This is a genomic window from Rathayibacter sp. VKM Ac-2759 (assembly GCF_009834225.1).
Classification (GTDB): domain Bacteria; phylum Actinomycetota; class Actinomycetes; order Actinomycetales; family Microbacteriaceae; genus Rathayibacter.
In genome coordinates this window covers 54,234-150,009 of sequence record NZ_CP047177.1, presented here as the reverse complement: position 1 = coordinate 150,009, position 95,776 = coordinate 54,234, and the positions used below count along the sequence as shown (strand labels likewise).

Sequence of the window (95,776 nt, the reverse complement as noted above, 5' to 3'; positions counted from 1 at the left end):
GTGACTCAACTCACGCCGATGCTGATCAATCGAGCGTCGTGCGCGACGAGATGGGTAACACCCGTTCACTCAGATTCCACGCACCCAGTGCCGCTGTCGTTTCTCACGGTCGCCTGCACGACTGCGCGCGTCACCGCGGCACTCATGCAGACGACCCTGGGCATTCAGATGTTCAAGGTCCCCTGCACACACGGCGCGGGCGCCGCTGGCCGTTCCATATGGGGATCGCTCACCGGTGCTTTCTTCTTGGCCGCGAGGCCGGGTTAGGTGGCGGGCGCTGAGGTGATTTCGATCGGCAGTTCGACGTCGATCGGGTCGCCGCTGTGTGTGCGCAGGGCAAGCACGGCGGGCCCGGTTTGCAGATTGGCGGGGAGGTCGAAGGATGCGTCGACCGTCGATCGTTCGCCCTTCGGTGTCGGCCGGCCAAGCAGTATTTCCTCGCCGCTCGCGGAGGGGGTGATGGTGACCGTGACGTCTGAGGCGGCGCGGCTCGTGCCTCCGGTGTCCTCGCATGTCTCCCAGATGAAGTCGGCGCTGAAGTGGACGACTCCGGTGGGATGCAGAGACGACTCTTGCAGTTCGATTACTTTGGGCGAACAGGACCCGGCTGAGTCCGACGTGATGTCGGTGCAACCGTTGACGCTCAGCGCGATGGCGGCCGCGGCGACGAGAGGCGTCCCTCGTCCTGTTCGTCTCTGCGTCATGCGGATCAGTGAAGCACTGCGCGCTGCAGCCTGCGTCAGGAGTACCGCGAACGTCATCAGATCGTTGAAAGGTTGATCGATCGGCGTTCCGTATGGGGATGGTTTTCCGGGTCGGTCGGCTTCCCTCAGGTCCAGCGACGTTCGAGCCAGTGAAGTGCGGCGTCGGCTCAGCAATTAACTGACGTCACGAAACCTGATTAGAGCCGTTTACGACATATAGAATGAGTGACTCGTTACGTGACTCTTTCACCCGGCGCACCATCGCGCCAGCACCGCGTCACGTATTCGGCCGTATAAGTGACAGGAGTCAGCGATGCTCGTCGGCTACATGCGCGTCTCGAAAACCGATGGAACGCAGACCACGGATCCCCAGCGTGATGCGCTGCTCGCGGCCGGCGTCGAGGACGCTCAGCTGTACTCCGACCTCGCGTCCGGTCGGAAGGATGATAGGCCGGGTCTGCTGTCGTGCCTGAAAGCGCTGCGCGAAGGCGACACTCTCGTCGTGTGGAAGCTGGACCGGCTCGGACGCGACCTTCACCACCTCGTGAACACGGTCCATGACCTCACCGCCCGCGGCATTGGGTTGAAGGTGCTCACGGGTCAGGGGGCGGCGATCGACACGACCACTGCGGCCGGCAAGCTGGTCTTCGGGATCTTCGCTGCCCTTGCTGAGTTCGAGCGCGAGCTCATTTCCGAACGAACGATGGCGGGCCTCGCGTCTGCTCGAGCACGCGGTCGGGTCGGCGGGCGCCCGTTCACCATGACGCCCGCCAAGGTGCGACTCGCGATGGCGTCAATGGGCAAGCCGGAGACGAACATCGGTGCCCTCTGCAAAGAACTCGGCATCTCCCGCCAGACGCTCTACCGCCACGTCTCGCCCACGGGTGAGGTGCGGCCAGATGGCCTTCGCGTTCTCGGGCGCAAGAGCACCTAGACGCAGCTGGCCGACGTCGGCGTGGGCCCCGATCGTCGGTTGCAGCTGACCTAGCTGCATGAGCGCTCTGCCATCGGTATATCAAAGACAGCGCTGGCGAAGGAGTTCGGTATCAGCCGGGAGACCTCTTACCTCTACCTTCGCGCCGCGGTGACGAGTAACGCGGCACGGGCTCGACAACCGTGCTTAACTGCGGTCGACGGCGAGCGTCGGAACGTCGAGGAGGATCACTTCATGGATCGGACCTCACATCAGCGCGGGACGTTCTTACGGCGCTCGGGATGGGTGCTGGTCGCCGCAGCGGCAGTGATGGCCACGAGCGGCTGCGCACCAGCAGGCTCGAACGGCGACTACCCCGCGTACTCCTCGGACACCGAGATGGCTGAGAGGTCTGATGCTGTGGTGGTGGGCGACATCCTCTCGGACCGCAGGGAAGCCATCCTAGGTTTTGACTACCGAGTCGTGTCGATCGAGGTCCTGACCGACGCGAAGTCGCTGTACGAGCCGGGCGACCTGATCGAGGTCAAGCTGCTTACCGGCAGCGTTTCCGAGCCGGGACCGGACCTCGACGTTGACGGCAGGTACGTCCTGTTCCTCGAGACCTACGACTCGGTACCGGCGTCGCTCCTCAATCCCTGGCAGGCCTACTACGAGGTGCAGGACGGAACGGTTGTGCCAGATCCCGACAACGACCTCACCCTTGGGCCCGAGCTGCAACAGGCTCTCGGGATCAGCTGACGCAGCAGAGTGTTGTGCAGAGGACCTTGAAGATCTGTGCAGAGGACCTCGAGAACTGACAACGGAGCTGGAGCCGGTTCTTACGGCAGAGTCCTCAAACGAGACGTGTCACGAGCAGGACGGCCGGGCAGGCCGCGGCGGTCGATTCAGTCGCACTCAGGATCGAACGAGCCGCGCAATGGCGTCGGAAGCTTCCTGAAGCTTCACCTGAGCCTGGACGCCGCCGAGAGCGGCGGCTTCGAGGACGCAGTGGTTGAGGTGGTCGTTCAGCAGGCCGAGGGCGACGGATTCGAGAGCGCTGGTCATCGCGGAGACCTGGGTGAGGATGTCGATGCAGTACTTCTCGTCATCGACCATGCCCTGCAACCCACGCGCTTGGCCTTCGATCCGGCGCAGACGCTTGAGGTACAGCTCCTTGTTCGAGATGTAGCCGTGCGGCTGATCCGCGTGCTCATGTGTGACGTCGGTCAGCTCCTGGGTCATGTCCGCCCCCTCCTGCACCGATGTCCTACCGATACCCCCCCAGAGTACTGGCATCCGTGTGAACACGCGGATGCCAAGCCAGAAGAACGATAGACACTTATACCCCCGGGGGGTACAGTAGAGACTTCCTTAGCTTGGAGGCATCATGACTGACTCGACTACTCCCGCTCCCCTGCCGATGGCATCGACGTGTGCGTGCTGCGCACCGTCGCAGTCCGCGGCCGTTCCGCCCGTCTCGACGAAGAGCGATTCGGCGACGACCGCGGAGTTCGGAGTCACGGGCATGACCTGCTCGCACTGCGTCGGGGCGGTGACGGAGGAGATCGGTGGCATCGAGGGCGTCTCGGACGTCCGAGTGGAGCTCGTGGTCGGCGGCACTTCCACGGTCACGGTTGTCTCGGATCGCCCGATCTCGCAGGGCGTTGTCGCTGCTGCGGTGGATGAGGCCGGGTACGTCCTCGCTCCGACGTCCTGATGAGCGGGGAGAGCGTCGATCTGCTGGTCGGCGGGATGACGTGCGCGTCGTGCGCGGCCCGGATTGAGAAGAAGCTCAATCGGATGCCGGGCGTGGAGGCGAGCGTGAACTACGCGACTGAGAAGGCCGCGATCCGGCTGCCGGCGGGAACGAGTGTCGCGGATGCGATCGCGACGATCCAGAACACCGGCTACTCCGCCGCGTTGCCTGCGCCAACCCCGGAGACGGGGAAGGACGGCGCGGATGCCGCACTGAATGTGTTGCGGCGACGGTTGTGGGTGTCGATCGCTCTCGCGGTGCCGGTTGTGGTCCTATCGATGGTGCCGGTGGCGCAGTTCCCGGGGTGGCAGTGGCTCGCCCTGGTCCTCGCAGCGCCCGTGGCTCTGTGGGGGGCGTGGCCGTTCCACCGGGCTGCGTGGGTGAACGCCCGTCACGGTGCCGCGACGATGGACACGCTGATCAGCGTGGGGGTTCTGGCGGCGCTGGGCTGGTCCGTGTACGCCCTGTTCTTCGGGTCGGCGGGCACGATCGGGATGACGATGGCGTTCGAGTGGACGCTTGCGCAGGGCGCGGGAGCGCACGACATTTACCTCGAGGTCGCCGCAGCGGTTCCCGCGTTTGTTCTCACCGGCCGGTATGTCGAGGCGCGCGCGAAGCGCAGCTCGGGATCCGCGTTGAAGGCGCTGCTGGAGATGGGCGCGAAGGACGTCTCGGTCCTCACCGGTGACGTCGAAGTGCTGGTCCCGGTGTCAGCACTGCGCGTCGGGGACCGGTTCGTGGTCCGTCCCGGGGAGAAGATCGCCACCGACGGCACCGTCATAGACGGCAGCTCCGCGGTGGATGTGAGCCTGTTGACGGGCGAGAGCGTCCCGGTGGAAGTAGCGCCCGGGGATCGTGTGGTCGGTGCGACCGTGAACGTGGGCGGGCGGCTCGTGATTGAGGCGTCCCGGGTGGGCGCGGACACGGAGCTGGCGCAGATGGGGCGCCTGGTGGAGCAGGCGCAGGCCGGCAAGGCGCAGGTGCAGCGGCTCGCGGATCGTATCTCCGCCGTGTTCGTTCCCGTCGTGATCGCTCTCGCGCTTGCGACTCTGGCGGGCTGGCTGCTGGTCGGCGCGAGTGCGGAGATGGCGTTCACCGCCGCGGTCGCGACGCTGATCATCGCGTGCCCGTGCGCGCTGGGATTGGCCACACCGACCGCACTGCTCGTGGGAACCGGGCGCGGGGCGCAGCTGGGAATCCTAATCAAGGGACCCCAGGTGCTGGAGTCCACCCACAGGGTCGACACGATCGTTTTGGACAAGACCGGGACCGTGACCACGGGACGCATGAGCGTCACCGCCGCCGTAGCCGAGCCGTCTACTACGGCGGCGGAGCTGCTGCGCCTGGCGGCCGCCGCAGAAGCTGGATCCGAGCACCCCATCGGTGCTTCGATCGTCCGTGCCGCCCGTGAGGCGGGACCCGTCCCTCCTGCTGAGTCATTCCAGTCAGTGCAGGGTCTAGGTGTGCAGGCCGTGGTCGAGGGGCACCTCGTCGCCGTCGGGCGGCTGGGGTGGCTGCGTGAGCAGTGGGCTGTGAGCGTGCCGGCGGACCTGATGGCGCGAGCGGACGAGTTCGAGTGCGGCGGGCGCACCGTCGTCGCCGTCGCCTGGGACGGGGTCGCGCGAGGTGTCCTCGCGGTCGAGGACACCGTGAAGCCCACGAGTGCCGCTGCGATCGAGCAGCTGCGTGGGCTGGGCCTTCGCCCGGTGCTTCTCACCGGCGACAACGAACGCGCCGCGCGCACGGTCGCCGCCCTGGTCGGCATCGAGGACGTCATCGCCGGAGTGCTGCCCGAGCAGAAGGCCGAGACGATCGCCCGGTTGCAGGCCGAGGGTGCGGTGGTGGCGATGGTCGGGGACGGCGTGAACGACGCGATCGCGTTGGCGCGCGCGGACCTGGGTATCGCGATGGGGACCGGCGCGGACGTCGCGATCGAGGCCAGCGATCTGACGCTGGTTCGCGGAGATCTGCTCGTCGCGGTCGACGCGATCCGGCTGTCTCGGCGGACCCTCGGGACGATCAAGACGAACCTGTTCTGGGCGTTCGCGTACAACGTGGCAGCGATCCCGCTCGCCGCGCTGGGGTTCCTGAACCCGCTGATCGCCGGCGCAGCGATGGCCGCGTCCTCGATCTTCGTCGTCACCAACAGCCTCCGACTTCGTGGATTCCGCGCCCACGCGACTGCGGTCCAGGAGGTGCTGCCGACCTTCACGTCGAGGCGGTGAGAACTTTTCCAGGTGCAATCCGTGACCTCCCCGTTACCATGGGGGGGTATGCGTCCGTAGTGTCTATGCCCGACGAGTGTGCTCACGACTTCGCCTGAGGAGGTGACGACCATGATGACGCCCCCGCTTTCTGCGAAGGTTCGCGGTGCGCGCACCCCGTTTACCCGCGCCGTGGTCGTTCTCCTCACCCTCGCGGCGCTAGTCGTGGGCTTGTTCGCGTTGCACTCCATGTCGGGGGGCTCGGCGGACGCCACCGCACCAGCCGGGAGCCACTCCCACGCAAACTCAGCCGCCGGACCGACGGATGCTCTCGTTGCGCAGAGCGGCGTCGCTATGACTGTCGGGACGATGGTGTCCGGTGTGACCGGTGTTCCGGTGATGCCCTGCGAGGGCAGTTGCGCCATGGAGTGCGCCGTGATGGCGGCAACATGCGCCATCGTGTTCATCCTCGCTGCCCTGCTGCTGCTGGTGCGGTTCCCGGCGATGCATTCGCTCGTTCTCGACGCCGGTCCTCGTCTTCGCGCGCTGGCTCCGCGCGCCCAGTTCCACGTTTACTTCCCCTCCCTCACCGTTCTCTCGATCAGCCGAACCTGAAGCGCGTGTCGTCGCGCTCTGCGACACACACTCCGACCGCTTGGCGGTCTCTCTAGCTTCTTCCTGATCCCACAGAACGGATTACTACTCATGTTCAAGACTCGAAACGCACTCCTCGCCGCCCTCGCTCTCGGTACCGTCGTCACCTTGTCCGCGTGTTCCTCAGGGGGCATGAGCGGAATGGACGGCATGAGCGGCTCGGGCGACAGCAGTTCCTCCTCGTCGCCGTCCGACTCAGCTACCGCGGTTGCTGGCGACTTCAACGACCAGGACGTGATGTTCGCGCAGATGATGAAGGCGCATCACGAGCAGGCGGTGGAGATGTCCGACATGATCCTGATGAAGGACGACGTCGACCAGCGAGTCCTCGACCTCGCGACGAAGATCAAGGCCGAGCAGGCCCCCGAGATCGACACGATGCAGCAGTGGCTCACGTCGTGGGGCGCCGACGACTCGATGTCGAGCATGGATCATGACATGAGCGGCATGATGTCCGACGAGGACATGAGCGCGCTCGAGAGCGCGTCGGGAACCGACGCAGCGAAGCTGTTCCTGGAGCAGATGACCATGCACCACGAGGGCGCCATCGAGATGGCGCAGAACGAGGTCGACTCCGGCCAGAACCCGGACGCCGTCGCACTCGCTGAGTCCATCGTCACCTCGCAGTCTGCGGAGCTGGACGAGATGAAGGCTCTGCTCGCCTCCCTCTGAAGCCTTTGGCGTTGATACCCGTCATCGCCACCCCGACGGGGTGCGCGGCTGTAGTCGATTCGATTCCTGCTGCTGCGCTCCCTCGAGGTGCACGCGCTCCCTCGCTGTGCACCTCGCGGTGGGGTCTGCCGTACCTGGCGGGCCCCACCCCTCCTCTCGCCCACGCCCACGCCCATGCTCTGGCGTCGATCTGGAACTTTCTCTCATGCTTCACACTCTTCTCCCCGCGCGCCTCTTCACCCGAGGGGAGCGTTCGTGACCTCGACTCCCGTGCAGCCCCTCCCTCGCCGCGCTGATCTGCGCCGGGCGCAGGCTGCCGCCTCCCGACGTAGCTCCCGGAGTACCGTCCGGCGATCCAAGGACACTCCTGCCGGGACGCCACCGCGTCGCTCATCGTTGACGGTGTCTGATGGGGCCCGATTATCCGTGCTGTCAGTACTGGTGGTTGCCGGCATCGCGGTCACCAATTCGATGCCCGCCGTCGCTGTCACTCCCACTGCTGGCACGATGGCCGGTGGTTTGGACTCCGCCTCCTCACAAGCGCAGACGTTCGTCGCGGCCGCCGCCGTCTCGGACACCATCACCCGCGACTCGTTCACGGCTGAGGCCAAGCCTCCCGAACCCGTGCTCGTAGCACCGGTAACGGTGCAATCTGCCGAGACGGGTGAGGATAGTTCCGAGGTGTACTCGGCGGGTACGGATGCTGGCACGGTGGCGGGGGCGTGGGCATTGCCTGTTGCCGGCCGAATCACCTCTCCCTATGGACCCCGTCCCGACCGGCCGGTCGCTGGGGTAGGTGCCTACCACTACGGAACCGATCTCGCGACGAGCTGCGGAACCCCGGTGGTCGCAGCTGCCGCGGGCACGGTCGTCGCGGCGACCTATTCAGGGTCGTATGGGAACTGGATCCTGATCGATCACGGCAACGGCGTGCAGACCGGATACGCCCACAACCAGGACCTGCTCATCGAGGAAGGCGCCACCGTGGAGGCGGGCGACCTCATCGCGCTGGTCGGATCGACCGGCGCGTCCAGCGGATGCCACCTGCACTTCGAGACGCAGGTCGATGGGGAACGGGTCAACCCGGAGCTGTTCATGAGCAAGGTCGGTGTGTTCCTTGGCTGATCCTCGAGCCGGCGGACGTCGGCTGCACATGCTGGCGGCTTTCGGGCTCGTCTGGGGTTTGACCGTTGGTTTAGCCGGTCCTGCTGTCGCAGCCGAGTACCCCTCGTGGGAGGACGTCGAGAAGGCCCGCTCCAGCGAAGCAGCGACTCAGAGCCAGATCTCCGAGTTGAACGCTTTGCTGACGTCGCTTGAGAGTGATGTCGAGGAGGCGCAGGCGGTGAACCGGCAGCGTGCGGGCGAGTACGAGGACGCTCAAGCAGAGTTTGATGAGGCGACCTATCGGGCGTCGTCGTTGCAGAGTCAGGCGGATGAGGCGACCGAGCTCGCGGCTCAGTCTCGTCAGCAGGCCGGGCAGCTAGCAGCGGCACTCGCTCGGGCGGGTGGCGGGGACGTGACGATGGCGTTGCTGATGACTCCGGACAGCTCGGATCTCCTGCGTCAGCTGGCGATGATGGGACAGCTCACCGAACGCACCGACGAGATCTATGCCACCGCCCGAACGGACTTGAACAACGCCGCCGCTCTTACCGCGCAAGCTGAGATCGCCCGCGGCGAGCTCGAAGCTCTCGCGATCACGGCGGAGTCCGCGTTGCAGGACGCCATCGCAGCTCGCGCTGCAGTGGAGTCTCAGCTGCAGGAGCAGCAGGATTCCGCTGCAATACTGCGCGCGCAGCTGAGCGTGCTGACCGAGGACCGGGCTGCGACCGAGGCCGATTACCAGGCCGGCGAGCAGGCGCGCCGCGCCGCGGAAGCCGCAGCGGCGGAAGCCGCCGCCGCCGCACGCGCCGCGGCTGCTGCCGCTTCCGCCGCTGCTGCTTCTGCTCCAGCCCCTCCAACCGTTTCGTTCGGAAAGCCGGCACCGGCGCCCGCGCCTCGGCCGGGACCTGGAACGGCACCTGGACCGGTGTCGCCGCCCGCGCCGGCATCGAACCAGGGATGGGTGCGTCCCGTGTCCGGAACCATCACCAGCGTGTTCGGTCCTCGCCCCAACCGGCCCGTGGCCGGTGTCGGCGCGTTCCACTACGGCACTGACATCGCCGCCGGCTGCGGCGTGACGGTCGTGGCAGCGTCAGCGGGGAGGGTGAGCTACTCCGGACCGTTCGGTAGTTACGGGAACTGGGTGCTCCTGGACAACGGCGGCGGCATCGAAACCGGGTACGCCCACAACTCGACCCTGCTCGTCACAGAGGGAGAGCAGGTTACCGCTGGGCAGCCAATCGCCTTGGTAGGTTCCACCGGCGCCTCCAGCGGCTGCCACCTCCACTACGAGACCCGCGTGAACGGTGCCCGCATCGACCCACAGCCGTTCATGAGCCAGCGAGGAGCACCCCTTGGCTGACCCCACCATCCGCGCCGCCGCTGCCCTGACGCTACTCACCGCTTTAACTCTGACGGGATGCACCAGCACCGCGTCACCTCCGGCAGTGAGCGCCCCGGTCGCGGGTGCCGCGCTGGAGCATGTGCACGGGGTCGACTACGACCCGGCGACGGGCGCGACCTACGCGGCCGCCCACGGCGGCGTTTTCCTTGTCTCTACCGAGAAGCTTCCCGATTCTTACGGGACCGGGCCGGCCAGCATCTCGGCGGGTGGGAACGGGCCGATCGCCGGACGCGCTCAGGACACGATGGGGTTCACCATTGCCGACACCGGAACCCTCTTCGCCTCCGGGCACCCCGACCCGAACGATCCCGCCGCCGTGCAAAGCCCCAACCTGGGGTTGATCCGCAGCAGCGACGGCGCGCAGACCTGGGAGCCGGTGTCCCTCGCCGGAGAGACCGACTTCCACGACATCGCCACCACCGTCCTTCCCAGCGGTGCAACGAGGATCTACGGATACGACGCTGCACGGAGAGTGCTGCGCATCAGCGACGATGACGGGAGCACCTGGCGAGACGGCGCCGCGCTTGGAACGCGAGATATCGCCGTCGACGCGGGGAACCCGGATCGGGTGTTCGCAACGACCGAGGAAGGACTCGCCGTCAGCGTCGACACCGGAAGCACCTTCGCTCCCGTTGACGGCGCTCCGGCGCTGTTCGTGCTGGACGCTATCCCGGTCACCGCCGGCGGCGGGCTCGTGGGGGTCGACGTGGAGAGCCGGGTATGGACCTCGACCACGGACGGGCAATGGGAGGCCCGCGGATCCGTCGCCGGGACAGTGCAAGCGTTCAGCTACGTCGAAGGTGAGAACCCGTGGATTCTGGCCTTCGACGACAACGGTCTGCGCGCGTCAGGCGACTACGGAGACACCTGGACGGTACTGCCCACCAGCTGACCCTTCCTTCGGCGGAAACGTCGCCGCAACGTCAGATGCCGCCGCATTCCTGAATGCGGGAAAAGCCGAGTTGTCGCAGCTTCGACGAAATCACCTGCTCGATCCGGCAGCCGCATCCGTTTACGAAAGGGATTCTCGATGAGGTCAGGTGTGATGCCAGGCGGTCCCCTGCCTGCTCAGCGCGGGAGGGTGCCTTCACCGTCGCGCATCGCCGGCCTCGACGTTGCCCGAGGTCTCGCAGTGTTGGGGATGTTCGCCGCTCATCTTGCTCCCGTCGAACGCGAGATGCCGTGGGATGGGCGCAGCTCGGTCTTGTTCGCGGTTCTCGCGGGCGTGTCGATCGGGCTCATGACCGGCGGCGCCGCTCGCTCGCAGCATCCATTCCGCGACACCGCTTCGATCCTCCTCCGCGGCTTGTACCTGCTCGTCATCGGGGTCGCTCTGATCCTGCTTCAAACACCTATCGCCGTGATCCTGCCGCACTACGGGGTCATGTTCGCGGTCGCAGCGATCCTGCTCTTCCTTCCCCGGGCCGCCTTAGCCGGGCTCATCACCGTTTTCGCCTTAATCGGTCCTGTCGTCGTCGACCAGCTCGTGACTACCAGCAACGCCTGGATAGCGACGCTTCCGTCTGATGACGCGCTGCTCGCACGGATGCCGGTCACCTGGTTCACGCAGTACTACCCGGTCCCTTCCTGGCTGGCCTATGTGGTCCTGGGTTTGCTCATCGCACGGTGCGATGTACGCTCACCCACTACACAGCGGTGGCTGGTGATCGGAGGCTCCGCGGCGGCGGCCGTAGGGTACGGCGGCGGTCTACTCCTCGGAGGTCCTGAAAGTGTCGAAGCGCACTCGAGTACGACAGCCGAGCTTCTCGGCGCCGGAGGAATCGCGTGCCTTGCCATCGGCTCGCTCATCGCGCTCGTGTCGCACGTGCCTCTCCTGCGGGTCATCACGTCGCCACTGGCGGCGGTCGGCGCGATGCCGTTGACCATCTACTCACTGCAGCTTGTACTGCTCGCGGTCTACCTGACCCCTTATGAACCGTTCAACTTCGACACCTGGCGCAGCTGGACCCTGCTGGCCGCCTTCGTCCTCGGATCGATCGTGTTCGCGCTCGCCTGGCAGAGACTGATCGGGCAGGGCCCCCTCGAGAGTCTGCTCGCTCGAGCGTCCCTGCGTCCAGAACACACGGTCGTGCGGGGTGCGCCTGACTAGAAGAAGGGAGGCGCTCATTCGCTCGGCGTTCGGACTGGTCGCTGTCGACCCGCCCCGAGTGAGGGTCAGGCGGGGCGTTCGGGCTCGAAGAAGTGTGCCGGCGGCGGCGCGTAGGGCAGCGGATCGCCAGGCTTGTTCTCATCATCCGACTGCGCGAACGGCCCGGTAGAGGACAGCAGCACCGCCATCTGCCGGTCGCAGTGGTTGATCCACCAGTCGCTCAGCCCGATCGGGTCTTGCCGGGCGTTCTCCCACGTGCGCCAGATCGACTCCAACCGGCTGATGGCCTCTTCGCTCTCCCACCACGCCGCCTTCCATCTCAGATCCGCCCGTCCCGGCCGGCCTACGGTCCGCCGGTACTTGAACCGCAGATGCTCCCGCACAAATTCGTCCACCGTGCCGTAGAACAGCGTCGGAGCCTCCTGCGTCGGAGCCTCCTGCGTCGGCTGTTCCTCTCCCTCAAACTCCGGGCTGTCGAAATCAAAGCTGTCGGTCATGGTCAGACCTTCCGCGCACCGGGCTGGTGCGCGGCGATAGACGCCTTGATCGCCTCGACGGTCGCTTTCGGGCCGTGGTACCAGGGGACCGTTTTGAGCATCACGGCCCGGTTACCGGACGAGAACATGATCGCTCGGCCACGGGGAAGGTCCGCAAGTTCCTGCACTTCGAGGATCTTCTCTCGCTTCAACGAGGTGGTGGTGGAGCGGACACCCTTGTTCATGCTGACGGACGTCGTTTCGCGGTCGAAGGTGCCGATCAGATCGGAGAGCATGCCGAGGAATTCGGGGTCGGAGACGCCGCCTGCATATAGTTTCGTGTTCGCCGCGGACCACAGCTTCTTCATCCCCTCCTGCCCGTAGACCGCCACGCCCTGAGACCAGGACTGGTAGACGGAGACGATCGGGATTCCTCGAGAACCGAAGTGGGAGTACAGGTCTGGCAGGTCGGACCAGCGGCACACGTTCGCCGCCTCGTCCAGCAGCCCGAGCAGCGGCGTCTTCAATCGGCCACCGGGTGAGGCGGTCGCCAGCTCCTCCGCCGCCTCGATCGTCGCGGCCGTCAGCGCCGTCACGAGTGCAGTCGCGTTGCCGGCACCCTCCATCGACAGGGAGTAGAGGGTGCCGGACCCCTTCACGAACTCGTGCGGATTGAACTGCCGCCGCGAATCGACCGGCTTGGGGCGGGTCGTCGTGGCGGTCGTCCCGTCGTCTGCATCGGTCGAGTCCATTTGTGCGGCAGCACCCGTCGAGCCCCCAGCGGCCACGACGTGACGAGTAGGGGCCAGGGTTGGGTCGATGGGACGCGGGTTCACCCACGGCTCGATGGTGGTGTTGTTCAGGCATGCAGCCATCCGCTCGGCGGACGAGTAGATGCCGTCACGAGCCTTCTCCGACCCGCGCTGCACGGAGCGGATCGCATCGGCCTGACGCGGGTAGCCGGCCTCTTCCAGATAGTCCAACGGCTCCACCCGGGCCACGTTCGTCAACCAGTCGTAGACGTCGGTGATCGGCCGGTTCTTCACCGCGGCGGCGAGGAAGAACGCGGCCAACAGGTTCTGCGCCTTGCCCTCGAAGTAGGCATCCGTCTTCGCGTTCGCGCCGGTCACGGAAGACGCGAAGTGCTGCGCGAGCTTCGCAGCCTTGGTGTCGTCCGTGACGTAGGTCAGCGGATTCCACCACCAGGTGGGCTCCTCCAATGCGACCTTCTGAGGGTCGAACACCCACACGTCCCCGACCTGCGCGCGCAGGTCCCTCGTCGCATCCAGCACGTCGCGCTTGTTCGAGGTGGTGACGACCGCGCCAGGCGCAGCCGTCAGCGCCGGGATCACCAGCGAGGTCGACTTACCCACGCGAGGGCCGGCGATCAGAATGCCCATGTCCTCGAACGAGGAGTAGAGGGTCTTCTTCGTGGCCAAGACCATCGCCCCGGTCGGAATGCCGGGATTGCCGGTCACGCCCAGACGCGCGGACGTCGAGGTCGCCGCTTTAAGCTGCATCCCCTGCATCTCCTTCACCGACGCCATGTGCCAGGCGGCGTGATCCGCGCGGGAAGCGCCGCGCGACATCATCGACTTCATCCACAGCACCCAGGCGCCCAGCAGGACCAGGCCGATGCCGAATACGATCGCGATCGTCGTTCCCGACGAGGGCCACATGTAGGTGCCCTTCCGCAGGCCCTCGATCATCGCGAACGGATCGCCCGTGATCCCCGCGTTCACGCCATCCATGCCGGAGCCGATCTTCATCGCCACCGCGAAACCGACGATCACGATGATCGCCCCTACCGCCGACACGAGCATCAGCGTCTCGTTGCCCGCCTTCCCGGGCTCGCGCCGGCGGTTGTTCGTCGTCGTGCTCATGGTGCAGCTCCTTCAATCAGTGCGGTGGTGGTGCGGGTCGGTGGCGCGGGAATCGCGTGCTGCACCGTCGCGGTGAACGCGAGAGTGGCGGCCATGGCCACGAGGACCGCAGCGGCCAACAGGCCGGCGACCGCGCTGACCTGGGCGAGAGGACCCCGAAGTAGGGCGCCGCTGGTGCGGGCGGCGATCACGACGTCACCAGCTCGGCCAGCGGCACGGGCGTTGGCAGGAACCGCCGCGGCTCGCACCGCTCATAGACCGGCCCGTCGTAGTGGGCCGTCGTGTCATCGGTCGCCGCCTGCCGGCTGGTGCCCCAAGTGAGGACGGCCTGCCCGGCGTCGACGTACTCGCAGGGCAGGTCCGTCATGTGGAACGGGTGCGGGAGCGTCGTGGTCATCGAGCAGCCCCAGAGGTATCCGTCGTAGGCGACCGTCGATGTGCAGCTCATGCGATCACCCGATCCCACTGGTCCCAGGCGACGAAGGCCGCCATGAGGCCGATTCCCGTCCAGTAGGCAGGGAGCAGGAACCGATCACGATCCGCTGCCCGCTGATGGCGGGCGCCGATCACGCTGACGATCGCGGCGCCGGCCGAGCCGGCCGTAACGAAGGTCGCGCCGAGGGCGACGAGGACGCTCACGGCAGGATCTCCACCATGACCGGATCGGTCGCCAGGGGCTCGTTCGCGCGGCCTGCGCGGCTCGTGGTGTGCCAGAGCTTGTTGGTGTCGTTGACGTCCTTCTCCGCCCCGGTCAGGTGGACGCGGACGGGGATGCCGGGACGGCCGCCCACCTTGATCAGGAACAGGCCACGGCCGGGCGGGTCCGCTTCCTTCCCGGAGACGCCATCCCAGGCGGGCGGGTCCTGCCAGCTCGTGAGCATTTCCTGCTCCTTCGAAGACAGCGGCACCGCCGAGGTGAGCAGGGGCATCTCAGCACCGGGCAGGCCGCCGCAGATGACCATGCCGGAGCGCTCCACGAATCCGCGGGCCTTCATCCGGTCCTCTTCGCTGGAAAGCGCGAGGAGGTCGGACATGGTGTGGCTGATCATCGCCAGGCCGACGCCGCGGGCGCGGTTCAGGCGGGTGAGGGCGTCGACGCGATCGACCATGCCCTTTCCCGCGCGCAGCGCCCGCCACAGCTCGTCCAGGATCACGAAGTAGTGGCGGCGGGGCTCGATCCCCGCATCGGCCAGCGCCGCGGCGACGTTGACCGTCCCGAACCCCGCGGACCAGCATGCGAGGAGGATCGCCGCCTGGAGGTCGCCTTCGGAGTCATCGATCGAGGACACGTCGTAGACCACGGGGCGGTCGCGCCGCATCGGGGTGGTGGTCTGGCGGGAGAAGATCTCGCCCAGCCGGCCACCGGAGGTGAGGCCGATGAGGGACGCTTCGAGGTTCTCGGTGATTTCCTTGTACCGCTTGAGGTCGTTGCGGTCGAGCGCGACCTGTCGAATCTCGTCCGGCGCGGCCTGGATGACGGCGAGCAGGTCCGCGAGGACGGGGATGCCCTCGTGGTGCTCGTCCAGGTACTTCAACGCCCGGTCGATGATCGTCTCCTCCCGGTCCGTGGGCGGCTGGGAGCGGAGGATCGTCAGGAGCGCTGCGATCATCGTGTGCCGGCGGCCGTGAGCGTCCGCGAGGACCTGAGCGGCGAGGCGCTGCGCCTTCACCGCGCGCAGGTGCAGCTCCGTGGAGTCGCCGCCGCGGGCGTCGAGCTCCGCGGCTTGCTCGAGCGCCTGGTCGGCGTCGTCGCGCAGGCGCTTCGCCGCGCTGGTCGCCTCGCCCGGGTCGAGGATGTTGAGGTAGCCGCGGTCACGGCCGAGGGTGATGACCTGCCCCTCCATCGCGCGGATCAGATCCACGTAGTCGGGCTTCAAATCTCCGAGGACCAGCGGAATGGTGCCGTACCCGGCGAGCCCGGTCGCCATGCGGCGGGTCAGCGAGGACTTCCCCAGGCCCGGCTTGCCGAGGACGAACATCGACGGGTTGGAGATGAGCTGCGCCCGCTGGAACCAGCTGATCGGGTCGCACAACACGGAGGCCCCGGTGGTGAGGTTCTTCCCCAACGGCACGCCGATCATGGGCGTGCCCGTTCCGACCGAGAAGGGGTACAGCCCGCACACCTGAACGGTCGTCGCGCGGAACTCATCGGCGGGCTGGATCGAGACGGCCTGGCCGCCGCCGCGGCCGAGCCATCCCGTCGACGTCGGCCGCATCGGGCGCTTCGGCGCCGACTCTTTCTCGATGTTCTGTCTGCCGCCCTGGTGCGGGATCGCTCGCTTCTTCCGCGACCGCTTGGAGGGCTTCTCGCGGGCGAGAGGAGAGCTGGCGGCGCGAGCTGCGGCGGCCTCCTCCTCAGCCTTCCGCGTGCGGCGTGAACGGGCGCGAGCGTCCGTCGATGTCGCCGCGGCCTGCGCCGTCGTCGGGGCACCGACCGCGCCCGTGGGCGTGGCGGAGTCGAGCGCGTCGACGTCGCCGGCCTCTTCGCTCTGGTCGACGTCGACGGCACCGGTCGGCAGGCCGTCGCCGTCGATGTCGGCGGGGGCGTCGGCGGGTTCGGTGTCGCGGTGGCGGGAGAAGAGCTTGGTGGTGATGCTCACTGGGGGCCTCCAAGAAGGGTCGGAACGACGACAAAGACGGGTGAGGGCTGAGGGTTAACCCGGGACGGCACCGGACGTGTGTCCAGTGCCGTCCTGGTGGTGGCGGGGTGTGTCACAGGATTTCCCGCATCTCGTTGGGGATGCGCAGGTGCCGCGGCAGGACCAGGCCCAGCGGGAGGGCGGCGGCGAAGGCGGAGTCCTGCGAGCCGAACGCGGGCCGCATCCGCAGGCGGGCGGCCGAGGTGAGAGAGTCGATCGCGGCGCGCGCTTCGGGCTCCTGGCCACGCTGCAGCGTGGTCGCGGTGACGATCAGGCCGAAGTTCATCAGCCCGGCGCCGGAGGCTTCCTCCGCGGCCGTGGCCTGCGCCGAGCGGGTCGAGAGCGTCGAGCGCGCGGTGGGCTTGGTGGACGCGGAGGAGTTGAACTGGGCAGCGTTCAGGTCCGCCTCGACCAGCGCTGCGGCGCGGGCGGGGTCGATGGGCCGGTAGAGCAGGGTGACGCGCTTGCGGGCGATGTCGCGGTGCGGTGCGAGCAGGCGGGCGAGGATGTTCGACTGGACGACGCCGCGCGGCGGGGCGGTCATGGTCCACGACGTCGACACCGCTCCGTCGTGACGGTAGGAGTCCCAGTGCGCTTCGGCGCCCGCGGGGCCGACGTCGGTCCAGGACAGGTCAGCCGTCTCGCCCTCTGCGCGCGCCTGATCGATCAAGAGCGCCGCGGCGGGGTCGTACGCGGTGCGGATGACCTCGCACAGCTCCTGAGCGCTCAGGGGCCGCGCTGCGCCCGCCCCCGTCGCCGCGAGAGAAGACGTCAAGCCGGGGATGCGGGCGGAGAGGTCCGCGGCGACCTCCTTGGCGTTGCGGCGCTTCCCGTTGATCCGCGCGGTCGCCGTGAACGTGAGCGCGATGTAGGCGTGGATCGTGGCCGATCCGACCGGGTAGGTCTCTACGACCTCTTGGAGCATTGCTCGCGCGAACAGCGGCGCGTCCGGGTCCATCGACCCCTCGACCTCACCGCGCAGGCGCGTGCCCGTGTCAGGCGCCGTCTCGACCGTCACGGAGGCCGCCTCGATGCCGGGCTCGTCTCCGAGGTTGGCGAGCCAGATGCCGTACTCCGCGACCTGGTTGTTGATCTGCTCCTGATCCACCAGCGCGGCGCCATCCGGCTCCGTCGCGAAAACCACGGTGAAGTGCTTCGTCATCGGAGTGCTGATCAGAGCGAACCGGCGGCCGTGGGAGTCCTCGTGCTCGGTGAGCTGCGACGCCGCGGCCAGCCCCGGGAGCTGGAACGTCCCCCACTTCGCGCGGCCGATCGGGCCGGAGCGGTAGATGTTCGCTCCCTTGCTCTTGGTGCGCCACCAGTTCACGCGGACCACCATCCTTCCCAGGGCTGACTGCCCGTGCTTGTCCTTGACCGAGACGGTCAGGAGGATGCCGCCGAAGATCCCGGCGACGATCAGAGCCGGCCCGAGGCCGGAGAACATGGACGCGATGATCGAGGACACGATGCCCACGAACATCACGAGGGTGGCGAGCTGCCCCAGCCCGCCGAGGCCGGCGGTCTGAGGCTTTCGCCAGTTGCCGTACGTGCGAGCCTTGATCGGTTCGGTTGCCGTGCTGGACATGGGTTAGCTCCCGCTCTCGTTGCTGCCGGTCGCCTCTTCGGTGCCGGCCTTCACGGCCTGAGCGGCGTGCTTCGCGCCCTCCGCGGCCTTCGTCGCGACGGCGATACCGGCGCCGATCGGGCCAGCCGCGGCCGCGGCGCCGCTCGCGGCTGCCCGGCCCCGGCGCCGCTCGACGCGGCAGCTCCCGCGCCGCTGGTCGCCGCGCTTCCGGCACCGGCACCTGCGCCGCTGCCGGCCGTCGCCGCCGACCCGGACGGGTCCGCGGCCGACGTCGACGCCGGAGAGCCCGGCGTCGACGTGCTGCCGGACGGTCCGTCCGTGGACGAGCTATTGCCGCCTCCACCGCCGCCGTTCCCGCCACCACCGCCTCCGTTGTTGCTGGCGCGGATCGCGCCCGTCGCGACGTCACCCGCGGCCGAGAGAGCCGCGGCGCCCAGCAACAGGCCCGCCGCTCCTCCCCCGCCGACCGAGGAGACGGCCGGGACGAGGAAGCGCATCAGCGCGGGCAGGGCCACGAGCGCGATGAGCATCAGCGCGAGGCCGGTGACGATCTGGAAGAGCCCGGTGCCGTCCGACTTGAACAGGTCCGTGCCGGTCATCCGGAAGGCGATCGCGTAGACGATCGCCGCGGCGGGCTTGTAGAGGATGAAGGCGAGAGTCCAGGCCATCGCCTTCTTGAACCACTGCCGGCCGATCTCGGTGTTCGTGAACGAGGCGGCCAGGGGGAAGATGCCCGCCAGGACGACGAGCATCGCGCCGCGGAAGACCATCACCGCGATCTGCACGTAGGTCATGAACACCGCGAGCATCCCGAGCAGGAAGAGCCCGATCAAGCCGATTCCGGAGGTCGCGGTGAGTGCGATCATCGCGAAGACGTTGGTGCCGAAGCAGTTGCTCTCGCCCTGCTGCGACACGTCGCAGTCGGTCGAGTTGTTGAGGATCCAGATCGAGAACGCATCGCCCGCTTGGGTCGCCAGGCGGATGACGACCAGCCCTGCGCCGGCCACGGCGATCAGCGTCAGGACCGATCCCGCGAGCTCGCGCAGCGGCACCGCGCGCTGCGTCCACACCATCCGGCCAGCAGCGACGAGGATCGCGAGGATCGCGAGTCCGCCGGTGTACCACTGCAACTGCCCCTGCACCCAGCCGACGACGCTCGAGGACTCGTTCAGGTGCATCGCCAGAGGGAGGAACCCTGTCACGAGCGCCGCCGCGGAGGACAACAGCAGTACGGCCAGGAGGATGACGCCGATGCGGCCCATGTGAGCTTCGCCGTCCCCGTGCCGACGACGGCTCGCCATCATCACGCCCGCGACGATCAGGGACATGACTGCCAGGCCCGCAGAGACCCACGTCACGTAGCCGAGGATCGTCTCGAACGCCTCCGGTAGCGGCGGAGTGCCGCCACCGTTGACGCCGCCGCCCTGGTCCACGACCGTGACCGGGGAGGGCACGTTCATCCAGACGGTGCCAAGAGAGGCGATCGCCTTGCCGTAGCCCTCCAAGATGTTGTTGACGAACTGCTGCAAGGCATCGTTCGACGCCTTCGAGACGACGTTGCCGACAGCGACGCCGGTCCAGCAGGGAACGTCGATGGGGAGGCACGCCTCTCCACCGCCGGTTGTGGCGGTTGCGATCACTGGACACCCGCCCAGACGATGTAGCCGCCGAGGTTCTGCAGCGTGGTGGGGCGGAAGGGCGGCTGTCCTTCGTCGGTGACGACGAGCTTCCAGTCGCCGTCGATCCACTTCACCGCGGACGGGAAGCTGATCAGCGAGCCCGTGTTCAGCTCGAATGCGGTGTCGATCGTTGCGTTCTCTCCGTCGTAGGACAGCACCTTGAATCCCGCGATCTGCACGCTGGTGCCGGTGTTGCTCTGCTGTGTATCGGCGGCGATAGCGGCATCGCGTCCAGGTCCCGGTGCCGTGAGCTGTTCCACTGCGAGCGGTGCGAGCCGAGCGTCCGATCCCATGGCCCACAGGTTCGAGACAGCGAAGAGAGCGCCCTCGACGGTGTGCGAGTAGCACGTGCGCACTCCGTCACTGTCGGTTTCCCCAGGGCCGGCCTCGGCGGAGCTGGGAGCGGCCATGGTGCCGACGATGGTCCACTCGGTCGTCGGCGGTGCGGTGAGGGTGCCGCTCTCCTCGTAGCCGGAGAGCCCGCACACGCTCTCGGCATCGGCGGAGACGGTGGAGGAAGGGGTAGGAGTGCCGGGGGTGGCGGCGGTGGTGTCGCCTCCCCCGGGTCCCAGGGACGTCACGCCGAGCACGATGCCTGCGAGGGCGAGTGCTGCGACGACGCTCGCTCCGATGATGAAGCCCTTCGTGGTGAACGGGTTACGCGGTTCGGAGTCGTTCATGACGTCCCTTGCCTTCCTGTTGGTGATGTCGGTTTCCCGGGGACGCTAGGCGCCCATCAGGAAGCCGACGATCGTGAACGCGGCGGACACGATGATCACGCCGACGAGGAGTCGTCCGAGCCAGCCGCCGATTTCTCCGCCTTCGCCGCGGCGGGCGGAGACGGTCATGGTGACGCCGAGGATGATCAGGCCGACGACGGCGACGCCGAGGCCGACCCACTTGGCCCAGCCCATGACGGTGGTGAAGGCCTCGAATCCGGGGGGCATGCCGCCGGGGCCCGGGTCGGGGACGACGGCGCCGAGCGCACCTGCGGTGGTGAGGATGTCGGCCGCTGCCGAGATGAGGACAGACATGGTGTGTGCTCCGTTTCGTGGTGGGTGGTGCGGGGGTGATCGGCGCCGCGGGTGCGACGTCGAGAGGGTCCGGTTATCCGGTGGTGAGGGGGCCGTCGGCGTAGGCGACGTCGAAGTGCAGGTGGTTCGGGGTGTCACCGAACTGGGTGATGTGCTGATACGTGGTCGAGCGGCACTGGATCTGGCCGGCGCGAGAGCCCTGGGGCACCTGCGGGTCTAAGACCGTCAGCAGTTGCAGGGCGTTCGCGTCGCAGCCGGTGGTGGCCGTGCCGTCGAAGGAGAAGAAGTCGACCGCGTTCCCGCCACCGTTCATCCAGTGAGAAGAGCCGGTGCCGGCGCCCAGCAGTGACCCGGTGCAATGTCGGTTGAGGTCGGAGACCCCTACCTTCCCGAACGTATTCAGCGCGATGGTGATGATCTGGAGGATCCGCATGTCGATGCCGCAGTTCTCCTTGGCGGTCCCGGCGGCCATGTCGCGGATCTGCTGCGCGTACCTGTCCTCGAGCAGACGCAGGCGCCCCTCGTCCATCGCCGTCACGAGTGCGGCTGCGAGGGCCTGCGCGTCTCCGGACACGGCGACGCATCCACCGATCGGTGCAGCCGTCGCAGGTGCGGTGCTGGCCGGCGTCGACGGAAGCTCGACCGGTGCAGCGGTCGTCGCGGGGGTTGTCGTGCTGCTGCCGAGGCTGCCCAGGTAGGTCATGATCGCCACGGCGTCGGCGCGGTACTTCGTGTAGTGGTTCGGGTCGGCGTTGCGCTGGACCTTGTTGATCGCGATGGAGGGCTCCATCGCCTGCCAACCCTCGACCGCGACGAGGCGGTCGTAGAAGAAGCCCGCCGAGGTCGTCGGGTCCATGCGCTGCTCGACGGTGCCCCAGCTCGACTGCTGCTGGAACAGGCCAATCGAGTCAGCGACCGACCCGTCCGGGTTGATCGCACCGTCCCCGTAGCCGATGTTCACCAGGGAGGACTCCCCGATCGCCGTCTGCACGCCGAGTGTCTGCCCGTCCGCGCCGAGCCCCTTCGCCGCTCCCGCGTTCACGATCAGTGCAGCGTTCACCAGCTGGTCGTGCCCGTAGGCGCCGACCCGCGCATCCGCAGGGATCGCGGACACGTTCACCGGCCCCCCGCCGGGCAGGCAGGATGCTGCAGCGTCCTCAGCAGCGCCGAAGAACAGCAGCCACAGCAGTAGCGCGATCGCGAGAAGCGGTGCCAGGACCGCTGCAAAAACCCCCATTCCCCCCTTCACCACCGGATTACTCCGAGCCCAAGGGGATGATCCGTTCAACGGCCCAGGGAGTGCTCTCCGCGGGGCGGTGGACGTACACGGAGTACTCCCCCGCGTCGGTAGGAACGAGAATGCGCATCGTGAACGCACCGTCACCGTCTCGAACTGTTGCAGCGCCCGTGAGGCTCGTGCAGGGCACGTTCGCCGGGTCGACCGTTTCGTAGGCGACGGCCGCCTGCTGCGAGAGCACCGGATACAGCTCGTTGATCCAGGTGTCGTAGTCGAGTCCAGGCCGGCAGTACAGCGACGTCGCTCGCGTCGCGAGTGCCGTCGTGTCCGCTTCTGCGGAGTGGTCAGCGGGAACGTCGTGATCGTGGGGCGCCGACTCGTCGTGATCGCCGCCTATCGGCGTCTCCGGTGTCGACGTCGGAGCGTTCACCGCTGACAAGGTTGGGGTCGTCCCCGTCGACGCGGGCGCGTTCGGGTCAGCCGCGTCGACGGGGGTAGGTGCGATGGTGCAGCCCGACAGCGCCAGTACCGAGACGAGCCCGAGGACGGCCCCCGCCGTCGCACGCGAATTCAGGCTCAGTCGGACCATCGGCTGCCGCTCCCATCGCTGTGGGCGCGGCGCGGGAGGGTCCCCTGCTGTCGGCCTACAGGAGTGAGCTTAACAGGTCCTAGCCATGCCTAGGATGCCTTCTGGGCATGCCTAGCAAACACTTTTGAAATTAATCGACGGAGGGTGCCCGTTCGGTTCCCTGAGCTGCCTCGTCCAGAATCGCTGTCAGTTTCGCCAACGTCTCCGGGGACACCTCACCGAGCTTGCGCGCAGCGAACAGACGCACGGCACCGAGACGTTCCGCGCGCACGAACTGCAACGCAGCCTCCACCTTCGCCGGGATCTCGTCGTTGTCCGACCCGATCAGGTAGCTCGGGTCGACCTCGAAGAACTCCGCGATGCCGCTCAGTAGCTTCGTGTCGTTGACGACGTAGCGGTTGCCGCTCGTCATGTACGTCCAGCGCGCGCGGCTCAGCTTGATGCCGCGTGCCTCTAGGAACGTGGCGAGAGCGCGATAGCTCGTCGGCTTGCCGTCGTCCGCAACGATGACGTCCATGAGCAGATTCAGCTTACGAGCGAGCTCTGCTCTCTCGTGCCGCTGCTCTGGCGAGTACCAGTCGGTGTCGCTCATCACGCTCGCCCTACGCTCAGAAGCCCGCTGATGCCAGCGTGCTCGCGCTGCGGAGTCCGTTCGGTGGTGCCACCGAGCGTCCGCGCAATCTCGTTTATGGGTTCGCGCTCCGCGCTCGTCGGAACGAATTTTCCCGCTCTTTCGCAGTCGAGCATCTCTTTCCACCTTCGATAGAGGACGTGCTCGACTTCCAGGGTGAAGATCGAGCTCGCCAGTCCCGCACTACCCGTCATTGTCAGCTCGGGTGCCGACTTGATGGCCCGGCGCCAGACCGGAGTGGCCCGAACCAGTAGTAGACGCATCCACAGGTGATCTACGAGGGTCTCCGCGGATGCGACGGCCACTCCTAACCCTGTACAGGCGATCATCGTACCGACGAGCCATGCGCCGACAACATCGCCGTTCGGGCCGAGGAAGAACCCCGGATCCCCCACTACGCGGTACGCGCTTGTTGCCAGGTTCTCCGCGAGCCACAGCAGGTCGAGGGCCGCTGCGACGCCGATCAGCGCCAGCCCCCAGCGTGTCGCCCGGATCGAATGCGCCCGCCACTCGGCTCCCACGGTGAGGATCACGTGGACGGAGAAAGCACCGATGCAGATAGGCATCACGTTCCAGAACAGCTCGCGGCCGATCTCCCCGCCGTACGCAGACAGGTAAGTGTCGGTGATCGGCCAAGAGCTGAGAACGAAGAGAAGGCTCTGTAGGGCGACCATCGCCACGACCACTGCTGCGACGAGCGCTTCCCAAGGGGTTCCGCGCCCTCGCGTCGCTCGGATCACCATCACCTCGAGGCACCCCAGAGCCATGATGACGAGTGCTCGGTAGATCAGGTTCGTAGTGTTCGATCCGCCGAGCCAGGTGTCAACAGAGTCGTAGACAACGTCGACCTGCAAGGTGCAGGCGATGGTCCACAGCACGACGCCCGACGGCAGCATGGAGCGCTTCTCGCGCATCTTCTTCCGAAGGGTCGAAGCAGCGGCCACCCAGGTGACCGCGATCGTCGCGGCGTCGATAAAGCTCATCCGGCCAAGCCACGTCGCAACGCTCGTTGCGGCGTCGACAACGCTCATCCGGCGAAGACTTGCTCGAACTTGAAGTCGCGATTCGCGTGCCGTCGACGCCCACGAAGGATGCGCAGCACCAGCAGATCCCCGATCGCCTCAGCCCGCGCTTCGCGCTCGTTCGTGAGGTCGTCGATGCCGTGGAATGCGTAGGGGACCACTCTGCCCGGGTTGAGCACAGATGCGAGGAACTCCTGCACACGCGGATCGTCACCGAGCCTAGTTTCGGCGCCAGGCGTCTCAGCCAGCATGTGACCGAGTTCGTGACCAGCGATGAAGAGCTGCACTTCGGTCTTCGCGTCAGCCGGAACATGCACTGTGTCGATGCGAGTTGTCGGATCGCCGGTCCACGCGCCACACACTCGCTCGCCGTTGAGGCGAGGGTCCTGCTTGAAACGGATCTTTGTCCCTCGGTACCGCTCGACGTGCTTCACCAGCTCCTCGAAGCTCACTGCCTCCGGGATGCCACGATCCCTGACGAGCTGCTGGACCTCTGCTCTGCGCTGCCGGTGGTTCATCTGACACTCCCCGCTTGGTTCGTCGCTCATCACGTCTCGGTAACGAGCAAGCTGCAACTTTATAGCCATGCCTAGGTCAACGGTGGAGTTGACCGAAGCCTGGAAGCTCGCCGCCATAGACTTCTGCCCCATGACACACGAGACCGCCGACAATCACTGGGACGTCGTCGTCGTCGGTGCAGGGCCGGCAGGCGCCAGCGCAGCACGCGTCGCCGCCGATCATGGAGCACGGGTGCTCCTCCTCGACAAGGCCCGCTTTCCTCGCTACAAGACATGCGGAGGCGGTCTCATCGGGGTCTCCCGCAACTACCTCGCGCCGGGTGTCTCCTACGACTTCGACCGCCGCATCGGCGCAGTCGGGTTCTCACGACACATGGGCCGCATCACTCGACGTTCTGGCCCGGACGCCGCGCTCGTGATGGTCCAGCGGGAGACGTTCGACCAGCAGAACGTCGATGCCGCCATTGCGGCCGGCGCCGAGTTCCGTGATGGTGTCAATGTCCGCTCGATCAGCGAGGCGGACAGCCTCGTCACGCTCACATCGGACAAGGGCACTTTCACGGCCAACATAGTTGTCGGCGCAGACGGCTCCGGCGGTCGAATCGGCCGATACGTGGGGGTCGAGATTGAACAGGCCGACCTCGGCCTCGAAGCTGAAATCCCGATGCCCAAGGGCGAGCACTGGCGCAACACCGCTCTGCTCGACTGGGGTCCTCGCCCGGGCACCTACGCCTGGGTGTTCCCCAAAAAGGACTCCCTCACGGTCGGCGTCATCGAGGCCAAAGGCACTGCTCCGCACACCCGCGAGTACCTCAACCAGTGGCTCTCTCGGCTCGGCATGGCGACCACTCCCCCGCTGCACGAGAGCGGGCACCTGACTCAATGGCGCAAGGTGGGAACGCCGTCCTACCGTGGTCACGTCCTCGTGGCCGGAGAGACGGCAGGTCTCCTCGAGCCGTGGACTCGGGAAGGCATCAGCTTTGCTCTGCGCTCCGGGACCTGGGCCGGCACAGCGGCCGCGGCCGCAGCGGCCGGCGACGGTGCTGCCCTGGCCGACTACTCCGTGCAGATCACCCGAGAGCTCGAACCGGAGATCAGTGCAGGATCGTCGCTTCTCCGTTTCTTCGAGAAGCGCTCCGCGCTCGTCCACCTCGTCACCGCTCACTCGAGACTCGGAGCCAACTACTTTTTCCGGTTCTGCAACGGCGAGACGAGCCTTGCGCGCGCGTTCCGCCACGGCTTGTTACGCCGAGCCGTGGCGCTTCTTTCGCGCGGATAGCTGTGTGTCGGGCCGCTCACCGCGCCGGCTGAGGCCACCACCATGAGGCACTGAGCCAAATTGGGGCGGAGCGACCGCCCAACCTGCGCTCTCACACGGGCTCCTCGGTGGTCGTGGGCGTGGCATCCGTGCGTCAGCTGTTTCGCTAGATCCCCGAGGCTAGGCATGGCTAGAATCGTCCGTGCGCGCCGAACGAGGTCGCGTGAGCGAGCCGGGAGGGGAGTCTTGATGCGACACGCCCTCGTCAATCCTTTCGGTTCCCGGAACTTCGGTGTTAATGGGTCCATGGCAAGCGCGAAGATCGGACGACCGTCGAAGGGCGATCGCGACACGATGAAGGTGCGTCCACCGATGACCGTCGGTGCACGTATCCGGGCAGAAGCTGACCGCAGGGGGATTCCGTACGGGGATCTTGCCGCGGCGTACCTGTGCCATGCCCTTGGCGCGCCTGAACTTGCCCCGGTTGAGATCGCCCCGGATCACGACTACGAGCAGCAGGAGTGGCCGATCGCCCAAGTCGCTTAAACGAAAAGGGCCCGCCGTTAGGCGGGCCCATCAAGTTCCGTAGCTCAAACCCTCACAGCTGCCAGGCCCAGAGGTTCGAGCTAGTTCCAACAGCGATCCGGTTACCAGCCGGCCCTCTGTTGTACCCACCCCCGCGAGGAGGAGGTGACCTCATAATACCCAATTTTGCCGAATCTGCACCAACAGGCCCGGCGCGCCAAATCACGCCGACGATGGCGGGCGAGGCATGGTCATTGTCGCGTCGGCTGAGCCCGCGTGACCACGTGCGGACGATGCGCCGAGACGCCTACGGGCGCCTGCCTGAGAACTCCTACCCAGCCGGGTTCCTCGTCTCCCCTGTCGCGCCAACCGCACCCTGGGCGATCTACCTCGCAGATCACGCCGGCTTGTTCCGGCTGCTGTGCTTCGACTTCGACGGTAAGGACTCCCACGGCGTCGACGCGGACCTCATGGAGCAGGCTGCGGACGACTGTGACGCTCTCTCCGCCGTTCTGGACGCGCACCAGGTCGCTCATCTCGTGTGCCAGTCTTCTGGGACCGGCGGCCGGCACCTGTGGATCGCACTCGCTGAGGGTGCTCCGGCCGAGTTGGTGGCTCGGCTGGCGATCGCCGCGCGCGCGAACTTCCGCACGCTGGATCACGGGATGCTCTGCAACCCCCGCACCGGCGCCGCTCGGCCGCCGCTGTCCCCGCATCGCGACGGCAGCTTCTCGAGCGTGCTCCGGGGTCGCGCGGAGGAGCTGCTGGATGCGACCGTCACCGCGGCCGCCATCGAGGCCGTGACCACTGCGCTGCAAGCGTCCCGCCCGCCCCGGTCCGTCGACGCCGCTCCCCCGGTCGCCGCGACCACTGCGCATCGGGCGCACCGCCAGCTCAGCGCGGCCGGCGCTGGGCACATGGCGGCCGCGGGTGGCGGTGCGAATCCGTCGTGGACGGCGTTCATGTGTCTGCTCTCCGCCGCTCACGCCGGCTGGTCCCTGACCGACGTCGAGCACGCTGCTCGGACCGCTCCCGGGATGGAGCACTACCGGACCAAGAACACCGGCCGCGGCCATCGCCGCCCGCGCTCGCGCGACGAAGCGGCCGAGCGCCTGACACGGCAGTGGGAGAAGGCGCTCCAGTACGCGGCACTGCACGCCGTTCTCCCGGCCGAGCGCGAGCCGGGCGACCTGGTGGAGCTGGAGAGCATCGTCGGCGCCGTCAGCGCCCTCCTCGAGCGGTTCCGGGTGAGCCCGGGCCGGTGGGGTCGGAGTGAGCGGGCGACATCGGAGAAGACGATCCTCACCGCGCTGGCCTACCTCACCCTGCACACCGGCAAGCGCACCGTCGCCGCGTCCATCCGCGACCTCGCCCTCCTCGCAGGCCTGGGCCGCACCACCGCGGCCAGCGCCCTGCGGACTCTCCGCGAAGACGGCTACGTGCAGCTCGCCGTCCGCGCGGACGGCTCGAACGCCAGCGAATGGCGACTGTCCGAGCACTTCTCCACAGGCTCACTGCAAGGTCCGGTCACAACCACTAATAACCCCCGCCCCCCCGGTCCGATCTTCACCGAACGAACCATGCTCCTCACCATGCTCGAAGCCGACCTCACCGACACCCGGCACGACCTCTTCACCCGCGCCGGCCTGGGACACCTGGCAGGAAAGACCTACGCTCTGCTGCGTCGCGAAGGGACCCTCGCCCTCGACGCCGCCGCCACGCTGCTCGGAGTCAGTACTCGCACCGCCGCCACTGCTCTCTCCCGCCTACGCACACACCGGCTGATCATCAAGCACACGACCGGGTGGACCCGCGCTAAGCGCGACCTCCGCACTGCCGCAGCTCGCATCCTCGGCGTCGACGGAGCCCTCGCAGATCGAGCCCACCGCTACGACGTCGAGCGCGAGGTCTGGGCCTGGTGGCAAGCCGAACTGACCCACCGCTCCTCCTCCCCCAGGCAACGCCCACGACGCCGACACGTGTCGAGCCGACCCTTGTTCGAGGACACCACTCCCGGTGAGCGCGTCTGGCCGCTCTACCCCCGCGACGCCGCCGGCCGCGGCGATCACCGCGAGGCGCTGCACTGGGGACGCACCGGCATGCTCGCTCCCGGATCACTCTGGTGGTCCTCCACCGCTGCCTAGCCCCGACGCTGACCCTCGAGGTCGACGCGGATCCCCGACGAGCTCGACGCGCCCGAGACGGCTCCGCCGACCGGCCGAACGACAGGCGCACACGAGCGCTGTCGGACCCTCCGACCTACACTCGAATTCCATCGAACATATGTTCGAACGCGTCAGGAGGTATCGAGATGACTGTGACGATCGTGGAGCGGATCTCGACTCCGGCTCTGGACGCCGTGGCGATCGCGTTCCTCGTCGCCGGCGACGCGGTAGCCGCTGGGTTCCCCTCCCCCGCGCAGGACTACTTCGACGGCTCCCTCGACCTCAACGACCACCTGATCCGCGACAAGACCTCCACCTTCATCGTCCGCGTCTCCGGGGAGAGCATGATCGGCGCCGGCATCAGCGACGGCGACGAGCTCGTGGTCGACCGCTCCCTCTCCCCCAAGGACGGCAACGTCGTCGTCGCGATCCTCGACGGCGAACTCACCGTCAAGCGCCTCGAACTCTCCCCCGGCGGCGTCATCCTGCGCGCCGAGAACTCCGAGTACCCGCCGATCCTCGTCCCCGAGCTCAGCGACCTCCAGGTGTGGGGCGTCGTCACCGTCTGCCTCCACCACCTCCACCGTGCGCTCTGAACAGCGCAGAGGCCTGGTCGACGTCAACAGCTTCTACGTCTCCTGCGAGCGACTGTTCGACCCGAAGCTGCACGGCCGGCCCGTGGTTGTCCTCTCCAACAACGACGGATGCGTGGTCGCCCGCTCCGACGAGGTGAAGAAGCTCGGCATCGAGAACGGCACGCCCTGGTTCAAGATCGAACCTCTCAACCGATCCGGCCGCCTGCCGGAAGTGGTCGCCCGAACCAGCAACTACGAGCTGTACGGGGAGCTGTCTACCCGTGTGATGGAGCTACTCAGTGGTTACTCCGCCGAGCAGCTCGACGCGCTGATGGTCTCGCAGCACGTCACAGAGCTGTAGGGCGTCGCCGGCCGTACCGCAAAGCGGCTCGCGGAGCTGTCCATCTAACATGATCCGGGAGCTCCGGGACGCGAATCCGGCGCTGATCAGGATGAAGTTCTCCGTGGTGCTACAGCGCTCCGTCTACGAGTTGCGGCGTCGACTGCATCCCCCTCGAGGCGGCGCCGACGTTGCACGATCAGCTCATCCTCTCCCGCTCGTTCGTCACTCCGATGACGACGATCGCGGACATGGAGCAGGTGCTCTCCGCCTACGCACAGCGCGCCGCCCACCACCCGTGCATGCAGGGATCGGTGACGAATACGATGAGCGTGTTCGCGTCGACGTCGCCGTTCGCGGACGGGCTGTACGAGTCCGCGAGCGACCTGGCCAGCTTCCCAGTACCGACCGACGACCCGGTGGCGCTCGTCAAGGCCGCGATCGGTACGCCGCGGCCGCGGCCGCGCGGGAGAACGCGGAACGTTCGAGCCGGCCTCAGCAACCTCTCCCCCACGAACTTCCAGGTCTTACTCGACGTCTTCGATACCGCCTTCGACACCAGTGGCTTCGGCGACACCATCGACGCCGTGACCAAGCGCCACGGCCGCTCTGCCGTCGGGCCTCGGAACCGTACGGATCCGCAAGGGACCCGTCTAGACGATGAAGCGCGGCCCCTTGTCCGCCCGCGCCATGCCCCACTGGTCAGAGCTGGCGACAGCACTCGCTCGTCCACAGTTGTCGATTTACTGCCTGCCTGCCTGCCTGCCTGCCTGTAGTCATGAATGAGGGTTTTCATGCATGCATGAAATGTAGATTGCATGATGCATGGCAGGAAAGCTGGCATGCGTGTATGATGAACAGCATGCAGGTAGTCATGGTGTACAGCGAATCAGGCGGGGTCAGCAAGACCACGACGGCCGTCTCCCTGGCGATGGTCGCCGCGACGAGGGGGAAGCGGGTTCTGCTCATCGACCTCGACCCACGCGCAGCGACGACGAAGTGGCTCAATGTTGTGCCGACGGGGGAGGGCTTGCATGTGGGGGCAATCCTCGGAGACCCTGATCCGGAGGGTTGGGCTCAAGACCTGGCCGTCAGCAGCTCGTGGAATGATAACTTGCGCGTAATTCCTTCCGCTCGATCGGTTTCTAATCGTGAAGCCGACCGAGCTGATCACGCCGAGATCAGGTTGAAAGTATCTTTGTTGGGCCTTAACGCGGACCTTGTCGTTATCGATTGTCCCAATCGGCAAGGCGGGCCTTTGACGCTTGCGGCGCTGAACGCGGCAGATACGGTCGTCTACGCGGCGACGCCCAGCGGAGACGGCGTCGACGGGGTGGAGGGGGCTCGCAGAACGATCGAGCAGTTTCGCATCAACCGCCGTCGTCTCGGCGCTCCTGCTTCGATCACCGAGGCCGGAATCGTAGTTGGTGGCGTAAAAGAGACAATCATGAGCCGACCTGCGGTGGCGAGCATCGAAGAGCTGCGGGCTACTGGCCTCTTGCTTACTCCACTTGTTCCTGACCGCGCGATCGTCCCAGAAGTGCGATTGGTTGGGGAATGGTACGGCAACTATCGAAAGGGAGCCCCAGTCCTTGCTGCGTACACCGAGATCGTGGAGCAGGTAATCCGATGAGCGAGATCGAGGATCGACCGGCGTCACTGCAGCGCCGTCGTCCGACGCCAGCGCCCGACGAATCGATCGACCCTGTCGACTACCAGACCAAGCCTGCTCCTGCTGTTTCGAACGCCGCCGCGTCTACGAGGGATTTACGGAACCTGGATCGACCTCCGGTGATGGCATCGCCGTCCTTCGAGCCGCCCGCCCCCTTGCCGTCTCGACGAGGTAGGCCGCGGGGGAGGGAGCTGACCGTGCCGTTCTCCACTCGTATCTCTCAGGACATCTCCGAGCTCATCGACGCAGCATCGGATGAGCAGGGACTGACGCAACGGTCGGTAATCGAGATTGCGGTTCGCGAGTATTGGGGCGTTCGAGCCCGCGACGGTCAACGAGAATCTTGAAACTGGCATTCCAAGGGTCGCTCTCGCTTCATGCCTAAGAAGTTGAATCAGTGATAACGACGCATAACAAGATGAACCGCGACGGTGCTGGTCCTGATCCCGTGGGCGTCCATGGAGTTAGGCGGGCCACTCAGTACGCAGGGGAGGGGGTCGCCTGTGGGGAACTCCCTCCTCCACGTCGTGCTACCGAGTCAGCAGGGCACTAGCGCCACCGGATCCTCAAGCCCCTTCTTCTGAGAGGTCCAGCACTTCGCAGGTGCGGTCCATCCCCGCGTCTCGTTTAACGTCGTGCGCGACTTCAGACCGGGCGCCAAGGGCCAGCTGCCTGCGGTGACACCCATGCAGTCGGTAAGAGCCATCGATGCCCCTGGGCCCGACCTGCAGTAGTGGTCAGATATGGCCTGCACGAGGCCGCCGATCTTGCTCGTCGTGGTCGTCCCACGTGGCGCCGATACCCAGATCTGGACTCCAAAGCCCATCCCCGGTGCCTCCGCAATATTTCTCGGGTAGCGCATTCCGATCGCAATCGAATTGCGGTTGCAGGTGTCCAAAAGGTCGTTGTAATCCGCGTAGGCGCCCACGCCGGCGTGACTCGCGGCACTTGAATCCGACTTATAAAGCGCCCAGTTAAAGCTGTAATTCTTTGCCCAAAACTTATCTTTGTATCCCGAAAGGCAGGCCGGCCGGGTACTCGTTGAAGCCGAATTTATCAAGTTGATTTCAAATTCGGCACCGAACCCGAGAGGCATCTGGCTGGGGTTGCTGCCGCTATGCCACCAGTAGCTCGTGAAAAAGTCCGCTCGGCCGTTGTAATTGGTGATGGACGCTTCGAAATCATTCGGCCGCCAGTCCACCGGGTCCGCCGCGGCAACCGCAGACTGCGCGACCCGCTGCTCAGAGGCCCCTGCCCCTGGCGGTTCCGCGACCTTCGCGTACTCCGGCGAGAGCGTCACTGCCGGTGCGTCGAAGGCCGGTGCGCCAGGGTCGAGGGGAGCGCTCCGCGCGCCTACCCGTTGCTGCGCCTCCTCGACCGCCACCTTCACGACGACACCCGTCACCTCAGGTTGAGTGCCAAACCGCTCCGAGAATCCCGCGAGGAACTGCTCGAGCGTCTGGTCAGGCGTAGGCGAATACTCGCCCTCGATGTCGCCGTTCTCGAACCGGAACCCCGTGACCTGAGAGGCGATCCTCGGAGCGAACTTCACCGCATCCCGCAGCGTGACCGCATGCGACAGTGGAAGCGTCACCGTGGTGTTGGTGACCTTCTGCGAATTGGTCGCCTTAGCGGCGGTGCTGCGATTCGCCGATGCGTATGCAGGACTCCCGGCCAGGATGACTGCTGTAATCACCCCCGCCGTCAGTGCGAGCGTAAGTGGTCGTCTCATCTTCTACCTTCTCCCCCTAACGCCAGCTGCTCCGCTGACGTGGTACGAATACTGCGATGTAGGCCGCAGTGGTGGCGGATGCGACCGCCGCTAGTGCGAGGACGGTTGCGATCCAGCCGGGTTCGACTACGAACCGTGCGCCGTCATCGGTCACGAAGGTGCACTCAGTACCCAGCGGGAGAAGGCTCAGACGGCTCTCGACGTCGACAACTGTGTCGGTCGCGGATACCGCTGAATTGCGGATGATGTCCACCAGGCAGTAATACTCAGGGTCCCGCGCGACGTAGAAGCCCACGGCGACGACGAGGCCGGCGACGACTGCAACGGCAAGCAGGACAACGATCAGAACCTGCCGCACGCGCTACCCCCTCGGGGCGAACGCCCGCCTGCAACCTATCCAGGCCACCTAGCCGTGTCTAGATCAGCACGGTCATCGTGCTGGAGATGGCCAGGGCATCGCGTCCGCGATTACAGCCGCTCGGGTGTCGTTGTCGATCGGGTCGTGGTCCGGGTTCGCTCTGTTGCGTACCCGACCCTAGGTGTCGTAGGCGGTTAGACCACCCGTTCCTGGGCGCGAGCTACTCTCGCGGAGCGGCGACGGAGCGCCGCCCGTCGGAGACCGCCACGGCGGCCCGGTCCGCCTGTTTTCTTCACCTCTCCGCGGTTTCAACCTATTTCGCTCCACCGGCTGCGTGCCACCGATCCCGAACGCGGTCGCTGCGCTCCCTCACATCGCTCGTGATCGGCGTCACTGCGCCGCCTCCACTCAAACGGTCTTCCCCGCCGGAGAGGCAAAGAAAAACGATCAGCCAGAGGGAGACACACCATGAGCCAGCAGCGCGGCACCCGTACCGAAGTCATCACCATGACCACCCACAGCCCCGGCGTCGATGCCATCAGCCGGACCGCCCGTCAGGTGGTCATCGTCGGCGCCGGTGGCTGCGACCTAGTGACCGAGCAGACCCCGGCCGTGCACCTGGTCACCCGCGAGGGCCGCGCGTCGCTGGCCGGGGTGACACTGCAGCACTTCGAGCCGGTCGAGCCCGTGGCCGCGGGCCGGGTCGGCTACATGGCCTCCGGCGCCTTCGTCGTCGTTCCGGTGGCGGTCGCCCGAGCGCTCGACCTGTTCCCCGCCGCTTACGCGCTGCACGACCGCAGCGAGACGCCTGCCGACTACCGCGCCAACGACTGACCCCGAGACGAGAAGGAGACAGAGCATGCTCACCATCACCCACACCCCCGACGCCGGAACCCTCATCGAGGGCACCAGCCGCGGCGACGGCACCGCCGAGATCCTGAAGGCGTCCGGCTGGCGTTGGGGCCGCACCATCGCCGCCTGGTACGTCCCGCAGTCCCGCGACCGCCTCCCGAAGTGGTCGACCATCAACCGCGCCGCGGCCGCGCTGTGCGCGGCAGGGCACGAGATCACCGTCGACGCCGACGAGAGCTTCCGCCCCGCCGCCGAGGCCGAGGTCGCGAAGATCCAGCGCCAGGCCGCCCGCGTCGACGCGCTCGACGCCAAGGCCGACCGCCGCGCCGCGCAGGCGGACGACGCGGACGAGGCCGCGCGCCGCGCCCTGCGCCGCCTCCCCGAGGGCGGCGAGCCGATCAAGATCGGCCACCACTCCGAAAACCACCACCGGAACGCGATCGCCAAGGCCGACGCCGCCTTCGGCCGCAGCGTCGAGGCCGACCGCGAGGCCACCCGCGCCCGCGCCCGCGCCGACATCGCCGCCGGGACGACCGAGACCCGCTACCTCCCGCGTACGGTCGCCCACCGCATCGACCGACTCGACACCGACGTCAGACTCCTCACCCGCCGGATCGAGGGCGGCTCGCACAACTTCGGCGGCGGCCACATCGAGACGACCGCCCCCGCCACCGGCGCGCGGCTCGACCGTCTGCGCACCGAGCGGGCGCAGCGCGAGAACGAGCGCGACTACTGGAGCACCGTCCGCGAGGCACAGGCCGCCGCCGGTGCGACCGCGATCCACAGCCGCGACACGATCGCCAAGGGCGACGCGATCGAGCACAAGTTCGGGTGGAGCACCGTGACCCGCGTGAACCCTAAGACCGTGACCGTCGCCCTCGACTGGAACGGCGGGACCCGTCCCTACTCCGTCGCCTACGCCGACATTCGGAGCCACCGCGTTACCGCCGACGTCGCAGCTAGCGCGGAGGCGGCGGCGAGCTGAACGGCGGAGGGCCGGCTTCCGGGCCGGCCCGTGAGGGGCGACCCCCTCACACTCCCCGCCATCCCGTTTCGGGGGCGCGAGCTGCACTCGCGCAGCGGCGACGGAGCGCCGCCCAAGCGTTCGGCCGGCGGTGCCGGCCGCTGATGTTCGCCCGATGGGCTCGCGTTTCGTTTCCGGGAAGCCTTCGGCGGCTCGTCCGCTTCGCTGCCTCGTAGCTACCTCCGGGCTCCGTTCAAGTGGCTGCGCCACCGGCTCTTCCGAGACTTTCGGTACGCGGTCGCTGCGCTCCCTTATTTCGCGCCGAAACTCTCTCCACCGCCGCCCTGCGGGCGCCTCTCTGGTCAAGCGGCGACGTGGATAGGCTCTGTTGAGGTGGGTTCGGTGAGTGACTTATCCGAAGAGTCGGCGTTGGGATGTGAGCCGGCCGCGCTGGATTGAAGCGTCGTTCCTGGTTGTCCCGCCGGACCCACCGCTGCGCGTAGGTGGTCGGCGACGAGGATGCGGAACACGACCGTTGCCAGGCGCCGTTTCAGGGCGCGGAGCGCTTCCTTGCTGCCCTTGCCCTCGGCGCGTTTGCGCTCGTAGAAGACTCGGCCGGGGCTGGTTTTCATGCTGACCTGGGTGAGCGCGATCACGTGGAGGGCGTAGTTCAGTTGCCGGTCGCCGCTTCGGGAGAGGCGGTGCCGCACGACGTCGCCTGAAGACACCTCGCGAGGTGCGACGCCGGCATAAGCGGCGAAGTGGGCCTCGGTAGCGAATCGGGTGACGGGGCCGGTGCGGGCGAGGATCTTCCCCGCGGTGAGCTGCCCGATCCCGGGAACAACGGTGAGGGTGGACTCCGTCGCATTGACCCGCTCGAGGATGTGTCCAGTCGCGGTGGAGATCCGCTTGTCGAGACGGCGGATCTCCGCGACGAGGTCGACCGCGATGAGCCGGCGTGTTGTGGTCATGCTCTCGGTCGAGCGGACTCGGCGCAGCAGGGCAGCCGCTATGTCTGCGGTCAGCCTGCGAGGCGCTCCTCCGACGACCAGCAACGTCATGATGGCGTGGAGCCGGTTGATGGTCTGGGTACGGGTGCGCACGAGGTCGTCGCGATGCTCGGTGAGCAGCTTCAGCTCCGTGGAGGCCGCGTCGACCTGCACGGTTCGCAGCTTGCTGGACGTCGTGGCGGCGACCGCGACCGAGAGGGCGTCGTCCTCGTCGGTCTTCCGGCTGTGGCCGGTGGAGAGGACCCGCACTCGTGCGGCGAGTTTCGCGGGGACGTCCCATGCGGTGACTCCGTCCTCGGTCAGCATCGCCGCCAGTGGTGCTCCGAGACCATAGGCGCCCTCAATCGCCCAGACAGGCTCGGGGAAACGGGCCGCGAACCGCCGGAGTTGCCGGTAGCCGGCGCTCGTTACCGGCGCCCGCACGGCGCCGATCCGTTCACCGCGAGGGCCGACAGCTACCGCTGTCCAGCTCTCTTTGTGCGGGTCGATACCAATGATCGTCGTCGACATGTCGTGCCCTCCAGCTCAGTCCATTCAATGGGTTTGGCGGAGGGCAAACCAGCTTCCAGAACGCATCCAGGCCTCTCTCGAGCCACGCCGCCAAGAGATCGTGGATGGCCCGCGCGCCCGCAGGAAGCCAGGCCACAAGAGCCGACAGGTTGCACTAGAGCGAGACCATCCACGATCTGAGGACCACGGGCTGCAGACCCGTCATCCCTGCCCCCATTGAACAAGCTGGTTGCACTGCGCCCTCCGGTTGCTAAGGCGGAGAACCGCCTTCCTTACCGTTATTTCCGTGGATCCGGGGCAGTTGTAGGCTCCGGAACGCGCCAGGGGTCCCGGGTATGGCTGACCGCCTTCAGCCGACTGATGGCACGCCGTGATTAGCCGCCCGGGACCCCGCAACGGCAGGACCGCTCATTGAGAAACGCGACCAGATCGCCCCGTAAGGACATGCCGGCAAGGTCGTTCACGGCGCACCGCACCCTCAACGGAAGGACCCTGCGTACCCCAACTCTGGGCCGGTATCGACGCCGGCAAGACCGAACACCACTGCGTCGTCATCGACGCCAACGGAACCAAGCTGCTCTCCCAACGGTTCAAGAACCGAGAAACGGCGATCCTGACCCTGATGGGAGACGTCGCCTCCCTGCCAGGCGGCACCGACGTCGCCTGGGCAACGGATCTCAACCACGGCGGGACAGGGCTGCTGCAGACGCTCCTGCACTCGCATGCGCAGCCGCTGTTCTACATCTCAGGCCGCGTCGTGCATCACGCCTCGGGCGCCTACCGCGGCGAAGCCAAAACAGACGCGAAGGACGCGGTCATCATCGCCGACCAAGCGCGGACCCGGCGAGACGTGACGCTGATGCGCCAGGCCGACGAGGTCACGGCGGAACTGCGCCTGCTCTCGGCGCGACGAGAAGACCTGGTGCACGATCGCACCCGCGCCGTGAATCGCCTGCGCGCCATCCTGGTCCACTACTTTCCGTCGCTCGAGGGGGCATTCAACTACGCGACGACCAGGGGACCTCTGGTGCTGCTCACCCGGTACGCGACCCCCGGTGCGATCCGGCGCATGGGGGAGAGCCGGCTGGCGGCGTGGTTGAAGGGACAGGGCTGCTGGAAATCCGCGGCGGTCGCGAAGACGGCGGTGGAAGCCGCGCGCGAGCAGACATCGGTCGTCGTGGGGGAGGGGGCAGCGGCTCGGCTGGTGAGCCGGTCCGCGCGTGATCTCCTCCGCATCCGCGACGAGGTCGCCGAGCTCGACGGGGAGATCGAAGCCGCTTTGCAGGACAGCAGATCCGCGGATCTTCTGGTGTCGATTCCTGGGTTCGGGCGCAGGCTCGCCGCGGATTTCCTTGCCGCGACCGGTACTGACCTCGCCGCGTTCGATACGCCGGACCGGCTGGCCAGCTTCGCCGGTCTCGCCCCGGTGCCGCGTGACTCCGGGAAGATCTCCGGCAACCATCACCGGCCACGGCGATACGACCGGCGACTGTTGAACGCCTGCTTCCAGGCGGCGTTCATCGCGTCAAGGAACTGCCCGGTCTCGCGCTCGTTCTACGAACGGAAACGCCAGGAGGGGAAGTCGCACAAGTAGGCGCTGATCGCTCTCGCTCGGCGCCGCATCAACGTCATCTGGGCGATCTTCCGCGACCAGACGACCTACAACCCCACCCCGACCCGGCCGAACGATCCCGTCACCCCGCTTCGGCGGCACGGTCCCGAGTCGCCATCGAGGAGCAGATCCGCCATCGCCCTCGCGGCGGCCTGACGCGGCTAGGTGAGGAGTTCGGCCTGGATCCGGGCGGCGACAGCCTCGTCGAGGGGTCGGACGTTCTCGGCGCGAGGTGGCGATCGGCCGATCCTCTCAGTGCTCGTGGCGGTGGTGGCTGTCCGGGTAGTGCTCGTGGGTGTGGGTGATTGCCTCGTGAGTGTGGACGTGCCGGTGCCGGGTGCCGGCGGGGACGGGCTCGTCGTGTTCGTGCTGGTGGTGCTCGTCCCGGTCGTCGTGGGTGTGCCAGTGGTCGTGGGTGAGCGGCTCGTGGGTGTGCTCGTGCTCGTGGCGCTCGGTGAGGTGCAGTCCGATCCCGACGGCCATCAGCGCGGCGGCGACGAGGAGCGGTGCGGTCACCGGTTCGCCGAGGACGACGGCGAGGACGGCGCCGAAGAACGGGGCGACGGAGTAGTAGGCGCCCGCCCGGGCGGTGCCCACGTGCCGGAGGGCGACGATGAAGAGCACGAGGCTCACCCCGTAGGCGAAGAAGCCGACGGTCATCGCGGCCGCGATGTTGCCGAGGGCGGGCAGCTGCGCCCCGAGGGCGAAGGCGAGGACGAGGTTGACTGGACCGGCGACGCCGCCCTTGACCGCGGCGAGCCAGGTCGCGTCGGTGAGGGCGACCTTCCGGGTGAGGTTGTTGTCGATGCCCCAGCACAGGCAGGCGCCGAGGATCGCCAGCGCCGGCCAGGGGCTGCCGAACGCGATCCCCGCGGGCACGGTGAGCACGACGGCGCCCGCGACGATGGCGAGCATGCCGACGGCGATGCGCCGGTCGACGTTCTCGCGGAAGACGAACCAGGCCAGCAGCGCGGTCGCGACTCCCTCCGCGTTCAGCAGCAGCGACGCTCCCGAGGCGGGCGTGTTCACGAGGCCGACGAGCAGCAGGACGGGGCCGAGGATCCCGCCGAAGAGGATCGCGCCGCCGAGCGGTGCGTACTCGCCGCGCTCGAGGCGCACGCGCGGGGAGCGGCGGACCAGGCGCAGGAGGCCCAGCCCGATCCCGGAGCCGCAATAGAGGAGTCCCGCGAGCAGCCAGGGGCTGACGGAGTCGAGCAGGAGCTTCGCCGCGGGCGTTCCCGCGCCGAACAGGACCGCGGAGAGCAGCGCCGCCTGCACTCCCCGGCTACGCAGTGCGGTCCGCATCGGACGCCTCCCCGTGGTGGTGGGCGGGAGTGCCGCCGAGCTGGTGCTCGGCCTGGAAGATCGCGTCGGCCACGAGCTGCCGGGCGTGCTCGTTCATGAGGCGGTAGAACACCCGCGTCCCCTCCTGACGGGTCGAGACCACCCGCGCCAGCCGCAGCTTCGCGAGATGCTGCGACACCGCCGCGGGCGACTTCCCGACCCGCTCGGCCAGGTCGTTCACCGCGAGCTCGCCGTCGGCGAGGGCGAGCACGATCCGCACCCGCGTCGCGTCGGCCAGCATCGAGAACACCTCGACCGCGAGTTCGACGTACGGGCTCTCGACGTGCCGCCCGCACCTACTGTCTGCATCCATGCGCAGATTCTTTCAGATGAGGAGTGGTCAGGGGAACACGGCTGCAGTGTCCGGTCGGTAACCCGAATACGGACCAGGCACTGCAGCCGCGATCACTGACGTCGCGGCAAGGGCGACATCAGTGAACGTCTGTGGGCCGCGCTGGTGCGGGAGTCGATCATCCGAGGGTGACGCCGCGGGCTCGCATGAACGGTTCGGGATCGACGCGTGCGCCGCCGGTGCGGGTTTCGTAGTGGGAGTGGCAGCCGGTGGACGCTCCGGTGGTGCCGACGAGGGCGATGATCTGGCCTGCGGTGACGGTCTGTCCCGCGTCGACGAGGAGGGTGGAGTTGTGGGCGTAGCCGGTCTGGATCCCGTTGCCGTGATCGAGAAGGACCCAGTTGCCGTAGCTGCCGAACGCGCCCGAGTAGGAGACGGTGCCGCTGGAGGCGGCGGCGACGGGGGCCCCGCAGCTGGCGACGATGTCGGTCGCGTAGTGGAAAGGGTTCACTCCGGCGACGGGCTGCTGCGGGCGGGGTCCGAAGGGGCTGCTGATGCGGCCGGAGACGGGCTTCACCCATCCTTGGGAGGAGGGGCCGGCGACCGGCGCCCCGCCGCCTGCGGGTGTGGTGCCTCCGGCTGGAGTGCTGCTGGCTGGCGCAGCGGCGCGGGCAGCTTCGGCGATTCGGGCGGCTTCGGCCTGGGCAGCGATGCGGGCGGCTTCCGCGGCTGCTCGGGCTGCTTCCGCGGCGCGGCGCGCGTCCTCGCCTGTCTGGTAGTCGGCTTCGGTCGCGGCGCGGTTCTCGGTGAGGACGGCGAGTTGGCTGCGGAGGGTGCTCTCGTAGTCCTGCTGTTCCTGCACTCGGGTGTCGGCGGCCTCGCGCGCGGCGATCGCGTCGGCGAGAGCGGCGTCCGCGGCGGCCGCGAGATCCGCGAGAGCGTCGCGGGCGATCTCTGCCTGAGCGGTGAGGGCGGTGGCGGTGTTGGAGTCGGTACGGGCGGTCGTGTAGATCGCGTCGGTCTTCTCTGTCAGCTTGGTCATCGATGCGAGCTGATCGAGCAGGCTGCCGCTGTCGGCGCTGGTCAGCAGCGCGAGAGTGAGGTTCGTGCCGCCGGCGCGGGAGAGGGTGGACGCGAGCTGACCGGCCTGCTTCCGGGACTGCTCCGCAAGGGCTTTCGCCTCATCCGCGGCGGTCTGGAGCTCGTCGGCTCGATAGGTGGCTTCGTCGAGAGTCGCCTGCGCCTTCTCGTAGTCGGCGACGCGCGCGTCCTGAGTGCTGCGCGCGGTGTCGGCGTTGTCGCGAAGCTCGGTGAGCAGCGCGGTGATCTCCCCGATCTGCGCCTGCTTACTGGTCTCGCTGGAGCGGGCCGCTTCGACGTCCTCCCAACTCGGATACTCCGCCGCCATCGCCGGAGCGGGAGCGAGGACGGCCAGCAGGACGCTGAAAGCGACCGCGGAGACCGCGAAGCGGTGGACCCTGCGGAGCGGGGTGGGGTGGTGGCGGGTCATGCGGAGGCCTCCGTCGTGCGTCGGGGTCGTCGAGCGAGGTTGAGGAGTGCGCTGGTGGTCAGGGCGGTGACGGTGGCGGCGATGAGGGCGACTGCGCCCGCGCGGCCCTGATCGAAGAGGACGGCGTCGTCGGGGTAGAGCATCGCGATCCACCACGACGGCGCAAGGATGCTGCCGGTGTCGCGCAGCGTCCAGCCGAGGATGAGGAATCCGGCCACGGTGGCGAGCAGGGTGAGCAGCTGCTCGATGGCGTCGCTGGTGCGTTCGGGGCGACGGGAGAGGGCGGTGGCGAGCAGCAATCCGGTGGTGATGCTGGTGGCGATGATCGCGGCGCGCCCCTGGTAGAAGAACAGCGACCATTGCAGCCAGTCGGTGCCGTAGTACGCGGCGAGGTTCGCGAAGAACAGGACCACGGCGACGCTCGGCCGCCGCAGCACCTGCCCGAGGACCCCGGGTCGGCGTGACGCACGAGGGAGGGCGAACGGCGGCAGGTGTGCGGCGCGGTTCGCGCGGTGAAGATCGACCGGTCTCCCGGCGACGAGCAGCGCGGGGACGACGGCGGCGAGAAGCAGGTGCTGTCCGAGGAGCGCGCTGAGGTGCACTTGCGCGTAGACGCCGGGTCCACCGTTCGTCGCCCAGAGCAGAACCAGCACGCCTGCGCACCAGGCGATCGTGCGCCGGAGAGGCCAGGTGCGGCCGATGCGGCGCAGCCGGGCGAGGGTGCGCAGGTACCAGAAGGCCACGGTCACGGCGGCGGCGAGGCCGATCCAGTCCAGGTGCCAGGAGGTGAACAGGCGGCCGACGGTGACCGGGTCGGGGTAGGGGAAGCCGAGGAGGTTACGGCGGGGATCGTTCACCGTCGCGTCACCGATCGGGGTTTCGGAGAGAGACAGCGCGACGGACACGCCGATCGTGGCGGCCATGATCACCAGCTCCACCGCGGCGAGGCGCAGGAACGCCCGGCGACGCCGGCTCTCGACTCGCAGGCCGGGCAGCACGCGGGCGCGGTGCCACGCGCCGATAGCGCCGAGTGCCAGCAGGGCGGTGGTCTTGATGATCAGCAGGGTCCCGTAGGGGGTGGCGAGATCGGTGGGGTCGGTGAGGCGGAGGGAGGCGTTGATGATCCCGGAGAGGGCGACGGCGGCGAACGCGAATCCGGCGACCCTCGAGTACCGTTCGGCGACGTCGGGCAAGGCCGCGCCGAGGCGTCGGGCGAGGAGGACGACGCCGAGCAGGCCTCCAGCCCACAGGGTCACCCCGATCAGGTGCACGGCGAGGCTGTTGACGGCGTTGATGTGCTCGTCGGCGCCGGCCGCGTGACCGGTCAACGCGAGCGGGAGCAGAGCGAACAGGGCGAGCGCGAACGCGGCGATGCTCCACGCCCGGTCGGGGGTGAGCAGAGTTATTACGTGCACGGCCGCGGCGGCGGCGAGGGAGAGCAGCAGGACCTGCCCGAGCTCGAGCTGGGTGATGTAGAACCACAGCTGCGCGGGGAACGTGGGGGAGCTGACGGGGGCGCCGATCGCGTTGGCGACGGTGAACACGAGGACCGCAGCGGCGGAGAGGACCCAGGCGGCGGCCGCCCAGGACGCCCACCGGATCGCCGTCTCCCGGACCGCATTCCCGGAGCGGTTCGAGCGGGGCAGGAGAAGCGCGACGAGCAGCAGGCCCACGGTGAGCGTCGCGGCGAGGTCGTGCAGGACGCGGGCGAGGGGCAGGCCGCGGGTGGCGACGACGCCGGGGTCGATGAGGAGCCGGTCGGGGTCCAGGGCGCCGGTCGCGGCGAGGGCGAGCAGTGCGGCGCCGGCCGCGAGGGGCGCGCCGAGGATCAGCGCGACGCGGGTCGTCCGTGAGGGGCGCTGCGGCGCTTCGTCGAGGGCGGGGTGTGTGCTGGGCACGGCGGGGTGGCTCGTCTCGTCGTTCGGGGTGATCCGGGGTGGGTGCGTCACGGGCGGGGTCAGATGGGGGTGACGAAGCCGTTGATGAGGTTCTGGAGGCGGTAGATCCCCTCGGTCCACAGGCCGGTGAGCATGGCGATGCCGATGAGGATGAGCAGCAGTCCGCCGATGAGGTTGATGGTGCGGATGTGGCGTTTGAGGAACGCGGTCGCGGTGCTCGCCCAGGAGAAGCCGAGGGCGATGAGCAGGAACGGGATCCCCAAGCCGAGGCAGTAGAGCAGCCCGAGGAGGGCGCCGCGGCCGGCGGAGGCGCCGTCGAGGCTGAGGGCGGAGATCGCGGCGAGGGTGGGTCCGAAGCAGGGCGTCCAGCCCAGGCCGAAGACGACGCCGAGAAGGGGCGCGCCGAGCAGCCCGGTCGCGGGTTTCCATCGCGGCTTGATGGTGCGCTGCAGGAAGCGGATCTGTCCGATGAACACGATGCCCATGAGGATCACGAACGCGCCGAGCATCCGGGTGATCACGTCCTGCCATTGCAGAAGCCAGGTGCCGAGGGCACCGAACGCGGCGCCGTAGGCGATGAACACGACGGCGAAGCCGCTGATGAACAGTCCCACCCCGAGCAGCAGCCGTCGGCGGCTGCCGGTGGCGAGGTCGGGGTTCCCGCCGATGTAGGCGAGGTAGCCGGGGACGAGGGGGAGCACGCACGGAGACGCGAAAGACACCAGTCCCGCGAGGATCGCGATGGGCGCGGCGAGCAGCAGCTGGCCGGCGAAGACGGTCTCGCTCCAATTCACGGCGCCGACTCCGCGATGGCATCCGCGATGAGGGTGTCGAGGATGGAGCGGGCGGTGACTCGTCCGAGGATGCGGGACGCGGGGCGCCCTTCCGCGTCCAGGACGATGGTGGTGGGGACGGCGTTCGCGGCGAATTCGCCGGAGAACGCGAGCTGCGCGGCCGCGTCGACGTCGACGATCGAGGGGTAGGTGATGCCGTACGTCTGGGCGAAAGCGGCTGCGGTGTCGGCCTGGTCGCGCACGTTGACGCCGAGGAACTCAGCGCCCTGCCCGGTGTACTGCTCATACAGGGCCTGCAGATCGGGTGCCTCCGCACGGCAGGGCGCGCAGGCGGCGTACCAGAAGTTCACGACCAGGACCGTGCCGCGATAGTCCTCGGCCGTGATCGTCTCGCCCGTCTCGCTGAGCCCGGTGAACTCCACCGGCTCGCCTCGGGTCTCGGCGGGCCACTCGACGACGGTCCCGTCGCCGGCGACGTAGTTCTTGTTCGACCCGGTCCGGTACTGCTCCGACAGCTCATCCTGGGCGCAGCCGGTCGTGGCCAGCGCGACGGCCGCGATCACCGGGAGGGTGAGCAGGGTGCGTCGCGGGACGCCGGTCACGAGGCGAGCGCGGCGTCGAGGGCCGCCTTGATGTCGTCGAGTCGTTGAAGATCGATCGCCTCGTCGTTGACGAAGATGGTGGGGGTGCCCTGCACGCCGAGGTCCTGACCGGCCTGGAAATCGAAATCGACGCGCTCGGCGGTGGCCGGGTCGGCGACGTCGGCGTCGAACTGGGCCATGTCCAGCCCGAGCTCCTGGGCGAAGCCGCGAAACACGTCGGCCTTGGAGTCCTGGCTCTCGCCCCAGCTGGCCTGCGTCTGGAACATCCGGTCGTACATGTCCTCGAACCGGTCCTGCTGCGCGGCGGCCTCGACCGCGATCGCCGCGTTCTTCGAATTGCGGTGCGAGGGGATCGGGAAGTAGCGGGTCGCGAACGTGACCCGGCCGGCGTACTCCTCCCGCAGTTCCTCGATGGTCGGGTACACCTGCCCGCAGACCTCGCATTCGAAGTCGAGGAACTCCACCAACGTCACTTCCCCGTTCTCGGCGACGTCGAGACGGTGGGTGTTCTCCTCCAGCACCGCGGTCGACGCGGCGACCTCCTCGCGAGAGGGTGAGAACGGGCGGAACGTCGTGATCGCCGCGATGACCACGACGATCAGGACGACGGCGCCGATCGCGATGAGGTTGACCTTGGTGCTGGTTTTCATGGGGTGCTTTCTGTCAGGCCGGAGGTCGGCAGAAACGGTGGAGCAGGGGATGCTCGGGTCAGGGTTCGCGGGAGCAGTCCGTGCCGGAGCGCTCGTCGGTCCCGGTGTGGGAGGTGCGGGGGAGCGTGTGCACGAGGACGGTGTGACCGATGTGCTCGAGACCGCGTTCGAGGAACTCGCGCACGTGCTCGTCGGCGATCGTGTACGACGCGCTCCGGCCGGTACGGTGCGCCTCGACGACGCGGTGCGAGCGCAGCAGCCGCAGCGCGTGCGAGGTCGCGGAGGGGCTGAGGCCGCTGTGCTCGGCGAGCTCGCCGACGGTGCGGGGGCCGGGGAGCAGGGTGATGAGGATCCGCAGGCGTCCGGGATCGCCGAGGAGCCCGAAGACGTCGGCGAGATCCTCGATCATCGAGGTCGAGGGCATCGCGTCGACAGGAAGCGCGGTGACGGGCGCTGCGGGCGGGGAGTCGGGGGTGTCGGTGCTCATCGGTGCCTAGATCAGGTTCGTGGTCTCGGAGAACTCTTCGGGCTCGCACTGGATGGTGACGTGCTCGATGTGGTGGGTGTCCTTGAGGACGACGAGGACCCCGGCGAGGACCTTCTCGTAGTCGGCGCCGCGTTCGAGGACGATGTGCCCGCTCGCGCTGTCCATCCCGGAGGTGATGGTCCACACGTGCAGATCGTGCAGCGCGACCACGCCCGGCACGGCGAGGACGTCGCGCTGAATGGCGGGCATGTCGACGTCGTCGGGAGCGGACTCCATCAGGATCCGCAGCGCCTGGCGGGTGAGGTTCCAGGTGCGGGGCAGGATGAACAGTCCGATGCCGACACCGATGATCGGGTCCGCGTACGGCCAGCCGGTGGTGAGCAGGATGATCGCGGCGACGATCACGCCGACGGATCCGAGCAGGTCGCCCATCACTTCGAGGTAGGCGCCCTTGAGGTTCAGGCTCTCCTTCGATCCCGCCATCAGCAGCCGGAAGCTGATCAGGTTGATGATCAGCCCGATCACCGCGGTGATCAGCAGTGGTGCTCCCGGGACCGAGGGCGGTTCGGAGAAGCGCTGCACGGCCTCGAAGATCACGTACCCGGCGACCGCGAACAGCAGGATCCCGTTCGCCAACGCCGCGAGGACCTCGAGCCGGTAGAAGCCGTAGGTGCGCTGTGAGGTCGCGGGGCGGGAGGCGAGCGTGATCGCCGCCAGCGCCATCCCGAGCCCGAGGACGTCGGTGCCCATGTGGGCGGCGTCGGAGATGAGCGCGAGCGAGTTGACGGAGAACCCGACGACGAACTCGACCACCATGTACGCCGCGGTGAGGCAGAACGCGATGACGAGGGGCCGGCGGTGCTTGCCGGCGGCGGACACGGCGGACCCGTGAGCGTGATCAGATCCCACGAGCACCACCCTTAATAGCTGCATTAGTGAACATATGAACAGTCTTGCACTTGTCGGTGGATCGCGGTGCGGTTCTATCCCGCATTGTTCGAGAGCCAGGCGTAGGGGTCGATGGGGTCGGTGCCGCCTTCCCACACCTCGAGGTGCAGGTGGGGGCCGGTGCTCTGGCCGGTGGAGCCGACTGCGCCCAGACGCTGACCGGCTTTCACGGGTTGCCCTTCGGTGACGGTGAGGGATCCCCACTCCATGTGGGCGTAGAGGGTGCTCACGAGTTCGCCGTCGACAACGTGGTCGATGACGGCGTAGTTGCCGAATCCGGTGTCGGTCTCGCCGGTCTCGCGGACCACGCCGTCGGCGACGGCGCTGATCGGAGTGCCGGCGCCGGGGGTCATGTCCAGGCCTTTGTGGAAGGTGGAGCAGCCGCTGCACGGCGCCACTCGAGGGCCGTAGTCATCGGAGATGCGCACGCCGACAGGGAAGGGCCAGCGCACGGAGCCGCTGGAGAGCTCGGTCGCCGTGGACCCGGTCTCGGTCGCTGCTTCCGAATCGTCGTCACTTGCGTCGAGGGGGCCCACGGCGTCGGTCGTCTCGGTGGTGACCTCGACGATGCGTGCGGGTGCAGCGGCGGCCGTGAAGTTGTCGCGGATGACGATGCTGTCAGGCAGGTCGGAGGCGACGAAGGCTTGCGCGCTGACCGCGGCGGCGACTCCCGGGGTCTGCGAGGCGGCCGCACTGGAGGCGGGCAGCAGCGTGCCCGGGAGGGCCATGACGGTGGCGAGCGCGATCGCGGAGAACGCGGCCGCCGCCGGGAGGACTCGGCGGGAGATTGGTTGGGGCTGCGGCGTCGGACGGGCCGGTCGGCGACGGGGCGGGCGGGTTCGGTGTTCGAGCGCGATGGCGGCGCGGCGGGTTCCGGGGGTGGGCGGGGGAACGGAGGAAGAGAGGGGCATTGCACGTCCAGGGTCGGCGAGAGGTCGGTCGTCGTGACCTGACTCCGTGTCGCGGGCGCGCAAGTGCGCGCCGATCGAGACGGGGCTCAGATCGGCGGCGACGGCCTACAGCCGAAGAGGGACGCAGCTGGCGGAGAGGCTCAGCCGTGCTCGTGCAGCGGTCGTGAAGAACGACGGTGCGGATGCCGGTGGTGCCGTACTGGCGATGGAGCCCTGCCCGGGCCGTGCGCGGGCGGCGAGGGCGACGACGATCACGATGACCGCGCAGACGACCGCCAGCAGCGCGCACAGCTCAGCGACACCACCCAGCGTCGCGGCATCGGTGAGCGCTGCCACGCTCGAGGTGAGAACTTCGGCGTCCCCCGTCGTCGTCGCGGCTGCGGCGACCGTGGTGTCGGCGGGGACCGCGTCGTGGAGGCGCTCGAGAGGATGTCCGAGCAGCAGCGCGAGCGCGGTCAGGACGACGAGGAAGAGCAGCGTGAGGGTTCGCTGCACACCAGCGCGCGAGGCGTCTGGTTGCAGGTTCGTCACGATGGCATCTTCCCGGTAGCGTCGAAGAAGCCTGCGGTGTAGGCAGGCAAATTTCGACGTAGCGTACCAAGAACAGCTGTTGGTGGCTACGAGGTTAGGGATCGAAGATCATCAGCGGACGGGTCGCAGACTACGCTCCTTCCCGCGTCTCCGCCTTGGAGAGCCCCGCTACACGGAACAGGACGACTTGATGCCGCTCTCCGCCCCCACCCGACGGGGTCGCCCCGTCCTGTTCGGCGTCGTCCTGGCTGCCGTTGCTGCACTCGCCGTGCTACTTCCGGCTGCGCCTGCAGCGGCTCACACGGGAGTTCAATCCAGCAGTCCCTCCGCGGACGCGACAGTCACCGTGGCACCGTCGGAAGTCACGCTCACCTTCGGGCATGAGGTCGGTTCCGACCCGACCAACAACGTCTCACTCGTGCAGGTGGTGCGAGAAGACGACAACCTGTTCTACTCCAACGGCTGCGCCGATGTGAACAACGAGTCCGTGACCACCGGCATCGCTTTGGGCGAGAGCGGCCGGTACCTCGTGGCGGCGAAGATCGTCACCGAGGACGGGCACGTCTCGACCGCGGAGTACGGCTTCACGTACGAGCGCCCCGCTGAGACCGCGGCGAGGACTGGCGTCGCTCAGCCGCCGGCCTGCGCGAACACCGCGACGGTCTCAGCCGCGCCGGAGTCTCTGTTCGCTCCCTACGTCGCCCCCATCCCGGCGTTCGTGCTGGTGGGCATCGCGCTGGGATTCTTCGTGGTGCTCGCGGTCGTCGTCCTCTTCCTCGTGCGCCGGACGACGCCGAGCACTGCGAGCGTCGGCGGTGAGCCGCCGGCTGCTGAGTGATCGCCCGCCTGTCCCTGAGTGTGCCGGTTCGAGTGAGCGTGCCGCTTCGCGCGCCGGCCCGGTCGAGTCGCGCCCTGGATCTGGTGAGGGCTGCTCTCGCGGGCGTGTTGTTGGATGCGGGCTTCCCGGGTGTGAGCGTGTGGCCGGCGACCCTGCTCGGTGTGGCCGTGTTGATGACGCTCTTGCGCGGCCGGACGATTCGGGCGGGAGCGGTGCTCGGTGCGGTCACGGGAACCGTGTTCTACCTCACCCACGTCGCCTGGACGTCGGAGTACCTCGGCCCTGTCCCGTGGCTGGCGCTCTCGCTCCTCGAAGCCGCGTTCTTCGCGGTGGGCGCGGGCGCGATCTCGGGACTGTGGTCTCTGATCGAACGATTCTGGCCGACCCGGCTGGGGCGGCTGATCCTGCTCCCCGTAGGTGTCGCCGGCGTATGGGTGGGTCGGGAGGTCGTTGCCGGGTCGTGGCCGTACGGAGGGTTCGCGTGGGGCAGGCTGGCGTACTCGCAGTCGGAGAGTCCGCTCTCTCCCGTGATCGCCTGGGTCGGGGTGAGCGGCTTCAGTTTCGTTGTCGTCGCGTGCATCGTGTTCCTGTTGCAGCTGCAGCAGTGGCTCCCGGACCGGCCGGCGGTCCTTGCTCTGGCGGCGACAGCAGTCGGGGCCGCGCTGGTGGCGGTGCCCGTGTGGGAGGCAGTGCCGACCGGGCAGCTGCGCGTCACGGCCGTGCAGGGGGCGGGGCCCGCCGGTTACTTCGATGCCCGAGATCCGGGTGAGCTGCTCGACGCGCAGATCAACGCCACCCCGCGAACGGCGGGGGTCGCGGACGTCGTGCTGTGGCCGGAGAACAGCATGGACGAGGACCCTCTCACTTCACCGGCGACCGCCCGGCGACTCTCCGCGCTCGCTGCCGAGCTTGAAGCGCCGGTGATCGTCGGAGCGATCACCACCCGCGAGGGCCGCTACTACAACAGCTCCCTCGTCTGGACACCGGATGGAGCCGCTGGTCTCTATGACAAGAAGCATCCGGTGCCGTTCGGGGAGTACGTCCCAGACCGAGCGTTCTGGTCGCGTCTGGCACCGGATCTGATCGGCCTGGTACAGCGGGACTACGAGATCGGTGCGCTCTCACCGGCGGTCGCGGTCGCCGGCACCATCGCCGGAGTGTCGCTGTGTTTTGACATCGTCGATGACCGTCTCTTCGACGAGATGATCGCCGGAGGCGCGCAGGTCATCTTCGCGCAGACCAACAACGCCGATTTCGGGCGCACCGACGAGTCCGCGCAGCAACTCGCGATCGCTCGCGTGCGCGCGATCGAGACCGGCAGGACGATCGTCAACGTCTCCACCGTCGGGCAGAGCCAGACGATCCTCCCCGACGGTTCCACGGGGGCCCGGATCCCGGCGTTCACCCCCGGAGCCTTCACCGACACAGTGCCCCTGGTCGCCGCCGTCACTCCAGCGATGTCCCTGCGTACCGCTCTTGCAGGCGGTATCACCCTCAGCGTCCTCGCACCTGTCCTGGCGGCCGCCGTCCTCACTCTGAGTGGCATCCGACGGCCCGCCTCGTCACGGCGTCAGCGCACGTCGGGTGGTGATTGAGGGGCACCTGCCCGCCGATTCAAGCCCTGCAGGTACTCGTTGTACGCATCCAGGTCTGGGGTGCCGTTCTCATCTCCGGCGCGATCCGCCGCTCGAGCGGCCCGAGTGTCATCCCGCTGCCACCGCACGAGCAGCAGCAGCACGATCAGCAGGCTCGGCAGTTCCCCGTAGGACCACGCGAGCGCGCCCGCGATCTGCTGGTCCGCGATCGGATCCACTCCCCACGACGCCGGAGCCTGGAACGCGGCGACGAACGCGCTCGCGGACATCATGACGATGACCCCGAAGAACGCGTGCAACGGCATCTCCGCGAACAGGTCGAACATGCGCCCCAGATGCGTCTGACGCACCGGCAGCGGATCCGCCGACAGCAGCGGAACAGCGAACACGACACCGGCTGCTAAGAACAGCACCTCCAACCCGAGATGACCGGCAGCACTGTCCAGCAGCAACTCGTCCAGATCGCTGAAGTACAGCCCGTAGAACAGCAGCAGGAACAGCGGAATGGTGAACCCCGGATGCAACAGCAGCCGTGACGTGCGCGCACGCAGCAGCGCGAGAGCGGTGAGCAGCACGACGCGTCCCGGCCATCGATGCGGTGTCGCGCGCAGCAGGAGGGTGCCCGGCGAGCCGAGCACGAGCAGCGGCGGAATGGCCATCATCAACGTCAGCTGCTGGAACATGAAGATCGAGAACATCTCCCGGCCGTAGTCCTCCAGACCGCTGGCCATCGTGACCACGAGGATCGCGCACCCGAGGAGAAAGCTCACCATCCGCCACCACGGCCACCGTCGCCGCGTCCACCAGAGCCGCGCGACCCCGATGACGTACACGCCCGCCAGCAGGATCCCGAACAAGCCCCAGACCGGGAATGCGCTGGCGGAGAGAGTGAGGAAGCTGTCCAGGGACGGCGGCGCGTCCGGGAGGCTCGCGAACAGCGACGCGAGGGTCATCAGCGTGCCCTTCGTTCGTTCGTACGTTGTCAGGGGATGACGGGCCCGCCCCAAGCGGGGGCGGGCCCGTCGGGTCAGCTGCGGCGTCGCATCCGGCCGATCACGAAGACCGTGATCGCCGTCGCGACCGCTATCGCGCCGACTCCGATGGACAGCCCCGTGATCACCGGAGCCGCATCGAACCCCGAATCGGACGCGGCAGCTGGAGTCTGCGTGGTGCTCTCGCTCTCACCATCGGTTCCGCAGCGGGCAGCCGTTGCGGCGCCCTCGGCGGCGGGCGCGGCAGCGTCGGGAGCGTAGTCGAAGGTGTAGCTGTCGGAGGTCGGGTGACCGTCGGAGGACACCACCTGCCACCGCACCTCGTACTCGCCCGGCGCCCCGAGCGCCGCCGGCACCGACACGGTGGACCCGTCCAAGGCGACGCATCCCCCCGAGTAGTAGCGGCCGTCCGGGCCGAGCACCTGGATCGCGAACGCGTTGCTCGCGCCTCCCAGATCCAGCAGGGTGTCATTGAAGGACAACGAGACCTCCGTCACCTCCGTCACCTGCTCGTCGGGGGAGGGGCTGCTGCCGAGCACCGAGTCGTGAGCTGCAGCCGCGGGCGCTACGACCAGGGCGAGCAGCAGCGTCGCGGCTGCAGTGACCGCGGCCCTCCCGGCGAGGCGACCGGTCATCCGCGCGCTCGCTTCCGACCGAACAGGGCGATGGCGCCGAACGCAGCCCCCACCACCCCGAGCAGCAGGGCCGCGATGCTCAGCCCGAGGGCCAGGCCCGACTCAGCACCCATCCCGGACGCAGACGCCGTGGCGTCGACGCTATCGGTGGAATCGGCGGTGGTGCTCGATCCGCCGTGATCGTCTTCAGCCGGTTCGTCCTGCACGTAGAGCACAGGGGCGGACTTCAACGAGGTATCGGCCTCGACCTCCTCCGCGGTCGAGACCCAGTCGACGCTCGTCCCGTCGCTGTAGGACTGCACGGCCGGGAGCAGCAGGCTCCCGGTCTCCGGGATCGGGCCCAGCGAGACGGTCCACTGCATGAACTGACCCGGCTGGATCTCGCTCCCCGCATCAGCGGTGAAGACGATGCTGGTCGGCGCCTCGATGATCTCGTTCCCGCCGACCGTCACCGGTTCCGGGAGTGTGCTCTCCACGACCGACGTACTCCACCCCGGGGTCGGCAGGTAGCGCACCGACACGATCGGAGTGTCGGTCGGGAGGGACACGGTCACCGCGGTCGTCATCGCGGTCTCGGACTCGTTCACGGCTTTGAACGTGAAGTTCTCCGAGGCTCCTGGATCGGTGGCGTTCGGGGTGATGCTGATGTGCGCGGACGCGGAGAGCGGGGCGGCTACTGCAAGGGCGATGCCGGCGCTGAGCGCGGTCACCGCGGTGAGAGTGAATCGTGTGGACACAAGAAAATCTTTCCGTGGGGCGGGCGCGACGAAGCAGCCCGAGAAGGGTGAGAAGAGTGCGGGCGGTGGCTGCGCTCAGGCAGCAGCGACCGGCGGCCCTCGATGCCTCATCGTCGACAACGTCACCAGCCGCGGGCGCACCGTCACTGCAGCAGTCGCCGGGGCTCTCTCGCCGGTGGGTACCGCTTCGAGCGTGAACGCGAACAACGCCTGAACCGTCTCGAACCGTTGACGCCGGAGGATGCTCCAGAACGCGCGTTCGCCCATCCGCAGCGCGAAGATCGTCGCGATCGCGGCAAGGAGGTGCGCTCCCCACATGAGGGTGTTGTGGTCCGCGTGGGTCACAGAGTTCGCCAGGTCAAGAGCCGGAACGCCCGCGTTCTGGTGGTGCCCGGCGCGCTCCGGCGCGGCGGGCGACGCGGGTGTGGTCGCCGGATTGCCCAGCATCATCGCCGCGTGGAACGCGAACTGGCTGATCAGCACCGACACGCTCAGGCGCACGCGCGAGAGCCGTCGGCCGGCGAGAGCGATGCACACCGGGACCGCGAACGCGAGTGCCAGGAGAACGCCGAGCCGGCTGGGGGCTGATCCGTCAGCGATCGAGTGAGACACCAACGCGAGCAGTGTCGCAACGAGCGCAGCGACGATGCCGCGCACGGTCCGCGCGCCGCGAGTCGTCATCACATCACCCGTCCACTCGAGCAGCGGGATCGCGATATCGCGTCGCGCCGCTCTCGGCACAGGCTACTGGCCGACGCCCCCGAGCTCCTGCCGGTTGTCCAGCCGACCGCGATCCGTCCTGTCACCGAGTTAGGTCCAGATGGAGGTGAGGTAGTCGCCCGTGATCGCGGGGCTGCGCTCGCGGACATCATCCGCGCTCCAGCCGAGGATCGACGGGTCGATGATCCATTCGCCGTCCTGGGGGGCGTCGCCGGTGCTCTCGTAGCCGACGGTGGAGTTCGACACGGACGCCCAGGTCGCCGCTCCCACCGGTCCGATGAAGATGCTGTCCACGGCGGTGCAGCCGAAGTCGGTTCCGGGGCCGTTCACCGCGCCGAAGTTCCCACCGGTGTCGGCGCCCTCCAGCAGCGGGAAGACCCGCTGGACCGTCTCTGCGCCCACGACGAGGCAGTGCTCGAAGCGCACTCCCGCGGCCGAGCCGATCTGGAACGCCGTATTCGAGGAGGCGAAGTCGATGCAGTCGATGCTCGTGATGTCGCCGTAGTAGTTGCCTCCCTGCCCAGAGAGCTGGACCGTGTCGGTGTGGGCGTCGGATCCGTCCGCTTTGTAGGCAGGAGCGGTGTGGCAGCCGATGCGGTAGATGAAACGCAGACCGCCGGCGCCATCCGTGGGGGTGCGCATGCTGGACACGTCTTCGTCTCGCAGCTGCGCGTCCGGGACGACGATCTCGACGAGCTCGATGTTCTCAGTGAACTCGACGTCGTCGATGCCGTAGACGTTGTACGCGGTGGTCGTGATGCGGGTGAACGCAGAACCGGTGCAGCCGGAGGCGAGGAACCCCCCGGTGGTGACGATGCCGCCCACGGCGACGCCGTGCACGCGCAGAAGACGCCAGGCGTCACTGGTGGTGACCGTGCCCCAACCGTCACGGGGGTAGACGAGAATGCGGTTCTCACGGTCGAGGGATCCGACGTCCTGCATCATCGGTGACGAACTCGACCCTGCGCCGTCGCCGGCGAGCTCGCCGGGAGCGACGAGGATCCGCACCGTCTCGGACGGACCCGTCCCCTCCACTGCGGCGGTGATCGCGTCGCTGATCGCGGACCACGAGCACTCGACCTCCACCTCAAGGTCGACATCGCCGGTGATCCACGGCGTCCGGGAGGGCCAGTGGGTGCCGTTGGGCCCGAACGAGGGGACAGGCTCAGGGACGCCCGCCAGCAGCTCACGCTCCGCAGGCATCGCCTCCGGGTCGCCAGCGACACCGGCGACGTCGGAGTCGCGGGGTGCAAGAGCCTGGTACGCGGCGTAGCCGCCGGCACCGAGCACGGCGACGCCGACGCCCGCGCTCACGGCTCCCAGGATCACGGTCCGCCGACTCGGCCGACGAGGTGATGTCTCGGGAGGGTTCGCAGAGTCGGAGGAGGTAGCGGCGGGGTCGGCCAAGGTGGTATCCAAACCGTCAGGGGGCGGTGCGGGAGGCGACACGCCTCGGGACCGGCGCGCCACGCTGTGCCGTGAACACCTTGGGCGGGATGCCGAGGCGCTCGAGGGGGGACAGTAGCAGTCCTCTCCGAAGACGCGTCGGACGGCGCCGTGTCCGGGCGGCGGCGCAGACTCCCGTGAGCTCGGTCAGTGATGTCACCGGCTGCTCGCTTGTAGCGCGGGCTGTGGAGTGAGCGGGGTGTGGCGGCGGGCCGCGCGCACTCCGTTGGCGATGATGACGACCTCCGCCAGCTCGTGCACGAGGACCACTCCTGCCAGCCCCAGCACACCGGTGAGAGCGAGGGGGAAGAGGACGATGATCACGCCGAGAGCGAGGATCAGGTTCGCGGTCATGATGCGTCGACCGCGTCTGGCGTGGAGCAGCGCGGCGGGGATCAGGCGCAGGTCCGTGCCGGTGAAGGCGACATCTGCGGATTCGATGGCGGCCGCGGACCCGGTGGCGCCCATCGCGATTCCTACATCCGCGGTCGCCAGCGCGGGCGCGTCGTTGATCCCGTCACCGATCATCGCGACTCGTCGATGCCGACGGAACTCCTCGATCGCCGCGGCCTTCTGGTCAGGCTTCTGCTCCGCACGCACCTCGGAGATCCCGGCCTGCTGCGCGAGGGCGTGCGCGGTGCGGGTGTTGTCGCCGGTGAGCATCAGGGCGCCGATGTGATGACGTTTGAGTTCCGCGATGGTGGCGGCCGCTTCCGGCTTTAGTTCGTCTCGGATGCCGATGATGCCCAGAACCGAATCGGCCTGTTCGACGACGACCGCTGTCATCCCTTCGGATTCCATCGATTCGAGCTGCGCGGTGAGAGCGTCGGCGGGCACCCAGCGCGGGCTTCCCACCCGGATCGGGGTGCCGTCGACAGTGCCCGTGAGGCCGTCTCCAGGATGCTCGACGACATCATCTGCCTGAGGGTGGAGGGGTGCCGCCGCGACGATCGCCGCAGCGAGGGGATGGGTGCTGCGTTTCTCCAGTGCTGCCGCGAGGGCGAGGACCTCGTCGCGGGTGACGCCGTCCGCGGTGGCGACATGAGTGACGATGGGGCTGTTGCGGGTGAGAGTGCCCGTCTTGTCGAACGCGACGAGTTGCACCGTGCCCAGTCGTTCGAAGGCTTCGCCGGACTTGATGATCAGACCGAACCGGCTCGCCGAGCCGATCGCGGAGATGACGGTCACCGGAACGGCGATCGCCAGAGCGCACGGCGAGGCGGCGACGAGGACCACGAGAGCGCGCTCCGTCCACGTCCCCGGGTCCCCGATCAGGACACCGAACAGGGCGATGCCTGCGGAGAGGATCAACACGGCGGGCACGAGAGGCTTCGCGATGCGATCAGCCAGACGGGCGCGGTCACCCTTTCGTGCGTGGGCCTGCTCGACGAGCTTCACGATCGTCGTCAACGAGTTGTCGGTTCCAGCGGCGGTCGCCTCGATCTGCAAAGCACCGCCCCCGTTGATGGAACCGGCGGTAACGGCGTCGCCTGGACCCACTTCGACCGGTATCGACTCGCCGGTAATCGCAGACGTGTCCAGGCTGCTGCGCCCCGACACCACGACACCATCGGTTGCCACCCGCTCACCCGGACGGACGACGAGGATGTCGAGCTCGCGCAGCTCCCGCGCCGGAATGGTCACGTCGCCGTGCAGACGGGAGACGGTTGCCGTCTGCGGGATCAGATCGAGCAGCGCCCGCAACCCGTCGCGCGCCTTGTCCATCGCCCGGTCTTCAAGGGCTTCCGCGATGGAGAACAGGAAGGCCAGGGCGGCGGCCTCTCCGACGTGGCCGAGGAGGACCGCGCCGACGGCCGCGATCGTCATCAGCAGGCTCACACCGAGCTTCCCGCGCAGCAGGCGCCGCACCGCGCTCGGAACGAACGTCGACGCTCCAGCCAGCAGGCTCGCCGCCAGCACGATCGTTCCCGCGACCGGGAACCCGGTCCACTCGAGGAGGTAGCCGACCGCGAGCAGAACTCCGGCCGCGACCGGGATCAGGACACCTCGATCGCGCCACCACGGCGCGAGCTCATCCCCGTCGGAGTGCTCGTCATCCTCACCGCCCTCATCGTGCATGTGGGAGTCAGCGGGTACCGGACCTTTACCGAGGGTCACCACGGCCGGAGTCTCCTCCACGGCGCAGCACGCATCCCCGGTCGGTCGCGGCCGCGCCCTGACGACCCGTCGAGAGGCAGCAGACTCGTCACCGTCGCCGCAGCACTCAGCGCTCACGCGTTCACCTCGCAGCACATCGGGACGTCGCAGTTCTCGTCCGTGCACCCTGCACCGTCTTCCACAGCGAGTACGACGTCGAGCATCACCATCAGTGCCTTCGAGAGGTGAGGATCCGCGATCTCGTATCTCGTGCTGCGGCCCTCCGGGATCGCTGCGACGATTCCGCACCCACGCAGACACGTCAGATGGTTCGACACGTTAGAACGGGTCAACCCCAGAGCCTCCGCCAGCTCTCCCGGATGACCCGGCTGCTCGATGAGCGACAGCAGGATCCGGGAACGAGTGGGATCCGCCATCGCTCGGCCCAACCGATTCATGACGTCGAGACGCGAAGCAATAGTCAGCATGCACTGACCTTACAGCGGTCAGTGTCGAATGATCGTATGATCGGCAGATGAGCCGACCATCGAAGAGCCGGCGCCGCACCGGACGAGGGCCCGCTCCCCGCTCCCACCAGGGGCGAACGCCTTCTCGAGCTGCGGCCTCTCGATACCCGGATCGCAGCAGGGCGAAGATGGCTCTGGCGCCGGGAATCATCCTCGCGATCGTGCTGCTCGCCGGGCTGGCACTCGTGGGCACCGAGGAGTACATCTTCGTGCTCTACACCGTCGCGATCCTCGCGGCGGTGATGTCGTGGTTCGCGATCCAAGCCCGCGCCTGGTGGTGGCTGATCGGGCTCGCACCGATGGTCGTGCTGTGGAACCCCATCCTCCCCTTCACCTTCCTCGACGTCATCTGGTCGTCACTGCACCTGGTCGGTATCGGCATCGCTGTCGCCGCTGGGCTCATCATCCGCGTGCCCGTCAACGACTGAACCCTCACCCCTCTCGGCGAAAGGCTTCCCATGCAGTGCCCCCTCGACAACACGACCCTCGTCATCTCCGAGCGCTCCGGCATCGAGATCGACTACTGCCCGCAATGCCGCGGTGTGTGGCTGGACCGCGGTGAAATCGACAAGATCATCGAACGGTCCGTCGCCTCATCTGACGACGCCCGCCAGCCGTACGGCACACCGTCGCGCCGCGACGATCATGATCGCGGTGATCGCGGACACGGCAGCGACCGGGATCGAGGGCATGGGGGCGACCGCGATCGTGATCACGGACGCGGGGACCAGGGTGACGGGCGCCGCCGTGGTCGCGAGAGCTGGTTGAGCAACCTCTTCGACTGACCGACCCCCGATCCACTTGAGGAGCCGGTCAAATGACCGACAGCGCATCGTCCCGCAGCCGTTCTGATGCTGAGGCGGGCTTGGCTGTGGGCCCGAGCCGGCCTGCGGATCACATCGACGCGGTCGCTGAGGACCGCGGCGAGATACGTGAGCCCAGGCTCGGTCCGGTGGGGTGGATCCGCTGGGTCTGGCGGCAACTGACCAGCATGCGGACCGCGCTGTTCCTGCTCCTGCTGCTCGCGATCGCCTCGATCCCGGGGTCGTTGGTGCCGCAGCGTTCATCGGACCCGAACGGTGTTGCGCAGTACTTCATCAACAACCCCGACATCGCACCGCTGCTGGAGAAGGTGCAGGCGTTCGACACCTACACGTCGATCTGGTTCTCCAGCATCTACCTTCTTCTCTTCGTCTCTCTCATCGGCTGCGTCATCCCTCGAACGAAGCACCACGTGGCTGCTCTGCGCGCGCTCCCACCCAAGACTCCCGTGCGACTTGAACGTCTCGTGGGTTACCGCACTGCTGTCGTGGAGGAGCCGACGGCCGGTGAGTCCATCACCTCAGCGCAGGTGAGGCTGAGGAAGGCGGGATACCGCACCGCCCGCTACGACACGGAGCGACACGGTCGCGTGGTCGCGAGCGTCGCGGCGGAGCGCGGCTACCTGCGCGAGACGGGAAACCTCGTCTTCCACCTCTCTTTGGTCGGCCTTCTCGTGTGCGTGGGCTTCGGCGGCGGCTTCGGGTACGCCGGCCAGCGGGTGATCGTGGAGGGCCAGTCCCTCTCGAACACCCTCGCCTCGTACGACTCCTTCAACCCGGGCCGGTTCTTCGTTCCCGAGCAACTGGACCCCTTCACTCTCAAGCTGGAGGATCTGTCCGTCACCTACGAGGAAGAGAATCGCAGCGCCCTGGGGCAGCCGATCGATTTCACCGCCTCCGTGAGCACAAGACTGGGTCCCTCCGATGCAGAGTCGTCGAGGATCAAGGTCAACGAACCGATCTCCGTCGGACGCAGCAACATCTACCTTCTCGGCAACGGGTACGCCCCGACCATCACGATGCGAGATCCCGGCGGACGGATCGTTTTCTCGGAGCCCGTCCCGTTCCTGCCGCAGGACTCGAACATGACCTCCATCGGTGTCGTCAAAGTCCCCGACGGGCTCGCGACCCAGGTCGGCATGACCGGGTTCTTCTATCCCAGCGAAGCGGAGCTGCCGTCCGGCGCTTCCACCTCTAACTATCCCGACCTCGTCCTGCCCGTGCTCTCCCTCGACGTCTTCACCGGTGACCTTGGCCTCGACGGCGGGATCCCCGCGTCCGTCTACACGCTGAACACGGATGACCTGACCCGGGTCACCGGCGGATCCACCGGCACGGCCTCCCTCCGCCTGCAACCCGGAGAGACAGCCGAGCTCCCCGGGGGCCTGGGCAGTATCTCGTTCGACGCCGCCGATTCCGCGGCCACTGGCGGTGAGAGTGTCCTGCGTTTCGCGTCGTTCGACATCAACGCGGACCCGACGGAATCCTGGGTCCTCGTCTTCTCCATCCTCATCGTCGCCGGTCTTCTCACCTCGCTCTTCGTCGCTCGCCGCCGCGTATGGGTGAAAGCGACAGCGCAGGACGACGGCACCGTCCTTGTGGAGTACGCAGGACTCGCCCGCGGAGAAGACCCTCATCTGGCGCATGCAGTCGCCGAGCTCGCTCGCACGCACCTCACCGGACCGAATCGAGAACCATGACCCCCGAACCGATCACGCTCCGACCCATGACCTGCCGGTCCTCGAACAGCACAGGATGCGCCTGACATGCAGACACCCACCACTACTGCCGCGCCTGGCGTCGGGCGGATCGTCCTCGTCGCTGCAGCTCTTGTCGGGGCCTTCGCCATCGATAGGGCCACAAAAATCTGGGCGCTCGACTCGCTCTCCGACGGCAGCGTGATCCCCTTTGCGCCCGGCTTCAGTCTCGAGCTGCACTTCAACCCCGGAGTGGCCTTCGGAATCGGCGCCGACGTCGGAGCGCCGCTCGTCATCGGCCTCATGCTGATCATCAGCGCGCTCTGCGTGTGGATCGCGCTCAGGCTGATCCGACGCTCCTCACTGCCGGGCACCGTCTTTCTGGCGGTCGTGGCCGGCGGCGCGCTCGGAAATCTGTGGGATCGCATCTCCCGCGCGCAGAACGGTCCGCTGACCGGCGAAGTCATCGACTTTCTCGCCGTCGAATGGTTCTCCATCTTCAACGTCGCGGACATCTTCACCACCTGCGGCTTCATCGCCTGGGCGATGACCTCCTCACCGATGAGTGGTATCCGAGCCACACCTGCAGCACCGGATCGCAACACGCGGTGACAGCAGACCCGAACACCTTCTCCCATCTGCTGTCCACGTACACGAGAAAGGGCCGCCCCGAGGGGCGGCCCTTCCTGCGTCATCGCTCTTCAGTAGTGAAGAAGCGGCGCGCGCGGATCTACTTGGTGACCGTGAACGGCAGTGAGATGGCCTTGCCGGTCTGGGCGCCGGTCACCGTGACGGTGTAGTCGCCGGGGGTGGTGGGCGCCTTCGCGGAGACGACGAGGCCTCCGTCGACGAGATCCTGCGTCGCGGTGCGCTCCGTGAACATCGGAGCGGAGCCGACCAGCTGAGTGTCGCCGTTGAAATCCTTCGCGGTCAGGGTGATCTTCTCGCCGGGCGCGAACGTAGTGCCCGAGAGCTCGGCGGTCGCGTTGAAGCTCAGCGAGTCGACGTCGCGGTCCAGGCCCAGCGCGTTCGAGATGGTGAAGAACGTGTCGGTCTGGTCGGTGAGGCCGGCGACGTTGGCCGCGCCGGGTCCGTAGCCGGCGATGCGCAGCTGCGAGCCGGTGTGCTGCTGCGAGCTGCCCTCGGCGCCCGTGCCGTACGAGACCTTCATCGTGCTGCCGTCAGCGGTCTTCAGCGCGGTGCTGAGCGACGTGGGGGGCGTGCTGTCCACGATCTGGCTGGTGTGGGCGTGGTCGGCGGTGACGATGACGAGCGTGTTGCCGTCGGCCTTCGCGAAGGCGAGAGCGGCCTGAACGGCCTCGTCGAGGTCGACGGTCTCACCGATCTGACCGCAAGCGTTCGCGGCGTGGTCCTGCTTGTCGATGCTGGCGCCCTCGACCTGGAGGAAGAAGCCCTTGTCGCCGGTGTCGAGTAGGTCGATCGCCTTCTCGGTCATCGAGCGAAGAGTGGGCTGGTCCGCGGGGCGCGTCGGGTTGGCGACGCAGGTCTGCGGAGCGGCGTCGCCGCCTCCGACAGTGGCGGGGGTCGGCGCGTAGCGGACGGGCAGGTTGCCCGAGCCGAAGAGACCGAGGACGGGAGCGTCCTGGTCGGCGACGGTGAGGGCTTCGAGCTGGGCGGCCGTGCCGGCGGTGGTCGCATCGCCGAGCACCTGATAGCCGCGCTCATCCGCCTGCTGGAACAAAGTCTGACCGGCCCAGTCGCCGGCCTTCGCGGTCTGACCGAAGCTTGCCGAGCCACCACCAAGGGTCAGGTCGGCGCGAGTGCCGAGGATCTGCTCACTGATCGAGCCGAGTCCACCGTTCTCGAGCGCGTCGTTCCCGCAGCTTGCGCTGTCGGGCCCGTAGCAGCTGCGCGCGTCCACGTGCGCGGCCTGCACAGCGGGCGTCGCGTCCTGGATCTCGGACGTGGTCACGTTGCCGGTCTTCAGTCCGTTCGCCTTCGCGATCTCCAGCAGGGTGTCCTTCCGGTTCTGGTCGATATCGACCGAGACCGCGTTGTCGTAGGTCTTGGTGCCGGTCGCCCAGGCGCTGCCGGTGGCGGCGGAGTCGGGCACGTAGTCCGGGGCGCCCTTGACCGCACCGGTGGCGGGGTCGTCGGCGCGGTAGAGCGAGTAGGTCGTGTACTGACCGGTGATCGGGAGGGCGTCGATGCCCGGGAAGCGGCCGGCCGCGCCGTACTGGTAGTTGCGGGCCACGGTGATCTCGGAGTCGCCCATGCCGTCGCCGATGAGGAGGATGACGTTCTTCGCATCCTGCTCCTTGATCTCGGCGCGGAGCGAATCGGAGAGGTCGGCGTCGACCGGGGAGATGCGGGCGGCGCCACCGGTGGCTGAGAGGTCAGCGGAGCCGGCAGCGGTGGCGATGCTGGGAGCGGCGAGGGCCGCTCCGCAGATCAGAGCGGCGGCCGTGAGGGCCACCGCGGAGCGCCCGCGGTTCGCGGAGCGGAAGAGTCGTGTCACGTCGTGAACTCCCTGAAGATTCTTGGCCCAAACAGACCACCTCCAGGTCACTCCGCCACGGAGTCTCACGAGTGGACAGCAGACGCCTGCCGGGTGAACGCGACTCAACGCGCTGGGTTCTCCCCAGCCGTTGCGCGTGAACGTCAAGAGAAGGAGACTCCACCGTCACTCGTGATCACAGGTCGGTTCTGGGGCGCCGGATCCGCGTGAGCATTCCGAGAGTCGATCTCGGGACGAAAGCGGCGAAGAGCCGGTGTCGCACACCTGCGTCCGCGCGCAGCGCGGCGACGACGCGTGAGGCGGCCTCCCATGTGGTGCAGCCATCGTCCGCCTCCGGCGCGTAGCGCACCCGTTCGAGCGCCCGGCGGAGCCTGCGGAGTTCGTCGCGAGCCTGCTCATCCCCCTTGATCGCGTCCGCGACGAAGCCCTCCTGGACGCGAAGGGTGCTGTGTTCCTTGACCGGGACGTCCAGGTCCCGCGCGCTCGCGAGGACCTCCGACCACGCAGCCTCCGTCGACCCTGCCGCCGCCGCCCGCCGCCTGGCGGCGCGTTGGTCGATCCGCAGCAGCCACGGCGCAAGCAAGAGCAGTGCGAGCAAGACCCAGGCGGCAACCGCCGGCGTTGAGGGTGTCCCTGCCGTTCCGCCGGCTTCTCCTGCAACGGAGGAGGCCGGTGCCGTCGCGGCGGGCGCGGCGCTGGCTTGCGGAGTAGCGCTCGGCGCGGGCGCGGCGGCAGCGCCCGGCGTGCTCGAGCTGGTAGCCGATGTCGCTCCCGGGAGCGTGTAGGACGCGGGCGCACCACGGCTGGGGGTCGGCTCGAAGGGCAGCCAGCCGACGCCTTCGAAGTAGAGCTCCGGCCAGGAATGCAGATCAGAGGACATCACACGGTAGGTGGTCAAGTCAGTACCTTGCGACGGAACGACAGAGCCCGGCTGATAACCGATCGCAAGTCGCGAGGGGATGCCGAGCTCGCGCGCCATCACGGCCATCGCCGACGCGAAATGCACGCAATATCCCTCACGAACCCTCAGGAAATCCTCCAGCACACCGACTCCATCGCCGTCGTAGCCTTCCTCTGCCGGAGTGTCCTCCGAGTAAGTGAACTCCGAGGAGCGGAAGAAGGACTGCAGCGACCGCGCCTGGTCGTAGGCGTTCGTGTCATCGGCCGTCACCTCCACAGCCGTGGTGCCCACGATCTCGGGCACGTCGCCCGGGAGGGAAAGGTATCGATCAAATCCGGACGGAGCCGGGGCGTTGAGGAGTTGTTGCGGATCCGGATCGAGGCGCAGGGCCTGGACTTGGTACTCGTCGCCTGCACGAGTAGTCGTGTCGCCGCGAATGGATCCGTCCTGCACATCCTGCAGCCAGCCATCACCGACGCCCTCGAGTGAGGCGACCGGATACGGGACGGGAAGCCACTGGCTCCGCAGAGTCTCGATGGACACTTCGACCTGCTCCGTGGTGCGCGGGACGCTCTCCGTCAGGCCCTCCGGAGTGATCGGCGCGTCGATCGGCGAGGTCTCCTCCGTGTCGCTCGGCGCCCAGTTCTCGCCCTCGAAGTCAGAGACGGTGAGCACCCGCAGATAGACCGGCAGATCGGAGTCGGTTGCGTAGCGGAGGACGGTCACGGGGTTCGGTTGACGGAGATCAGCGCCCAGTGCGACAACCGGGTTGATCGATCCGTTGAACAGCGTTCCCGAGATGTCCGAGGATGCTGACGTGCGCATGTATCCGGCTGCCGAGCCCGAGAGGGCCGCTGCCGCGAGCACCACCACGCCGGCAACGGCCACGGAAGGCGCGGCCGAGGCGAGCGTGAGCCGATACCTGCGCTCGGGGCGGGCGCTCACAGCGAGAATCGCCGCATAGAGAAGACCCGTCACGACCAGGCTCGCCCAGGACACCTCCGCAGGATCAATCACCGCTGGAACCGCGAGCAGCACAGCCGGAAAAACGCCCGCCAACGCGGGCAGGCGCACCGAGAATGCAAAGAGGTCGCTCGCCCAGGCGAGCACCACGACCCCACCGACGAGAAGGAAGACGATGCCGGTATCAGCAACGGCCGGCAGGCCCTGCTGAGCAATCGAGGCGAAACCTGCCTCAGCAAGCAGCTGCGCATCTTGCACCGAGCCGACCGTAGGGACGAGAAAGAGCAGGGCACGAGCAGGGACGAACATCGCGGTGATGACGGCGACGGCAGTCACGCTCGCCAAGACCGGCGGAAGCACCGGATGCGCCCGGAGCGCTCGAGCCCCGGCCGGGACCGCGAGGGTGACGCCGACCGCGAAAGCGAGCTGCACCAACCAGCCCCACCCATCCAGCAGCCGACCAGCACCGGACGCGGCCGCGATCATCGCGAGCCAGAGCAGAGTCGATAGAACGGTGGATCTTGTCCGCGAGTTGCGATCCGATCGGCGGTTCACACCACCACCCCACCGCCGACCGCGACCCACGCGATCAGGTCGAGCCCGGCGCCTACGCCGTCGAGACGCGAAGCGGCGATCATCATGCGAGGACAATACAGTCACCGCTGACTAATTTGCCTGGGATGAATCGTCCGTTTCACCTGTCACGACGAGAATCTGCGGGTGCGCGAAGCCCGAGGTTGGCCTGTCAGGAAGCTCGTAGAGAGACGCCAGGACCGGCTCGTCATGCAGGCGGACCTCGGTCGCGGGGGCCGGTTAAGGCAACAGCGACGGGCGCTACAACGTGAGGGGACTGGCAGCGCAGCACACCCATACCGCGCCTCAGGGACCGTCGGATCCGGAGACACTCGACGTCCCTGAGGTGGCCCCGTGTCCCCAGCGATTCCACGCGAGGATATAGATCGCAAGTCCAGTGACGAGCCCCGCGATCACCCACAGCACCACGAGGTAGTCGATCCAAGAACCGACCGGTGGCGCACCGGGCAGGAAGTTCCGCAGCGGAATGACGGCGAAGAGCATCGCGCCGATCCAGCTCGTGAGGGTGGCCTCCACCTTTCGGCGGCCGGTGTATGCGCTGATGGCGACGAACAGGACCAGCACCGGAGTGGCCGCCATCAACCCGAGCAGCACGATCCCGAAGGCGACCGTGCTCGCCGAGCGGGTCGCCGTGATCTCCACGGAGGGCAGTGGTCGAAGGCCGCCAGCCGTGGGCACGGTGTTCGCGGGGTGCTCGATCGTCACGGTGTGCAGCTGCCATCCCGGCACGGCATCGTCGAGGCAGACTCGGGTGGGGAGAGCGGTGTGCTCGTGGCCATCCTGATGGTCATCCTCGCCGGTGAAAGCGAAGGTCGTGAGGTCGGCCCGGTAACTGTCGAAGGGCCATTCCTCGACGATTCCCTCGGCGTAGTCCGATTGCGTCGAGCTCTCGAGCACCTCACCCGCCGGGAACGTCAGAACGCTCGATCCGTCGACCGGGAAGGTCACCAAGCTGATCGTCTCGGTGGCCGTGTAGCCGTCGGAGGAGGTCAGGCTCTCGGAAGGCACCAGGGTCAGCTGGAACTCGAGCCTCTGACGGGCCGCATTCACTGCCGCCGGCTGCAGCTTCACGGTGACGGGGTCATCGCCCGCGATGACCGTCTCGCAGCCATCGCTCGACTCCCGAATGCCGCCTGCGTAAGTCAGCACGACAGTCGCATACAGGAGTGCCGCAGCAACGACGGCGACGACGACCGGCCATCGGCGACGCGTGGGGCGAGGGCGTGCGTCGATCATTCGCCGAGCGTATCGAGTCGATTGGCGGCGCCGATCGCTCACGCCTCTGAGAACGTCCCCCAGGCGAAAAGGAGACGGGACCCGCTTTCGTCATCTCCGTCTCCGAAGCGCCGTCAGTCCTCCTGATCCGAGGAGAGCTGACAGCGAAGCTTCCTGCCCGGCGCCGGCTCAGGGGCAGTAGACGGCCCACTCGCTCTCGGCGACCTCATGCCGTTCCGCGCCGATCTGCAGGATCCACCCCGTGGCGGTGCGCTCTTCCACATGTCCGCGAATCGTCTCCGGCGCCCACCCTTCGCTCGTGCTGACGTAGCGGATGAACCACGCGTGCTGCCCAGCGCGAGGCGTCGTCGTTCGGGACATCTGTCGATTATCTGACGAAAGTGGAAGCGACGGCTGGACGGGCGGCGCCCCTTGACTCCTCTGCACAAGTAGAGGAGCGGCACATCAATCAACGGCGATCCGCGCAACGTGTTCCGCCCGCGCGAGCAATCGCTCACCGGTGACCGGCCGCCCCGGGCTCGTCCACGGTGTGGTTTGCCGCGCTCCATGGCGGCGTTCTCGTACGGCGGCGTGTCACCCCTGTCGGGGAAAGGTCTCTTGGTCTGCCCACGTTGGCGTTGGCTTAGGAGCGGACGAGTCGGGCGATGGCGTCGGATGCTTCTTGGAGCTTGATCTTCGCTTCGTCGCCGCCGAGCGTCGCGGCTTCGAGGACGCAGTGGTTGAGGTGGTCATCGAGTAGGCCGAGGGCGACGGATTCGAGGGCGCTGGTCATGGCGGAGATCTGGGTGAGGATCTTGATGCAGTACTGCTCGTCCTCGACCATGTTCTGCAGCCCGCGTGCTTGCCCCTCGATGCGGCGCAGTCGGCGCAGGTACTGGTCCTTGTCGAAAATGTAGCCGTGAGTGGCGGTGCTCTCCCGGTCCGAGTCGTGAGTCACGGTGTCCTTCCCGTTACGGAGGCTCCTGTCAGCCGATCTGGTCGCTCTCTGCATACTCTAGGGGGGTATTTTTCGTCGTTCTCTGGGCGACGTTGCGGCAGCGATGGACGACGCGGGAGGTGAGGCTCATGATGCGGATCCTCTCGTCGACGCCGGCGCCGGTGATGCGCGCCGTCATGGTCGTTCTCACGCTGATGGCTCTGCTGCTGGGCGTGTTCGCGATGCAGTCGATGATGGGCAGCCACACCGATACGACGGCGGTCAGCGACCACGCCTACGCCCAGTCGGCCGCGCATGCCGAGGCGTCGCCGGTGGCACGCCCAGCGGAGACGCATCACTCGGCAGGTGATTCCACGCCCGGCGTGCTGGTCCCGATGATCCCGTGCGATGAGAGCTGCGCGATGAGTTGCGCGCTGATGGCGGCCACCTGCGTGATCGTGTTCCTGCTCACCGCCCTGGTGCTCCTGGCGCGGACGCCGGCCCTGTACGCGCGCGTCTTGGACGCGGGTCCGCAGCTGGTGCGTCTGCTGCCGAGGGCACGCTTCCACATCTATTTGCCGTCGTTGACGGTCCTCTCGATCAGTCGAACCTGAGTCGCCTCCGCTGCTGCTGCGTCTGCGGCAGTCACACCACCGCGCCCTTTTCCGCGCGGTTCCTGGCGACTTCTTCACACCGACTGAACGGACACGACCCTCATGACCACCACGCGCACTCTTCTGACGAGCACTCTCGTCCTGGCCACCGCGATCACTCTCGCCTCCTGCTCCTCGGATACCTCCTCGGGAACGAGCGGGATGAACGGGATGAGCGGCAGCAGCTCTTCCGCGACGGCCGCGCCGTCTTCCTCTGCGGACGCGGGGCAGGACTTCAACGACCAGGACGTCACGTTCGCGACGATGATGAAGCCCCACCACGAACAGGCGGTGGAAATGGCCGACATGATCCTCGCGAAGGACGGCATCAGCGCCGACGTCACCGACCTCGCGACCCAGATCAAGGACGCGCAGGGCCCGGAGATCACCCAGCTCGAGGAGTGGATCACCGCCTGGGGCGGCGATGACTCGATGTCCGGGATGGACCACAGCATGGACGGGATGATGTCCGACGAAGACATGTCCGCCCTCGAGGACGCCACCGGCGTAGACGCCGAGAAGCTGTTCCTCGAGCAGATGATGCAGCACCACGAGGGCGCGGTGGAGATGGCGAAGACCGAGATCAACGACGGTCAGAACCCCGACGCGATCAAGCTCGCGAACACGATCGTGCAGACGCAGACGGAGGAGATCGCGACCATGCAAGACCTCCTCGCCACCCGCTGACCCGACTCATCCTTTCCCCAGGGCAGGCGCAGCCGTAGCTGCGGCCCGCCCGGGCGCGCTTTTCGCCGCGCCCGCCCGGGGGTCGCCGTACCTGGCGATCCCCGGGTCCCTCCTCTTCGCGCCCCCGTGCGCACGATCAGAAATGCTCCTTCATGCACCACGTCACTTCGTTCACCGTTCCGCTTGGGCCGGGAGGCGCCCGGTGATCGGCTTCAGCCCGAACCACTCCACGAGCCGGCGAAGCGCGAACCGCTCCACCGCATCCGCCGGTCCAGACGCTCCGCCGCCGGCCGGCGTTTCAGGTCGGCGGCGCACGTACGCTGCTCCGTCTCTGTCGGATGCGCGAGAGCTGCAACGCGCCGCCCGCGCCGCGGCGCGGCCACGTCCCGCGCCCGCAGGAATGCGCGGAGCGCGGCCTCGATTCTCGGCCGTGTGCGCGATGACACTGGTCGCGATGATCGCCGCGACCTCGTCCATGCCCGCGTTCGCCGTCGACACGGGCAGAAACCTTTCGAGTGCCGCGCCCGGTGTTGCGGCGCAGCCTCAGACGTTCGTCGCCGCCGGCGCAGTCCAGCAAACCGTCACCCGGGACGCCTTCGCAGCGGAAGCCAAACCCGAAGTGCTCGTCCCCACCGTGGTCGCCACCGAACTGATCGAGGACGCCGCGCAGGAGGAAACGGTCGCGGGAACTCTCAGCGGGGCGTGGGTTCTCCCTGTCGCGGGACGCATTTCCAGCACGTTCGGTCCTCGCCCTGACGCGCCTGTCGCCGGTGTCAGCGCGTTCCACAAGGGCACCGATCTGGCGGCGCCGTGCGGAACTCCCGTGCTCGCGGCGGCCAACGGAACGGTCGAAGAAGCCGGCTACGCGGGCAGCTACGGCAACTGGATCCTCCTCGAGAACGACGACGGCATCCAGACCGGGTACGCGCACAACGGCGAGCTGCTGGTCGAGGTGGGCGAGCAGGTCGCTGCCGGCGACGTCATCGCGCTCGTCGGCTCCACCGGCGCCTCCTCCGGCTGCCACCTGCACTTCGAGACACGCGTCGACGGGACTTCCATCGACGCCGAGGCGTTCATGAGTGAGATCGGAGTCGACCTTGGCTGAGCACACCCCACCCCTCACCGGCGGTGCACCAGCGGGCAGGAGCAGGCACCCCTCCCACGTGGCCGGTGTCCTCGCCGCGGCTGCCGCCCTCGCCGCGCTCACCGGCTGCACCGCTTCGGCGGTCACCGACCGGCCAGCGGCCCCCGAAGGGTTGGAGCACGTGCACGGCCTGGGCTGGGACCCGGTCACCGGCCTCACCTACGCCGCGGCGCACTCCGGCGTCTGGGTGATCGACACCGACATCCTCGGTGACACGTATCCGGCGGCCTCCACAGCGGCCCCGTCAGCGGACGGGCCGATCGCTGATCGCGCGCAGGACACGATGGGATTCACGATCACGTCCGACGGAGTGTTCTACGCCTCCGGGCACCCCGACCCCGCGGACGCGGCCGCAGCCGGCCCCAGCCTCGGGCTGATCAGCAGCACCGACGCGGCTCGCACCTGGGAGTCGTTGTCCCTCAGTGGTGAAACAGACTTCCACGACCTCGCGACCATCAGCCTCGACGATGCCCGCACCCGCGTCTACGGGTACGACGCGGGGACAGGGATCATCCGCCGCAGCGATGACTCCGGCGCCACCTGGACCGACACCGCCGCCCTCGCGCTGCGGGATCTGACCGTGGACCCTCAGCGCCCGGACCGGGTGCTCGCGAGCACCGACGCGGGACTGCAGGTCAGCGACGACGCGGGCGCGAGCTTCCGCGTTGTGGACGGCGCTCCCGCCCTGTATCTGGTCGAAGGGACACCGGACGGCGCCCTCGTCGGGGTCGACGTCGAGGGGACGCTCTGGACGGGAGCACTCGAGGGCGGCTGGGACAGCCACGGGACCCTGACAGGGATCCCGGAGGCGTTCGCGGTCGTCGGCGGTGAGGAGTCGTGGATCCTCGCCGCCGACGAGCGCGGCATCGTCGCCAGCAGCGACTACGGCGCGAGCTGGACGGTGCTGCGCGCGTCCTCGTGACGGGGAGCATCCGTGCCGCGCTCGCGCGCTGCGCGGGTGCTCGCCTCCGGGGTGAGATCCAGCCGGCGCAGCAGCTGCGCGTTCACCGCGACGACGACCGTCGATGCAGACATCAGCAGCGCCCCCACCGACATGGGCAGAACGAATCCGATCGGGGCGAGCGCTCCCGCGGCGAGGGGGACGGAGAGGAGGTTGTAGCCGGCCGCCCACCACAGGTTCTGCTTCATCTTCCGGTAGCTCGCCCGGGACAGCTCGATCACGGACAACACCGATCGCGGATCATCGGACGCGAGGATGACGCCGGCGGAGGCGATCGCGACGTCCGTGCCGGCGCCGATCGCGATGCCCACGTCCGCCTGCGCGAGAGCGGGAGCGTCGTTCACGCCGTCCCCGACCATCGCGACGCGACGGCCCTCTTTCTGCAACTCGATGACCTTCGCGGCCTTGTCCTCAGGCTTCACGCCGGCGAACATCCGATCGATGCCGAGCTCGTCGGCGACGGTGCGGGCGACGGCTTCGGCGTCACCGGTGATCATGACCACCTGCACGCCGATCGCGTGCAGCGCGTCGACCGCCTGCCGGGACTCCTCCCGCACCTCATCCGCCAGCCCCAACGCCCCGATAACCCGGCCGTCGCGGAGCACGTGCAGGATGATCATCCCTTCCGCCTCCCACGCCCGCGTCTGCTCGAGCGGCGCCGCGTCGTGCGCGCGGAGCATCGACGGACCCCCCACACTCACTGCCCGCCCCTCGACGTGCGCGGTGACACCGACCGCGGTCGACGCCTCGAACCCGGTCGCCGCCGACACCCGCACACCGCGGTCGCGTGCAGCGTTCACGATGGCCCGCGCCAGCGGGTGCTCACTGTCCGCCTCCACCGCCGCGGCGACCGCAAGCAGCTCCTCCTCGCCCACACCCTCGACGGTGTGCACGGCGGTCAGCGTCGGCTCGCCCTTGGTGAGGGTGCCGGTCTTGTCGAACAGGACCGTGGTCACCGTCCGCATGCTCTCCAACGCCAGACGGTCCTTCACGAGCACGCCGCCCTTCGCGGCGCGCTCGGTCGCGATGGACACCACCAGCGGGATCGCGAGGCCCAGCGCGTGCGGGCACGCGATCACCAGGACCGTGATCGTGCGGATCACCGCCTCGTCAGGGCTGCCCAGCAGCGACCACACGATCGCGGTGATCACGCCCGCGCCCAACGCGAACCAGAACAGCCACCCGGCCGCGACATCCGCGATGCGCTGCGCCCTCGAGGAGGAGTTCTGCGCCTCGGTGACCAGGCGTTGGATGCCGGCGAGAGCCGTGTCATCTCCGACCGCCGTCACCTCCACCCGCAGGGCCGTGTCCGTGGCGACCGTGCCGGCGACGACCATCGACCCCGGTCCTCGGCTGACCGCTCGGGACTCCCCGGTGATCATCGACTCGTCCATATCCGCGGTGCCCTCGAGCACTCGGCCATCGGCCGGCACCCGGCCGCCGGGACGCACGATCACGACGTCGCCCTGCACCAGGTCCGCGGGAGACACCTTCTCCACGCCGCTCTCGCGCACCCGCTCCGCCTCATCCGGCAGCAGCGCCGCGAGGGAATCCAAGGCGGAGGAGGTCTGTGCGAGGGAGCGCATCTCGATCCAGTGCCCGAGCAGCATGATCACGATCAGCAGCGCGAGCTCCCACCAGAAATCGAGCTCGTGATCCAGCAGCCCCAGGCTTGCACCCCACGACGCGAGGAACGCGACGGTGATCGCCAACGCGATCAGCAGCATCATCCCCGGCGTCTTCGAGCGCAGCTCCGACACCGCGCCTTCAAGGAACGGCCGGCCGCCCCACACGTACATGACCGTGCCCAGCACCGGCGAGATCCACGCGACCCACGACGCCTCCGGCAGCGGATAGCCCAGGATCATCGCGAACATGCCGCTGAAACCCACCACCGGCACCGCGAAAACCAACATGATCCAGAACAGACGCCGGAACTGGCCCACGTGATCACCGTGACCTCCGTGACCCGCGTGACCGCTGTGCCCTGCGTGGCCGTCGTGCTCGCCGTGGCCCGGGTGACCGGCAGGGTCACCGTGCTCGCTCCTGACCGGATGCCCGGCGTGACCGTCCGGAGCCGTACTCACGGCCTGACCGTGCGACGCCCCGCGCTCTCCCGGCATCGCGTGGCCGCCGTGCTCGGACTGCGCCGGCATTGGCGTCGCCCCGTGATGCTCACCGTGCCCGCTCGAATGCCCCTCGTGCTTGACCATCGTGACTCCTTCCGGCCTGAACCGACCTCACCGAACCGTATACCCCCCCGGGGTATCTGACAACGGGGTTGAAGGCTCGTTCATTCCCGGAGCTGGACACTCCTGGACACGCACGACTCCACAGACGTCACCTGTCCACGCGCGCTCCCGCGGCCCGGCAGGACGCCACCGGGACACCCGCCGCGAGGCCGCACCTCGCGGATCCGACATCACCGACGACCTGCTCACCCGACGAACGGAACACGCTCTTGCTACTGGAACTGCTCACGGAACTCACCACCACCCCGCCGTCCCCGGCGACCCCCCACTCCCGCGCCGTTCAACGAGGACACCGTGACCCCGGGCCTCTTCGGCTTCCTGCTGACCTTCCTCGTCGCGGGAGCCGCCGTCCTGCTGTCCGTCGACATGATCCGGCGCGTCCGACGAACGACCTACCGGGAGATCGTGTCCCGACAGCTCGACCTCGAAGAAGCGCACGCACAGCAGAAGAACACCGACGAGCAGTAGCGGCACCTCCCGCGACCGCGCCGCCGCAAGCCCGCCGTGCAGCGCGACGACCAGGGCCGCTATCTAGGCTGTGGCTCATGAGTTACTCCGACCCCGCCGGCACGCCTCCGCCGCCGCGACCTGTGTGGGTGAAGGTGTTCTCGCTCGTCGTTGCTGCGCTCGGGATCGTCTTCATCGCCGTGCACCTGCTCACCGGCGGCGGAGCTCAGATGATGAACCACTGATGATGTTCACCCCGCGCGCCCGGCAACTCGCCCTCACCGTGCACGTGCTGGTCTCGGTCGGCTGGTTCGGCGCCGTCTGCGCCTTCCTCGCGATCGCCGTTCTCGGAGCGACGAACAGCGACCCCCTCGTGGTGCGCGGCGCGTACCTGGCGCTGGAACCGGTGGGGATGCTCGTGATCGTGCCGTTCGCCCTCACCTCCCTCGCGACCGGGATCCTCCAAGGACTCGGGACGCACTGGGGGCTGCTGCGTCACTACTGGGTGGCGATCAAACTCTGGCTGACCGTCTTCGCGACCGCAGTCCTCCTCATCCACACCCGCCTGATCGGGACGATGGCCGCCGCCGCCCACAACGGCCAGATCCCCGCGACGCTCGACGGCACCCGCACGCAGCTCGTCGTCGCAACGCTCGGCGGCGCGATCGTCCTCACCGTCATCATCGGACTGTCGATCCTCAAGCCCCGAGGTCTCACGAGGCGCGGCCTCCACCAGACCCGCCCGTCACGAGTGACCGGTGCTGCGCCCCGCGGGCGCCCGTGAATTCCTTGCCCGAATAGCTCACGGCGCAGCGAGCGGACGCTCACACAGAACGCCCGTTCTCTGTCGCGGCGGGATAAGGATCCTGTTGAGCGCCCAGGATCCGCGTGTATCGTGATCATCACAACGGGCCGGTTCCCGGAACGTTGCCAGCCGAAGACCCCGCCTCGCGGGGTCTTCATTTTTAAGGCGTCCAGATCCAATCGCGCGATGTCGACGCGTCGATCAGGCCGCCCAGGCGTCCGATTGACGGAGGTGCTGGTCTTGCGGAGGTGTTTGCTGTCGCTCGTCGCCTGCTGATCTAGTCGTCATCATCATCGTCGTCCTCCACGAGTTCGCCTTCCCAGGCCTCGCGGCCCTCGTGGATCGCGAAGAGGGCGATGACGAAGCCCGCAACGGGGTCCAGCCACGCCGCACCGGTGAGCGCGTACAGAACGAGTCCGACGAGGGTGGAGACGCTCAGCAGGACGCAGATTCGGGTCTCTGCGGCGTCCGCGAGGATCAGGGGGTCACCGAGCTTCTTCCCGACGCGGGTCTTCAGCCCGGCGAGCACCGGCATGACGATGATCGAGAGGGCCAGGAGCACGATGCTGACGGGCGAGGACTCGGGAGCCTCACCCTCGATCAGGCTCCGGATGCCCTCGATGGTCACGTACGCGGCGAGGAGGAAGAACGTCACCGCGACGAATTTCAGCGTGCGCCGCTCCTTGGCCTCGTCCGCTTCGCCGTGTCGCAGCCGCGCCGCCAGACGCAGGCCCACCAGCACGGCGGCGATCGATTCGATACCGGAATCGATGCCGAACCCGATCACGGACACGAGTCCCGCGGCGATGCCCGCCGCGATCGCGACGATCCCCTCGATGACGTTGTAGGCGACGGTGAACTGCGCGAGGCGCAGCCCGCGTCGGGTCAACTGTTCGGTCTCGGTGGGCGTGGGCATGGGTGTGGGTGTGGGTGTGGGTGTGGGTGTGGGCGTGCTCATTCTGCGGTCCTGTCGGGCGAGGGAATGGAAGGTCAGATGGGGAGGACGAACCCGTTGATGAGGTTCTGCAGGCGGTAGATCAACTGGGTCCACAGGCCGGTGACCATCGCGGTGCCGATGAGGATCAGCAGCCCTCCGCCGAGGAGGTTGATGGTGCGGATGTGGCGCTTGAGGAAGCTGGTCGCGGTTGCCGCCCAGGAGAATCCGAGCGCGATCAGCAGGAACGGGATCCCCAAGCCCAGGCAGTACAGCAGCCCGAGCAGCGCGCCGCGGCCCGCGGACGCCCCGTCCAGGCTCAACGCGGAGATCGCGGCGAGGGTGGGTCCGAAGCAGGGCGTCCACCCGAGCCCGAACACGACACCGAGCAGGGGTGCTCCGGCGAGTCCGGTTGCCGGTTTCCAGCGGGGACGGATCGTGCGTTGCAGGAACCGAACCTGACCGATGAACACGACACCCATGAGGATCACGAGCACGCCGAGGATGCGGGTGACGGTGTCCTGCCATTCGAGCAGCCACGTGCCGAGCGCGCCGAACGCGGCACCGTAGGCGATGAAGACGACGGCGAAGCCGGCGACGAACAGGCCCACCCCGGCGACGAGGCGACGGCGGCTGCCCGCGGCGAGGTCCGGGTTCCCGCCGATGTAGGCGAGGTAGCCGGGAACGAGGGGCAGCACGCACGGGGACGCGAACGAGACGAGCCCGGCGAGGACCGCGATGGGTGCAGCGAGCAACAGTTGGCCGCTGAACACGGCCTCTCCCCAGTTCACGACGCCGCCTCCGCGATGGTGTCCGCGATGAGGGTGTCGAGGATCGAGCGGGCCGTGACGCGGCCGAGGATCCGCGCGGCGGGCCGACCCTCGACGTCGAGGACGAGGGTGGTGGGGACGGCGTTCGCGGCGAACTTCCCAGCGAACGCGAGAGCCACCGCGGCGTCGGTGTCGATGATCGAAGGGTAGGTGATGTCGTAGGTGTTCGCGAACGCCACGGCCGTCTCGGCCTGGTCGCGGACGTTGACCCCCAGAAACGTCGCGCCGTTCCCGTCGTACTGCTCGTGCAGCGCCTGGAGGTCGGGTGCTTCGGCGCGGCAGGGGGCGCACGCGGCGTACCAGAAGTTCACAACGAGCACCTGCCCGCGATAGTCGTCCGAGCTGATCGACTCCCCGGTCTCGCCTGTTCCCACGAACTCCACCGGCTCGCCGCGGCTGCCAATCGGCCACTCGATGACCGTGCCGTCGCCGGCGACGTAGTTCTTGTTCGACCCGCCCCGGTACTGCTCCGCGAGGTCATCGCGGGCGCACCCGCTGGTCGCCAAGCCGATCACGGCGAGCGGAGGGAAGGTCAGCAGGGCGCGGCGGGTGAGGGCGCTCACGAGGTGACCGCGATCAGAGTGCTGGTTGTCACGGTGGTGCTTTCTGTCAGGCCGGTGATCGTCGCGCGACGAACGGTCGCGGAGGATTTGCGAGGGGTTAGGACGGGGGGCGGCGAAGTGATCACGTTTCGGACCTGCGCGGTTCGGGACTGTCGTGCTTGCCGAAGACCTGGAGGACAGCCCAGCCGGCGATGCCACAGGTGGTGAAGATGTCCGCGACGTTGAAGATCGCGAACCAGTCGACCGCGATGAAGTCCACGACCTCCCCGCTGAGGGGAGTGCCTGTTGCGCGGCTGATGCGGTCCCAGATGTTCCCGGCGCCACCCCCAGCGGCAAGAGCCAGGAGAGCCGTGCCGCCCATCGGCGCGCCTCGAGCGGCACGCACGAAGACCCAGACCGTGAGAGCGCCGGCGATGCCGATCAGTCCCACCGCCAGCGGCGGGCCCAGCTCCGAGCCCATCCCGAACGCGACGCCGGGATTGAAGATCAACTTCAGCCGGGCGCCCAGCGCGAGCTCGATGGTGCGCCCGTCGCCTAGCTCCGTGAGCGCCCAGCTCTTGGTGAGCTGATCGAGGGCGAACGCTGCCGCGATCAGCGCGGCCGCCACCGCCACTCGGAACGCGGCCGTGCGCGTCGCGGCCATCAGAAGAGTTCGAGGAGTCGGGGCAGGACACCCGACTCGATCAGGATGAAGAGCCCCAGACCGATGAACACGGCAGGCACGAGCCAGTGCTCGACCCGCTCGAGCAGCTCCGTGACTGTCTTGTTCGTCCCGACGACGCGAGCGACCAGGCACCACACCGCCACGAGCAGGAAGAACACGATGATCGTGACCACCGTGTCCGCGACCGGGCTGGTACGGAACACCGGCGTGTACAGCGAGATGTTGTCCGCGCCGTTCGCAATCGTGATGCCCGCGACACCCAGCAGCCCGACCGCGCTGATCGAGCCCTCATCGTCATCGTCATCGTCGCCCCTGTTGCGCAGGGTGCGGATCAGCCCGTACAGACCGATCGCCAGAGGAATCAGGCCCAGCAGGCCCACCCACTCATCCGGAATGATCGTCAGACCGGCGGCAGCGACCACGCTGATCGCGACGAGAGTCGCGAAACCGAGATACTGCCCCGCGACGACCTTCCATGCCGGCAACGAGCCGCGCGCGGACGCGAGGAACAGCACCGTCAAAACCACGATGTCATCGATGTTCGTCGCTGCGAACAAACCGATCGCCGCGGCGATCGTGCCGATCACTTCGCAGCCCCCGCGTCGCGGCTCACCGTCGACGCGGCATCCGCGTCGGTTGCGTCCCAGGAGTCCGTTCCGAACATGCCGCACAGGTCGACCTGGAAGCCCGTCGCTTCCAGTAGAGCCTCTGCGGACTCCAGCAGGTCGATCAGCTCCGGCCGGGCCAGGGAGTAGAACACCTGTCGCCCCTCCGCGCGCCCCACCACGAGGCCGCATTCACGCAGGCAGCTCATGTGCTCCGAGGCCGTGGACTGCGCCACACCCAACTCGGCCACGAGATCGCTCACCCGAGCCTCCCCCTGCCGCAAGCGCCTCACGATTTGGAGACGCTTCGGGTCAGCCAAGGAATGGAACAGGGATACGGCGGCAGACGTGCCCCGCACAGAATCAATCGGCATACACCGATGTTATCGACTGAAATCGATCAGATCAAAACCAGCGCATCTGCGATCGACCGTCCGAGCTGAGCGCAGAGTGAAGCGACGAGTCAGGCGGTCGGCTCGTTCCGTGCCTCCGCCAGGGACAGGGCGAGCGACTCGCCCCCCTCCGCCTTCACTCGATCCAGCGGCGGACGGCTCCACGGCCGAGTGCCCGCTTAGAGAATTACTCCTGCCGGTTCTAGCATTCCCCCCAGGGGTAACGTGCTGCTAGGGTCGTGCTATGGCTGAGACCGAGGAGCGCGATGCGGATGGGCTGCTGCGGCAGCTCGTCGCGTCCGTGTCGGCGATCCCGGATCCGATCGAGCGCGCGAGTGAATGTGTACGCGTCGGGGAAGAGGTTCGGGGCCTTCACTCGCAGCTGGCTGCGGTGCGGCGGAAGGCAATCTATGAGGCGACACTCAAACCGGGAGCAACGGGACGTAGCGTCGCGGCCGAGCTGGGAGTGAGCGCGAAGACCGTTTCGCAAGCGTCGGCGGAGTATCGCCGTACCGACCTGGAGATGCTGCGCGATCTTGTTCTCGCGGCGAAGGTTGGGAGCCAGGAAGATCCCGACGTCGCCCATGCGGAGGCGATGCTCGCGAGCACGACCGCGGTCGGTGTTCTTGCTCATGTCGTCGCCAAGTTGTCGGGCCATTGGTACCGGGCCGCCGATTTCGATTCGGACGACGACCACTGGTGGAAGATCCACGACGGTTTCGAGCGCGCTCAGTACCTGAGCGGGCTAGCGGGCTTGGAGAGGTCTCGACCCGCCACCGTTGATGCGGCCGAGCAGGACGACCCGCACACGCCTGCGGTGCTGCGATGGCCGTGCAGGCTTCTCAACGCCATGCCCGGCATCAGAGCTCACGCGACGACCGACGAGCGCCGAGGGCGCCCGGTCTGGACCCTCTGGTGGAATATCAAATCAGCCGACAGCCACGTCGACATCTTTTCCGCCGGCCCCTCAGGTGACGGCTGGCTGGTCACGGAATGGCTCGTCTGGCTCGTCCGGGACTACCGCATCGCTGGCAGGACGATCGCATCGACGGTCACCGCTCCTCCTCCCATGCTCAATGAGCCGGGCAACATGCTGACGTTCACGATCGAGGCGCCCCTCGATGGCGAGGATGCGGTCGATCCGCGCGAGTTCGGGCGGTCGATCGTCAGGCTGTGGGGCGGAGCGGCCAGCGATCGCGACCGGACCGGCTACTTCGAGATCAATTGGCCTCCCGAGGACGAGACGTGAGCGCCGCCTCCGTCTTCGTCGACGAGTCGAAAGCAAAGGACTACCTGCTCATCGCGGCGGCGATCATTCCCCGTGACATCGCGGAATCGCGGCGCACGGTTCGCGCTCTACTCCTTCCCGGGCAGCCTCGCCTTCACATGAAGCAGGAGAACGAGTCGCGAAAGCGACTCCTGCTCGACACTTTCGCCACCCTCGACACCACGGTGACGATCTTCCGGGCTCCGCGGGACCTCGGCAGCGAGGTCGTCCGCCGTCGACGCTGCCTTGAGGAACTCGTCGGCACCATCGGCCCTACCGGAGGCCGTCTCTGCCTCGAGCGCGATGAGACGCTGGTCGCGCGCGACAAGCAGTGCATGATCGAGGCGACCCGCCGCACCGGGAGCGTCGGCACCTTGGAGTACTGGCACGAGTCTGCGGCCAGCGAGCCGCTGCTCGCGATCCCCGACGCCGTGGGGTGGGCGTGGGCTCGCGGCGGAGACTGGCGGCGGCGCGCGCAATCGATGATCAGTGCAGTGATCGACATCACACCCTGAATGCGCGAAACCCGAGCGCCGCGTCCATTCCGGACGGGTCTCGGGTTCACTTCCCGAGACTCACCGTCCCGGGCCCCGACAGTCTATATCTCGTAGCTCCTACGAGCTACAGACGAGCCAGCAAGCGGACCCACCCGATCGGGGCCGCGCTGCGAAGCCGCTACCGGAGGGCGAACGAGCGCACCGCCGCGATCGGCGCGTCGTGTTCCACAACTCGTGTCCGAGACCTATGACCCGTGACCTACGTTCGCAGTACAGTCAGCTCATGGCTGCGATCGGATACGCGCGCGTCTCGACCAGAGACCAGAACCCTGACGCTCAGACCGACGCGCTCACGGCCGCCGGCTGCGAGAAGGTCTTCGTGGAGCACGCCTCCGGAGTGCTCGCGAAGCGTCCCGCGCTCGAGGACGCTCTCGACTACCTCCGCGAGGGCGACTCCCTCGTCGTGACCAAGCTCGACCGCCTCGGACGGTCCGTGCGGAACCTGAAAGAGGTGGCCGACGGCCTCCAACAGCGCGGCGTCGGACTGAAGGCTCTCTCCCAGGGCATCGACACCACCACTCCGGGCGGGCGGCTGTTCTTTCACATGCTCGCCGCGATCGCCGAGTTCGAGCACGACCTCATCGTGGAGCGCACCCACGACGGCCTCGCCGCCGCTCGAGCCCGCGGTCGCAAGGGCGGCGGACGCTTCAAGATGACGCCCACGAAGGCGAAGCAGGCGCGCGCGATGTACGAAGAGAAGACGTACACGGTCCAGCAGATCGCCGAGACCTTCGGCGTCTCCCGCGGCACCATCTACCGCCACCTCACCGAAGACCACTGAGAGCCGCCGCGACGAGCGTCGCGGTTCACGGACACGAGCGGACGCCGACCTCCGTCGGCGGCGGTGCTGAGCGCTGCGCGCATTTTGCCTGGAAGCCTTCGGCAGCGTACGGGCCTGCGGCGTCCACGCAAGCCGCTGCGCGGCCGGCTCCTCCGACGTTCTCGGCACGCGGTCGCTGCGCTCCCTCACATCGCGCCGACAACATCTCCTCCTCCGCCCTCCGGGTTGCGCTCCCGCCTCCGACCCTGCTCGGCACTACGTGCCTTCCAGGCAAAAAAACGCTGGGAGAGAAGGAAGAACAGACGAGCAAGACCACCCCCGCTGGCTTGACAAATCTGATTGAGAATCACGGCAAAAAAACGTGGGGGAGAGGCGAAGAGAGGGCAGACCATGACCACCACCACCACCCCGATGCAGACGCCGACCCTTCCCGAGGCGCTGGCCGAGTTCGTGTCCGTGTTCTCGCACGGAGAGCTGGCCGATGACCTGGCCCCGCGGCTCAACTGCGGTGAGGTCGACGCGCTGGCTGGACTCCTGCGAGCATTCGAACGAGACGAGGCCGCGGACCTGTGGATCACGGAGCACGCGACCGACGACGACGAGGGCGACGCCCACCACCCGGAAGGAGAGTGAGACTCATGGCGCTGACCGTCTACTCGAAGCCGTCGTGCGTGCAGTGCACGATGACCTACCGGGTGCTCGAGAAGAAGGGCATCGAGTACACCGTCGTGGACATCACGACAAACCCCGCAGCGCTCGCGTACATCACGGAGGAGCTGGGCTACTCCGCCGCTCCCGTGGTCGTCGCGGGCGACCAGGACCACTGGTCGGGCTTCCGCCCGGACCTCATCGAGAAGCATGCGGCATGACCAGGCCGGACGCCTCGAATGACGAGTACCGGGCCGGGTATCTCGCTGGGCAGGCCGATCGGCAGGGAGAAATCGACGCGCTCGACTTCCTGGCCGATCGGCTCTACCGCGCCGCTTACGGCGACGAGCGACGCCTTCCGGCCTACGCCTCGACGCGCGCCGAGCTCGAACAGCGCCGAGCGCTGTCCGAGCCGCCGGTCGAGGTCACCCGACGCGACGCTCTGGCGTCCTGGGGCATCGAGCCGGCCCCGACAGACACCCCCGCGGCCGACGCCGCGAAAGAGATCCCGTCGACGTCGACGGGACGAACGAACCGCACGAGCAGGAGACGACAGATGAGCACCAGGACCATCACCGGCAATCTCGCCGCCGACCCCGAGGCCGTACAGGCCGGCCGCGTGCAGATCGTGAAGCTGCGCGTCATCGAGAACACCGGAGAGTTCCGCGGGGGAGAGTGGACCGCTCACGAGGCGCCGACGACGCACTTCGTGGAAGCGAAGTTCGAGCTGGGCGAGCACGTGCTCGCCTCCCTCCACAAGGGCGACGCTGTGATCGTCGTCGGCTACGAGCGCACCGTCGCCTGGGGCGAAGGCGAGAACCGCCGCACCGGCCGCGTCCTCGAAGCCGACGCCATCGGACCCAATCTCGCCCGTGCAGCCGCGATCATTCAGACCGCTCCGAGGATGCCCCGCCGTCTCGCAACTTACGAAGCGGAGTAGAATGACTCATCCTCGACGCGGAGCGCGTAGAGGATGACGTGATCCTCCGGGATCGCTGCGCGCACTTCCGCGATCGCCGCGGCGCTCGTCGCCGCGCTGCTGCGCACCACCGTTGATGCCGATTCCGCGCGCGTCCGGTGTGCCAGCTCCCACATGCCTCCATCGTCGCACTGGCCGGAACCTCACTAACTCATTTACTCATTAGCTCAAATGAGTGAATGACGTCATGAGTATTTGATCCGCGGGACCTGCGTGGGGGAGTGGCAGGTGAGCCGGCGGCGCCGGCTCGTGAGGGGCGGCCCCTCACGCTCCCCAGCGTCCCGTTCCGGGGCGCGAGCTGCACTCGCGCAGCGGCGACGGAACGCCGCGGGTTGGAGGCCGCTGCGCGGCCCGTTTCCCCCGTTTTCTTCACCTCTCCGCGGTCTCAACCTATTTCGCTCCGGCGGCTGCGTGCCACCGATCCCGGACGCGCCCTGCGGGCTTATTTCGCCCGTGATCGGCGTCACTCCGCCGCCTCCACTCAAACGGTCTTCCCCGCCGGAGAGGCAAAGAAAAACGATCAGCCAGAGGGAGACACACCATGAGCCAGCAGCGCGGCACCCGTACCGAGGTCATCAAGAGCGAGTACCACGGACCCGGAGCGGACGGGATCAGCCGCACCGCCCGTCAGGTGGTCATCGTCGGCGCCGGTGGCCGCGACCCGGTGACCGAGCAGACCCCGGCCGTGCACCTGGTCACCCGCGAGGGCCGCGCGGGGCTTCCCGGGGTGACGTTGCAGCACTTCGAGCCGGTCGACCCGGTGCCCGCGGATCGCGTCGGCTACATGGCCTCCGGCGCCTACGTCGTCGTTCCGGTCGACGTCGCGCGAGCGCTCGACCTGTTCCCGGCCGCGTACGCGCTGCACGACCGCAGCGAGACGCCCGCCGACTACCGCGACAACGACTGAACCCCCGAACCGAGAAGGAGAACCGACATGCTCACCATCACCCACACCCCCGAAGCCGGAACCCTCATCGAGGGCACCAGCCGGGGCGACGGCACCGCCGAGATCCTCAAGGCGTCCGGCTGGCGCTGGGGCCGCTCCATCGGCGCCTGGTACATCCCGCAGTCCCGCGACCGCCTCCCGAAGTGGTGGACCATCAACCGCGCCGCGACCGCCCTGCGCGACGCCGGACACGAGGTCACCATCGAGGCCGAAGAGACATTCCGCCCGACCGCCGAGGCCGAGGCAGACAAGATCGAGCGCCAGGCCGCCCGCGTCGACGCGCTCGACGCGAAGGCCGACCGGCGAGCCGCGGACGCCGACACCGCCGACGCGGCCGCGCGCCGCGCACTCGACCGGCTGCCCGAGGGCGGCGAGCCGATCAAGATCGGCCACCACTCCGAGAACCGGCACCGTAACGCGATCGCCAAGGCGGATGCCGCGATGGGCCGCAGCGTCGAGGCCGACCGCGAAGCCACCCGCGCCCGCGCCCGCGCCGACGTCGCCGCCAAGACCACCGATCACCGGTACGCGCCCGGGATGGTCGCCCGCCGCATCGAGCGGATCGCGACCGACATTCGCGGGTACAGCCGGAAGATCGAGGGCAGCTCGCACAACTTCGGCGGCGGCTACATCGAGACGACCGCGCCCGCGACCGGCGCCTACCGGGAGCGGCTGATCACCCAGCGCGCGCAGCTCGAGGACGAGCACGCCTACTGGACCGCCGTCCGCGAGGCGCAGGCCGCCGCCGGGGAAGTCACGATCCACAGCCGCGACACGATCGCCAAGGGCGACATGATCAAGCACCGTTTCGGCTGGCACGTCGTGACCCGCGTGAACCCCAAGAGCGTGACCGTCGCGCTCGACTGGAACGACGGAACCCGCCCCTACAAGGTCAACTACGCCGACGTGCAGGGACACCACACCGCCGCCGAGGTCGAGACAGCCCGCGCCGCGGCCGCCGAGAAGGCAGCCGCCGAGACGGCCGCCGCGAGCTGAGCAGGCGAGGGCCGGCCCCCGGGCCGGCCCGTGAGGGGCGACCCCCTCACACTCCCCGGATGTCCCGTTCCGGGGCGCGAGCTGCACTCGCGCAGCGGCGACGGAGCACCGCCGATCGGAGGCCGCGATGCGGCCCATTCTCCGCGTTTTCTTCACCTCTCCGCGGTTTCAACCTATTTCGCTCCATCGGCTCCGTGCCGCCGCTATCGGACGCGCCCTGCGGGCTTATTTCGCCCGCTATCAGCGTCACTGCGCCGCCTCCACTCAAACGGTTTTCCCCGCCGGAGAGGCAAAGAAAAACGATCAGCCAGAGGGAGCACCCACACCATGCAGACCGCCACCGACTTGCAGACCACGGCCAAGACCTATCTCACGCTCGCCAACACTCGCGCGGTCAGCATCCGCGTCGTGGGCACCGACCCCAAGACGACGCCCTCCGTGCTCGTCACCCGTCGTCCCTCCGGCGTCTGGGAGGCGTGGCACTCCGACCATCTGCACGGCATCACCAGCGGCTCGTTCCGCCACTGCGTCACCCACGCTCGCCGCGCAGCGATCCGCCGCGTCGCCCCGTTCCTGAGCCGCTGAGAGGACCTGACCATGACTCGCACTGATACCGGCCGCGCGAGCGCCGAACAGCTCGCCCTCATCCTCACCACCCGCCGCGCGGAGTCCGACGAGGACGCCGCCGCCACGGACGCCGAGATCCTCGCGCACGTCCGCAACACCCTGACCCTGCCCGGGGAGGGATGCCCGGGCGGGTTCCCCGTCACCGACGACGGAAGCGACTACGCGGCCGCGCTGATCGCGTTCCTGTCGCCCGTCCCGACCGCAGACGCGATGCTCGCCACGATCGAGAGCTTGCACCAGCAGGTGTGGGCCGCGGCCCCCGTCCTCACCGTCGAGACGGTGACCGATGACGGGGAGACATACCCCGCGCTGCGCTGCCCCGCATGCGGCCAGCTCGTCACCGACTCCGGCGACCTGTACGCCGTGGACGTGTCGACCAGGTGGAGCACCGCCGAGACGGACGCCGAGCACCAGCAGATGAGCATGACCCGCGGAGACGACGACTACAGCAGCACCCTGTACTACCTCCACGCCGCAGGCGAGCCGCACGCCGTCGTCCCGCCCGAGGGTTGGACCGAGAGCTGGAACTGACCCAGCGGGGGAGGGGCCGGCCTTCGGGCCGGCCACGAGGGGCGACCCCCTCGCGCTCCCCGGTGTTCCACCTTCGGCGGGGCGCGAGCTCCGCCCGCGCAGCGGTGACGGAGCACCGCCGGTGAGGTGCCGCTACGCGGCAGGATTCCCCGTTTTCTTCACCTCTCCGCGGTTTCAACCTATCTCGCTCCATCGGCTACGTGCCACCGATCCCGGACGCGCCCTGCGGGCTTATTTCGCCCGTGATCGGCGTCACTCCGCCGACTCCACTCAATTGGTTTTCACTCGCCGGAGAGGCAAAGAAAAACGATCAGGAAGACGACAAAAGCCCCGTAGTGAATGAAGCACCACGGGACCCGTCGCCTCAATGGTCGCACACCGATCAAGGAGAAACCATCGTGACTATCACCACCGGAACCGGGACCGTTCAGCACATCGACCCGACCACCCTCGTCATCGAGGCGAACGTGCGCACCAGCGCCCCCGTGACACGCGATTTCGTCGCGTCGATCCGCGAGAACGGCGTCATCACCCCGATCCTTGCCCGCCGCGACGAGCACGGAAACGTCATCGTCCGCGCAGGCCAGCGCCGCACCCTCGCCGCACGCGAGGCCGGAGTCGCCACGGTCCCCGTCTACGTCGTGGAGGGCGACGACACCACCGCGGACCGGATCATTCAGCAGATCATCGAGAACGACCAGCGCGCCGAACTCAGCACCGCGGATCGCACCGCCGCCTGGGCGCAGCTCGCGTTCGAGGGCATCACCGCCTCGCAGATCGCCAAGCGCACCGGAACCAAGACCGACGCGGTGAAGAAGGGCCTCGCCGTCGCGGAGTCCGCGACCGTCACGTCCGTTCTCCACGAGCACGAGCTGACTCTCGACCAGGCCGCGGTGCTGTTGGAGTTCGAGGACGACGCCGACGCCCGCGCCCACCTGATCGAGGTCGCGACCAACGACCCGACCCAGTTCGAGCACACCGCGCAGAGCCTCCGCGAGGACGCCGCGGAGAAGGCACGCCTCGCCGCCGTCGAGCAGGAGCAGATCGCGAACGGCTTCCAGGTGCTCACCCGCTCCGACGCCTACGGCGAGGGCAGCCCGTGGGTCGCCCTCCGCAAGCTCCGCACCGCCGACGGGGAGCAGGTCACCGCCGAGCACATCGCCGCGATCCCGGTTCGCGGGGCTCTCATCGACACCCGCTGGAACGGCGACATCGACGTGACCCACTTCGTGCAGGAGCCCACGGAGGCCGGATTCACCTACGCCTACCGCGGCGACGTGCCCGCCGCGGCGCTCACCCCCGAGGAGGCGGAGGAGGAGCGCGTCGAGAAGTCCGCCGAGCGGAAGGTGCTCATCGCCAACAACAAGGCGTGGACTGCCGCCGAGACGGTCCGCCGCCAGTGGATCGCCACGTTCCTCAGCCGCAAGACGCTTCCGAAGGATGCGGATCGGGTGATCGCTCTCGGGCTCACCGCGCACCGGTTTGCGGTGTCGTCGGGGATGAGCAACGGCAGCGACCTCGCCCACACGCTGCTCGGCATCGACCGCCCCTCCGGCTACCGCACCGACGCTCTCGCCGCGCTGGTCGAGGCGAACCCGGCGAAGGCCCGGCTGGTCGCGCTGGCCGTCGTGCTCGGAGGTCAGGAGGCGAACACGAGCAAGGAGTCGTGGCGACGCGGCGACGAGCGCGCCGCCGCCCACTTCCGCCAGCTCGCTGCGTGGGGGTACGCGCTCTCCCCGGTCGAGCAGGTCGTCACGGGCGAGAGCACCCCGGCTAACGCCGCCGGGATCAGCTAGCCGCTCCGCGGGGACCGGCATCCGCCGGTCCCCGCACCCCCGCTCCCGACTCCTGCAGAAAGGCCCGCCATGACCACCACCACGACACCCGCCGTCGACGTCGACGTGTGGGGACACACCCCGGCGCTGCGCGATGCGCAAGCCGCCGTCGCCGCCGCCACCGCGACCGGCGACCTCGACGCGATCGCCGCGGCCGCGCGAGCGCTGATCGTCGCCGCGGCCGCGCGAGCGCTGATCGTCGCCGCGGCCGCGCACGCCTGGCCCACCGCTACCGCCCTCGTGTTCAAGTACGAGACGACCGGCCCCGTCGCCCACGTCTGGGGGCTGTGGAGAGTCCTCGACGCCGATCGTCAGACCCTCCGCGAGTGGGAGGACGACCCGGGCGGCATGAGCGATGAGTCCGAGGAGGAGCTGGTGGCCCTGGACCTCATCAGCAACCGCCGCGAAACCCTCGACTACACCGACTTCGGAAAGCCCATCGGCTCCACCGTCCTGATCCTGCACACCCTCACCCTCTGAGCGCGGGCGCGGGCCGCCCCGGACCGGGCCGGCCCGTGAGGGGCGACCCCCTCACACTCCCCGATGTTCCGCCGGCGGCGGGGCGCGAGCTCCGCCCGCGCAGCGTCGACGGAGCGACGCCCGGAGGTCGACCGGCTGCGCCGGCCGCCGTTGGTCGCCCTGCGGGCTCACACCCTTTTTTGCCGTGAAGCCTTCGGCGGCTCCCTCCGCTTCGCTGCGGTCGTAGCTACCTACGGGCTCCGTTCAAGTGGCTGCGCCACCGACTCCTCCGAGACTTTCAGCACGCGGTCGCTGCGCTCCCTGATCTGAGGACCACGGGCTGCAGACCCGTCATCCCTGCCCCCATTGAACAAGCTGGTTGCACTGCGCCCTCCGGTTGCTAAGGCGGAAAACCGCCTTCCAGCTCGAGCAGACACGGCCGCTGGCGTGATCGGCGTTGCGACGAGCCGTGCACCGGTCAGCGCATCTCGTGCGCGATCTCCAGGAACGCCGCCGCGGACGACCCGATGCGATCGGACCAGATGGCGCGGAGGGGTCGCACGAGTGCTGGTCCGCGGAGGGGCACTCGTATCAGTGAGCGCGCGGCGAGATCTGTTTCGACGGTGAGGATGCTCATGACTGCGGGCGCGATGCCGGCGCGGGCGTTCGCTCGGATGATCGCCGTCGTTTCAAGGATCGCGGCGGGAGTCGTGAGTGCGAGCCCGGCGTCGTGGAGCCATGCTTCGAGGGTCGTCCGGGTGCCGGAGCCTTCCTCTCGTGTCAGCAGTGCGGTGCCGGCCAAGTCCTCGGCGCTGATACTCGCCGCGCGTGCCCAGGGGTGGTCGGGTGCCACGACGACAGCGAGTTCGTCCTCCGTGACCACGTCAGAGGAGAGCGTGGCCGTGGACGCTGGTGTCTCGACGAATCCGAGTTGCGCGGCACCGGATCTCACGAGCTCTGTGACCGTGGCTGAATTGCCGGCGATCAGCTGCACACTCACCTCGGGTGTGCGCTGTCGGAATTCGAGGAGCCAGCGTGGGAGCAGCAGTTCGGCGATGGTCTGCGACGCCGCGAGAACCAGTGAGCCGGTCGGCTGTCGCAGTGCTGCCGCGCCCGCCTCGAGGCGGCGGGACGCCTCGAGGACCGGGCCGGCCAGCTCGAGCACGAGCCGGCCCGCGTCGGTCATCAGGGACCCGGTCGGAGAGCGGCGCACGAGCGGCTGCCCGATGGCGCGCTCCGCGACCCGCAGACGCGCCGAGACGGCCTGCTGGGTGACGCCGAGGTCTTCGGCAGCGCGGGAGAGCGAGCCCGCCTCGGCGATGCGCTCGAGCACCTCCAGCGTGTCGAGATCCAGGATCCGGTCCGTCAATCGCCGCGTCGCCACAAGCACTCATTGTGCCCCGCCAAGACGATCGCTGTATCGGCTGGTGCCGGCGATGCTCAGGCTGGAGGCATGACAACTTTCTCCCCCGCCCGCGCATCTTCCTCGATCGGGCATCCTCCGCGGTCGAGGCGCTTGTTCCGGGAGTTGGAGCATCCGGGACTGATCGTGTCGAACCTGACGCCGAACTGGTTCGCGTCGATCATGGGCACCGGCATCGTCGCGGTCGCCGCCGCGTCCCTGCCACTCCAGTTCCCCGGACTCCGCACCGGGGCCACCGTCGTCTGGGCGATCGCCGCGCTGCTGCTCGTCGCGCTGACGGTCGCGACCGGGCTGCACTGGGTCCGCTACCGCGGTACAGCGGTGAGGCACCACCTGAATCCCGTGCTCTCGCACTTCTACGGCGCGCCGCCCATGGCGTTCCTCACTGTCGGCGCGGGAACCCTCCTCCTCGGCAAGGACTGGATCGGCCTGCCGGCCGCTGTCACCATCGACTGGGTGCTCTGGGGTGCGGGGACTCTCGGCGGGCTGGTGACGGCGGTCCTGGTGCCCTACCTCGCGTTCACCCGGCATGAGAACAAGCCCGATTCGGCGTTCGGCGGCTGGCTGATGCCGATCGTTCCGCCGATGGTGTCCGCTTCCACCGGCGCACTGCTGCTGCCGTACGCGCCCGCCGGGCAAGCGCGGGAGACGCTCCTGTGGTCCTGCTACGGCTTCTTCGGCCTCAGCCTGGTCGCGTCGCTGGTGGTGATCACCCTGATCTGGAACCGGCTCGCGCAGCACAAGGTCGGAGCGGCGGGGATGGTGCCGACGCTGTGGATCGTCCTCGGTCCGGTCGGACAGTCGATCACCGCCGTGAATCTGCTCGCCTCGAACGCGCCCACCGTCGTGGACGCCGGCATGGCGCGTGCGCTGCTGGTCGTGGCTCTGGTGTACGGCTTCGCGATGCTCGGCTTCGCACTGCTCTGGACCGTCATCGCCCTCGCGATCACCCTCCGCACCGCGAAGGAGCACCTGCCGTTCAGCCTGACGTGGTGGTCGTTCACGTTCCCCGTCGGCACCTGCGTCACCGGACTGAACGGCCTCGCCCTGCACTCCGGTCTCACGGTTGTCGCCGGCCTCGCGGTGCTCTACTACGTCGGCCTGGTCGCCGCGTGGATCATCGTCGCCGCCCGCACGTTCCACGGTTCCGTGATCCGCGGAACCCTGCTCGCACCACCGCGGCCGGCCTGACCGGGATCGAGGACCATCGTGGATGTCCGAAGCCTGAACGCCCTCGCCGAGACCTGGCGGAGTACCGCGGACGCGACCGGACGCTTCGTTCCGGGCTTCGATCCCTGCTCCGGCGGCACCGCCAGTCGCGTCCTGGTGCTGATGCAGTCACCCGGCCCTCGGACGATCGCCGCGGGATCCGCTGCCGTCTGCAGCGAGGACAACCTCGGGCCCACCGCCGCCGCGTTCCGGGCGGCCCGAATCGAGTCCGGACTCTCCCGCGACCACTACCTCCGATGGAACCTCATCCCGTGGGAGATCCCTGGCCGCGTCCGCCCCGCGGACATCGAGGAGGGTCGGCTCGCGCTCGGTGAGCTGCTGGAGCTGCTGCCCGCGCTCGGCGCCGTCGTCACCTACGGGACCGTGGCGCTCGACGGGGTCATGCGCTATCTGACCCTGCACGATGATCCCCGTGTCGTCCCCGTACTCGCGGCACCGCACCCCTCACCGGCCAACGGACGTCACCGCGCCGACCAGCACCTCCGCTCCGTGAACGCGCTCCGCCTCGCGAATCGTCTCGGATCCGGTCGGCGAATCGCAGACTGACGGCACTGAAGGGAGACGTCCGCGGCTCGGTCGGCACCGGTCGTCGTGACCGATGAGGCGCTGATCTCAGACGGTCCCCGTCCTCGGACCGCTGACGGGAGCGGCCGGGTCGTCCACGACGTCGACGGTGTACGCCGCGCCGTGCTCGAGCGTGTGGCCGACGGTGCACTGGCGATCCACGGCCCGGTGGGTGCGTTCGGACAGTGAGGCGATCCGCTCGGGATCGAGCGCCGACAGGTCGGCGCGGATCACGGCGGTGATGGAGTCGTAGCGGTCCTCACCCTCGGGCTTGGTCGCGGTGATGTCGGTGGTCGCTTCGAAGTCGGCTCCGAGTCGGCTGGCGAGGAGGTGGTCCGAGGAGAGCATGCCGCAGGCGGCGAGGGCGAGGTGCAGCAGCTCGCCGGGCGAGAACACGCCGTCGGCGTCCGACCCGCCGATGCGGACCTCGGCTCCTCGCGCGTTGCGGCCGATGAAGCTTCTCGGGCCCTCGCGGGTGATGTGCAGCGGTGTGGTCTCGGTGCTCATGGTCTGCTCCTGTCCTGTGTCCGCGGCACCGCGGGCAGTGCCGGTGTCTCCTGCGGGTGGGCGGTGTCTCAGGTGTCGGTGCGGACGAGGGGGGAGTTCGTGCCGCGGACCCTGATGTCGACGCCGGTGATCTCCGACCGGGCGATGCCCGTGGACGCCGCCAGGTCGACGGCGCGCTGCCCGGCCGCCGTCCAGGTGGCGACGGTGATCGTGCTGCCGTCTGTGCGGGTGATCACGAGTTCGTACTCCGCGTCGGCGGGCGCATCACCACTGTAGGTGCAGCTCCACTCCAGCCGGGTGCCCCACGGCTTCCCCTCGACCTGGATGTCCGCAGCGAGAGCGGGATCGTCCGCGATCGGGTCCATCGGTTCGAGGGTCGCCTCGCTCGCCACGGGAGCACCCGCGATGCCCGTGCCGAGAGCGACGCCTCCGAAGACGGAGGCGGTGACGGCGGCCGCGACGGCGAGGGACGTCACCAGCCGGCGCCGACGTCGGCGCGTCCGGACACGGTGAGCGATGGCGGGCAGCGTCACCGGGGAGGGCGGCGCGTCCTCGCCGTCGTCCGATGCGCTGATGGCGAGAGCATCCTCGACGGAGAGCCGACCGACGATGCCGGGCAGTCCTGCCAGCTCTGCCACGGCCGCGCGGCAGGCCGCGCAGCCGCTGAGGTGCTGCTCGTACTCGAGTCGCTGATCCGCGGGGAGAGCGCCGAGGACGTAGGACGCGTCCCAGTCGCGGTACTCGTCCTCCGTCGCAGAGCTTCCGTGGTGGTCGTTCATCGGGTGACGCCCCTTTCCTGCAGAGCCAGTCGCAGTCCGCGCAGTCCGTAGTGCAATCGAGATTTCGCTGTTCCCTCGGGGATGGAGTGCCGGCGGGCGATCTCGGGGACGGTGTGTCCGAGGAAGTACGCGTCCACCACGATCCGACGATGCTCCACCGACAGCGATGCGAGAGCGTCGGCGACGAGGATGCTGTCCAGGACTGCGTCGGTGTGATCGGGGACGGCGCCGCCGCCGTCCTCGTCCTTCGCCGGCACTTCGCGTCGGCTCCGAGCGGAGCGGGCGTCGTCGATGACGAGGTTGCGGGCGACGGTGAACAGCCACGCGCGAGCGGCGTCGGCGTCGCGTTCGAGGACCTGCGGGCGCTGCCAGGCCCGGACCATCGTCTCCTGCACGACGTCCTCCGTCAGCGCCGCGTTCCGAGTGAGGTTCTGCACGAAGCGCCGCAGCGCCGGGCCGTGACTCTCGTATAGCGCCGCCAGGAGCTCATCGACGGGGCGGGGCACAGTGCTCACCGCCTCGAAGCGCCACGGCGCACTCCGTCATCTCGGTTGCTCCGATCACTGCGGGTCATCCCTTCCGGTCCTTGCCTGTCGAGAACCGGCGACCCGTCCGGGCGATGCGCTTCGCTGCGCGCGGGGACGGGTCGCCGGCGCATCAGGACGCCGGGGTGGAGGTGCTCATGCCCGCAGCTTCCTTGTTCGTCGTGCCGTCAGGGAGGAGGACGTACCAGGCGTCCTTCACACCCTGCCCGTTGACCTGGCCCGGTGCGGTGTCCTTCGCGAACCGGTAGACCGGCCATCCGTCGACGGTCAGCTGGGTCGTCCCGTCGGTGCGCGTGATCGAGCCGACCTCTGCGGTGATCCCATCCGCGGCGGTCGTGCTGGACGCCGACACGGCCGGCCAGGTCGTGGCGCACTCGTCGTAGCAGCTGCTGCTGCCCGAGTTCTGCGTGTCCTTCGTGAACGTGTAGACGGTGTAGCCGGCCTCGTCCGTGATGATCTCGCCCAGCGGCGAGGACGCCGTCGTGAGAGCCGCCGTCTCAGCGGAGGCGGAGGCGGTGGCGGAAGGGCTGTCGGCCGGCGCTTCCGACGAGGCGGCCGAGCCGGCGGCCGTCGAGCATCCGGCGAGAAGGACGGCGGCGAACGCCGCAGTGGTCACAGTGGTCGCGATTCGCTTGAGCATGATGCCTCCTGTAGTGCGGGGGCCGAGGTGGTCCCACCGAGGACACGACACAGCAGTCGCGGACGTTCAACGAGGCGAGAAGATCGCTGGGAGAGCATCCGCGCGGCGGGCGGCTTCAGCGAGAGCGACGATCCGTTGCGCGCTCCTTCGCGTGAAGGCCCGAGGCAGCGCGCTGCTCTCCATCCCCGCGCAGACCGAGGCGAACGAGCACGCAGACCGCCAGGGAACGGTACCCGCGGCCGTACTGCTGAGGATCCGGGCCACCTCGTCAGGTGGGATCGGGCTTCGCTGTATCGCCACGAGGCGGACGCCACTCGGCGCGCTCCTGCTCAAGAGCAGACAGCCTCCCAGTAGAGGCTCGTCCTCTGGCCGATCGAACCCCCTCGGCGGAAGTCTCCGCGAGCAAGCAGACGCCGACCTCGGTCGGCGCTGTGGTGTGCGCTGCGCGCATTTTTGCCTGGAAGCCTTCGGCAGCGTACGGGCCTGCGGCGTCCACGCAAGCCGCTGCGCGGCCGGCTCCTCCGAGGTTCCCGCCACGCGGTCGCTGCGCTCCCTCACATCGCGCCGACAACCTCTCCTCCGCCGCCCTCCGGGTTGCGCTCCCGCCTCCGCCTCTGCTCGGCACTACGTGCCTTCCAGGCAAAAAAACGCTGGGAGAGAAGGAAGAACAGGCGAGCCAGACCACCCCCGCTGGCTTGACAAACCTGATTGAGAATCACGGCAAAAAACGATGAGGAAGAGGAAGAACATGCAGCAGATCACCACCGTCAGCACCTTCGTCCCGGCCGCGAACGAGGACGGGGTGCAGAGCCAGTTGCGCCGGATCACCGAGCGCGACGTTGACCTCTCGGGCCTCGCACGCAACGGGTGGGCACTCGCTCACACCGCCACGATCCCCGGCACCGAGGGCGTCACGTTCGTGGACACCCTGACCCGCTCCGAGCAGCACTGACCCGCCCACCACCACCGAGGGCGTCACGTTCATGGACACCCTGACCCGCTCCGAGCAGCACTGACCCGCCCACCACCACCGAGGAGGAACCCACGATGACCGACACGATCAGCACCGCACCCACGCCCCAGGAGCCGACCCTCCTCGACGCGATGGCAGAGTTCGCATCCGTATTCAGCGGAGACACCGCCGTCGACGTAGCCCCGCGCCTCAACTGCGCGGAGGTCGACGCGCTGGCCGGACTCCTGCGAGCATTCGGACGAGACGAGGCCGCGGACCTCTGGATCAAGGAGCACGCCACGGACGACGACGAGGGCGACGCCCACCACACTCAGGAAGGAATTCGGCGATGACCGAGCCGGAGAACACCGAGGCCGTCACGGCGTATCTCGCCGCCGATGCTGGCTACAGCGAAGCGGTCGCCACGTTCCTCGCCGCCGCTGACGCTTACGCCGCGGCTCTCGCAAGCGTGGACGTTGCGAGGGCGATCGCGCCGACCCTCTCCTGCGCGAAGGTGACCGTGATCGCGCAGATGCTCGAGAAAGCCGGTCATCACGCGGCCGTCGACTGGTGGCTCTTGATTCACTCCATGCAGGGTGACCTCGATGAGGTGGACGCTCACGCGGACTACTGGACGAAGGAGGGCCCGTGGCTCTGACCGTCTACTCGAAGCCGTCGTGCGTGCAGTGCACCATGACCTACCGGGTGCTCGAGAAGAAGGGCATCAAGTACACCACCGTCGACATCACGACGAACCCCGCCGCCCTCGCGTACATCACCGAGGAGTTGGGCTACTCCGCCGCCCCAGTGGTCGTCGCGAGCGACGAGGACCACTGGTCGGGCTTCCGTCCCGACCTCATCGAGAAGCACGCAGCGTGACCGGCCCGGACGTCACCGGCGACGACTACCGGGCCGGGTACCTCGCTGGGCGCGCGGACCGTCAAGGCGAGGTCGACTGGTTGGAGAACGAGGCGGATCGGTACTACCGCCTCGCCTACGGCGACGAGCGGCGTCTCTCGAGCGTCGC

At 68.1% G+C, this 95,776-nt stretch carries 108 protein-coding genes and 2 pseudogenes (1 of these 110 running past the window's edge); 54 read left to right on the top strand and 56 right to left on the bottom strand.

Annotated elements, in window-relative coordinates:
* Nucleotides 1-263: 263 nt before the first annotated feature.
* A complete protein-coding gene (locus GSU68_RS19180) occupies nucleotides 264-761 on the bottom strand; it encodes a hypothetical protein (protein ID WP_159910494.1) in 498 nt (165 codons plus the stop codon).
* 256 nt (nucleotides 762-1,017) lie between these two features.
* Here GSU68_RS19180 and GSU68_RS19175 point away from each other — a divergent pair, with 256 nt between their 5' ends.
* From GSU68_RS19175 to GSU68_RS19170, 3 genes and pseudogenes are all read left to right on the top strand, one after another.
* Nucleotides 1,018-1,638 (top strand): recombinase family protein, encoded by a 621-nt coding sequence (locus GSU68_RS19175; protein WP_104262291.1) that lies wholly within the window; start codon nucleotides 1,018-1,020, stop codon nucleotides 1,636-1,638.
* 54 nt (nucleotides 1,639-1,692) lie between these two features.
* Nucleotides 1,693-1,788: pseudogene (locus GSU68_RS19990) on the top strand (helix-turn-helix domain-containing protein); the annotation flags it as partial.
* An 84-nt stretch (nucleotides 1,789-1,872) separates the two neighbouring features.
* Nucleotides 1,873-2,376, top strand: coding sequence for a hypothetical protein (locus GSU68_RS19170; protein ID WP_159910493.1), 504 nt, complete (start codon nucleotides 1,873-1,875; stop codon nucleotides 2,374-2,376).
* Nucleotides 2,377-2,532: 156 nt separating this feature from the next.
* Here GSU68_RS19170 and GSU68_RS19165 read toward each other — a convergent pair whose 3' ends face one another.
* Complete coding sequence (locus GSU68_RS19165) at nucleotides 2,533-2,859, bottom strand: metal-sensitive transcriptional regulator (protein WP_159910492.1); 327 nt, start codon at nucleotides 2,857-2,859, stop codon at nucleotides 2,533-2,535.
* 145 nt (nucleotides 2,860-3,004) lie between these two features.
* On the opposite strand from GSU68_RS19165, the gene GSU68_RS20130 reads away from it, so the two are divergent.
* The 8 genes from GSU68_RS20130 (at nucleotide 3,005) to GSU68_RS19125 (ending at nucleotide 11,519) form a co-directional block, all read left to right on the top strand.
* Nucleotides 3,005-3,334, top strand: coding sequence for a heavy metal-associated domain-containing protein (locus tag GSU68_RS20130; protein ID WP_348272524.1), 330 nt, complete (start codon nucleotides 3,005-3,007; stop codon nucleotides 3,332-3,334).
* Nucleotides 3,334-5,598 (top strand): heavy metal translocating P-type ATPase, encoded by a 2,265-nt coding sequence (locus tag GSU68_RS19155; protein WP_159910491.1) that lies wholly within the window; start codon nucleotides 3,334-3,336, stop codon nucleotides 5,596-5,598. The genes GSU68_RS20130 and GSU68_RS19155 overlap by 1 nt, the downstream gene beginning before the upstream one ends.
* A 102-nt stretch (nucleotides 5,599-5,700) precedes the next feature.
* Nucleotides 5,701-6,192: a hypothetical protein gene (locus tag GSU68_RS19150; protein ID WP_159910490.1), complete on the top strand. Its 492-nt coding sequence runs from the start codon at nucleotides 5,701-5,703 to the stop codon at nucleotides 6,190-6,192.
* Nucleotides 6,193-6,282: 90 nt separating this feature from the next.
* Complete coding sequence (locus GSU68_RS19145) at nucleotides 6,283-6,903, top strand: DUF305 domain-containing protein (protein ID WP_159910489.1); 621 nt, start codon at nucleotides 6,283-6,285, stop codon at nucleotides 6,901-6,903.
* A 426-nt stretch (nucleotides 6,904-7,329) separates the two neighbouring features.
* Entirely contained in the window at nucleotides 7,330-8,028 is a 699-nt protein-coding gene (locus tag GSU68_RS19140; RefSeq protein ID WP_159910488.1) for a M23 family metallopeptidase, read from the top strand.
* A gap of 28 nt (nucleotides 8,029-8,056) precedes the next feature.
* Nucleotides 8,057-9,367, top strand: a complete 1,311-nt coding sequence (locus GSU68_RS19135) for a M23 family metallopeptidase (RefSeq protein ID WP_159910487.1) — start codon at nucleotides 8,057-8,059, stop codon at nucleotides 9,365-9,367.
* On the top strand, nucleotides 9,360-10,301 hold the full coding sequence (locus GSU68_RS19130) for a F510_1955 family glycosylhydrolase (RefSeq protein ID WP_159910486.1): 942 nt from the start codon (nucleotides 9,360-9,362) through the stop codon (nucleotides 10,299-10,301). The genes GSU68_RS19135 and GSU68_RS19130 overlap by 8 nt, the downstream gene beginning before the upstream one ends.
* A gap of 189 nt (nucleotides 10,302-10,490) precedes the next feature.
* The gene (locus tag GSU68_RS19125; RefSeq protein ID WP_159910485.1) at nucleotides 10,491-11,519 is read left to right on the top strand and encodes a DUF418 domain-containing protein; all 1,029 of its coding nucleotides are present in this window, start codon (nucleotides 10,491-10,493) and stop codon (nucleotides 11,517-11,519) included.
* A 65-nt stretch (nucleotides 11,520-11,584) separates the two neighbouring features.
* Here the strand turns inward: GSU68_RS19125 and GSU68_RS19120 are convergent, their stop codons facing one another.
* The 14 genes from GSU68_RS19120 to GSU68_RS19055 all read right to left on the bottom strand — a co-directional run bounded on the left by GSU68_RS19120 (nucleotide 11,585) and on the right by GSU68_RS19055 (nucleotide 24,842).
* Nucleotides 11,585-12,016: a DUF4913 domain-containing protein gene (locus GSU68_RS19120; protein ID WP_244259528.1), complete on the bottom strand. Its 432-nt coding sequence runs from the start codon at nucleotides 12,014-12,016 to the stop codon at nucleotides 11,585-11,587.
* Between the two features lie 2 nt (nucleotides 12,017-12,018).
* Entirely contained in the window at nucleotides 12,019-13,878 is a 1,860-nt protein-coding gene (locus tag GSU68_RS19115) for a TraM recognition domain-containing protein (RefSeq protein ID WP_159910484.1), read from the bottom strand.
* Between the two features lie 187 nt (nucleotides 13,879-14,065).
* Nucleotides 14,066-14,326: a hypothetical protein gene (locus GSU68_RS19110; RefSeq protein ID WP_159910483.1), complete on the bottom strand. Its 261-nt coding sequence runs from the start codon at nucleotides 14,324-14,326 to the stop codon at nucleotides 14,066-14,068.
* Nucleotides 14,323-14,517: a hypothetical protein gene (locus GSU68_RS19105; protein WP_159910482.1), complete on the bottom strand. Its 195-nt coding sequence runs from the start codon at nucleotides 14,515-14,517 to the stop codon at nucleotides 14,323-14,325. Before GSU68_RS19105 ends, GSU68_RS19110 begins: the two co-directional genes overlap by 4 nt.
* Nucleotides 14,514-16,124, bottom strand: coding sequence for a type IV secretory system conjugative DNA transfer family protein (locus GSU68_RS19100; protein ID WP_244259540.1), 1,611 nt, complete (start codon nucleotides 16,122-16,124; stop codon nucleotides 14,514-14,516). Before GSU68_RS19100 ends, GSU68_RS19105 begins: the two co-directional genes overlap by 4 nt.
* A 466-nt stretch (nucleotides 16,125-16,590) precedes the next feature.
* Nucleotides 16,591-18,102, bottom strand: a complete 1,512-nt coding sequence (locus GSU68_RS19095; RefSeq protein WP_208544735.1) for an SCO6880 family protein — start codon at nucleotides 18,100-18,102, stop codon at nucleotides 16,591-16,593.
* Nucleotides 18,103-18,152: 50 nt separating this feature from the next.
* The gene (locus tag GSU68_RS19090) at nucleotides 18,153-19,631 is read right to left on the bottom strand and encodes a hypothetical protein (protein ID WP_159910481.1); all 1,479 of its coding nucleotides are present in this window, start codon (nucleotides 19,629-19,631) and stop codon (nucleotides 18,153-18,155) included.
* 107 nt (nucleotides 19,632-19,738) lie between these two features.
* Nucleotides 19,739-20,461, bottom strand: coding sequence for a hypothetical protein (locus tag GSU68_RS19085; RefSeq protein ID WP_159910480.1), 723 nt, complete (start codon nucleotides 20,459-20,461; stop codon nucleotides 19,739-19,741).
* A 45-nt stretch (nucleotides 20,462-20,506) separates the two neighbouring features.
* Nucleotides 20,507-20,815 (bottom strand): hypothetical protein, encoded by a 309-nt coding sequence (locus tag GSU68_RS19080; protein ID WP_159910479.1) that lies wholly within the window; start codon nucleotides 20,813-20,815, stop codon nucleotides 20,507-20,509.
* A 73-nt stretch (nucleotides 20,816-20,888) separates the two neighbouring features.
* Entirely contained in the window at nucleotides 20,889-22,067 is a 1,179-nt protein-coding gene (locus GSU68_RS19075) for a hypothetical protein (RefSeq protein ID WP_159910478.1), read from the bottom strand.
* A gap of 4 nt (nucleotides 22,068-22,071) precedes the next feature.
* Nucleotides 22,072-22,641 (bottom strand): hypothetical protein, encoded by a 570-nt coding sequence (locus GSU68_RS19070; protein WP_159910477.1) that lies wholly within the window; start codon nucleotides 22,639-22,641, stop codon nucleotides 22,072-22,074.
* Nucleotides 22,642-22,771: 130 nt separating this feature from the next.
* On the bottom strand, nucleotides 22,772-23,233 hold the full coding sequence (locus GSU68_RS19065) for a hypothetical protein (protein ID WP_123737461.1): 462 nt from the start codon (nucleotides 23,231-23,233) through the stop codon (nucleotides 22,772-22,774).
* Nucleotides 23,233-24,303: a hypothetical protein gene (locus tag GSU68_RS19060; RefSeq protein ID WP_159910476.1), complete on the bottom strand. Its 1,071-nt coding sequence runs from the start codon at nucleotides 24,301-24,303 to the stop codon at nucleotides 23,233-23,235. Before GSU68_RS19060 ends, GSU68_RS19065 begins: the two co-directional genes overlap by 1 nt.
* The gene (locus tag GSU68_RS19055) at nucleotides 24,300-24,842 is read right to left on the bottom strand and encodes a hypothetical protein (RefSeq protein WP_148060331.1); all 543 of its coding nucleotides are present in this window, start codon (nucleotides 24,840-24,842) and stop codon (nucleotides 24,300-24,302) included. The genes GSU68_RS19060 and GSU68_RS19055 overlap by 4 nt, the downstream gene beginning before the upstream one ends.
* Before the next feature lie 100 nt (nucleotides 24,843-24,942).
* On the opposite strand from GSU68_RS19055, the gene GSU68_RS19050 reads away from it, so the two are divergent.
* The 8 genes from GSU68_RS19050 (at nucleotide 24,943) to GSU68_RS19015 (ending at nucleotide 31,694) form a co-directional block, all read left to right on the top strand.
* A complete protein-coding gene (locus tag GSU68_RS19050; RefSeq protein WP_123737464.1) occupies nucleotides 24,943-26,091 on the top strand; it encodes a geranylgeranyl reductase family protein in 1,149 nt (382 codons plus the stop codon).
* Between the two features lie 285 nt (nucleotides 26,092-26,376).
* Complete coding sequence (locus GSU68_RS19045; RefSeq protein ID WP_148060332.1) at nucleotides 26,377-26,616, top strand: hypothetical protein; 240 nt, start codon at nucleotides 26,377-26,379, stop codon at nucleotides 26,614-26,616.
* Between the two features lie 212 nt (nucleotides 26,617-26,828).
* Nucleotides 26,829-28,739: a hypothetical protein gene (locus GSU68_RS19040; RefSeq protein ID WP_159910475.1), complete on the top strand. Its 1,911-nt coding sequence runs from the start codon at nucleotides 26,829-26,831 to the stop codon at nucleotides 28,737-28,739.
* A 167-nt stretch (nucleotides 28,740-28,906) separates the two neighbouring features.
* Nucleotides 28,907-29,356: a translesion error-prone DNA polymerase V autoproteolytic subunit gene (gene umuD / locus GSU68_RS19035; RefSeq protein WP_159910474.1), complete on the top strand. Its 450-nt coding sequence runs from the start codon at nucleotides 28,907-28,909 to the stop codon at nucleotides 29,354-29,356.
* Nucleotides 29,346-29,696, top strand: coding sequence for a hypothetical protein (locus GSU68_RS19030; RefSeq protein ID WP_159910473.1), 351 nt, complete (start codon nucleotides 29,346-29,348; stop codon nucleotides 29,694-29,696). The genes umuD and GSU68_RS19030 overlap by 11 nt, the downstream gene beginning before the upstream one ends.
* Nucleotides 29,697-29,866: 170 nt before the next feature.
* The gene (locus GSU68_RS19025; protein ID WP_159910472.1) at nucleotides 29,867-30,451 is read left to right on the top strand and encodes a hypothetical protein; all 585 of its coding nucleotides are present in this window, start codon (nucleotides 29,867-29,869) and stop codon (nucleotides 30,449-30,451) included.
* A gap of 86 nt (nucleotides 30,452-30,537) precedes the next feature.
* Entirely contained in the window at nucleotides 30,538-31,308 is a 771-nt protein-coding gene (locus GSU68_RS19020; protein ID WP_159910508.1) for a ParA family protein, read from the top strand.
* Nucleotides 31,305-31,694 (top strand): hypothetical protein, encoded by a 390-nt coding sequence (locus GSU68_RS19015; RefSeq protein ID WP_159910471.1) that lies wholly within the window; start codon nucleotides 31,305-31,307, stop codon nucleotides 31,692-31,694. Before GSU68_RS19020 ends, GSU68_RS19015 begins: the two co-directional genes overlap by 4 nt.
* A 191-nt stretch (nucleotides 31,695-31,885) precedes the next feature.
* On the opposite strand, the gene GSU68_RS19010 is transcribed toward GSU68_RS19015, so the two are convergent.
* Nucleotides 31,886-33,079 (bottom strand): hypothetical protein, encoded by a 1,194-nt coding sequence (locus GSU68_RS19010; RefSeq protein WP_159910470.1) that lies wholly within the window; start codon nucleotides 33,077-33,079, stop codon nucleotides 31,886-31,888.
* 16 nt (nucleotides 33,080-33,095) lie between these two features.
* On the bottom strand, nucleotides 33,096-33,437 hold the full coding sequence (locus tag GSU68_RS19005; RefSeq protein WP_159910469.1) for a hypothetical protein: 342 nt from the start codon (nucleotides 33,435-33,437) through the stop codon (nucleotides 33,096-33,098).
* Nucleotides 33,438-33,905: 468 nt separating this feature from the next.
* Between GSU68_RS19005 and GSU68_RS19000 the strand changes: the two genes are divergently transcribed.
* Together GSU68_RS19000 and GSU68_RS18995 are read left to right on the top strand one after the other, a co-directional pair.
* Nucleotides 33,906-34,271: a hypothetical protein gene (locus GSU68_RS19000; protein WP_159910468.1), complete on the top strand. Its 366-nt coding sequence runs from the start codon at nucleotides 33,906-33,908 to the stop codon at nucleotides 34,269-34,271.
* 25 nt (nucleotides 34,272-34,296) lie between these two features.
* Nucleotides 34,297-35,274, top strand: coding sequence for a DUF3560 domain-containing protein (locus GSU68_RS18995; protein WP_159910467.1), 978 nt, complete (start codon nucleotides 34,297-34,299; stop codon nucleotides 35,272-35,274).
* A gap of 341 nt (nucleotides 35,275-35,615) precedes the next feature.
* Here the strand turns inward: GSU68_RS18995 and GSU68_RS18990 are convergent, their stop codons facing one another.
* Nucleotides 35,616-36,773, bottom strand: coding sequence for an IS110 family transposase (locus tag GSU68_RS18990; RefSeq protein WP_104308586.1), 1,158 nt, complete (start codon nucleotides 36,771-36,773; stop codon nucleotides 35,616-35,618).
* Between the two features lie 517 nt (nucleotides 36,774-37,290).
* On the opposite strand from GSU68_RS18990, the pseudogene GSU68_RS18985 reads away from it, so the two are divergent.
* Nucleotides 37,291-38,442, top strand: a pseudogene (locus GSU68_RS18985) (IS110 family transposase); the annotation flags it as partial.
* 195 nt (nucleotides 38,443-38,637) lie between these two features.
* Here the strand turns inward: GSU68_RS18985 and GSU68_RS18980 are convergent.
* From GSU68_RS18980 to GSU68_RS18930, 11 genes are all read right to left on the bottom strand, one after another.
* The gene (locus tag GSU68_RS18980) at nucleotides 38,638-39,690 is read right to left on the bottom strand and encodes a DMT family transporter (protein ID WP_104349118.1); all 1,053 of its coding nucleotides are present in this window, start codon (nucleotides 39,688-39,690) and stop codon (nucleotides 38,638-38,640) included.
* Complete coding sequence (locus tag GSU68_RS18975) at nucleotides 39,671-40,042, bottom strand: metalloregulator ArsR/SmtB family transcription factor (RefSeq protein WP_104349117.1); 372 nt, start codon at nucleotides 40,040-40,042, stop codon at nucleotides 39,671-39,673. Before GSU68_RS18975 ends, GSU68_RS18980 begins: the two co-directional genes overlap by 20 nt.
* A gap of 157 nt (nucleotides 40,043-40,199) precedes the next feature.
* Nucleotides 40,200-41,531 (bottom strand): M23 family metallopeptidase, encoded by a 1,332-nt coding sequence (locus GSU68_RS18970; protein ID WP_159910466.1) that lies wholly within the window; start codon nucleotides 41,529-41,531, stop codon nucleotides 40,200-40,202.
* Nucleotides 41,528-43,429 (bottom strand): cytochrome c oxidase assembly protein, encoded by a 1,902-nt coding sequence (locus GSU68_RS18965; RefSeq protein ID WP_159910465.1) that lies wholly within the window; start codon nucleotides 43,427-43,429, stop codon nucleotides 41,528-41,530. Before GSU68_RS18965 ends, GSU68_RS18970 begins: the two co-directional genes overlap by 4 nt.
* 59 nt (nucleotides 43,430-43,488) lie before the next feature.
* Nucleotides 43,489-44,223 carry a cytochrome c biogenesis protein CcdA gene (locus GSU68_RS18960; RefSeq protein ID WP_159910464.1) on the bottom strand — a complete coding sequence of 245 codons (735 nt, stop codon included), beginning with the start codon at nucleotides 44,221-44,223 and terminating at the stop codon, nucleotides 43,489-43,491.
* Nucleotides 44,220-44,825 (bottom strand): TlpA disulfide reductase family protein, encoded by a 606-nt coding sequence (locus tag GSU68_RS18955; protein WP_159910463.1) that lies wholly within the window; start codon nucleotides 44,823-44,825, stop codon nucleotides 44,220-44,222. The genes GSU68_RS18960 and GSU68_RS18955 overlap by 4 nt, the downstream gene beginning before the upstream one ends.
* The gene (locus tag GSU68_RS18950; RefSeq protein WP_159910462.1) at nucleotides 44,822-45,475 is read right to left on the bottom strand and encodes a thioredoxin domain-containing protein; all 654 of its coding nucleotides are present in this window, start codon (nucleotides 45,473-45,475) and stop codon (nucleotides 44,822-44,824) included. Before GSU68_RS18950 ends, GSU68_RS18955 begins: the two co-directional genes overlap by 4 nt.
* Before the next feature lie 58 nt (nucleotides 45,476-45,533).
* On the bottom strand, nucleotides 45,534-45,962 hold the full coding sequence (locus GSU68_RS18945; RefSeq protein ID WP_244259527.1) for a metalloregulator ArsR/SmtB family transcription factor: 429 nt from the start codon (nucleotides 45,960-45,962) through the stop codon (nucleotides 45,534-45,536).
* 6 nt (nucleotides 45,963-45,968) lie between these two features.
* Nucleotides 45,969-46,871: a cation diffusion facilitator family transporter gene (locus tag GSU68_RS18940; RefSeq protein ID WP_056045871.1), complete on the bottom strand. Its 903-nt coding sequence runs from the start codon at nucleotides 46,869-46,871 to the stop codon at nucleotides 45,969-45,971.
* A 74-nt stretch (nucleotides 46,872-46,945) separates the two neighbouring features.
* Entirely contained in the window at nucleotides 46,946-47,638 is a 693-nt protein-coding gene (locus GSU68_RS18935; RefSeq protein ID WP_159910461.1) for a M23 family metallopeptidase, read from the bottom strand.
* A gap of 288 nt (nucleotides 47,639-47,926) precedes the next feature.
* Entirely contained in the window at nucleotides 47,927-48,316 is a 390-nt protein-coding gene (locus tag GSU68_RS18930) for a hypothetical protein (RefSeq protein ID WP_132438432.1), read from the bottom strand.
* Nucleotides 48,317-48,542: 226 nt separating this feature from the next.
* On the opposite strand from GSU68_RS18930, the gene GSU68_RS18925 reads away from it, so the two are divergent.
* Both GSU68_RS18925 and lnt read left to right on the top strand, forming a co-directional pair.
* The gene (locus GSU68_RS18925; RefSeq protein WP_159910460.1) at nucleotides 48,543-49,190 is read left to right on the top strand and encodes a copper resistance CopC family protein; all 648 of its coding nucleotides are present in this window, start codon (nucleotides 48,543-48,545) and stop codon (nucleotides 49,188-49,190) included.
* Complete coding sequence (gene lnt / locus GSU68_RS18920) at nucleotides 49,187-50,785, top strand: apolipoprotein N-acyltransferase (RefSeq protein ID WP_132438430.1); 1,599 nt, start codon at nucleotides 49,187-49,189, stop codon at nucleotides 50,783-50,785. The genes GSU68_RS18925 and lnt overlap by 4 nt, the downstream gene beginning before the upstream one ends.
* On the opposite strand, the gene GSU68_RS18915 is transcribed toward lnt, so the two are convergent.
* The 7 genes from GSU68_RS18915 to GSU68_RS18885 form a co-directional block, all read right to left on the bottom strand.
* Nucleotides 50,761-51,738: a cytochrome c oxidase assembly protein gene (locus GSU68_RS18915; protein WP_056045869.1), complete on the bottom strand. Its 978-nt coding sequence runs from the start codon at nucleotides 51,736-51,738 to the stop codon at nucleotides 50,761-50,763. The two genes, lnt and GSU68_RS18915, sit on opposite strands and share 25 nt — an antisense overlap.
* Before the next feature lie 74 nt (nucleotides 51,739-51,812).
* A complete protein-coding gene (locus GSU68_RS18910) occupies nucleotides 51,813-52,412 on the bottom strand; it encodes a copper resistance CopC family protein (RefSeq protein WP_132438429.1) in 600 nt (199 codons plus the stop codon).
* Nucleotides 52,409-53,149, bottom strand: a complete 741-nt coding sequence (locus GSU68_RS18905) for a YcnI family protein (RefSeq protein WP_132438428.1) — start codon at nucleotides 53,147-53,149, stop codon at nucleotides 52,409-52,411. Before GSU68_RS18905 ends, GSU68_RS18910 begins: the two co-directional genes overlap by 4 nt.
* Before the next feature lie 75 nt (nucleotides 53,150-53,224).
* Nucleotides 53,225-53,830 carry a hypothetical protein gene (locus GSU68_RS18900; protein WP_132438427.1) on the bottom strand — a complete coding sequence of 202 codons (606 nt, stop codon included), beginning with the start codon at nucleotides 53,828-53,830 and terminating at the stop codon, nucleotides 53,225-53,227.
* 129 nt (nucleotides 53,831-53,959) lie between these two features.
* Entirely contained in the window at nucleotides 53,960-55,183 is a 1,224-nt protein-coding gene (locus tag GSU68_RS18895) for a hypothetical protein (RefSeq protein ID WP_132438426.1), read from the bottom strand.
* Nucleotides 55,184-55,471: 288 nt separating this feature from the next.
* Nucleotides 55,472-57,394, bottom strand: a complete 1,923-nt coding sequence (locus GSU68_RS18890; protein WP_132438450.1) for a cation-translocating P-type ATPase — start codon at nucleotides 57,392-57,394, stop codon at nucleotides 55,472-55,474.
* Between the two features lie 152 nt (nucleotides 57,395-57,546).
* On the bottom strand, nucleotides 57,547-57,900 hold the full coding sequence (locus GSU68_RS18885) for a metalloregulator ArsR/SmtB family transcription factor (RefSeq protein ID WP_056045852.1): 354 nt from the start codon (nucleotides 57,898-57,900) through the stop codon (nucleotides 57,547-57,549).
* Nucleotides 57,901-58,067: 167 nt separating this feature from the next.
* On the opposite strand from GSU68_RS18885, the gene GSU68_RS18880 reads away from it, so the two are divergent.
* The 4 genes from GSU68_RS18880 to GSU68_RS18865 all read left to right on the top strand — a co-directional run bounded on the left by GSU68_RS18880 (nucleotide 58,068) and on the right by GSU68_RS18865 (nucleotide 61,069).
* Nucleotides 58,068-58,367 (top strand): DUF6804 family protein, encoded by a 300-nt coding sequence (locus GSU68_RS18880; protein WP_132438425.1) that lies wholly within the window; start codon nucleotides 58,068-58,070, stop codon nucleotides 58,365-58,367.
* A gap of 30 nt (nucleotides 58,368-58,397) precedes the next feature.
* Nucleotides 58,398-58,724, top strand: a complete 327-nt coding sequence (locus GSU68_RS18875) for a zf-TFIIB domain-containing protein (RefSeq protein WP_132438424.1) — start codon at nucleotides 58,398-58,400, stop codon at nucleotides 58,722-58,724.
* A gap of 32 nt (nucleotides 58,725-58,756) precedes the next feature.
* Entirely contained in the window at nucleotides 58,757-60,460 is a 1,704-nt protein-coding gene (locus GSU68_RS18870) for a cytochrome c biogenesis protein ResB (RefSeq protein WP_132438423.1), read from the top strand.
* Nucleotides 60,461-60,526: 66 nt separating this feature from the next.
* On the top strand, nucleotides 60,527-61,069 hold the full coding sequence (locus tag GSU68_RS18865; protein WP_132438422.1) for a signal peptidase II: 543 nt from the start codon (nucleotides 60,527-60,529) through the stop codon (nucleotides 61,067-61,069).
* Nucleotides 61,070-61,187: 118 nt separating this feature from the next.
* Here the strand turns inward: GSU68_RS18865 and phoA are convergent, their stop codons facing one another.
* The 5 genes from phoA to GSU68_RS18840 all read right to left on the bottom strand — a co-directional run bounded on the left by phoA (nucleotide 61,188) and on the right by GSU68_RS18840 (nucleotide 67,567).
* Nucleotides 61,188-62,873: an alkaline phosphatase gene (gene phoA / locus GSU68_RS18860; protein WP_244259539.1), complete on the bottom strand. Its 1,686-nt coding sequence runs from the start codon at nucleotides 62,871-62,873 to the stop codon at nucleotides 61,188-61,190.
* Between the two features lie 238 nt (nucleotides 62,874-63,111).
* The gene (locus GSU68_RS18855; RefSeq protein ID WP_159910458.1) at nucleotides 63,112-65,286 is read right to left on the bottom strand and encodes a DUF3488 and transglutaminase-like domain-containing protein; all 2,175 of its coding nucleotides are present in this window, start codon (nucleotides 65,284-65,286) and stop codon (nucleotides 63,112-63,114) included.
* 393 nt (nucleotides 65,287-65,679) lie between these two features.
* On the bottom strand, nucleotides 65,680-66,630 hold the full coding sequence (locus GSU68_RS18850) for a DUF4436 family protein (protein WP_132438419.1): 951 nt from the start codon (nucleotides 66,628-66,630) through the stop codon (nucleotides 65,680-65,682).
* Between the two features lie 168 nt (nucleotides 66,631-66,798).
* Nucleotides 66,799-66,990, bottom strand: a complete 192-nt coding sequence (locus GSU68_RS18845; protein ID WP_132438418.1) for a hypothetical protein — start codon at nucleotides 66,988-66,990, stop codon at nucleotides 66,799-66,801.
* A gap of 262 nt (nucleotides 66,991-67,252) precedes the next feature.
* Nucleotides 67,253-67,567 carry a metal-sensitive transcriptional regulator gene (locus GSU68_RS18840; RefSeq protein ID WP_244259526.1) on the bottom strand — a complete coding sequence of 105 codons (315 nt, stop codon included), beginning with the start codon at nucleotides 67,565-67,567 and terminating at the stop codon, nucleotides 67,253-67,255.
* Between the two features lie 128 nt (nucleotides 67,568-67,695).
* On the opposite strand from GSU68_RS18840, the gene GSU68_RS18835 reads away from it, so the two are divergent.
* Entirely contained in the window at nucleotides 67,696-68,160 is a 465-nt protein-coding gene (locus GSU68_RS18835) for a hypothetical protein (protein WP_132438416.1), read from the top strand.
* A gap of 74 nt (nucleotides 68,161-68,234) precedes the next feature.
* Here the strand turns inward: GSU68_RS18835 and GSU68_RS20125 are convergent, their stop codons facing one another.
* Entirely contained in the window at nucleotides 68,235-68,507 is a 273-nt protein-coding gene (locus GSU68_RS20125; protein WP_347812547.1) for a hypothetical protein, read from the bottom strand.
* Between GSU68_RS20125 and GSU68_RS20120 the strand changes: the two genes are divergently transcribed.
* The 3 genes from GSU68_RS20120 to GSU68_RS18820 all read left to right on the top strand — a co-directional run bounded on the left by GSU68_RS20120 (nucleotide 68,497) and on the right by GSU68_RS18820 (nucleotide 70,952).
* Nucleotides 68,497-68,886, top strand: a complete 390-nt coding sequence (locus tag GSU68_RS20120; protein WP_347812548.1) for a DUF305 domain-containing protein — start codon at nucleotides 68,497-68,499, stop codon at nucleotides 68,884-68,886. The genes GSU68_RS20125 and GSU68_RS20120 overlap by 11 nt on opposite strands.
* Before the next feature lie 454 nt (nucleotides 68,887-69,340).
* A complete protein-coding gene (locus GSU68_RS18825; RefSeq protein ID WP_159910456.1) occupies nucleotides 69,341-69,991 on the top strand; it encodes a M23 family metallopeptidase in 651 nt (216 codons plus the stop codon).
* The gene (locus tag GSU68_RS18820) at nucleotides 69,984-70,952 is read left to right on the top strand and encodes a F510_1955 family glycosylhydrolase (RefSeq protein ID WP_159910455.1); all 969 of its coding nucleotides are present in this window, start codon (nucleotides 69,984-69,986) and stop codon (nucleotides 70,950-70,952) included. The genes GSU68_RS18825 and GSU68_RS18820 overlap by 8 nt, the downstream gene beginning before the upstream one ends.
* Here GSU68_RS18820 and GSU68_RS18815 read toward each other — a convergent pair.
* Nucleotides 70,913-73,114, bottom strand: a complete 2,202-nt coding sequence (locus tag GSU68_RS18815) for a heavy metal translocating P-type ATPase (protein ID WP_244259538.1) — start codon at nucleotides 73,112-73,114, stop codon at nucleotides 70,913-70,915. The two genes, GSU68_RS18820 and GSU68_RS18815, sit on opposite strands and share 40 nt — an antisense overlap.
* Nucleotides 73,115-73,537: 423 nt before the next feature.
* Between GSU68_RS18815 and GSU68_RS18810 the strand changes: the two genes are divergently transcribed.
* The 3 genes from GSU68_RS18810 to GSU68_RS18800 all read left to right on the top strand — a co-directional run bounded on the left by GSU68_RS18810 (nucleotide 73,538) and on the right by GSU68_RS18800 (nucleotide 74,474).
* Nucleotides 73,538-73,711 carry a hypothetical protein gene (locus GSU68_RS18810; RefSeq protein ID WP_159910453.1) on the top strand — a complete coding sequence of 58 codons (174 nt, stop codon included), beginning with the start codon at nucleotides 73,538-73,540 and terminating at the stop codon, nucleotides 73,709-73,711.
* A 77-nt stretch (nucleotides 73,712-73,788) separates the two neighbouring features.
* Complete coding sequence (locus GSU68_RS18805) at nucleotides 73,789-73,935, top strand: hypothetical protein (RefSeq protein WP_159910452.1); 147 nt, start codon at nucleotides 73,789-73,791, stop codon at nucleotides 73,933-73,935.
* Nucleotides 73,935-74,474, top strand: coding sequence for a DUF2269 domain-containing protein (locus tag GSU68_RS18800; RefSeq protein ID WP_348272523.1), 540 nt, complete (start codon nucleotides 73,935-73,937; stop codon nucleotides 74,472-74,474). Before GSU68_RS18805 ends, GSU68_RS18800 begins: the two co-directional genes overlap by 1 nt.
* Before the next feature lie 298 nt (nucleotides 74,475-74,772).
* Here GSU68_RS18800 and GSU68_RS18795 read toward each other — a convergent pair whose 3' ends face one another.
* The 6 genes from GSU68_RS18795 to GSU68_RS18770 all read right to left on the bottom strand — a co-directional run bounded on the left by GSU68_RS18795 (nucleotide 74,773) and on the right by GSU68_RS18770 (nucleotide 78,465).
* Nucleotides 74,773-75,411 carry a cation transporter gene (locus tag GSU68_RS18795; protein ID WP_159910505.1) on the bottom strand — a complete coding sequence of 213 codons (639 nt, stop codon included), beginning with the start codon at nucleotides 75,409-75,411 and terminating at the stop codon, nucleotides 74,773-74,775.
* A gap of 74 nt (nucleotides 75,412-75,485) precedes the next feature.
* On the bottom strand, nucleotides 75,486-76,184 hold the full coding sequence (locus GSU68_RS18790) for a cytochrome c biogenesis protein CcdA (protein WP_244259537.1): 699 nt from the start codon (nucleotides 76,182-76,184) through the stop codon (nucleotides 75,486-75,488).
* A gap of 32 nt (nucleotides 76,185-76,216) precedes the next feature.
* A complete protein-coding gene (locus GSU68_RS18785; RefSeq protein ID WP_104313610.1) occupies nucleotides 76,217-76,822 on the bottom strand; it encodes a TlpA disulfide reductase family protein in 606 nt (201 codons plus the stop codon).
* A gap of 121 nt (nucleotides 76,823-76,943) precedes the next feature.
* The gene (locus GSU68_RS18780; RefSeq protein ID WP_159910451.1) at nucleotides 76,944-77,465 is read right to left on the bottom strand and encodes a signal peptidase II; all 522 of its coding nucleotides are present in this window, start codon (nucleotides 77,463-77,465) and stop codon (nucleotides 76,944-76,946) included.
* Complete coding sequence (locus GSU68_RS18775) at nucleotides 77,465-78,073, bottom strand: cadmium resistance transporter (RefSeq protein WP_104313612.1); 609 nt, start codon at nucleotides 78,071-78,073, stop codon at nucleotides 77,465-77,467. The genes GSU68_RS18780 and GSU68_RS18775 overlap by 1 nt, the downstream gene beginning before the upstream one ends.
* Nucleotides 78,070-78,465, bottom strand: coding sequence for a metalloregulator ArsR/SmtB family transcription factor (locus tag GSU68_RS18770; RefSeq protein WP_159910450.1), 396 nt, complete (start codon nucleotides 78,463-78,465; stop codon nucleotides 78,070-78,072). Before GSU68_RS18770 ends, GSU68_RS18775 begins: the two co-directional genes overlap by 4 nt.
* Before the next feature lie 262 nt (nucleotides 78,466-78,727).
* Here GSU68_RS18770 and GSU68_RS18765 point away from each other — a divergent pair, with 262 nt between their 5' ends.
* From GSU68_RS18765 to GSU68_RS18740, 6 genes are all read left to right on the top strand, one after another.
* On the top strand, nucleotides 78,728-79,732 hold the full coding sequence (locus GSU68_RS18765) for a hypothetical protein (protein WP_104313614.1): 1,005 nt from the start codon (nucleotides 78,728-78,730) through the stop codon (nucleotides 79,730-79,732).
* Entirely contained in the window at nucleotides 79,729-80,265 is a 537-nt protein-coding gene (locus GSU68_RS18760) for a hypothetical protein (RefSeq protein WP_104313615.1), read from the top strand. The genes GSU68_RS18765 and GSU68_RS18760 overlap by 4 nt, the downstream gene beginning before the upstream one ends.
* Nucleotides 80,266-80,530: 265 nt before the next feature.
* Entirely contained in the window at nucleotides 80,531-81,088 is a 558-nt protein-coding gene (locus GSU68_RS18755) for a recombinase family protein (protein WP_055794451.1), read from the top strand.
* A 390-nt stretch (nucleotides 81,089-81,478) separates the two neighbouring features.
* Nucleotides 81,479-81,721 (top strand): hypothetical protein, encoded by a 243-nt coding sequence (locus GSU68_RS18750; RefSeq protein ID WP_055794449.1) that lies wholly within the window; start codon nucleotides 81,479-81,481, stop codon nucleotides 81,719-81,721.
* A gap of 5 nt (nucleotides 81,722-81,726) precedes the next feature.
* Nucleotides 81,727-81,957, top strand: coding sequence for a glutaredoxin-like protein NrdH (gene nrdH / locus GSU68_RS18745; RefSeq protein WP_055794446.1), 231 nt, complete (start codon nucleotides 81,727-81,729; stop codon nucleotides 81,955-81,957).
* On the top strand, nucleotides 81,954-82,676 hold the full coding sequence (locus GSU68_RS18740) for a single-stranded DNA-binding protein (protein WP_055794444.1): 723 nt from the start codon (nucleotides 81,954-81,956) through the stop codon (nucleotides 82,674-82,676). Before nrdH (GSU68_RS18745) ends, GSU68_RS18740 begins: the two co-directional genes overlap by 4 nt.
* Here GSU68_RS18740 and GSU68_RS18735 read toward each other — a convergent pair.
* Nucleotides 82,661-82,831 (bottom strand): hypothetical protein, encoded by a 171-nt coding sequence (locus GSU68_RS18735; RefSeq protein ID WP_159910449.1) that lies wholly within the window; start codon nucleotides 82,829-82,831, stop codon nucleotides 82,661-82,663. The two genes, GSU68_RS18740 and GSU68_RS18735, sit on opposite strands and share 16 nt — an antisense overlap.
* A gap of 425 nt (nucleotides 82,832-83,256) precedes the next feature.
* Here GSU68_RS18735 and GSU68_RS18730 point away from each other — a divergent pair, with 425 nt between their 5' ends.
* The 6 genes from GSU68_RS18730 to GSU68_RS18705 all read left to right on the top strand — a co-directional run bounded on the left by GSU68_RS18730 (nucleotide 83,257) and on the right by GSU68_RS18705 (nucleotide 88,130).
* Nucleotides 83,257-83,622 (top strand): hypothetical protein, encoded by a 366-nt coding sequence (locus tag GSU68_RS18730; protein WP_159910448.1) that lies wholly within the window; start codon nucleotides 83,257-83,259, stop codon nucleotides 83,620-83,622.
* A gap of 27 nt (nucleotides 83,623-83,649) precedes the next feature.
* On the top strand, nucleotides 83,650-84,657 hold the full coding sequence (locus GSU68_RS18725; RefSeq protein ID WP_159910447.1) for a DUF3560 domain-containing protein: 1,008 nt from the start codon (nucleotides 83,650-83,652) through the stop codon (nucleotides 84,655-84,657).
* A gap of 327 nt (nucleotides 84,658-84,984) precedes the next feature.
* Nucleotides 84,985-85,242 carry a hypothetical protein gene (locus GSU68_RS18720; RefSeq protein ID WP_159910446.1) on the top strand — a complete coding sequence of 86 codons (258 nt, stop codon included), beginning with the start codon at nucleotides 84,985-84,987 and terminating at the stop codon, nucleotides 85,240-85,242.
* A gap of 12 nt (nucleotides 85,243-85,254) precedes the next feature.
* The gene (locus GSU68_RS18715) at nucleotides 85,255-85,815 is read left to right on the top strand and encodes a hypothetical protein (protein ID WP_055794437.1); all 561 of its coding nucleotides are present in this window, start codon (nucleotides 85,255-85,257) and stop codon (nucleotides 85,813-85,815) included.
* Nucleotides 85,816-86,213: 398 nt separating this feature from the next.
* Nucleotides 86,214-87,611 carry a ParB/RepB/Spo0J family partition protein gene (locus GSU68_RS18710; protein ID WP_159424188.1) on the top strand — a complete coding sequence of 466 codons (1,398 nt, stop codon included), beginning with the start codon at nucleotides 86,214-86,216 and terminating at the stop codon, nucleotides 87,609-87,611.
* A gap of 69 nt (nucleotides 87,612-87,680) precedes the next feature.
* Nucleotides 87,681-88,130 carry a hypothetical protein gene (locus GSU68_RS18705; RefSeq protein ID WP_159910445.1) on the top strand — a complete coding sequence of 150 codons (450 nt, stop codon included), beginning with the start codon at nucleotides 87,681-87,683 and terminating at the stop codon, nucleotides 88,128-88,130.
* Between the two features lie 457 nt (nucleotides 88,131-88,587).
* On the opposite strand, the gene GSU68_RS18700 is transcribed toward GSU68_RS18705, so the two are convergent.
* Nucleotides 88,588-89,493, bottom strand: coding sequence for a LysR family transcriptional regulator (locus tag GSU68_RS18700; protein ID WP_020624524.1), 906 nt, complete (start codon nucleotides 89,491-89,493; stop codon nucleotides 88,588-88,590).
* A 165-nt stretch (nucleotides 89,494-89,658) separates the two neighbouring features.
* Here GSU68_RS18700 and GSU68_RS18695 point away from each other — a divergent pair, with 165 nt between their 5' ends.
* Both GSU68_RS18695 and GSU68_RS18690 read left to right on the top strand, forming a co-directional pair.
* Entirely contained in the window at nucleotides 89,659-90,723 is a 1,065-nt protein-coding gene (locus tag GSU68_RS18695; RefSeq protein ID WP_020624523.1) for a TDT family transporter, read from the top strand.
* An 18-nt stretch (nucleotides 90,724-90,741) separates the two neighbouring features.
* On the top strand, nucleotides 90,742-91,308 hold the full coding sequence (locus GSU68_RS18690; RefSeq protein WP_235576811.1) for a uracil-DNA glycosylase family protein: 567 nt from the start codon (nucleotides 90,742-90,744) through the stop codon (nucleotides 91,306-91,308).
* Between the two features lie 66 nt (nucleotides 91,309-91,374).
* Here the strand turns inward: GSU68_RS18690 and GSU68_RS18685 are convergent, their stop codons facing one another.
* From GSU68_RS18685 to GSU68_RS18670, 4 genes are all read right to left on the bottom strand, one after another.
* On the bottom strand, nucleotides 91,375-91,833 hold the full coding sequence (locus GSU68_RS18685) for an OsmC family protein (RefSeq protein WP_055794432.1): 459 nt from the start codon (nucleotides 91,831-91,833) through the stop codon (nucleotides 91,375-91,377).
* 68 nt (nucleotides 91,834-91,901) lie between these two features.
* Complete coding sequence (locus GSU68_RS18680; RefSeq protein ID WP_055794430.1) at nucleotides 91,902-92,612, bottom strand: zf-HC2 domain-containing protein; 711 nt, start codon at nucleotides 92,610-92,612, stop codon at nucleotides 91,902-91,904.
* The gene (locus GSU68_RS18675; RefSeq protein WP_055794427.1) at nucleotides 92,609-93,118 is read right to left on the bottom strand and encodes a sigma-70 family RNA polymerase sigma factor; all 510 of its coding nucleotides are present in this window, start codon (nucleotides 93,116-93,118) and stop codon (nucleotides 92,609-92,611) included. Before GSU68_RS18675 ends, GSU68_RS18680 begins: the two co-directional genes overlap by 4 nt.
* Nucleotides 93,119-93,269: 151 nt before the next feature.
* Nucleotides 93,270-93,797: a hypothetical protein gene (locus tag GSU68_RS18670; RefSeq protein WP_055794425.1), complete on the bottom strand. Its 528-nt coding sequence runs from the start codon at nucleotides 93,795-93,797 to the stop codon at nucleotides 93,270-93,272.
* 748 nt (nucleotides 93,798-94,545) lie between these two features.
* Here GSU68_RS18670 and GSU68_RS18665 point away from each other — a divergent pair.
* From GSU68_RS18665 to GSU68_RS18645, 5 genes are all read left to right on the top strand, one after another.
* The gene (locus tag GSU68_RS18665) at nucleotides 94,546-94,749 is read left to right on the top strand and encodes a hypothetical protein (RefSeq protein ID WP_159910444.1); all 204 of its coding nucleotides are present in this window, start codon (nucleotides 94,546-94,548) and stop codon (nucleotides 94,747-94,749) included.
* A gap of 95 nt (nucleotides 94,750-94,844) precedes the next feature.
* Nucleotides 94,845-95,102: a hypothetical protein gene (locus tag GSU68_RS18660; RefSeq protein WP_243592805.1), complete on the top strand. Its 258-nt coding sequence runs from the start codon at nucleotides 94,845-94,847 to the stop codon at nucleotides 95,100-95,102.
* Nucleotides 95,099-95,407 carry a hypothetical protein gene (locus tag GSU68_RS18655; RefSeq protein ID WP_159910443.1) on the top strand — a complete coding sequence of 103 codons (309 nt, stop codon included), beginning with the start codon at nucleotides 95,099-95,101 and terminating at the stop codon, nucleotides 95,405-95,407. The genes GSU68_RS18660 and GSU68_RS18655 overlap by 4 nt, the downstream gene beginning before the upstream one ends.
* Nucleotides 95,398-95,628, top strand: coding sequence for a glutaredoxin-like protein NrdH (gene nrdH / locus GSU68_RS18650; RefSeq protein ID WP_159910442.1), 231 nt, complete (start codon nucleotides 95,398-95,400; stop codon nucleotides 95,626-95,628). Before GSU68_RS18655 ends, nrdH (GSU68_RS18650) begins: the two co-directional genes overlap by 10 nt.
* Nucleotides 95,625-95,776, top strand: the beginning of a protein-coding gene (locus GSU68_RS18645) for a single-stranded DNA-binding protein (RefSeq protein ID WP_159910441.1). The gene runs 577 nt beyond the window's last position; the window shows 152 of its 729 coding nt (coding positions 1-152); it begins with the start codon at nucleotides 95,625-95,627; the stop codon falls past the right edge of the window. Before nrdH (GSU68_RS18650) ends, GSU68_RS18645 begins: the two co-directional genes overlap by 4 nt.

Coding starts and splice junctions, on each gene's coding strand:
- GSU68_RS19175 (WP_104262291.1), top strand. CDS start 1,018: ATGCTCGTCGGCTACATGCGCGTCTCGAAAACCGATGGAACGCAGACC.
- GSU68_RS18980 (WP_104349118.1), bottom strand. CDS start 39,690: ATGCGGACCGCACTGCGTAGCCGGGGAGTGCAGGCGGCGCTGCTCTCC.
- GSU68_RS18935 (WP_159910461.1), bottom strand. CDS start 47,638: ATGGCCCTCCCGGGCACGCTGCTGCCCGCCTCCAGTGCGGCCGCCTCG.
- GSU68_RS19045 (WP_148060332.1), top strand. CDS start 26,377: ATGGCAAGCGCGAAGATCGGACGACCGTCGAAGGGCGATCGCGACACG.
- GSU68_RS19020 (WP_159910508.1), top strand. CDS start 30,538: ATGCAGGTAGTCATGGTGTACAGCGAATCAGGCGGGGTCAGCAAGACC.
- GSU68_RS18975 (WP_104349117.1), bottom strand. CDS start 40,042: ATGGATGCAGACAGTAGGTGCGGGCGGCACGTCGAGAGCCCGTACGTC.
- GSU68_RS18885 (WP_056045852.1), bottom strand. CDS start 57,900: ATGCTGACTATTGCTTCGCGTCTCGACGTCATGAATCGGTTGGGCCGA.
- GSU68_RS18780 (WP_159910451.1), bottom strand. CDS start 77,465: ATGGCCGCGACGCGCACGGCCGCGTTCCGAGTGGCGGTGGCGGCCGCG.
- GSU68_RS18765 (WP_104313614.1), top strand. CDS start 78,728: ATGGCTGAGACCGAGGAGCGCGATGCGGATGGGCTGCTGCGGCAGCTC.
- GSU68_RS19055 (WP_148060331.1), bottom strand. CDS start 24,842: ATGAGCGACGAACCAAGCGGGGAGTGTCAGATGAACCACCGGCAGCGC.
- GSU68_RS19170 (WP_159910493.1), top strand. CDS start 1,873: ATGGATCGGACCTCACATCAGCGCGGGACGTTCTTACGGCGCTCGGGA.
- GSU68_RS18750 (WP_055794449.1), top strand. CDS start 81,479: ATGACCACCACCACCACCCCGATGCAGACGCCGACCCTTCCCGAGGCG.
- GSU68_RS18875 (WP_132438424.1), top strand. CDS start 58,398: ATGCAGTGCCCCCTCGACAACACGACCCTCGTCATCTCCGAGCGCTCC.
- GSU68_RS18720 (WP_159910446.1), top strand. CDS start 84,985: ATGCAGACCGCCACCGACTTGCAGACCACGGCCAAGACCTATCTCACG.
- GSU68_RS18725 (WP_159910447.1), top strand. CDS start 83,650: ATGCTCACCATCACCCACACCCCCGAAGCCGGAACCCTCATCGAGGGC.
- GSU68_RS20125 (WP_347812547.1), bottom strand. CDS start 68,507: ATGTCGGCCATTTCCACCGCCTGTTCGTGGTGGGGCTTCATCATCGTC.
- GSU68_RS18995 (WP_159910467.1), top strand. CDS start 34,297: ATGCTCACCATCACCCACACCCCCGACGCCGGAACCCTCATCGAGGGC.
- GSU68_RS19155 (WP_159910491.1), top strand. CDS start 3,334: ATGAGCGGGGAGAGCGTCGATCTGCTGGTCGGCGGGATGACGTGCGCG.
- GSU68_RS18900 (WP_132438427.1), bottom strand. CDS start 53,830: ATGACGACTCGCGGCGCGCGGACCGTGCGCGGCATCGTCGCTGCGCTC.
- GSU68_RS18705 (WP_159910445.1), top strand. CDS start 87,681: ATGACCACCACCACGACACCCGCCGTCGACGTCGACGTGTGGGGACAC.
- GSU68_RS18755 (WP_055794451.1), top strand. CDS start 80,531: ATGGCTGCGATCGGATACGCGCGCGTCTCGACCAGAGACCAGAACCCT.
- GSU68_RS18795 (WP_159910505.1), bottom strand. CDS start 75,411: ATGCCCACGCCCACCGAGACCGAACAGTTGACCCGACGCGGGCTGCGC.
- GSU68_RS18735 (WP_159910449.1), bottom strand. CDS start 82,831: ATGTGGGAGCTGGCACACCGGACGCGCGCGGAATCGGCATCAACGGTG.
- GSU68_RS19135 (WP_159910487.1), top strand. CDS start 8,057: ATGCTGGCGGCTTTCGGGCTCGTCTGGGGTTTGACCGTTGGTTTAGCC.
- GSU68_RS19040 (WP_159910475.1), top strand. CDS start 26,829: ATGGCGGGCGAGGCATGGTCATTGTCGCGTCGGCTGAGCCCGCGTGAC.
- nrdH (WP_055794446.1), top strand. CDS start 81,727: ATGGCGCTGACCGTCTACTCGAAGCCGTCGTGCGTGCAGTGCACGATG.
- GSU68_RS19050 (WP_123737464.1), top strand. CDS start 24,943: ATGACACACGAGACCGCCGACAATCACTGGGACGTCGTCGTCGTCGGT.
- GSU68_RS18680 (WP_055794430.1), bottom strand. CDS start 92,612: ATGAACGACCACCACGGAAGCTCTGCGACGGAGGACGAGTACCGCGAC.
- GSU68_RS18945 (WP_244259527.1), bottom strand. CDS start 45,962: ATGAGCACCGACACCCCCGACTCCCCGCCCGCAGCGCCCGTCACCGCG.
- GSU68_RS19110 (WP_159910483.1), bottom strand. CDS start 14,326: ATGAGCTGCACATCGACGGTCGCCTACGACGGATACCTCTGGGGCTGC.
- GSU68_RS18865 (WP_132438422.1), top strand. CDS start 60,527: ATGCAGACACCCACCACTACTGCCGCGCCTGGCGTCGGGCGGATCGTC.
- GSU68_RS18730 (WP_159910448.1), top strand. CDS start 83,257: ATGAGCCAGCAGCGCGGCACCCGTACCGAGGTCATCAAGAGCGAGTAC.
- GSU68_RS19015 (WP_159910471.1), top strand. CDS start 31,305: ATGAGCGAGATCGAGGATCGACCGGCGTCACTGCAGCGCCGTCGTCCG.
- GSU68_RS18850 (WP_132438419.1), bottom strand. CDS start 66,630: ATGATCGACGCACGCCCTCGCCCCACGCGTCGCCGATGGCCGGTCGTC.
- GSU68_RS18715 (WP_055794437.1), top strand. CDS start 85,255: ATGACTCGCACTGATACCGGCCGCGCGAGCGCCGAACAGCTCGCCCTC.
- GSU68_RS18890 (WP_132438450.1), bottom strand. CDS start 57,394: ATGCACGATGAGGGCGGTGAGGATGACGAGCACTCCGACGGGGATGAG.
- GSU68_RS18825 (WP_159910456.1), top strand. CDS start 69,341: ATGATCGCCGCGACCTCGTCCATGCCCGCGTTCGCCGTCGACACGGGC.
- GSU68_RS18910 (WP_132438429.1), bottom strand. CDS start 52,412: ATGACCGGTCGCCTCGCCGGGAGGGCCGCGGTCACTGCAGCCGCGACG.
- GSU68_RS18805 (WP_159910452.1), top strand. CDS start 73,789: ATGAGTTACTCCGACCCCGCCGGCACGCCTCCGCCGCCGCGACCTGTG.
- GSU68_RS18685 (WP_055794432.1), bottom strand. CDS start 91,833: ATGAGCACCGAGACCACACCGCTGCACATCACCCGCGAGGGCCCGAGA.
- GSU68_RS18770 (WP_159910450.1), bottom strand. CDS start 78,465: ATGCCGATTGATTCTGTGCGGGGCACGTCTGCCGCCGTATCCCTGTTC.
- GSU68_RS18880 (WP_132438425.1), top strand. CDS start 58,068: ATGGCTCTGGCGCCGGGAATCATCCTCGCGATCGTGCTGCTCGCCGGG.
- GSU68_RS19010 (WP_159910470.1), bottom strand. CDS start 33,079: ATGAGACGACCACTTACGCTCGCACTGACGGCGGGGGTGATTACAGCA.
- GSU68_RS19180 (WP_159910494.1), bottom strand. CDS start 761: ATGACGTTCGCGGTACTCCTGACGCAGGCTGCAGCGCGCAGTGCTTCA.
- GSU68_RS19000 (WP_159910468.1), top strand. CDS start 33,906: ATGAGCCAGCAGCGCGGCACCCGTACCGAAGTCATCACCATGACCACC.
- GSU68_RS18670 (WP_055794425.1), bottom strand. CDS start 93,797: ATGCTCAAGCGAATCGCGACCACTGTGACCACTGCGGCGTTCGCCGCC.
- GSU68_RS19060 (WP_159910476.1), bottom strand. CDS start 24,303: ATGAGCGTTGTCGACGCCGCAACGAGCGTTGCGACGTGGCTTGGCCGG.
- GSU68_RS20130 (WP_348272524.1), top strand. CDS start 3,005: ATGACTGACTCGACTACTCCCGCTCCCCTGCCGATGGCATCGACGTGT.
- GSU68_RS19085 (WP_159910480.1), bottom strand. CDS start 20,461: ATGAACGACTCCGAACCGCGTAACCCGTTCACCACGAAGGGCTTCATC.
- GSU68_RS18655 (WP_159910443.1), top strand. CDS start 95,099: ATGACCGAGCCGGAGAACACCGAGGCCGTCACGGCGTATCTCGCCGCC.
- GSU68_RS19095 (WP_208544735.1), bottom strand. CDS start 18,102: ATGTCCAGCACGGCAACCGAACCGATCAAGGCTCGCACGTACGGCAAC.
- umuD (WP_159910474.1), top strand. CDS start 28,907: ATGACTGTGACGATCGTGGAGCGGATCTCGACTCCGGCTCTGGACGCC.
- GSU68_RS18835 (WP_132438416.1), top strand. CDS start 67,696: ATGATGCGGATCCTCTCGTCGACGCCGGCGCCGGTGATGCGCGCCGTC.
- GSU68_RS18990 (WP_104308586.1), bottom strand. CDS start 36,773: ATGTCGACGACGATCATTGGTATCGACCCGCACAAAGAGAGCTGGACA.
- GSU68_RS18740 (WP_055794444.1), top strand. CDS start 81,954: ATGACCAGGCCGGACGCCTCGAATGACGAGTACCGGGCCGGGTATCTC.
- GSU68_RS18800 (WP_348272523.1), top strand. CDS start 73,935: ATGATGTTCACCCCGCGCGCCCGGCAACTCGCCCTCACCGTGCACGTG.
- GSU68_RS18915 (WP_056045869.1), bottom strand. CDS start 51,738: ATGACCCTCGCGTCGCTGTTCGCGAGCCTCCCGGACGCGCCGCCGTCC.
- GSU68_RS18660 (WP_243592805.1), top strand. CDS start 94,845: ATGACCGACACGATCAGCACCGCACCCACGCCCCAGGAGCCGACCCTC.
- GSU68_RS19070 (WP_159910477.1), bottom strand. CDS start 22,641: ATGGTCCGACTGAGCCTGAATTCGCGTGCGACGGCGGGGGCCGTCCTC.
- GSU68_RS19145 (WP_159910489.1), top strand. CDS start 6,283: ATGTTCAAGACTCGAAACGCACTCCTCGCCGCCCTCGCTCTCGGTACC.
- GSU68_RS19080 (WP_159910479.1), bottom strand. CDS start 20,815: ATGTCTGTCCTCATCTCGGCAGCGGCCGACATCCTCACCACCGCAGGT.
- GSU68_RS19115 (WP_159910484.1), bottom strand. CDS start 13,878: ATGAGCACGACGACGAACAACCGCCGGCGCGAGCCCGGGAAGGCGGGC.
- GSU68_RS20120 (WP_347812548.1), top strand. CDS start 68,497: ATGGCCGACATGATCCTCGCGAAGGACGGCATCAGCGCCGACGTCACC.
- GSU68_RS19120 (WP_244259528.1), bottom strand. CDS start 12,016: ATGACCGACAGCTTTGATTTCGACAGCCCGGAGTTTGAGGGAGAGGAA.
- GSU68_RS18855 (WP_159910458.1), bottom strand. CDS start 65,286: ATGATCGCGGCCGCGTCCGGTGCTGGTCGGCTGCTGGATGGGTGGGGC.
- GSU68_RS18870 (WP_132438423.1), top strand. CDS start 58,757: ATGACCGACAGCGCATCGTCCCGCAGCCGTTCTGATGCTGAGGCGGGC.
- GSU68_RS18950 (WP_159910462.1), bottom strand. CDS start 45,475: ATGAAAACCAGCACCAAGGTCAACCTCATCGCGATCGGCGCCGTCGTC.
- GSU68_RS18925 (WP_159910460.1), top strand. CDS start 48,543: ATGCCGCTCTCCGCCCCCACCCGACGGGGTCGCCCCGTCCTGTTCGGC.
- GSU68_RS18845 (WP_132438418.1), bottom strand. CDS start 66,990: ATGTCCCGAACGACGACGCCTCGCGCTGGGCAGCACGCGTGGTTCATC.
- GSU68_RS18665 (WP_159910444.1), top strand. CDS start 94,546: ATGCAGCAGATCACCACCGTCAGCACCTTCGTCCCGGCCGCGAACGAG.
- GSU68_RS19065 (WP_123737461.1), bottom strand. CDS start 23,233: ATGAGCGACACCGACTGGTACTCGCCAGAGCAGCGGCACGAGAGAGCA.
- GSU68_RS18970 (WP_159910466.1), bottom strand. CDS start 41,531: ATGACCCGCCACCACCCCACCCCGCTCCGCAGGGTCCACCGCTTCGCG.
- GSU68_RS18815 (WP_244259538.1), bottom strand. CDS start 73,114: ATGCCGGGAGAGCGCGGGGCGTCGCACGGTCAGGCCGTGAGTACGGCT.
- GSU68_RS19165 (WP_159910492.1), bottom strand. CDS start 2,859: ATGACCCAGGAGCTGACCGACGTCACACATGAGCACGCGGATCAGCCG.